A 112,809-nucleotide genomic window follows, 5' to 3' on the forward strand; every position below is an offset into this window, starting at 1 on the left:
GCTGAGCGGCCGACAGGCGCGACACCCGTCCCGGGTAGGCCAAGCTCTCGACGCCGGCCCGGCCGCGCTCAGAGTAGAGGGTGCGGTGTTCCGCCACCGAGCTCTCGTCGAGATACAGCGCCGCGGCGATCCGGGCCGGCGTCCAGCCGTCGTCGAGGAGCAGAAGCACGTTCAGGCGCCGATGCACGGCACTGTTGAGCTGGCGCCGCATCAGCGCCAGGAAATGCCCGCGATCGTCAGGAGACAGAATCAGCCCTGCCATTCCTGAAGGGATCACGCAAAACCCGCGCGCGAAAACCTAAAAACGGATTCCTTCCGAAGTCGCGGTATACCAAGTGGCACGGAACCGGACTGATGGTCCTGCTCTATGCGTTCGGCGGACGCCCGCCGCCCCGCCGTCGCGGGGGCAATCGACGATGCGTCAGGATCATCGCCGATCGGGATCGCACCGCGTGGCGGGCCAAGTCCTCCTGTCGCGCGGAGGCAACAACCGCGCACATTGTGCTCATTTCTTAAATTATTCCAGATTTCGACTGTCGGCCCTCTCCGTTTTCACTCGATCCGACAGTTACTTGTCTTTCCGGGCGATCCGGATTGGGTCTTTTTCAAACGATCCGAACAACTGCACCAGTCTTGCAACTTCACCGGTGCACCTGCAGGAGAACGGTCACGACGCGAGGGGCCGTCGGCGATCGGGATGCGGGCGGCGGCACTTGGACGACAGGACGTGCGGAAGGGCCGGAGTGCAGGCCGAGGGACCGAGACCAATCGGCGATGATCCTGACGCATCGTCGATTGCCCCCGCGACGGCGGGGCGGCGGGCGCCCGCCGGACGCACGCAACAGGACCATCGATCCGGCTCCGTGCGGCTTGGTATGAACCTGCGCGAGGGGGCGACGTCACGACACGTCCGCCTGGGCCGGCTCGGCGACCGGACCGGGGCCGTCGATGCGGGCCGGCCGAATGATCGGCGTCGGCTCGCGGGCCCATCGCGCCGGCACGGCGACCATCCCACGGCGCTCCCGTTCCGGGATGCCCACACCGCCGCTTCGCGCCCCCGCAACCGCCACCGGCCCGAACACGGGCGGTTCGCGCGGGCGGGCGAGACGGACCGCTAGCCCGATGGCGGCGCGAGGCGGATCGATCACTCTGCGCGGGCGGCTCTCCGTCGCCGGCCGCGTCGTGCTGACGGCGGGCGGCGGCTACGGGCTCGCGGCACTCGCCGCCGCGCTCCTGTCGCTCACGCTGCCGTTGGCGCGGTCCGAGGCGGTGGCTGCCGCGACGCTCGTCAGCTTCCTCCTGATGCCCGCGGTCGCCATCCTCGTGTTCGCGATGCGCTCGCTCCGGCGGGCGAGCGCGACGGTCGCGGGCGCGGCCCTGGTGCTCGGCGCCCTGCTCTGGCTGGCGATGCGAGGTGCGCCATGAAGAACAGCTTCCGCCAGTCGATGGCGTGGCTGCACACGTGGTCCGGCCTCGTGGTCGGCTGGGTGCTGTTCTCGATCTTCGTCACCGGCACGGCGAGCTACTCCCGCTCGCCCGGCCGCACCGCCAGGCCTGGAGCGAGGGGCTGGCCCTCGTCGCCGTGCTCTGCCTCGCCGTCGCCGCCGCGGACGTGGCGACGATCGGGGGGCATCCCCTGCGTCGGTGGGGCTCGGGCGCGGCCGTGTTCCTCTGGTTCGACGGGGCGATGCTGGCGCTCGCCGCGCTGTTCGCGGTCGCGGCCCGCAAGGTCTCGGCTCACGCGCCCGCAGCGCCGCGGCAGAGCCGCACCGTCGGGCCCGAGGACCGCTCCCGGCTGCCGGGGGAGCGGGCATGACGCTGTCCATCCTCCTGCTCAATCTGGGCTTGAGCTTCGCCGCGCTCTCGGCGCTCTGCCTCAGCCTGGACCGGCATCACAAGGACATCCTCCGATCGAAGCCGGGCCGGTCGCGGATCGTCCTGCTGCGGGCCCTCGGCTGGACCGGCCTCGGCCTGTGCCTGCTGATCGCCGGCGAGGCGGAGGGGTGGGACTTCGGACCGGTTCAATGGATCGGCACCCTGACCGGCGCCGGCCTCGCCCTCGTCCTGCTCGTCTCCTACCGCCCCCGCTCCATCGGCTGGGCCGCCGCCGCCGCCTTCGGTCTGGCGATGACGGCGGGCCTGCTTCAGCGGCTCGCCTGACGACGGCTCCCGTGCGGGCGGGGAACGGAGCCGATAGATTCGGGGGGCCGTCAACGTAGCAGCCATAGGCCCCCGGCCATGGGGAACGCCTGTAGCGCGGCGGGCAAGCCGCCGCACGTGACGCTCGACCCGCTCGAACACGAAGCGGGGCGGGTTGCTGCTCCACGCATCGACTCATCGAGCGGACGGCGACCTCGCGGTCCTTCGGCATCGGCCTGCCAGCGGATCTCGACGAAGAACAGGGCTATGCCCTCGTCGAGCCAAATCTCGCGCACGGCTGCAGGCCCTCGTCGCCGAGCGCGGAACCCGATCCATGGCGCCTCGGCGTGACATGGCGTTCTGAAAGCTACTATTGACTAGGCGAACTGCTGAAGCGGCGGGCTGCGGCAATTCTCGATCAGGTCGGCGCTCTGGTCGATACCGCAACGCAGATCGATCTCCGCCCCTTCGACCCGTATCGCACGCCTCCGGGCGGCGCCGGGGAACGGAGACATTCCGTCGGTGCAGTCGTTGACGTCGGAGTCTGAGTCCGCCTCGATCTCGAATCTTCCTGCAGGTGACGGCGCCGCTCAGGCGAGTTCGCGCAAATCCTCGATCACGCCGCAACCGGCGGCGCGCGCCTCAGCCTCGAGTGCAGGGCGGACCGTCGAGAAACGAGCCATGAACAGGAAGTCGGCTTCGGACTCGCGCGCCGCCTGAAGATCGGCAAATGCGTCACCGACAAAGAGGATTCTTTCGCCGTCGGAACCACCCGATGCGCGGCGATGCGCCCGGATGCGTGCCAGGTTGTCGGCCTTGGTGGCGGGTGAGCCGTAGATCGCCGAGAAGTGGCCGGCAAGGCCGCGCGCACCCAAGACGTCACACAACTCGGCCTCGTCGCTTCCCGAGACGACATAGAGGGTACGCCCGCCCTGCCGAGCGCGGACGAGCGCCGCCTCCAGTCCAGGGGTCTCAGGTTGCGTGAGATACCCATTCTTGCAGCGTCGGCCGAAATCCGCGAGCAGCGTCTCGATCGGGACCGGCCGGATTGCCCCGAAGCGGCCGTCGAGCGCAGCCTGGAACAGGCGATAGCGCGACAGGCCGAAATTCGTGCTCTGGAATGCCGAGAAGGCCTCAATTTCCGCAGGCGGAAAGCCGTGGCTCGCCAGCACCTCCCGGAACAAGGCCGTCTTCAGGTCATTCGAGTCGAGAAGCACGCCGTCACAATCGAAGACCACGACGGCGTAGCAATCCAGGCGCGACATGCTCGATCAAACTTCGAGCGCTTGAGCTTCCGCGTAGATCGAGCGCGTCGCGACATCGTAAAGCGTCGGGGTCAGACTCGCCACGCTCACATCAGGCTCCGCGCGCATGCGGTTGATGGTCGCCTGAATTTCAGTGGCGAGTTCCTGCTGGGCGACGCTCGCATGGGCATACCCGTCGAACCCAACCAGGAAGATTTTTCGAGCGGAGACAGCCCGCGCCGCTCCGAAGGCCAGGGCGAGGGGACCGATATCGGAGACAGGCCCGAGACCACCCCCCTCACTCGGGGGATAAGGTGCGGCCTGGAATACGGGGCTCTTCAGGGAAGTCGGCACGGTGCCATGGAAACGCGGCGGCTTCGGCACGACGAAACCTGCGACCGCACCGCCATCGGCGCTGTCCGGCAGGTGCACGGCGGCGTGGCCCGGAAGGCAGACGAGTTCGCGGCCCCCGAAGGTGCCGACGAGGTCGAGATGCTGCGTGTTGGCGTGCACGACGCAGACGCCGCCGGCCCGGGCGAAACGGCGGATGGCGTCGATGTGGCGCGTGACGCTGCCGCCACCACCGATGATGAGGACCGTGTCGCCCCCCTCGCCGGGCAGGCCGCCGGTGCTCAAGGCAGGAAACGCCTGATCGTCGAGGAGAGCGTTGCTCTGGTTTTTCAGAGCCCGCACGACCGAGACCGGCGAGTATCGGCTCTTGCCGAGCCAGTCCATCACGTCCTTCTGCGGAAGATTGGCTGCACCCGAAAGCATATAGGCGAGGTTCGAGCCCCACTTGAAAGTGTCTCGCAGGGTTTCAAACTGTTGGACGATGCTCGCGACCGCGTCGAAGTCGACCTCTACGCCTGAACGCGCCTTCTCGACGAGGAGCATTTCGGTGCGCGTGTTGCCTGCGCCGCGGCCCATGCCGACGAAGGTCGCATCAAGGCCGAAGGCTCCGGCTTCGAGCGCCGCGAGGGAGTTGGCGAACGCAAGGCAGGTGTTGTCGTGGCCATGGAAGCCGATCGGCTTACCGGGGAACATTTCTCGGACGGCGGTGATCTGACGTGCCACTTGCGTTGGCACGCAGCCGCCGTAGCTATCGACCACGGCAAGCACGTCGATGACATCGTAGCCCTCGAGGAGTGGGCGGAACTCGCGCAGATCCTCGGAATAGGTAGAGAGGTACATCGTGTTGAAGCCGACCTTGAAACCGAGTTGCTTCAAGGCACGCGCGAGCGAGACGCCGTGGGCGAATTCTTTGGGCGCGACCGCCATGCGAACGATATCGACAGTGCCCACGAGATGGCCGAGCAACTCGGGCAGCCGCTCCGGCGTGCAGTCTTTAGCATCGAGCATGATGCCAAGTTCTTGATCGGGCCGCAGGATTTCGCGCGCCCAGGCCAGGCGCTCCTTGCCCAAGTAGCACCACTCGCCACGGTAGCCGGCGGCAGGATGGTTGCAATAGCCGACTTCGAGCGTGTTGATCGGAAGCTTTGCGACTTCGTAGAGATAGGTCTGCACCAAAGCGTCGTCGAAATCCCAGCTGGTGTAGTAGCCACCGTCGCGCAGCGTGCAGTCTAGAATCTCGAAAGCCATGGCGGTTCCTGTGCCTTTACAACTGCATGAACTTCCGTTCACCGAGGCCATCGAAATCCGGCTATTTTATGCCCACTCGGCCCATGATCGGCCCTCTAGCGCAAAGACATTTCTCCCGAGATCGCGTCGGCACCCCGAAACGACGCGCGCACCATCGGCATCCGTGCCGTCCAGGGAGGCGACTCTCGACGGGGAACGACTTCGGCATACCGCCGGCTTATAAGCCTAAATTCCTAAAGATTTTCGAGATCAAATCGCTTAGAAGCCCAATCGCGCTCCTTGAGCGGGAACGTTCGTTCGAAGCGGGTGTCGGAAAGCATGGCCATAGAAGTACAGCATGGCGTCGTCCTCGGTGCGGACGGCGAGCTCTTCCTGGCCGACGGCCATCACGTGCTCGAATATATCACCGGCAAACGCTCCGTCTCAGAAGCGTCCTTTGAGGCCTTCGACAGTAATTTGCGAACCCGTAAACAGCTCGCGACCGAATCAGGCGCGTGCTACGCCCATCTTGTTGCTCCTGACAAGCACAGTGTCTATCGGAACAAGTTCCCGCTCGCAGACATTCGCATCATCGGCGACCTCTACCGCCAACGAACCGAGACGCCGTTCCTGTTCCCGGTCGAGCGCTTGCAGGCGCTGGCTCCCATTCCCGCTTACGGTCGTACCGACACGCACTGGACACTTCACGGACGGATCGCCATCGTCGAGGAGTTGATGCAGGCGCTCGGCCTACCGGAGGGCCGCATCGAGAAGCGCTGCGGGTTGCTGCGCTCTCGCATCCGTCCGGCCGAAGCCGAGATCGTCGGGGACCTGGGTGGGCGTTTCACGCCCCCTCGCACCGAACCGACCGATCTGTTCAAGCCGAACTGGAAAATTCATCGGTTCAGCAACCGCGTCTCGAAGGGCACTCAGGGCCAAGTCATTCTTTGCGTCAGCGGCCATCCGCTTGCGGAAGGCCGGCTGGTGATTTTTGGCGACTCGTTTCTTGCCCAAACGCTGCCTCTGCTGACGGTGTTTTTCAAGGACGTACTGTTCTGTAGAACGCCGTACTATCACCGCGAGATCGTCCTAGGCGCGCAGCCAGACTATATTGTGTCAGAGAACGTCGAGCGCTATCTCGGTCACGTCGAGAGTGACGCGAACGCACCGCCGATGCTGCTCATGGCTCCCATGCACGGGCGGCCGACCGACTATCAGAGCGCGGATGCAAAGGCGCTCGGAGCCGTTCTGGCCGGTCGTGGCACCTTGTACAAGGGTCTGATCCGTGATCTCGAAGCGGCGTGAACGCCCTTTCTGGCACTTTCGTCCGCAGAGCCATCGCCGATCGAATCTCCATTTGATCGGATTACACTGCGTCAGGCGATATCTCGGCCAGACCGAATTCGAAGCTTGCCACTCCGGAAGCTTCGAGGCCCAATCACCGGCGATCGATCCCTGGGCACGCCAGCATAGGTGTTAGGACGATATGAGCGTACTGAGCGACTGGATCATCGAGAAGGGAAGCTCGGATTCGATAGCGATCGTTGGCAACGCTCCGAAGATTCTGGAGCGGGAAGACGGAGCCTTGATCGATGCGCACAGCACGGTCATTCGGATCAACGATGGGCGCAGCGTTGGCTTTGAGAAGCATTGCGGCGCAAAGACGGATATCCGTTTTGTCGGCATCCCCATCAAAGAGCGGTATAGAAAATTTTTCACAGACCTCCGCGAACCCTCCCTACTGGTGACGCGCCGCGCCAACAAGATCGTACTCGACGAACTTGGGCATGATGGAGATTCTGTCTATATCGACGACTATTCTAAAATTATCAATTCAGCATTACCGACACTTTCAAAATTCGTTTCGATTGCCGAGATCCCAGCCAAGCCCCCAAGAACAGGGATTGTGATTACCTCCCTGCTTGCCCCGCTGTTTGGGAAAAGTAAAATTACTTTGTTTGGCTTTGAAACCGACCTACGCGTCACCGGACTGGAGCACTATTACAACGATGGCAGAGTTTTCCAGAAAGTCGTCGATAACTGGCAGTCACACTGTCCGATGGAGTTTGAATTCGGGTTGCTTCACGATCTGCAGGCCCGCAATTACATAGACATTCGATGATGACTGACCGATGTCGAAGATGACCCTTGGGATGCCCATCTGATGCGGCACGATGAGGGCTGCTGCGAGTCATGGGAATGCCTCCTCGACATCAGCACCTCATACGCCAGACCGCACACGCCGAACGGAAGCGAAAACATTGCGGGCGTCACAGGGCCAGCCCCAACCCTCGACTTTGCCGCTTCGAGGGTGGTCCGATCGGAGAGCGAAGGAGGTTCGACAGGTAGCCTTGAGCCGTACCCCGAGAGCCATTCCGAGCCGCTCTTGGCGGCCCCCTGCTGCTGGGATCGTCTCGGCGTTCGCGCCGCTGTGCGCCACCGCTCGCCGTGATGCGCGGTTCGCCGCGATTCTCTCATCCGATCCACTCAGAGCGGCAGCGCTCAAGGCATCAGGAGAGCGACGGTTCGTGCCGAGCCGGCCATTCGAAGCCGTTGCCCGGGAAGCGTGTCCATGTCGGCGTCGAGACCTGGCGGGAATGGGCGGACGAGGCGACCGACATAGGACGAAGCCGAGCTCATGAGCCTGCCTCGGAGCGATGGCGGCCACGCCCGGCATTCGTCAATCGAACGGCGTGCCGAGTTCCGGATGTCCCTGGGCGATCGCCCGTCCCAATTCGTCCGCCGGAAGGGGGGCGTTCGGCCACAGATAGGTGAGGTCGAATTCGGCATAGGCCGCGAGCGCCGCAGGCTCGGGGATGCGGATCGAACGGGTCTCCAGGGCGATGAGTCCGGTCCCCGCCATCGCCGTGAGGCAGCGGCTGACATGGACGGCGGTCAAGGCCGTCATGTCGGCCCAGCTCTCCAGACGGAATCGGGGAACGAGGACGCCCGTCAGGCTTTGGGCGCAGGCGGTCCGGCTCATCACCTCGCAGAGGCGATGGGCCAAGCGGTTCTCCCCCGGCAGCGACTGGGTGCGGAGCCATTCCGTGTAGATGCCGGACGAGCGCGCCCCGACCCGCCAGATCGCCCACCCGACGGTCGGACATTCCTGCACGAGCCGGTAGGCGTCCGCGACGGGCAGGCCGGCGACGACGCAATCCGTCAACGCCACGAAGCCGTCCGCCTCCGGCTCGCAGAACGCCCGGTCGCAGCAAACGTCCCCGGCCGCCAGCAGGCCGACGATGCGCCGCTTGCCGTTGCGCGACAGGGCGTAGCGCGCGATCAAGCCGTGCAGCACGGTCAGGAGGCCGGCGCCCGCTGTCGGCGGCAGCTCGGCATTCGCCTTGAGGTGGAGGGCGGGCGAGAGGTGGCGGGCCAGTCCCTCCCGGCCCACGGCGTCCCGCTCCCGTCCGAACGGAAACGTCGGCAAGCGCGTACGGCGCGCGGTCAGGACGGTCAGGTTCGACGGGGGATGAGCGCGCGGAGCGGCGGCCGGAGCGGGGCCGGACATCGTCATGACGCGTCTCTCCCTCCTCTCGAGGTGGGAGCGTCGGGGCGGAGCGGGCCCCGAGGCTCGATCGGCGGCGGATGATGAGGGCGGCGGAGCGGGCGGATTCCGCCTCTCCGGGCCTGCATGACGGTGCGGCGGCGTGGCCGGCGCGCACGCGCCGGAGCGCCGTTATCGCAGGGCGGCACCTCGGCCGTAATTCGGATGCGCCCGTACGGGCCGGCCCGTACGTCGCCGGAGCCGGACGGGCGGCGAGGCGGGCGTTTCAGCCCAGTCCCGCTTCGAGGCCGGTCCGGACCAGATCCTGCAGGGTCTCGCATTGGGTCTTCGCCATGATCCGCGCGCGGAACACCTCGACCGTGCGGGGGCTGATGCCGAGCGCCTCTCCGGTCTCGCGATGGGTCCGACCCGCCAGGATGCGTTCGAGCACCTGTCGCTCCCGATCCGTCAGGCGCGCCAGCCGTTCCGCTGCCAGCGCCCGCCGCGAGGCGTTCGACGGGGTCCCGGCCTCGCGCACGGCCGAGCGCATCGCCTGAATCAGGGTTTCGGGGGGAAACGGCTTCTCGATGAAGTCGCAGGCGCCGAGCTTCATCGCCCGCACGGCCATCGAGACCTCGCCGTGGCCGGTCATCACCACCACCGGCACGGTCGATCCGGCGGATCGGAGGCGGACCAGCAATTCGAGGCCGTCGATGCGGGGCATGCGCAGATCGGTCAGGATGCAGTCCGCCTGCGGAAGGGCGGGCTCGGCCAGGAGCCCCGCCGCGGTGGCGTGCTCACGAACCACGAAGCCGGCCGCTTCCAGGACGGCGGCGGCGGTCGCCCGCATGGCCGCGCTGTCATCGACAAGGTGTACGATCCACCTGGGATCCACATTGCCCTCCCCCATCGACGCCCGGCTCTCCGTGCCGCATCGGCTTCTTCCGAAAGCCGGTTCCCGCCTTCCGGGCCGATGTTCCGGCCTCCTGTACCGCATCGGCTGCTTCCGAAAGCCGGTTCCCACCTTTCGGGCCGATGCTCCGGCTTCTTGTGCCGCATCGCTCCGACGCCCGGTATCCACCTTACGGCCGATATCCGATGTCGGCCGCCGGGGGGCGTCGATCCGCGCGGCCGGGCGGGGGGACCGAGCGAGGCCGCCGGCCCGTGGCCGGAAACCGCGTACGGGCAACCCCTTATGGCGCCGGGACGTCGGAGGGTTCATGCTCGCCGAAGCGGCAGGCCGGAGCCATGGTTCGAGCGCATGACATCAGCGCAGGGGACGAGAGTCCTGAGTCGATGGAGCCTGGGGCCGTGCTTCGATTTTGACCTGAAGCGTCTTCGCCCGACATCCGGTGCGTCGGCGAGGACCGGGGGCCCGTCCTGGGCCGATGCGGCGATGAAAGCCACCCGGGCGCCGCGACAGCGTCGGCGGACGCGCCCCATCCCGCGCCGGGACGACACGCGAGCGATTCCGCCGTCTTGGGAGGCCGAGCCGATGACCATGGAGGCGGCCGGCCCGGGACGGCCGGGACGCGGCCGCTGGCTGCCCCGGTGGCCCGGCCCCTCGCGCGGCGGCCCGCCGACGGCGCTGGGGTCGGCCGCTCTCCTTGTCGTCGGTGCCGGCATCCTCGTCGCCGACCCGCTGCCGGTGATCCTCGCGCTCCTGCCGGCCTTCGCCGCCGCCGTCGCCTCGCGCTACGGGACGGCCGCCGGAATCTGCGGGCTCACGGGCGCCTTGAGCGCGATGGCGCTCGCCGCATCCGCCTTGAACCAGCCGGACGCGGAGCGGGAGATGGATCTGCTCGTCTTCGCCGCGACCGCCCTGGCGGCGTCCGTCGTCGTCGGCCTCGTCGGTCACCACCGCACGGGCCGGCTGCTTTCGGGCGAAAGCGCCGACGCCCTGGCGCGGGCCTGCGACGACCGCACCACCCTGCTGGTGGAACTCGAGCATCGCATCCGCAACGACTTGGCGGCGTTGCAGGCCACGGCCACGCTCCTGGCCGCCTCGGTCCGGGAGCCCGAGGCGCGGACGGTCCTCTCCGACATGTCGGGCCGGCTTCGCCTGTTCGGCTGCATCTACCGGCGGCTGGGCGCCGAGCCCGCGAACGACGCGCCGGTGGCGATGGCGCCGTTCCTCGAAGAGTTCCACCGGGAACTGTGCGAGGCGCATCTCGGCCTGCGCCGCATCGCCCTCGACCTTCGGGCGGAGGAGGCCGGCCTGCCGCGCGGACGGGCCGTCCTCGTCGGCCTCATCCTCAACGAGGGGGTGACCAACGCCCTCAAGCACGCCTTCCCGGGCGGGCGCGGAGGGCACATCGAGATCCGGTTCGCCCGGGACGCGGACGATCCGGCCACCCTGGTCCTGTCCATCGCCGACGACGGCATCGGGCTGGCCGGTCAGGCATCGCCCCGCGGCACCGGGATGGGAACGCGCTTGCTCCGCGCCCTGGTCTCCCAGCTGGACGGAAGCCTCACGCTGGACGCGCAGGACGGCCGGACGATCCTCCGGGTGAGGTTTCCGGCCTGACCGGCCGGGGCGCCGGAACCCGGGGCGGTCGACCTTGGGCCGATTCCAAAGGAACCGTGATTGCCCTTAAGTTCGTGACGATGCGGGCCGCGCGACCGGCTCCGAGTGGATGAGTGCGAGTTGCGATGTCGGAGCCTCGGGAGCGCATCGCGGTCGGCTCGAGGGGGAGGCTTGCAAGGCCGGGGCCGACGGTCGCCGCGCTCGCCCTGCTCGGCCTGGTCCTCGCCCTGGCCGCCGCCGGCTGGGTGCGTCAACGCAACGAGGGCGTCGCCGCCGAGCGGTTCGAGACCGCGGCGAGCCGCCTGGCCACGCGGGTGCAGGACCGGTTCGCCCTCTACGAATACGGCCTGCGCGGTGCGCGCGGCGTGGTCGCCGCCATCGGCGAGGCCGGGCTCACCGGTGCGGCGTTCGAGCGCTACGCCCGCAGCCGCGACTTCGATCGGGAGTTTCCCGGCGCCCGCGGCTTCGGCTTCATCCGCCGCGTCCCCGTGCGGGCCGAGGACGCCTTCCTGCAGGCGGCACGCGCGGAAACCCGCGGCTTCGCCATCCGCCAGCTCGCCGCCCATGACGGCGAACGCTTCGTGATCCGCTACGTCGAGCCGCTCGCACGAAACCGGGAGGCGATCGGCCTCGACGTGGCCTCGGAGCCGGCGCGGCGCGACGCGGCGCTCCGGGCGATGGAGACGGGGGCGGCGGCGATGACCGGCCCGGTCACCCTGGTGCAGGCTCCCGGCGAGGTCGAGCGCGGCTTCCTGGCCTTCCTGCCGGTCTTCGCCCCGGATCGGCCGCATGCGACCCCGGACGAGCGCCGGGCGGCGACCGTCGGCTGGTCCTACGCGCCGCTCGTGATCGACGAGGTGCTGGCCGGTCTCGATCTCGACGCGAACGACCTCGACTTCGCCATCGAGGACCGTTCGCCCGGCCAGACCCAGCGCTTCTACGCGACCCCGGGGATGAGCCGGCCGGCGGACGCCCTCCCGGCCACCTCGCGCCGTCTCGCGGTCTTCGACCGGGATTGGGCGATCGCCCTGCGCGCCCGGCCGGCCTTCGTGCGGGATTTCTCGCGTCCGGCGCCGCTGGTGGCGGGCGGGGTCGTGCTGCTGCTGGGTCTGCTCGGGGCCGGGCTCACCCATCTCCATCTGAGGGGACGCCGCCGCGACATCCTGGCGGCGGTGCAGAGCGCCCGCCTCGCGGCCATCGTCGAGAACGCCGAGGACGCCATCCTCGGCAAGGCGCAGGACGGGACGATCACCGACTGGAACCCGGCCGCCGAGCGCCTGTTCGGCTATCCCGCCGCCGAGGCGGTGGGGCGCAAGGTCGTCGACCTGATCGTCCCGCCGCATCTGCGGGCGGAGGAGGAGCAGATGCTCGCCGCCGTCGCCCGCGGCGAGCCGGTGCCCTCGCGCGCGACGCTGCGGCGGCGGCGGGACGGCACGACGGTCCACGTCCTCCTCGGCGTCTCGCCGATCCGTGGGCCGGGGGGCGTCATCGTCGGGGCCGCCACGGTGATGCGCGATGTCGGCGAGCGCATCGCCCACGAGGCGCGCATCCAGGCCCTCAACGCCAGCCTGGAGCGGCAGGTGGCCGAGCGAACCCAGGCCCTGCGGGCGGCGTCCGCCATCCGGTCGGCCATCCTCGAGCACGCGGGCTACGCCATCATCGCGACCGATCCCGACGGGCGCATCACCGTGTTCAACCCGGCCGCCGAGCGCATGCTGGGCTACGCCGCCTCCGAGGTGGTCGGGCGGGCGACGCCGATGCTGTTCCACGACGAGGCCCAGATCGGCGAGCGGGCGCGCCGCCTCTCGGCCGAACTCGGCGAGCGGATCGAGCCGGGGCCCGACACCTTCCTGGCGCCCGCCCGCCAGGGCCGGCCCACCGTCGACGAGTGGATCTACCGGACCAAGGACGGACGGCGCCTGCCGGTGCTGCTGAGCGTGAGCGAGATGCGCTCCGAAGTCGGCGGCCGGCTCGGCTATCTCGGCATCGCCCTGGACCTGAGCGAGCGCGACCGCCACGCCGCCGAGATGCGGGCGGCCAATGCCGGCACGTGGAGCTACGACATCGCCACCGGCCGCGTGCGGCTGTCGGCGGAATGCGCCCGCCAGCACGGCCTGCCCGATGCCGAGACCGACCTCGATGTCGCGGCGGGATGGCGCCCGCTGGCGCATCCCGACGACGCCGCGCAGGTGCTCGCCGACCTGAACGCGGCGATCGAGACGGGCGGGAGCTACACCACCGAGTTCCGCGTCCCCCTGGCCGACGGGCGGACCCGCTGGCTGACCGCCATCGGCCGCGTCGAGCCGGGGCACGCCGCCGGGACCGGGCGCGTGATCGGCCTGACGCTCGACGTGACCGCCCGCAAGGAAGCCGAACACGCCCTCGTGGAGGCGCGCCGGGAGGCGGAGCGCGCCAACCGGGCCAAGGGCGAGTTCCTCGCCGCGATGAGCCACGAGATCCGCACGCCCCTCAACGCGATCCTGGGCTATACCGGCCTCATGCTCGACGGGGGGCGGCTGGGGCCGGCGGAGCGGCGCCAGGCCGAGCTGGTCCGCTCGGCCGGCGCGGCGCTGCTGACGGTCGTCAACGACATCCTCGACATCTCCCGGATCGAGGCCGGCGCGGTCACCCTGAGCCCGCACCCGTTCTCGCCCGCGGCGCTCGCCGCCCAATGCCTCGCCCTCGTCGCGGTCTTGGCCGAGCCCAAGGGCCTGGCCCTGCGCCTGGAGACCGCCCCCGACCTGCCCGAGCCCCTGCTCGGCGACGAGGCCCGGCTGCGGCAGGTGCTGCTCAACCTGCTCAACAACGCGGTGAAGTTCACCCAGGCCGGCGCGGTGACGCTGTCGATCCGGCGCGACGACGACCCGATCGAGGGCGGCGAGGGCCTGTCTTTCGGCGTACGGGATACCGGCATCGGCATCCCCCGGGACAAGCGCGACCGGCTGTTCAAGCGCTTCAGCCAGGTCGACGGCTCGGTGGAGCGCGAGTACGGCGGCACCGGCCTCGGGCTCGCGATCAGCAAGGCGCTCGTCGAAATGATGGGCGGCGAGATCGGGGTCGAGAGCACGCCAGGGGTCGGCTCGACCTTCTGGTTCACCCTGCGGCTGCCGCGCGCCGCGCCGGTCGCGGCGCCGCCGCCCGCAGGCCGGGCGAACGATCGGGCCGGGCGGCTTCTCGTGGTCGACGACAACTTCGTGAACCGGGAACTCGCCCGGACGGTCCTCGAACGCGCGGGCCATGCCGTGACGGTGGCGGGCGACGGCGAGACCGCCGTCCGGGCGGTCGCCGACGGCGATGTCGATCTCGTGCTGATGGACGTCCAGATGCCGGGCATGGACGGTCTCTCGGCCACCCGGGCGATCCGGGCGCTGCCGGGGGAAGCCGGCGAGATTCCTGTCATCGGCATGTCGGCGGGCGTGTTGCCGGAACAGGTCCGCCGCTGCCGCGAGGCCGGCATGGACGAGCATGTCGGCAAGCCGTTCGATCCGGAGGCGCTGGTCGCGCTCGTCGGCCGATGGCTGCCCGGGGACGAGTCGGGGGACGCGCCGACGGACGCGCCCGGACCCGGCTTCGACGCCGCGCGATACGACGACATGGCCCGTCGCCTCGGGCCCGAGCGGCTCGACCGCGTGCTGCGCGTCCTCGACGATGATCTTGAGCGCGCCTTCACGGCGGCGGCGGGGACGCCCGAGGGGCGGCGGCAGATCCGGTTCGACGCCCACGCCGTCGGCTCGGCGGCGGGCGTCATGGGCTTCTCGGCGATGACGGCCGCCTGCCGGATCCTCGAGGAGTTCGAGGAGGTGCGCCTCGCCACGGAGGGGATGGCCGCCTTCGAGACGGCGCTCGAGCGTGTCCGGCACCTCGCGGCCGAGATCCGCACGGAGCTGCGGAGGCGGCTCCACACCGAGCCGGCCTGAGGTCGCCGGGCCGCTTACTCAGCGGAGCGACGCCGTCCGGCACGAGACCGCCGATGCCGGCCTCCTCGACGGCAGGCGCGGCGAGGGCGCGGCGGTAGTTCTCCGCTCAGAAGTCCGCGTCGTAATCGTCGGCGATCGGCGGCGCTTTCGGCTTCGGCTGCCAGCTGTCGGCGATCGCCCGGGGCGCCGCCACCGTCCGGGGCGGGCTCGACAGCATCGTGAACCAGAACGCGCCCGTGGCGAGGGCGAAGGCTGCCAGGAAGACGTTGAGAGCACGCATGGAGAGGCTCCTCGATCGCGTGGCCCCCGATGCGACGGACGGCGAGGATAGGCCGTTTCTGCAGCGGGCGCCAGCAGAGACCTGCGACACGGAAGCAAGGCGTTGCAAAAGACGGGCCGGGTCGTCGCCTGGGCATTGCATCGTCGGCGGAGGGCACTCAGGCTGTCGCGATGCCCGATGACGGTGTCCCCCCGCGTCCGCTGCCGGAATCTCTGACCCGGTTCCTGTCCGATCCGGCGCCTCGGGCGCTGCCGGCGCGCGCGGCGTCCCGGCCCCGGAGCAGCGAGGCCGGGCCCTTACGGCCCAACCGCGCCCTGCGGATCTTCCTGGCCTGGGCGCTCGCCTACAACGTCCTCGGCTTCGCCATCATCGTCCTGCTGTGGAAAAGCCTGAACGGATAGGGCTTCGGCCCGAGACCAAGGACACCGTCCTCCGTCCGTCGCCCCTCCGGTCGCGCGGCGGCAGCACGAGGATCTGTCCGGGATAGATGAGATCCGGGTCGCGGACCCGATCCCGGTTGGCGTCGTGGATCAGAGTGTAGCGCCCGCCCCGGCCGTAGCGGCGCCGGCTGATCGACCAGAGGCTATCGCCCCGCACAATGAAGACCGACGCGGCTCCGGAGACCGCGCTCCCGGAGTCGGCCGGGATCCGGGCCGGAGCCCGGGCGGCCAGGCTTCCGGTGCTGGCGGGTTGCCGCGGATCGTCCGGCGGTTCGCGCGGCGCCGTGCGGTCGGCTGCGTCGTCGCGGCCTTCCGCCGGCACGGACGGGCGCCCGGCCTCGGGGCCGGACCCGTCCGCCAAGCGCTGTCCACCGGGCGGGTTCGACGATTCCGCGGGGGCCTCGCTCGGCATTTCGCCGCCGGCTCGGCTCCCTGCCGCCGCTCCCGTCTCGGAGGTGCCGGGCGGCGTCGGCCGATCCGCCGCCCTGTCCGCGTCCTCCGCGCCGGATGGCGCCCGGCGCTCCGGCGGGTCGGAAAGCGCGGCTCCGGCCTTGGCGGGGGCCTCCTGGGGCGGACGATCCTCGGGCGGACGTTCCTGGGGCGGGCGATCCGGCGGCGACGGGACCGCGGTCGTCGCGTCGGCGCGCGGCGACGGCACCGGATCGGGGGACGGATCGGGGGACGGATCGGGGGACGAGAGCGCGGCCAGCGGCGTGCCGCCGGTTGCGGGGGATTCCGGCCCGAGGAGCGGGCCGCGGCTCGCCGGGAGGCCGGGGTCACCGAGCAAGATGCCGGCGGCCATGCCTGCAAGAAGCAACAGGCCGACCAGCCCGGCCGCGATCGCGCCCCGTCCCGGATACGCCATCCGGGAGGCGGGCGGCGGGGTCGATGGGAGGGCGGGCGCGACCGCGGTCGATGGCAACGGGGACGGCAGCGGGCTCGGCACCTCGGCATCCGCGACCGCCCCCGTTGCCGCGCGCGCCTCCGGGCGCCGGCCGAACAGGACCGCGACGACCCCGAGGCCGACGAGCGCACCGCGCAAAGCCGTGACGCGGATGCGACGCAGACCGGTCCTCATGCCGTGTCGGTCCCTCGCTGTCGTGGAAGGGGGCGGGGCCGCCGCCTCGGTGCGGCGGCCCCGGGATGGCGCGATGTCAGGCGAAGCGGCGACCGTCGGTCGCGTAGCGGTCGATGGCCGAGGGCAGCTCGCGCGACAGCCGCGCGACGATCTCGGAGCGGCTGAGGCCGGTCTGCTGCGCGAGGTGGTCGAGCGTCTGCGGCCCGATGGCGCGCTCGAGGTCCCCCTCGGCGATGGTCCGGTTGGCGCCCTGGTTCACCCAGGAATTGGCCGTCTCGCCGTGGCCGCCCTTGGTGAAATGCTCGACGAGTTCGGACAGCCCGCTGGCGATCAGGCCGCCGACCCCGGCCGTGCCGACGCCGCCGAGCACCCGCTCCAGGTTGGACGGTATCGACGACCCGGTCACCGGAGCGGCGGTGTGCGCCGTCGGCGGCAGGCTCGTGCCCCGGGTGTCGCGCGCGGGCGTGCCGAGCCACTCGGCGATCTTGTCCCGGTTCTGGTAGCCCGCCACCGCGAGCAGGCCCAGCAGGGCCGTCATTGAGGGATATCCCTTGCTCATGTCTCGTCCCTTCCTCGGTGGATCGGCGCAACGCCGTGATGGGGACGGCGCGCGGCACGACAACAGGCCGCGCGCCGGGTTCGGGTCAGTAGCCCCGGCGCGGGGGCGTGGTGGTCCGCCCGGTGAGGCGGCGGGTGACGAGGGCGATCACCTTCGGCAGCACGAACACGGTGAGAAGCTTGCGGATCATCGAGAATCTCCGATTTTGGGGGCGATCAAGGAACGCTCAGTCCCGCTCGGCGCTGACGAGCAGGCCGATGCAGAGGCCGACGGCGCCGGCGACCAGAAGGGACGCGAGGGGATAGGTGGCGACGCGGCCGCTCAACCCGCCCTCGCTCCGGCGCAGGGCACGGGCCCCGCGCCCGTAGGCGTCCTCGGCGAGGGCGGAGGCGTCGTCGGCCGTACGCCGTACGGAGCGGCGGGCGCGGTCGAACGGCTCCTCGGTGGCACCCTGGGCGCGGCGGACGCGGGCCTCGACGTCGTCGGAATCGGCGATCCCGTCCACGGCGTCGCGAATCCGGCCGCCGATGTCGCGGGCGGTGTCGGCCACCTGCCCGGCCGCGTCACGAACCGTGTCCCGGACATCGTCCTTGGCTTGGCCGTAGAGGCTCTCGGCCCTGCCGCCGACTTCGCGGGCGCGGCCCTCGACCGAATCCCGCTTCGATCCGGTGAGGTCGCCCACCGCGCCCTGAAGCTTGCCGCCCAGTTCCCTGGCGGCGCCGGTGATCCGGTTCGTATCGACCATGTCGTTCTCCTCGTGTCGCGGATGATGGGTTGGGGTGGAGCTTCGCGTCCCTCGACGTCGCGTCAGTCGCGCGTCGGGCCGCCGCCCTCGGGACCGCCCGGCTCGGGGTCGCCGTCCCCTTCGGCCTCGGCGTTGCGGGCCTCGCGCTTCTGCCGCCGTCCCTCGGCTTCGATCGCGGCGTCGCCGGTGAGCTTGCCGAGGGCTTCCTTGATCGAGCCCTTGAGCTGTTCGGCGGATGCCGCACTCCTGTCTTCGGCCATGAGCACTCCGTTTCGTTCGAGAAGATCCTGGAGCACCGGTGAGATGAGGGGCCGGACTCGGAGTTCAATGATCGAAATGCACTAGTATATCGATCGGATCACCCTGCTCAACGCGACGGGAAATCGATCTCGCAGGGAGCGAAACGCTTCGGACATTGGGCCCGACCCGATGCGCGCGGTCACGGTTCGAGCCCTTTCGTGTCGCCCGCCGCCCTTTCGGCAGCGGGGCACAAACGGGTTGTGCGCAAACCGGTTCCGCAGAAGTCTTGGTTCTTCGGGATCACATTCCTGATATGGTCGAACGGCACGGCGTCCGATTGGCCCGGCTCGCCGGTCCCGACACGCATGCCGAAGCCCCCGTCCAAACCTCTGCCGAACCCTCGACGCACCTTGTTCGACGAGGCCGGCGCGGGCCTGCCGCTGTTCGACGACCTGCCCGACGGGGCGGTCGAGCGCCTCGCGGCCGGCGGCTTCGGTCGTGGGCTGCTGACGGCCTCGCTCCGGGCGCGTCTGCGCAAGGCCGGCTTTGCCGACATGGCGATGCTGGCGCTCGCCTCGCCCGCCGACCTCACGGCGGTGCGCAAGATCGGCCCGCTACGGGTCGAGGCGATCCGGGCGCATCTGCTCGGCGAACTCGGCCGTCTGCTTCCGGGGGCGCGGGCGTTCCACGACGGGGACGCGACCGACCGCCGCCGCCGCGACCGCCTCCGGGCCGTGCCGGTCGCCGACCTTCCCCTCGACGCCGCCTTGCGCGAAAGCCTCGGCCGCGCCGGCGCGACAGCCGCCGACCTCGCCGCATGGCGGCGTATCGAATGCGGGCCGGATCTCGGGCTCACCGGAGCCGATCTCGACCGGATCGTCGCGGCACTGACCCTGGCGCTGCGGCCGGACGGCCCACCGCGCGCCGTCCCGGCAGCGGCGGACGAGACCGTCCCGGCGGACAGGGCCGAGCGCGACCGCGCCGCTTTGCTGCGGGAGCGGGATCGCGAATGGGACGAGGCGGCACCCGCCGAGCGCGACCGAGGGGCGTGATCCCAATCGGCGACGATCCTGACACATCGCCGATTGCCCCCGCGACGGCGGGGCGGCGGGCGTCCGTGCAGCTTGGTGATAAGACGTCACGCACGAAAACGGCGGGACTCGCGCCCCGCCGTTCGAAACGTCGATCATCCCGTCGCACCGGCTTGCGCGCCGATGCTTCAGGGTGCGCCCGGCCGTTACGAGCCGAGCAGCACGTTGGCCGAGCCCACCACGGTCATCGCCACGCCGCAGGCGAAGACGCCGATCATGGCGTAGGAAAACGCCTTCAACATGTGACTGTCCACTGTTCGCGCCACGGTCCGAGCGTCGGTTAGCAGCGGTAGCCGCCCGAGACCTGACCGTACTGCTTGGTCGGGAAGTGCTGCTGGTTGGCGTTGCCCTCGGCCGCCGAGCTCATCGGGCAGCGGTCGTAGAGGCGACCGTCGGAGGCGGTGATCGAGCCCGTCGTCGTCACGTCATGCGGCAGGGTCGACGCGTAGCGTCCCGCCGGGACACCGTAGTCGAACGCCAGAGCGGACGAGGCCGGAGCAGCAACGCCGAGAACAATCGCGGCGGCGACGGCGGCAACACGGGTCTTCATGATGATCCTCAAACTCCTTACGCAGTGGCGCCGGCCGATCCGGCACCTCATCGTCTTGCGTGAATCCAATATGGGGATGGCTTGACCGGCGTGACGTGTCTGGCCGCACATGATGAAGCGGATGAAACTCTGAAGGCCACCTTGCAACATTCGGCGAGGGCCGCGGCTGCAGAACGGGACCGACGGTCTTTGAAGAAAAGCCGAGGCGGGCCAACGCGCTGGCGCATCGGCCCGCATGACGGCCCTCGACGGGAGGCGGCGCGCCGCGCCGCGGGTCGGGCGAAAACCGCCGGGCTTTTAGGGGCCATTAACCAAAATCCCGTTCAATGACGAAGGCTTAAGGTTGATCCTTTCCTAACGGCGAAGCCCTCCCGGGCCTCCCCCGCTCGACCGCGGGAGAGGGCGGGCGGCCGTGTGGGACCCCCGCGTTGCCGAGTACCCCGCATGGACATCGCCGCGCTCGTCCAGGGCCAGTCCGCCCGGCCCGTCCGCCGCCCCCGGCGCCGGCCCGGCGTCGCGGTCCTCGCCGTCACCGCGCTGAGCGGTCTCGCTCTGGCCGGCCTTCTGCGGCAGGGCGAGGCGCCCGCTCCGGTCGAGGCCGCCGCGCCGGTCCTGGCCGCCGCCGAGATCCCCGAGGCGAGCGGGGCGCCGCCTGCCGCCGACCTCGCCTGGATGCTCGATCCCAACCCCACCTTCGAGGCGCCCGGCTTCGCGCCGCGCATGGCCACTTTGTCCGCCTCCCTCGACACCGCCTTCCGGCGGCCGGCATCGGCAGAGCCCGCGCAGCAGACCGCCGCGCTCGCGCCCGCGACCGTCGCCGAGATCGCGCCCGAGATCGCCCCCCCTGCCGAGGCCGCGGCGCCCGCGCCGGCGGCGCGCCCGGCCCGCCTCGCGCTCACCGTGCCGCTGCCGGTGCGCCGCCCGGCCGAGTTCCGCTACGAGCCGCGGGAGCAGATCGCCCGCCTCGCCACGCCGATCCCGCGCGGCACGAGCCGGCAGGCGCGGGAATCGACCCGGCAGGTGTTCAGCGCCGCCGTCACCGACAATCGCTCGTTCTTCGAGAAGCTGTTCGGCGGCGATTCCGCGCCGTCCTCATCCCCGTCGGGCACCGCGATGGCCTATGCCGGGCTGGAGAGCGGAGCGGCGGAATCGGCCGCCCGCCGCCGCCTCGTCCCGGGACCGGTGGCCGAGCCCGGCGTCGCGGTCTACGACATCAGCGCGGCGACCGTGACCCTGCCGGGCGGCGAGGTGCTGGAGGCCCATTCGGGCCTGGGCGTCGCGCAGGACAATCCCGACTACGTCCACCTGCGCATGCGCGGCGCGACGCCGCCCGGCGTCTACGACCTGCGCGAGCGCGAGGCGCTGTTCCACGGCGTGCGGGCGATCCGCCTCAGCCCGGTTGGCGGCTCGGCGGCGATCCACGGCCGCGACGGCATCCTGGCCCACACCTACATGCTGGGCCCGAGCGGCGCCTCGAACGGCTGCGTCGTGTTCAAGCAGTACGACCGCTTCCTGCGGGCCTATCTGCGCGGCGAGGTCCGGCGCATCGTCGTCGTGCCGGGCACCGCACCGGGCATCTTCGCCAGCCGCCGCGGCACCCGCCGCTCGGCCTCGGCCGCAGACGGGAATTGAGCGTCCGTCATCGGTCCGAGCGGTGAGAACCGGAGTTCGGACCATGCCGTTGCAGCGCACGAAGCTAGAACCCTATCCAACCTGATTGCCGCCGGCCGGCAGCTCTATCTCTCTGTTTTACCGTGCATTCCTACGAACCGGCATCCACTTCGCTGCAATGCGCTTCAGGGCACTGTCCCGCTTGCAGTATGGGCTTGTTGGCGCAAGCCTCCTATCTCTCGGGATCACGAGGCCGTTGTGCGCAAGCGCGACCGTGTGACATTCATGGCTGAGGAGCGGGCCGATCTGGATCGTCTGATCTCTTGAGGCAGGGCCGCGGCGCGCCGCGCGCTGGGCTATGCGTGGATGCTGCTCCTGAGTGATGCCACTGAGGGCGGCTTTGGCTGGACCGACGCGCAGGCGGCGCACGCCGTGCCGGTGCATGTGCGCGTGCGCCGCCGCTTCGTCGAGGAGGGCCTTGAAGCGGCGCTGCACCGCAAGACGTCGGGCCGCATCTGTCCACGCAAGCGGACGAGGCAGGCGAGGCGCGGCTGGTCGCACTGGCCTGCTCGACCCCGCCGCAGGGCCGCGGACGCTGGAGCCTGCGATTGCTGGCCGACGAACGCGTCGCGCTGGAAGGACCGCCTCGCCTGAGTCCGGAGACCATCCGGCGGACGTCGGAAAAAAACCGGCTCAAGCCGCACCTTCGCAAGATGTGGTGCATCCCGCCCGAGCAATCGGCGGCGTTCGTGAGCCACATGGAGGATGGGCTGGACGTCTACCAGCGACCCGCCGACCCGTGCCGTCCGCTGGTCTGCCTGGACGAGACCAGCCTGCAGTTGATCGGTGAGGTGCGTCCGCCCCGGCCCGTCCGGCGCGGACGATCGGCGCGCTACGACAGCGAATATGTCCGCCACGGCACCGCCAACCTGCTCCTCGCCTTCGCGCCGCTCTCCGGGCAGCGCGTGGTCGCCGCCGCCTGGCAGCAGCGCCGCAACGCCCGGGGTGTCGACGCCGACTGGCGCTTCACCACGGAGGACGCCCGCATCAAGCTCCGCAAACCTACCCGACAATGGAGGCGTGACAGAATACTAGGCTGACTCGGCGCCGATCCAGCTGACACCAAGGCCGAATCGGCGCGGATCCCCCGTTTCGGCGGGCACGGGGCGGCGGTAGCCGGGAACCTCTAGAACGAGCCTGATCACCGGCTCGGCCGCCAGATACGCCGCCCTCACCCGTATGCGCCTCGAGACGGGGCCGGTCTCGTCGGCGCGGTAGCGCCATTCGGCCTGCGTGCCGTCGCCGAGCCGTGCCGTCACGGTCGCCTCCGCCTGATCCAAGGCGAAGTAGGGGCGAGCTGCCACGACGAGATCGACATCGCCGCCGTCGTCACGGGCCGCAAGGCACAGGTCGAGATCGGCCCGCGGCCCAAGCGTCCAGCGCCCCCAGCCCTCCCGCCGCCCCCAGCCCTCGATCAACGCGAGAGCGGCATGCGGCGCGTTCAGTGCGATCACCTCGCCCGGCAGCAACTGCAGGCGACTGCCGCACCCGGCCTCGGATCCGGTCACGAGCCCGGAGGCGCTCTCAAGGGCATCGTAGCGCGCGCCCATGTCGCGGCAGAACCCAGCGAAACGCTCCATGCCGGTCTCCGCCTGACGTTCCTCCCAGAGCTTGATAGCATCGACGATATCGTAGACTGCCCGCAGCACCGCGACGGCTTCGAGATAGGGATCGCCCCCTTCCGGCACCCGGCCTGCGTAGGCGGCGATGTGGGACTTGGCGAAGTGCAGGGGGCTGCTCATCGCCACCGCGTGGCGCGAACTGTTGCGATCAGGGACGCTGGTGTAGCGGTTCATCTTCTCCACCCACTGGCCGGTATCGGCGTGGGAGATGTTGTGGAAGCAGATGCGCGCATCGAAGGATGGATCGCACACACGGTCGCTCAAGATGCGCAGGCCGGCATGGACCGTGGGGACGAATTCGAGGCCGCCGCGGCGGAAGGCGCGGACGTGCCGCTGTGGCCAGTAATATGCCCGCTCGTCGTGGCGCCCGAGGATGTGGTGGCGGCAGGGCAGGCGGTAGACATCCGCGCTCGGGTCGCGCCCCTCCCGCGCCAGGAAGGTGATCGCCTCCGGGCTCAGGCACTCATCGTCGTCGAGGAAAACGACGAAGTCACCCCGGCACTCGGCTGCAGCCAAGGCGCGGACCCCTTCCGGATGGGTCGCGAGCGGCACCGTGATGACCCGGTCGGCGAAGCGGCGGGCGATCTCGGTCGTTCCGTCGGTCGAGGACATGTCGAGGACGATCAGTTCGTCGACGAAGCGAACCGACCGCAGGCAGGTCTCGATCAGCCGTGCGCGGTTGTAGGAGATAACGAAGCCGCTGATCATGCTCGACGCCCGGAGAGCCTTTACCGTCGCTGCATGGGTCCGCGCCGGTGCTCTGCCAAGCGAATTTTAACATAAATTGGAGCTTTCCGCAGTCTTGCACGAGGCGAAGCCGCTCCTCAGACGATGCCGCTGGCCTCGTAGGGCCAGGGCTTGCCGAGATGGGCGGCCACCTGCGCCGGATCGGGGCCGACCGCCTCGACCGCCGCCTGGACCTGCTCCACCGGCACCTCGAAGCGTCGCGCCCAATAGGCGCGGTCGCGCGGCTCCCTCATGACCACCGCGGTCGGGTCCCCGCCCGGGTCGCCGTCCACGCCGCTCCGCTCGTCCGCCATGCGTCCCACCGTTTCCTGGCCGCCCGGCCGATCCGGGCTTCGCTCAGGAAACCGTCAGGGGGCGGGCGCGGGTTCCGGATGAAGGCCGGCGGGCGCGGCGCGCCGGGCCTGAGCCGGCTCCGGCACGAGGTGGAAGGCGGTCGGGCGCCGGAACAGGACCTCCAGCCGCGTGCCGCGCACCAGCCGCTCGAAGGCCAGCGGCACGGTGACGGCGACGACCGTCACGATCAGGCTGGCGAGCCCGACATCGATGGCGATTCCGGATTTGGCGATCAGCGTGCGGGTCAGCGCCATCGGCAGGAAGAAGCCGAGATAGATCACGATGGAGCGCTGGCCGCAGGCGCGAAGCGCCGCCGTGACCGGCCCACCCGCCCGCGTCATCAGGTTGGCGAACGCCACGATGGCGAGCGCCCCGACGGCGCCGAGGACGAGGCTCACCCCCGGAAGGCCGGCGATCGAGGGATGCGCGGGCCATCCCGTCGGCGTGAAGACCAGCACGGCCTCGACCACGGCCCAGAGAGCGAGGCCGACGAGGGCGAGGCCGGCCCGCGCCCGCACCCGGTCGGCGAACCGAAAGATCCACTCGGCGAAGAGGTAGCCACCGAAGAAGTAGACGTAGCGGCCGCAGAATTCCTCGACGAGGAGCGGCAGGCCGGCGGTCGGCAGCATCTGCAACAGGGCGGCGACCGCGAGGGTGACGAGCGGCGGCACCCGGCGGTGCAAGAGCTTGGTCACCACCGAGAACACGGCGAGCAGGTAGACGAACCAGAGCGTCGAGTACGGCACCACCACGGCTTCGGCGAGATGCCAGCCGAAGGCCACGAGCTTGCCCCCCGTGCCGACCGCGTCGGCGGTGATGAGCCCGGCCTTGAACACCGATTGGATCAGCACCCACAGGACGTAGAAATAGGCGAAGTGGACCACGCGCCGGTCGGCGAAGAGGCGCCAGTCGCGGTCGATGACGCGGCCGAGAAAAAGCCCGGAGAGCAGGAAGAAGTCGGGGATGCGGAACGGCTTGGCGAAGGCCACGACCGTGTGCAGGGCCCCCTCGCCGCCGAGCGCCTCGCCGGTGCCGAGGGTGGAGTGCATCATCACGACGAGCAGGATGCACAGGCCCTTGGCGACATCGACCCAGGCGAGGCGGGCCGCCTCCTCGGGATGCGGGCGAAGGGGTTGCGTGGCGCCAGCCATGGGAATCCGGGCCTCCTGAGCCGGGCGATGAAGCCCGACCTTGGGACCGGGCGGTTAACCCGGCCTCGACGGCCCAGGAGAAGCTTTTGGACCGGTTAACGGGTGCTACCGCCGCGCCCGGCCCTCGCCGCGCCGTTCCCGGGTCCGGCGCGTCGGCGCGTGAAAATCGTCGGGCTTGGTCGCGACCCATTCGAGGAAGCGGGCGATCTCGGGATCGGCCCGCAATGCCTCGACCTCGGCGAGCCGCCGGGCGATCTCGGCCTCGCTGTAACGGGCATGGATCGCCGAATGGCAGATCTGGTGCAGCCGGACCGTCGCCCCGCGGGCGCCGCCCTTCAGCTTCGGCGTGAGATGGTGGAGGCTCTGGCGGGCGTGGCGCGGGATCGGCCGCTCGCAGAGGGGGCAGACCGGCAGGGCCTCGGGCCGAGGCCCCTGCGTCTCGGGATCGTCGTCGCGCCAGCGCCGGATTCGCCGCCCTACCAAGCCTGTCTCTCCTCGTGCCGTGAGAGAACGGCGCGGGCGCAAGAACTTTCCGCCCGCGGCCAAATGCCGGACGGTCAGACCGTGCGGGAGACGCGCTGACCGGTGACCTGCTCCGCCTTCGTGCTCGCTTGGGCCGCCGGAGCCTCGCCCAGCGACCGGTCCATGAATTCCCGGCTCGCCGAGCGGAGCTTGCCGTCGTCGAGGGTCATCGTTCCCGACAAGTCCTGCGAGGTCATTATCCGCGCCGTGTAGCGACCATAGGCGGCGTCGCGCGCGTCGTCGTCCTTGGCCGCCCGCTTCTCCGCCTCGAACGCCTCCAGGGCCTTCTGCGCCGCCTTCATGGCGTTGAGCCCGGCCACGTCCTTGAACTCCTTGGCGAGTTCGGGATCGTCGGCGAAGAGCTTCTCGATCTTCTTCTTGTAGGGGCTGTCGGTCTTCACCTGGCCGAGTTCGTCGAGCTGCAGCTTGGTCGGCTCGTCGAGCGGAATGCCCAGCTTCGTGAAGGCGGACTTCAGCCGGTCGGCGAGCGCCTGCGAGCGGTCCTGCACCATCTCGTCGAACGAGCGGATGCCGGCGCTGGCCGCCGTCTGCTCGGTCTTGGTGCCCCCCTTGGCGCCGCCGACGAGACCGGCGAGTTGCTGCCGCGCGGCGGCGCTCAGATCGACCACGGCTGCGGCTCCGGGGCGCGCGGGCGAGGATGCGGAGGAGGACAGGCCAGTGACCGTCTTCGCTCCGACAGCCGCCGGGTTCGTCGTCCTCTGGCTGGCCGCCCGCGCGGAGGCGGCCCCCGTCCCACCCGCACCTGTCGTCGTCATGCCCCACCCCCATGGTTGCCGACGCAGTTTACGGAAGGCGGCCCTAAAACGGGCTTAACCCTCGGTTGACGATGCGGAGGGGCCGCCTCAATGCCCCGCGGTGGGCGGCGTCTCGTCGGAGATGCCAACCCTGGCCCAGACGTAGAGCGCGAGCAGCGCCACCGGCACGCCGATCAGCGAGGTCAGGACGAAGAACCAGGAAAACCCCGTCCGCTCGACGATGAAGCCCGAAAATCCCGCCAGGATGCTGCCGGGGAAGGCGCAGAGCGAGGTGAGCAGTCCGAACTGGCTCGCGGCGTGCTCGGTGGAGGCGAGCGTCGACATGTAGGTGATCAGCACCACCGAGGCGAAGGCGTAGGCGAACCCGTCGATGCCCACCGTGATCGCGAAGGTCCAGAACGCGGTGCCGCCGTCGCCGCCATGGGCCGCCAGATAGGCGAGGCTGAGATGCGAGGCCGAGGCCGCGACCGTGCCGACGAGCAGGCTCGTCAGCATGCCGATGCGCGGGATGAGCGCCCCGGCTAGAAAGGTCCCGCCGAGCCCGATCCAGAAGCCGAACAGCTTGGTGACCGTGGCGATGTCGGTGTTGGAGAAACCCTGGTGCTTGAACAGCGGCACCGCCATGGCGTTGGCGACGTAGCCCGGCATGCGGAAGCCCGCGACCAGGAGCAGGATCGCGGGCGCCATCGGCCCGAGCCGCCGCCACAGGTCGCGGATCGGGCTCCAGACCGTGTCGAGGAAGCCGGCCCGCGGCGCATGGGGCGCGCGGTCCGAATCCGGCTCGGGCGCGAACACGGCGGCGACCATGCCGACCAGCATCAGGGCGCCCATGCCGAGATAGGCGCCGCGCCAGCCGATCCGGTCGGCCAGGACCAGGGCGCCCGCGCCCGCCGCGAGGTTGCCGATGCGCCAGCCGATCTCGGTCCACGAGGACAGCACCGCCTGCTTCTCCGGCGGGCGCACGCTGGTGATGCGCCAGCCGTCGATGACGAGGTCGAGCGTGGCCCCGGCAAATCCCAGCGCCACCGAGAAGGCGATGGTCCAGCCGAGCCAGTGGGCAGGGTCGCCGAAGGCGATGCCGGCCAGCATCGCCATCACGCCGAGTTGCGCCACGACGATCCAGCCGCGGCGCCTCCCGAGCAGGCGCCCCAGTAGCGGCGGGTCGTAGCGGTCGAGGAATGGCGCCCAGAGGAACTTGAACTTGTAGGCGAGCGTCATCTCGCTCAGCAGGCCGATGGTGGCGATCGAGATGCCGATGTCCGACAGCCACGCCGATTGTGTCCCGTAGACGAGCAGGAACGGGATGCCGGAGGTGAAGCCGAGCCCCAAAGCGGGGGCGATCCGCCGGTCGGTGAACAGGGCCGACCAGAACGGCGTGGAGTCGGGGGCCACCTTCGTCGGCGCGTTCATGCTGGGTCCGGCTCCGCTGCGCCCCGACTGATAGGCCAAGGGCTCGCCGCGCGCCACGCGGCGGCGCCCGTGGCGCGATCGAGCGGCGTCAGCGGGCGGCGGCGTTGCTCCGGACCGTGACCCGATGGGGCACCTGATCGGGCTCCGGCCGCCAGAGCGGCACGATCAGGCGCAGCCACGCGCGGGTCTCCTCGCCGCCGTAATGGCGCTGGGCGATGTCGCGGGTGAGAATCGTCTGGACGGTGAATTTCTCGAACGCGTAGCCGACGAGGGCGCCGGCCGCGACCTGTCCGAGGGGGCGGTCGCCGGGCCGGCGGGTCGGCAGATCGGTCGAGCCGAAGGCGACGGCGCCGAGCTGCCATTTGCCGAACCGCTTGGTCGCCGTGAGGTCGAGGTTCATGTAGTCGGAATAGAACACCCCGCTCGGCGAGGTGTCGTCCAGCATCGTGCCGTAATGGAGGTTGGCCGTCAGGTTCCAGCCGTCGCGGACGTAGCTGATCGCGAAGCGCTGGGCGATCGAGGCCGATTGCAGGGCAAAGCGCGTGTCGCTCGGCCAGTAGCCGCCGAGGAAGTAGCTGACGCCGAGGCCGTCGCCGATCTTCCAGGCGATCTGGGCCGCCGTGAGCGGCTGGGCGACGCCCCATTGCCAGGGACCGGCCTGCGGGCTCGTGCCGTTGAACGGCAGCGTCTGGATGAAGCGCAGCTGGCCGCCGACGACCGTCCAGGGCGTGGCCCAGAGCAGGACGCCGAGGTTGTTGTTGGCTTGATTGTCCCGCGGCAGCGTCCCGCGTTCGGCGAAGCTCGACGTGAGGGTCATCTGGAGGCCGGTCGGCACCTGCCAGCCCGTCGGCAGGCCGATGGTGATGCCGGGCAAAGCGGCGGAGCGGGCGAGAACGGGTGTCGGCGCGGCGGTAAGGCAGGCGATACCGAGGGTCCAGGCGCAGGCACGCGCCTCAAGTCGCAACGTCAAATCCCGCTCTCCCCGGCCCCCGATCCGCGGCGCCGTCTTCCGTCGATCCGATGCGTCCGCGAGGGACGCAGGATCAGCATGGAAGAAGCGACCGCGAGGCGGAAGAACAGGAGCGAATGATCGATTGATGAATTTGCGGAACTGTTACGTTACTCAATATCAACGTGAAGCATACGCGGTTTTATCAATATTTTTGCAAATCAGGATTAAATCGGATTCGGCGAAAAAACGAGTGCCGTCAGGGTGTTCCACAAAACGAAAAGGCGACCGCCGCGAGACGGTCGCCCTTTCCATGCCGCACCGTGGCCGGCTCAGTGCCGCGGCAGGGTCCGCAGGCCCTTCAGGAACACGTCCACGTCCTCGCGGGTGTTGTAGAAGGCGAGCGAGGCACGCACCGACTGATCGACGCCGAAGCGGCGAAGCGCCGGCTGGGCGCAGTGATGGCCGGAGCGCACCGCGACGCCGTGGGCGTCGAGGTGGTGGGCCACCGCCTGGTTCGTGAGGCCATCGACCGTGAAGGACATCACGCTCGCCTTGTGGCGGGCGGTGCCGATCAAGCGCAGGCCCTTGATATCGGCCAAACCTTCCTGTGCGTATTCCAGCAGGTCGTGCTCGTAGGCCGAGATCGCCGGCAGGCCGACGCTCTCGAGGTAGTCGAGCGCCGCCCCGAGACCGACCGCACCGGCGATGTCGGGCGTGCCCGCCTCGAACTTTTCCGGCGCGCCCTTGTAGACGGTCTTCGCGAAGGTGACGTCCTCGATCATGTGGCCGCCGCCCTGCCACGGGGGCATCGCCTCGAGCAGGTGCTTCTTGCCGTAGAGCGCGCCGATGCCCGTCGGCCCGAACACCTTGTGGCCGGAGAACACGAGGAAGTCGGCGTCGAGCGCCTGCACGTCGATCGGAATGTGCGGGGTCGATTGCGCGGCATCCACCAGCACCGGCACGCCGTAGGCGTGGGCCAGGGCGATGATCTCCTGGATCGGGTTCACCGTGCCGAGGGCGTTGGCGACATGCGTCACCGATACGAGCTTGGTGCGGCCCGAGAGAAGCGCGGCGTATTGCTCGAAGATGATGTCGCCGCGGTCGTCCACCGGGATCACCCGGATGGTCGCGCCGGTCTGCTGCGCCAGCAATTGCCAGGGCACGATGTTGGCGTGGTGCTCGATCGTCGAGACGATGATCTCGTCGCCCGGCCCGACATTGGCGCGGCCGTAGGAATTGGCCACGAGGTTGATCGCCTCGGTCGTCCCGCGCAGGAAGACGATGTCGTCCTTGGAGGGCGCGTTGAGGAAGCGCCGGGTCTTCTCGCGCCCGCCCTCGAACAGATCCGTCGAGCGTGCCGCCAGCGTGTGGGCGGCCCGGTGAATGTTCGAGTTGTGGCGGCCGTAGAATTCGCTGGTCGCGTCGATCACGCTCTGCGGCTTGTGGGTGGTGGCCGCGTTGTCGAGCCACACGAGGCGGTGCCCGTTCACGCTCTGGTGCAGCGCCGGGAAGTCTTTTCGCACGTGCTCGACATCGAACGGCGCGCCGGCCGGGACCGAACCGTGCGAGGTCACCCGCGGGGCGGGCCCCTCGTGGCGGGAGGGCTCGACCCGCGGCTGGGCGTGGCCCTTCGCCTTCCGAGCCGGCGGCGGGGCCGGGCTGAGGAAGTAGTAGTCGCCCGCGTTGTCCGGCACGCCGGTGCGCGAAAGATGCTCCTGCGCCTCGTCCTTGCCCCCCGCTTGGCCGCCCCGGCCCGGAGCGGCGGGCACGAGATGCGGCGCCAGCGCGTGGGCGAAGCCGTTGGCGCGGGGATGGTCGGCAGCGACCTGACGGTGCAGGTCGTGGCCGCCGGGGATCGCGGCGGCCACATCCGGCACGCTCGGCACGAAGAACTCGGGCAGCCGGTTCTGGTTGGGGAACGGATGCACCGAGGGAATCGCCGCGACGTCGAAGACGTTCGCGCTCGCCGGAGCCGGCGTCGCGCCGACGGGGTTGGCGTGCGACGGCCCGGTCAGGCCCGGCAGACCGACCGGCGGCGCGCCGAAGGAGCGGGCGGCGAGCGCCGCCCCATCGGGCTGAACGCCCGACGGCAGCGCCCCCGACGGCGCGGACGGCGTTCCGAGGGTGGCGCCGGGCAGCGCAGGCTGCCCGGAACCGGAGGGAAGGGTCTCCAGGCCCTGGGGGGCCTGGAGCGTCTGCGGCAGGTGGGGCTGGAACGGCGCGCTCGACGCCTGTCCCTGGCCGTAGATCTCGCGGGCGAGACGCCCGACGAGATCGGCGTGCGCCAGATCGCCCGCGCTGCCGGTCGGAAGACCGAGCGCCGGCGAATTAGGCGTAGTCATGGTAGTTGCCCAGCAGCACGTTATCGAGACGGGCGATGGCATCCTCGACCAGCACGGCGGCCGAGAAGTAGCGGGTCACGAGGTGCGAGGCGATGGAGTGGTCGTTGGTGCCCATGTAGCGCACCGACAGGCCGGGCTCGATCTCGCCGGTCACGCCCGACTTCTGCAGGCCGACCACGCCCTGCTCGCCTTCGCCGACGCGCAGGAGCAGGATCGAGGTGGTCTGGGCGCCCGTCACCGGATCGATGTCGATCGGCAGCTTGTCGCTGGGCACCAGCGGCACGCCGCGCCAGGTGATGAAGGGGGCGCCGAACAGGTGGACGACGACCGGCGGCACGCCGCGGCGGGTGGCCTCACGGCCGAAGGCCGCGATGGCGCGCGGATGCGCGACGAAGAAGGCGGGCTTCTTCCACACCAGCGTCAGCAGCTCGTCGAGATCGTCCGGGGTCGGCGGGCCCGAGCGGGTCGGGATGCGCTGGCGGCCGGCGACCTCGTTGAGCAGGCCGAACTGCGAATTGTTCAGCAGTTCCCACTCCTCCCGCTCCTTCACGGCATCGACCGTGAGGCGGATCTGCTCGCGCAGCTGGTCGATCTCGTTGGAGTAGAGATCGGTGACGCGGGTATGGGTGTTGAGGATCGTCTGGATCGTCGAGAGGTGATACTCGCGCGGATCGATCTCGTAATCGACGAAGGTGGTGGGCAGGCGCGGCTCGCCGGTATGGACCGCCAGGAGCTCTATGCCCTGCTCGCCGTAGGAGTTGGTGTGGCCCTTCAGGCGGTCGCGCTCTTCCTGGTACTGGTCGATGCGGGCGCGGATGCCCTCGTCCTTGACGGCGGCCGGGTCGAGCGTCAGCAGCGTCACCGCCGAGAGCGCCTTCACGGCCGGGGCCGGACCGGCCTCGCCGACGAGCGCGCCCTCACCGAAATAGTCGCCGCGGGTGGCGAGACCCTGGCGCAGGCGGCCCTTGTAGGGGCCGGACAGGGTCAGCTCGACGGTGCCGTCGGCGACCACGACGAGGCTACGGCCGTTCGAGCCCTCTTCGGCGATGGTCTCGCCGGCCTTGTGCTTGGTCTCCTTGAACTTGCCGGCGAGCGCGGCGAGCTCGGCATCGCCCAGGCGGCTGAACAGCGGCACCGAGCGCAGCGAGGCGGCGCGGACCGAGCGGGCGCCGTCCTCGTTGGCGAGGTCGATGCGGCCGGACTTGGCCAGCACCACGGCGCGGCGGTTGACGCGGTAGACGCCGCCCGCGACATCGACGAAGGGCAGGAGCCGCAGCAGGAAGCGGGGGGTGTTGGCGACGTTCTGGACCGAGGTGACGGTCGCGGTCGCTAGATTGCGCGCAGCAGAGGCGCTCACGCTCAGGCCCGGTCCACTCATGGGTCGTCGTCTCCGTCGTCGTTCAGGTTGCCGAAGGCCGCACAAAGCCTCCGATGCGGACAAAGGTCCGCGTCGGAGCGGCGCTCGTCTGGAGCACGTCCGGCCTGGATTGGGAATGTCGGTTGTTCCGCGACCTGTGCTTGTCTAGGCCGGCGGAATGTCGGGAAGCTATGGCTTGACGGCAATCGGGGTCAATAGAAAGTTATTCTCAATTTTCCAGAGATTTGAAACAGGCCTTCTAGAATTTGTGACATTGATAACAGTGCGTTCTAAATATCGGGCCTAAAGTAGAGATATTTTCTACAAAATTCAGAATGCCAAATGATCTGGGCAAGGATCTTCGCAGGCCTAGGCCGGATGGGGACGCCGTGCCGCCCGAGGCTCGCCCGCGTCGGACGAACCCGTCAGATCCCGTCCCCGTACCCGACGAAGGACTGATCCATGCTCTGGGCCGGGTTCTCGTCCGCGGGCAGGCGCGAGACGACGCGGGCCGGCACGCCCGCCACCGTGGTATGGGCCGGCACCTCGTGCAGGACGACCGCCGCGGCGGCGACCTTGGCCCCCTCGCCGACCCGGATGTTGCCGAGCACCTTGGCGCCGACGCTGAGCAGCACGCCGCGGGCGATCTTCGGATGGCGGTCGCCGCTCTCCTTGCCGTTGCCGCCCAGCGTCACGGACTGGAGGATCGATACGTCGTCGGCCACCACCGTGGTCTCGCCGATGACGACGCCGGTGGCGTGGTCAATGAACACCCCCGAGCCGATCCGCGCCGCCGGGTGGATGTCGCAGCCGAACACTTCCGAGATGCGGCTCTGGACGTGGAGCGCCAGCGTCGCCCGGCCCTGCTCCCACAGCCAATGGGCCACCCGGTAGGCTTCGAGGGCGGCGAAGCCCTTGTAGAACAGGAACGGGTCGAGATAGCGCCGGCAGGTCGGGTCGCGCTCGCGGATCGCGACGAGGTCGCGCACCGCCTGTTCCGAGAGATGCGGGTCGGCCTCGAAGGCCGAGAGGCAGAGGTCGCGCACGGTGAGCCGGGACAGGTCGCCGTCGCCGAGGCGGTGGGCGAGGCGGTAGGCCAGGGCTCCGGCCAAGCCCCGCTGGTCGAGCACGGTCGCCTGGATCAGGCCCGCATAGAGCGGCTCCTCGATCAGCGCCGCCTCGGCCTCGGCCCTCAGTTCCTGCCAGACCTCCGCCTCCGCCGTCGCCCTGTGGGTCGCGCGCAAGGGAAGCTGACCGAGCGCCGCGCGGGCCTCGATGGTGCCGATCGTCATGTGGGGGGAACGTCCTAGTTCACCCGCCGGAACATCGCCGGCAGGTAGGCCTGAAGGATCTCGTGTCCTTCGAACTCCACGTCAACCGTGTCCGCCGCGCCGTCGGCGGGATGGATGCCAACGACCCGGCCGGTGGCGTTGCGCCAGATGCCGAGCGTCTCGGCGAGGTCGAGCCGGGCGAAACGCACCGCGTCGCCGGGGCTCATGCCGTCGGTCGGCCCGTCGCGTTCGGCCCCCCGGCGCCCCGCCGAAGCGCCGTCGGAAAATCTCTTCCAAGTCCGTCCGTCGTGAGGGAAGACTTCCATCGCGCGGTCTCCTCGCCTTAGCAAATTATTCGCTAAGTCATTGTTATATCTTGATAATTATCGATAGACCGCCGCTTGGCAAGCCTTGCCCCGAAAGATTCTGCGGGTTACCCCGCGCGTGACGGCCCCTCGCGAGCGCGGAAACGGACGCCATGAAGCGCACGATCATCGACCCGAAATTCTCCGTGGCCGGCCAGCCCTCGCCGGACGACATCGCGGCTTGGGGCCGGGAGGGCGTCGCGCTCCTCGTCAACAACCGGCCGGACGGCGAGGAGCCGGGCCAGCCCGGTTCAGGCACCGAGCGCAGGGCGGCGGAGGCAGCGGGGATCGGTTATCTCGATCTGCCGGTGACCGGGCCGACGATCTCCCGCGCGGCGGTCGAGGAGTTTCGCGCGGCCGTGGCGGCGGCGCCGGGTCCCGTGGTCGCCCATTGCCGCAGCGGCACCCGCTCGCTCACGCTCTGGGCCCTGGGCGAGGTGCTGGCCGGGCGCCTGCGCCGCGACGAGGTTCTGGAAGTGGGCACCCGCCACGGCTTCGATCTGTCGGGTGCGCTGCGCTGGCTCGACGCGAACGGGGCGTGAGGCGCGAGCGGGACCGTCAGGGCACGGGGATGCGACCGGCACATCCGTCGTGTCGGTGGCGCATACCGTTTGCGGCCGATCCACCCGGCCCTCCGCTCCCCGCCGTCGTCGCGAGGTGGACCCGAGGCGATCCAGGGTGCGCCCCGTCAGAAGGCGCCATGGCCGGGTGAGCGATCGGTTCGGTCTCTATACCGCTTCATACCGCTTCGGCTTCGCCCGCTCTGCGCGGCGAAGCCGTCGAACGGATGACCCGTATCAGACGTGGATCGCGCGCTTGTCCACGGCCAGCGCCGCCTCCTTAACCGCCTCGGTCAGGGTCGGGTGGGCGTGGCAGGTGCGGGCGATGTCCTCGGCGGAGGCCGCGAACTCCATCGCCACGGCGACCTCGGCGATGAGGTTGCCGGCATCCGCCCCGACGATGTGGACGCCGAGCACCCGGTCGGTCGTCGCGTCGGCCAGGATCTTCACGAAGCCGTCGGTGGTGCCGTTGGCCTTGGCGCGGCCATTGGCCGTGAAGGGAAATTTGCCGGCTTTGTAAGCGATGCCGTCCTTCTTCAGCTCTTCCTCGGATTTGCCGACGGAGGCGACCTCGGGGAAGGTGTAGACGACGTTCGGGATCACGCCGTAATTCACGTGGCCCGCTTGGCCGGCGAGGATCTCGGCGACCGCCACGCCCTCGTCCTCGGCCTTGTGGGCGAGCATCGGCCCGGCGATCACGTCGCCGATGGCGTAGATGCCGGTCACGTTGGTGGCGTAGTGGCTGTCGGTCTGGATGCGGCCCTTCTCGTCGGTGGCGATCCCGACCGTCTCCAGCCCGAGCCCCTCGGTGTAGGGCACGCGGCCGATGGCGACGAGCACCACGTCGGCCTCGATCTTCTCAGAATCACCGCCCTGTGCCGGCTCGACCGTGACGGTCGCGCCCTTCTTCGCCACCTCGACACCGGTCACCTTGGTCGAGAGCTTGAACACCATGCCCTGCTTGGCGAGGATGCGCTGGAACTGCTTCCCGACCTCGCCGTCCATGCCGGGCAGGACGCGGTCGAGATACTCGATCACCGTCACCTCGGCGCCGAGCCGGCGCCAGACCGAACCGAGTTCGAGGCCGATCACGCCCGCGCCGATCACCACGAGTTTTTTCGGCACCTGGGCGAGTTCCAGGGCGCCGGTGGAGGAGACCACGACCTTCTCGTCGATGGCGACGCCGGGCAGCCGGGTTACGTCGGAGCCGGTGGCAATGACGATGTTTTTCGTTTCCAGCAGGTGGTTGCCGCCGTCCTCGGCGATCACCTCGACGCGGCCCGCCCCGGCGATGCGCCCGCGGCCGTGATAGGCATCGACCTTGTTCTTCTTGAGCAGGAACTCGACGCCCTTGGTGTTGCCGTCGACCCCGCCCTGCTTGAACGCCTGCATCTTCTTGAGGTCGAGCTTGGGCGTCCCGACGTCGATGCCCAATTCCGAAAAGTGCTTGTTGGCCTCCTCGAACGCTTCCGAGGCGTGCAGCAACGCTTTTGAGGGGATGCAGCCGACATTGAGGCAGGTGCCCCCGTGCGTCGCCCGCTTCTCCACCACGGCGGTCTTCAGCCCGAGCTGGGCCGCCCGGATGGCGCAGACATAGCCCCCGGGGCCGGTGCCGATGACGACGAGATCGTAGGACATGCGGGCGACTACCTAATACGGCGACGGAAGAAGCGGATCAGTCCGCGCGATGCAAAGTAAGCCACCGCGAGGACGAAACCCGGAATCGCAAAACTCAAGGCGGACCATGCCAGCATCGGGAGCTGATCCGACGGATCAGCTCCTCCCGCGGCGAAGGCAGGCGCCAGCACGGCAGGTCGATGAGCCTCAGAGGTCGAGCACGAGCCGTGCCGGATCCTCCAGCGCCTCCTTGACCCGCACGAGGAAGGTCACGGCCTCCTTCCCGTCGACGATGCGGTGATCGTAGGACAGCGCCAGATACATCATCGGCCGCGCCTCGATCTTGCCGTTGCGCACGACCGGCCGCTCCTCGATGCGGTGCATGCCCAGAATGCCCGATTGGGGGGCGTTGAGGATCGGGGTCGACATCAGCGAGCCGTAGATGCCGCCGTTGGTGATCGTGAAGGTGCCGCCCTGCATCTCCTCAATGGAGAGCTTGCCCTCGCGCGCCTTCTTGCCGAAACCGCTGATCTTCTTCTCGATGCCGGCGATGGACAGGTCGTCGGCGTCGCGCACCACCGGCACGACGAGGCCCTTATCGGTGCCGACGGCGATGCCGATGTGGTAGTAGTTCTTGTAGACGAGGTCCTGCCCGTCGATCTCGGCGTTGACCGCCGGCACGTCCTTGAGCGCGCCGATCACCGCCTTGGTGAAGAAGCCCATGAAGCCGAGCTTCGTCCCGTGCTTCTTCTCGAACACGTCCTTGTACTGCGAGCGGAGCGCCATCACCGCGCCCATGTCCACGTCGTTGAACGTGGTCAGCATCGCGGCATTGTCCTGGGCGGACTTGAGGCGCTTGGCGATGGTCTGGCGGAGCTTGGTCATCCGCACCCGCTCCTCGCGGGCGGCGTCGTCCGGGGCGGACGGGGCGCGCGGCGGCGGCGGGGCCTTCGTCTCCTGAGCCGGGGCCTTGTCGCCACCGGTCTGTCCGCCCTTGGCGATGGCGGCCAGCATGTCGCCCTTGGTGGCGCGGCCGTCCTTGCCGCTGCCGTTGAGCGAGGCCGGATCGACGCCGGATTCGCGGGCGAGCTTGGCCACCGCTGGGCCGCTCTCGTCGGCGCCGCGGCCGGCGGCGGCGGGCGGGGCGTCACCGTGGCTGCCGTAGGAGGCCGACGATTCCTGGGCCGGCTTCTCGGCCTTGGTCTCGGCGGGTTCGGCGCTCTTCGGAGCCGCCTTCTCGGCCTTCGCCTCGGACTTCGTCTCCGACTTGGCCTCCGACTTGGCGGCACCCTGGCCGCCCTCGACGATCGAACCGAGCACCGCGCCGGGCTCCACCGTCTCGCCGTCCTTCACCAGGATCTCGCCGAGCTGGCCGGCGGCCGGGGCGTTGACCTCCAGCGTGACCTTGTCGGTCTCCAGTTCCACCAGGGGCTCGTCGGCGGCCACCGTGTCGCCGGGCTTCTTGAACCAGCGGCCGATCGTGGCCTCGCTCACGGATTCGCCGAGCGTCGGGACGAGGATGTCGGTTGCCATGGTGTCTTCCGCCCCCTTGCGGGGGGCCTCCTGTTCAGGACCGGGTGACGGCGGCGGGCCTCACGGCTGCCGCAGGATCAAGGATGAAACGGGTGCGCTCGCGCAGGCGAAGCCGGCCGGCGCGGCGATGACGGGGTCGGCCTCGCCGAGGGCAACCGCGGACGCCTCGTCCTCGGCCTCGGCCTCGCCGAGAGCCAGCCCCCAAGTCTTTCCAGGCGTCGAACCGTCGCCGGGCTCGAACACCGGGCCCACGGTGATCGCCCTCCCCTCCCCCGCGCGCGCGATCCAGGAGGCCGCATGCTCGGAAAAGAACGCCTTCTCGGCCTCCGTCGCGTCGAACGGGAAGCTCGGATGCGGCGGGGTCAGGCGCAGGAGGAAGGTGGGCATCGCCGGAAGACTCAGGTCGCGAGCGCCTCGTTGAGGAAGGCCTGGAGCTGGGCGACGTGCTTCGACATCAGGCCGACCGCCGTCGAGGCCGAGGCCGGGCGGCCCACGTAGCGGGCCCGCTTCGAGGCCGAGCCCGCCTGCCCCAGCACCCAATCAAGATAGGGATCGACGAAGGTCCAGGCGCCCATGTTCTTGGGCTCCTCCTGGCACCACACCACCTCGGCGTTGCGGAACCGGGTCATCTCGTTGGCGAGCGCCTTGAGCGGGAACGGATAGAGCTGCTCGACGCGCATCAGGTAGACGTCGTTGACGCCGCGCTTCTCGCGCTCGTCGTAGAGGTCGTAATAGACCTTGCCCGAGCACAGCACGACGCGGCGGATCTTGTCGTCGCGCACCAGCTTCACGCCCGACTCGTCCTGCTCGGCGTCGTCCCACAGGATGCGGTGGAAGGTTGAGCCCTCGGCGATGTCCTCGATCTTCGACACCGCCCGCTTGTGGCGCAGCAGCGATTTCGGGGTCATCAGCACGAGCGGCTTGCGGAAGTCGCGCTTCAGCTGGCGGCGCAGGATGTGGAAGTAGTTCGAGGGCGTCGAGCAGTTGGCGACCTGCATGTTGTCCTCGGCGCACATCTGCAGATAGCGCTCCAGACGGGCCGACGAGTGCTCCGGCCCCTGGCCCTCGTAGCCGTGCGGCAAGAGCAGCACGAGGCCGGACATGCGCAGCCACTTACGCTCGCCGCTGCTGATGAACTGGTCGATCACGACCTGCGCGCCGTTGGCGAAGTCGCCGAACTGCGCCTCCCACAGCACCAGCGCGTTGGGTTCGGCCAGCGAGTAGCCGTACTCGAAGCCGAGCACCGCCTCCTCGGAGAGCATCGAGTTGATGACCTCCAGGATCGCCTGGCCTTCCTTGACGGAGTTCAGCGGCGTGTAGCGCTGCTCGTTCTCCTGATCGATCACCACCGCGTGGCGCTGGGAGAAGGTGCCGCGCTCGACGTCCTGGCCGGACAGGCGGACGCGATGGCCCTCGGTCAGCAGCGTGCCGAAGGCGAGCGCTTCGGCGGTCGCCCAATCGATGCCGATACCGGTCTCGACCGCCTTGGCGCGGTTGTCGAAGAAGCGCTGGATCGTGCGGTGCAGGTGGAAGCCGGGCGGCGGCGTGGTGATCCGCTTGGCGATGTCGCGCAGCGTGTCGGCGGGCACGCCGGTGCGGCCGCGGCGGGGATCGTCCACGTCCTCGCGCACCGCCTGGAAGCCGGACCAGCGCCCGTCGAGCCAGTCGGCCTTGTTGGCCTTGTAGCCGCCGGCGACATCGAGCTCGCTCTCCAGCATGGACCGGAACTCGGCCTTGCGGGCGTCGAGCTGCTCCTGGGTCAGGTCGCCCTGGGCGACGAGCTTCTTGCCGTAGGTCTCCAGCGCGGTCGGGTGCTTGCGGATGTACTGGTACATCTTCGGCTGGGTGAAGGCCGGCTCGTCGCCCTCGTTGTGGCCGAAGCGGCGGTAGCACAGCATGTCGATCACGACCGGCTTGCCGAATTTCTGGCGGTACTCGGTCGCGACCTTCGCGGCGAACGTCACCGCTTCCGGGTCGTCGCCGTTGCAGTGGAAGATCGGCGCCTCGACCATCTTGGCGACGTCCGAGGGGTAGGGCGAGGACCGCGAGAAGCGCGGATCGGTGGTGAAGCCGATCTGGTTGTTGATGATGAAATGGATCGAGCCGCCGGTGCGGTGGCCCTTCAGGCCGGACAGCCCAAAACACTCGGCCACCACGCCCTGGCCCGCGAAAGCTGCGTCGCCGTGGATCAGCAGCGGCAGCACCCGGCGGCGCTCGACGTTGGGCTTGGCCTTCTGATCCTGCTTAGCCCGCACCTTCCCCAGCACCACCGGATCGACGATCTCGAGGTGGGACGGGTTGGCGGTGAGCGAGAGGTGGACGTTGTTGTCGTCGAAGGTGCGGTCGGACGAGGCGCCGAGATGGTACTTCACGTCGCCCGAGCCCTCGACCTCGGCCGGCGAGGACGAGCCGCCCTTGAACTCGTGGAACACCGCCCGGAAGGGCTTGGCCATCACGTTGGTGAGCACGTTCAGCCGGCCGCGATGGGCCATGCCGAGCACGATCTCCTCGACGCCGAGCGCGCCGCCGCGCTTGATGATCTGTTCCATGGCCGGGACCATCGACTCGCCGCCGTCGAGGCCGAAGCGCTTGGTGCCGGTGTATTTGAGGTCGAGGAACTTCTCGAAGCCTTCCGCCTCGATCAGCTTGTTCAGGATCGCCCGGCGCCCTTCCGGCGTGAACGAGATCTCCTTGTCCTTGCCCTCGATGCGCTCCTGGATCCACGCCTTCTCCTCGGGATCGGAGATGTGCATGAACTCGACGCCGAGCGTCTGGCAGTAGGTGCGCTCCAGGATCGCGACGATCTCGCGGATCGTCGAGAATTCCATGCCGAGCACGTTGTCGAGGAAGATCTTGCGGTCCCAGTCGCTCTCCTGGAAGCCGTAATGCTGCGGATGCAGCTCCTCGTGGTCGCCGCGGGGCGCCAGCCCCAGCGGGTCGAGCTTGGCGTGGAGATGGCCGCGCATGCGGTAGGCGCGGATCAGCATGATCGCGCGCACGGAATCCTTGGTCGCCTGCTCGACCGAGACCCCGGTGGCAGCCACGATCGCGGCGCCCTTGGCGGAATCGCCGGGCTTGCCCGGCTGGGCCTTGGCCTGGATCTTCTCGCCGAGCGCCTTCTCGAGCGCGCCCCAATTGCCGTCGAGCGCGGAGACGATCTCGCCGTTGAGCGGCACCGGCCAGTGGGGCTTCTCCCAGGAGGCGCCCTCGGCGTTCTTCTTCACCAGGGCGTCGTCCTCGCCGAGTTCGGCGAAGAACTTCTGCCACTGCGGATCGACCGAGTTCGGATCGCGGGCATAGGCCGCCTGAAGCTCCTCGATCCACGCGGCGTTGGCGCCGTAGAGGAAGGAGGTTTCGAGAAGCGCTTCGTTCGCGTCCTGGCGTGCCATGGCTGCCTGTCCTGTCCGCTCGGGCGACCCGCGCTCGGATGCGGGCGGCCACGGTGCAAATCCGATCCGGCGCGCCTCAAGGTTCGCGGAAGCCTAGAGCTCCGCGTCGCGCCTCCGGATGGGGTCGGGGCACGGATGCGCCCCGACGATGTCTCTCATATGGGTCGCCCGACTTTGCGTGCGGCGCAACACAGCCGCGCGGAACCCCGTTACAGACCGCCTCAACCCTTCAGCACCTCGACCAGGGTGCGGCCGAGACGGGCCGGCGAGGGCGAGACGCGGATGCCCGCGGCCTCCATCGCCGCGATCTTGTCCTCGGCGCCGCCCTTGCCGCCGGAGATGATCGCGCCCGCGTGACCCATGCGGCGGCCCGGAGGCGCCGTGCGGCCGGCGATGAAGCCGACCATCGGCTTCTTGCGCCCGCGCTTGGCCTCGTCCGCCAGGAACTGCGCCGCCTCTTCCTCGGCCGAGCCGCCGATCTCGCCGATCATCACGATCGACTGGGTCTTCTCGTCGGCGAGGAACAGTTCGAGCATGTCGATGAACTCGGTGCCCTTCACCGGGTCGCCGCCGATGCCGACCGCGGTGGTCTGGCCGAGGCCTTCCATCGTGGTCTGGAACACCGCCTCGTAGGTCAGCGTGCCGGAGCGCGAGACGATGCCGACATTGCCCGGCTTGAAGATGTTGGCCGGCATGATGCCGATCTTCGACTCGCCCGCGGTGACGACGCCGGGGCAGTTCGGGCCGATCAGCCGCGACTTCGAGCCTTCGAGCGCCCGCTTCACCCGCACCATGTCGAGCACCGGAATGCCCTCCGTGATGCAGACGATCAGCGGGATTTCCGCCGCGATCGCCTCGCAGATCGCGTCCGCGGCGCCCGGCGGCGGCACGTAGACCACGGAAGCGTCGGCGCCGGTGGCCTCGCGGGCCTCGGCGACGGTGTCGAACACCGGCAGGCCGAGATGGGTCGAGCCGCCCTTACCCGGCGAGGTGCCGCCGACCATCTTGGTGCCGTAGGCGATGGCCTGCTCGGAGTGGAAGGTGCCGTTCTTGCCGGTGAAGCCCTGGCAGATGACCTTCGTGTTCTTGTCGATCAGGATGGACATCGGTCAGCTCAGCCCTTCTTCACCGCGGCGACGATCTTCTGTGCGGCGTCGTCGAGATCGTCCGCGGGGATCACGTTGAGGCCCGAGCCCCGGATGATCGCCTTGCCTTCCTCGACGTTGGTGCCTTCCAGGCGCACGACGAGCGGGACTTCGAGGCCGACCGCCTTCACCGCCGCGATCACGCCGCGGGCGATGACGTCGCACTTCATGATCCCGCCGAAGATGTTGACGAGGATGCCCTTCACCTGCGGGTCGGCGGTGATGATCTTGAACGCCGCCGTGACCTTTTCCTCGGACGCACCGCCACCGACATCCAAGAAGTTCGCCGGCTCCTCGCCGTAGAGCTTGATGATGTCGAGGGTGGCCATGGCCAGCCCCGCGCCGTTGACCATGCAGCCGATGGTGCCGTCGAGCGCGATGTAGGCGAGGTCGTACTTGGAGGCCTCGATCTCCTTGGCGTCCTCCTCGGTCTCGTCGCGCAGGGCCACGATGTCCGGGTGCCGGTAGAGGGCGTTCGAATCGAAGGAGATCTTGGCGTCGAGGCACTTGAGATGGCCGTCGCCGGTGAGCACCAGCGGGTTGATCTCGAGCATGCTCATGTCCTTGGCCGTGAAGGCCGCGTAGAGCTTCTCGGTCAGCGCGCCGGCTTCCTTGGCCTGAGGGCCGGAGAGGCCGAGCGCCTTGGCCACCGCGCGGCCGTGATGGGGCATGATCCCGGTGGCCGGATCGACCGAGAAGGTCACGATCTTCTCAGGGGTGTCGTGGGCGACCTGCTCGATATCCATGCCGCCCTCGGTCGAGACCACGAAGGCGACCTGTCCGGTCTCGCGGTCCACCAGCATCGACAGGTAGAACTCGGCGGCGATGGCCGCGCCTTCCTCGATATAGAGGCGGTTGACCTGCTTGCCGGCGGGGCCGGTCTGGATCGTCACCAGGGTCTCGCCCAGCATCTCGCGGGCGAACTGGACCACCTCGTCCTTGGACTTGGTGACGCGCACGCCGCCCTTGGCGCCCTCGGGCGCGCCCTTGAAGGTCCCCTTGCCGCGTCCACCCGCATGGATCTGGCTCTTCACCACCCAGACCGGGCCGCCGAGTTCGTTGGCGGCGGCTTCCGCCTCCTCCGGCTTGAAGATCGCCACGCCCCGGGAGACGGGCAGGCCGAACTCCTTCAGAACGGCCTTGGCCTGGTATTCGTGGATATTCATCGGGACCCCTCGAAGCGAACGGTGCGCTGCCCATAGCGAACGGAGTTCGAGTGCGCAAAGCTCTTTGCTGAAAGCTTCGCGCTACTCATAATTCACTATTCACTTCGGTGTCAGGCCAGCTTTTCGTTGATGCCCTGGCAGGCCGCGATCAGGCCCTTCACGGCGCCCACCGACTTCTCGAACATCGCCTTCTCGTCGTCGTTGAAGGTCACTTCGAGGACGCGCTCGACGCCGTTCTCGCCGATCACCACCGGCACGCCGACATAGAGGCCGTCCACGCCGTACTGGCCTTCGAGATAGGCGGCGCAGGGCAGGACGCGCTTCTTGTCCTTGAGGTAGCTCTCGGCCATGGCGATGGCGGACGCCGCCGGGGCGTAGAAGGCCGAGCCGGTCTTGAGCAGGTTGACGATCTCGCCGCCGCCCTTGCGGGTGCGCTCGACCATGGCGTCGAGCTTCTCTTGCGTGGTCCAGCCGAGCTTGACCAGATCGGTCAGCGGCACGCCGGCCACCGTCGAGTAGCGGGTGAGCGGCACCATGTCGTCGCCGTGGCCGCCGAGCACGAAGGCGGTCACGTCCTCGACCGAGACCCCGAACTCCTCGGCCAGGAAGTGGCGGAAGCGGGCGGAATCGAGCACGCCGGCCATGCCGACGACCTTGTTGGTGGGCAGGCCCGAGAACTTCTGCAGCGCCCACACCATCGCGTCGAGCGGGTTGGTGATGCAGATGACGAAGGCGTTCGGGGCGTGCTCCTTGATGCCCGCGCCGACCGATTCCATGACCTTGAGGTTGATGCCGATGAGGTCGTCGCGGCTCATGCCGGGCTTGCGCGGCACGCCCGCCGTCACGATCACCACGTCGGCGCCGGCAATCGCCGCATAGTCGCTGGCACCGGAATACTTGGCGTCGAAGCCGTCGACGGGGGCGGATTCGGCGATGTCGAGCGCCTTGCCCTGGGGCACGCCGTCGACGATGTCGAACAGCACGACATCGCCCAGTTCCTTCAGGCCCGCGAGGTGGGCGAGCGTGCCGCCGATCTGTCCGGCGCCGATGAGGGCGATCTTGCTGCGTGCCATGGTGGGTTCGCCTCCGGTCGAAATTCGTGACGGTTCGGTCCTGCCCGGCCCGTTGCCGGTCTCTCGCTGTGCCGCGGTGCAGCCGAACCTTTGCCGATCAACGCTGATGCGGCCGGTGTTTGGCCGAAAAGCCACAGGCCTTCAACCCGACCAACGGGCAGGTCGGCGGGGGCCGGGCCAGCCTGAAAAATGCCGAGGGCGATCCTGCCAAACGGCAAAACCGAGATAAATCAACCGCTTGCCGGAAAGCCTCCGGCCGAAGCGCAGCCGGCAAGGCGTCGGTGACACAAAACCGTTTCTGTCATTCCCGACGGGCGGCCTGCTTCGCGGCGCAGCGTCCTGCCTCAAAAAGTGCCGGTGCGCAGGGCCCGCTGGATCGACTGGATCACCGCGCCGAGGCGGGCGTCGAGCAGGTCGCGCGGCACGTCCGAATCGTGCTGGATCGCCACCGGATGGGTGAAGCGGTAGCTCGCGTCGAAGATCACCGCGATGGCCCGCTCGCGGTCGCGGGCGGCGAACACGCCGGTGCCGATCCCCTCCTCGACGATGCGCTCCACCAGGGCCCGCAGCCGCACCCGGTGGCGCCGGGCGATGGGACGGGCCGCGACCGCGGCGTCGAGATGGACGGCGAAGAGATGCGGCTCGCGCACCAGCATCTCGCTCTGGGCCGTGGCGAGGGCGCCGAGGAAGCGCTCGATCTTGTCGTCGGCGGGATCCGGCGCGTCGGCGATGTCGGCCAGCTCTGTCTCCAGCTCGCGCAGCCAGCGCCCGGCGACCGCATCGAGCAGCGCGTCCTTCGAGGGGAAGTAGCGGTACACGTTGGCGTGGGTCATGCCGGCTTCCGCCGCCACCGCCACCACGGTGACCCGCTTGGGGCCGAGCCGGGCGAGGTGCTCGCTGGCGATGGCCAGGAGCCGCGCATCGGTGGAGATCGGCGTTGGGCGGGCCCGGGCGGCGGGACCGCTGAGACGGGGAGGTCGCGGATGACTCCCCCGTGGATCGTTTCCGGAAGGGACCGCCTCGCGGTCGCTGTCGTTCAGGGAGAAGGGGAGGGAAACGTTTCCGAACGGCAGCATGGTGTCCCGGGCACGGAGCGACAAGCGTGGGGGCACTCGACCGGACCCGGTCGAGAGCGGTGCCGTCCCACGCACGTACGACCCTTCCCCCCCGCGCCGCGCTTGGCAAGCCCGTTCGGCGCACGAATCGGTGCGAAGACTGCGCCCTTTTCGCTCAAAAGCTGCGGCGAGCCCCCGCGCAGGGCTTCCGGGAGCGCGGCCGGCACTGTACCGGGACGGCTTCGCCGCCTCGGCAAAACCGTCTATGACCGCCCGATGACCGTCCCCGAGACGTCGGCCTTCCCGCCCGGCGAACCGATCGAAGCGCGCCTGCGCCGTGGCCTCGGGGCCCGGTCGATCGTGCTCGTCGGCCTGATGGGGGCGGGCAAGAGCACGGTCGGGCGCCGCCTCGCCTCCCGGCTCGGGCTGATGTTCAAGGACGCCGATCACGAAATCGAAGCCGCGGCCAAGCTCACCATCGCGGACATCTTCGCTATCTACGGCGAGGCGAGCTTCCGCGAGGGGGAGGAGCGCGTCATCGCCCGCCTCCTGCGCGAGGGGCCGATGGTTCTGGCCACCGGCGGCGGCGCCTTCATGCGCGAGGCGACCCGCGCCCGAATCGCGGAAGGCGGCATCTCGGTCTGGCTCAAGGCCGACCTCGACGTGCTGATGCGCCGCGTGCGCAAGCGCACCACGCGCCCCCTCCTCCAGACCGAGGACCCCGAGGCGACGATGCGCGCCCTGATGGAACTGCGCCATCCGATCTATGCCGGGGCCGACCTCACGGTGCTCTCCCGCGACGTGTCGCACGACCGGGTGGTGCAGGACGTGATGGAGGCCCTCGACCTCCACATGAACCCGTCCGCCCCCCGCTCGAGCCCCGCCATGTCACAACCCTTGCGTGTCAACGTTCCGCTCAACCAGGGCCGCGACTACGACATCCGCATCGGCCGCGGCCTGCTCGACGAGATCGGTCTCGAAGCCCGCGACCTCGGCGCGCGGGCGGCCGGCATCGTCACCGACGAGACCGTGGCCGGTCTCTACGGCGAGCGGGTGAAGGCGAGCCTGGAGGCGGCCGGTCTGCGCTGCGGGATCATCGCGGTGCCGCCGGGCGAGGCGTCCAAGAGTTACTCGGAGTTTGCCCGCGTCTGCGACGGGTTGCTGTCCCAAAAAATCGAGCGCGGCGACCTCGTGGTGGCGCTGGGCGGCGGCGTGGTCGGCGACCTCGCGGGCTTCGCGGCGGCGAGCCTGCGGCGGGGCGTGCGCTTCCTCCAGGCGCCGACGACGCTGCTCGCACAGGTTGATTCCTCCGTCGGCGGCAAGACCGGCATCAATTCGCCGCTGGGCAAGAACCTGATCGGCGCCTTTCACCAGCCGCGCCTCGTTCTGGCCGACACCGCGACTCTCGACACCCTGTCCGAGCGCGAGATGCGGGCGGGCTATGCCGAGGTGGCGAAGTACGGCCTGATCGGCGATCCCGACTTCTTCGAATGGTGCGAGGCCAACTGGTCCGGCATCTTCGCCGGCGGCCCGGAGCGCGACGAGGCGGTCGCCGCCTGCTGCCGCGCCAAGGCCGGGGTGGTGGTGCGCGACGAGCGCGAGGACGGCGAGCGCGCCCTGCTCAATCTCGGCCACACCTTCGGCCACGCCCTGGAGCGGCTGACGGCCTACGATTCCGCCCGCCTCGTCCATGGCGAGGGCGTCGCCATCGGGCTGGCGCTGGCCTTCCGCTTCTCGGCCCGGCTCGGCCTTTGCCCCGGCCAGGATGCCGGCCGCGTCGCCAACCACCTGGCGCTCGCCGGCCTGCCGACCCGGCTGCAACAGGTGCCGGGCGGCGCGGGCGATCCCGACGCGCTCCTCGACGCCATGGCCCAGGACAAGAAGGTCCGCGACGGGCGCCTCACCTTCATCCTCGCCCGCGGCATCGGCCAGAGCTTTATCGCGCCGGATATCGATGGGGGCGAGGTGCGGGCGTTCCTGGAGGACGAGCTGCGGGGTTAAGCCCCCTCAGTCCCGCTTCAACCGCCGCCCGAAGATCGCCGTCCCGACGCGCACATGCGTCGCCCCCATCTGGATCGCCGCCGGGTAATCCGCGCTCATCCCCATCGACAGGATCGGCAGCCCGTGCTCCCGCGCGATCCGGGCCAGCAGGGCGAAATGCGGCGAGGGCGGATCCTCGGCGGGCGGGATGCACATCAGCCCGTGGATCGCGAGCCCGTGGGTGTCGCGGCACTCTAAGAGCAGCGTCTCGACCTGATCGGGCGCGACGCCGGCCTTCTGCGCCTCGTCGCCGGTATTGACCTGGATCAGGAGCTTCGGTGCCCGCCCGACCCGATCGATCTCCTTGGCCAGCGCCGCAGCGAGCGAGAGTCGGTCCAGCGAGTGGATCACGTCGAACAGGGCTACCGCGTCGCGGGCCTTGTTCGATTGCAGCGGGCCGACGAAGTGCAGTTCCGTGTCGGGGAACCGCTCCTTCAGCGCCGGCCACTTGGCGACCGATTCCTGCACGTAGTTCTCGCCGAACAGCCGTTGCCCGGCCTCCAGGGCCGGCAGGATGCCGTCCGCCGACACGGTCTTCGAGATCGCGATGAGGTGGACGCTCTCCGGATCGCGCTCGCTGTCCTCCGCGGCGCGACGGATGCCGGCCCGCACTTCGGCCAATCCGGCGGCGACGTCGGCCTCGCCGACGGGAGGGAGGGTGTCGAGGGATGTCGAGTGTTCGCTCATGCGCCTGTCCTGGGGCGGAGGCCGCCGGAGTTCAAGGCGCCCCCACCCTTTCATTGACCCGCGCCTCTCCGGATATGCTACGTGCCGGGCTCGTGGCGGCGGCCTCACGGCCCCGCCCTCCCCCGCTGATCCTGGCGCTCCGCATGACCGACACCGCACACCCCGCCCCGAACCTCGAGCGTTACAACGCCAAGGATGCCGAGCCGCGTTGGCAGCGGGCGTGGGACGAGGCGAAGCTGTTCGAGACGAAGAACGACGACGGCCGCCCCAAATACTACGTGCTGGAGATGTTCCCCTACCCGTCGGGGCGCATCCATATCGGCCATGTGCGCAACTACGCCATGGGCGACGTGGTGGCCCGCTACAAGCGCGCCAAGGGCCATAACGTGCTCCACCCGATGGGTTGGGACGCCTTCGGCTTGCCGGCCGAGAACGCCGCCATGGAGCGGAAGGTCAACCCGCGCGACTGGACCTACGCCAACATCGCGACGATGCGCGGCCAGCTCCAGAGCATGGGCCTGTCGCTCGACTGGAGCCGCGAGATCGCGACCTGCGATCCGGACTACTACAAGCACCAGCAGCGCATGTTCCTCGACTTCCTCGACAAGGGGCTGGTCACGCGCCGCACCGCGAAGGTGAACTGGGATCCGGTCGATCACACGGTGCTCGCCAACGAGCAGGTGATCGACGGGCGCGGCTGGCGCTCGGGCGCGCTGGTCGAGCAGCGCGAGCTGACCCAGTGGTTCTTCAAGATCACCGACTTCGCTCAGGACCTCAGCGACGCCCTCGACGGGCTGGAGCGCTGGCCGGAAAAGGTCCGGCTGATGCAGAAGAACTGGATCGGCCGCTCCGAGGGGCTGGAGGTGCGCTTCGCGCTGGCCTCGCCGTTTGCCGGCACTGAGGAACTGACGGTCTACACCACCCGGCCCGACACCCTGTTCGGTGCCAAGTTCCTGGCGATCTCGGTCGATCACCCGCTCGCCAAGGCGCTGGCCGAGAGCGGCCCCGACTCCGCCGGCCTGCAAGAATTTGCGGAAGCCTGCCGCCGCATCGGCACCGCGCAGGAGGCGATCGACACCGCGGAAAAACTCGGGTTCGACACCGGCTTGACGGTGCGCCACCCCCTCGACCCGTCCTGGGAACTGCCGGTCTTCGTCGCGAACTTCGTGCTGATGGAATACGGCACCGGCGCCGTGTTCGGCTGCCCGGCCCACGACCAGCGCGACCTGGACTTTTCCAACAAGTACGGTCTCGGCAACACCCCCGTCGTCTGTCCCGAGGGACAGAATCCGGACGAATTCGTCATCACCGACACCGCCTATGACGGCGACGGGCGGATGATCCATTCTGGCTTCCTCGACGGGATGAGCACCGACGACGCCTTCCGCACGGTGGCCGACCGGCTGGAGGCCGAGACGCTGGCCGGCGCACCCGTCGCCCGCCGCAAGGTGCAGTTCCGCCTGCGCGACTGGGGCGTTTCGCGCCAGCGCTACTGGGGCTGCCCGATCCCGATCATCCACTGCGAGTCCTGCGGCCCCGTCGCGGTGCCGGTGGCCGACCTGCCGGTGAAGCTGCCCGACGAGGTGTCGTTCGACCAGCCGGGCAATCCGCTGGAGCGCGACCACGCCTGGCGCAACGTGCCCTGCCCCCGCTGCGGCGCGGCGGCCCGGCGCGAGACCGACACGATGGACACCTTCGTCGACTCGTCGTGGTACTACGCCCGCTTCACCGCCCCCTGGCTCGCGGACGCCCCGACCGACCGCAAGATCGTCGATCACTGGCTCGCGGTCGATCAGTATATCGGCGGCGTCGAGCACGCGATCCTGCACCTGCTCTACTCGCGCTTCTTCATGCGGGCGATGCAGGCGACCGGCTGGGCCGGAATCTCGGAGCCGTTCGCCGGCCTGTTCACGCAGGGCATGGTGGTCCACGAGACCTACAAGGACCCGGCCGGCGCCTGGGTGCCGCCCTCCGACATCCGGTTCGAGACCGAGGGCGGACAGCGCAAAGCGTTTCACGTGAAAACCGGCGCGCCGATCGAGGTCGGCCCGACGGAGAAGATGTCGAAGTCGAAGAAGAACGTCGTCGATCCCGACGACATCATCGCCAGCTACGGCGCCGACACCGCCCGCTGGTTCATGCTCTCCGACTCGCCGCCTGAGCGCGACGTGATCTGGACGGAAGAGGGCGTGCAGGGCGCCGCCCGTTTCGTCCAGCGCGTCTGGCGCCTCGTCCACGGCGCGGCGGCCGCGAGCGGGCAGGGCGGAGCGTCGGACGCTGCTGTGCGCAAGGCCGCCCACAAGGCGCTGGCCGCGGTGGGCGAGGATGTCGAGCGCCTGCGCTTCAACCGCTGCGTCGCCCACATCTACACGCTCGCCAATACCCTCGATGAGGCGCTGCGCGCCGGCGCCTCGTCCGCCGCGACGGGAGAGGCCGCGCGCATCCTTGTCCAGCTCATCGCTCCGATGATGCCCCACCTCGCCGAGGAATCCTGGCGGGTGCTGGGCGGCGAGGGCCTCGTCGCCGAGGCCCCCTGGCCCGAGGCCGATCAGGCGCTTCTCGTCGAGGACGAGATCACCCTGCCGGTCCAGATCAACGGCAAGAAGCGCGCCGACGTGACGGTGCCGCGGGACGCCGACAAGGGCACGGTCGAGGCCGCGACCCTGGCGCTGGACGCCGTGCAGAAGGCGCTGGAAGGCCGCGCCCCGAAAAAGGTGATCGTGGTGCCGGGGCGGATCGTGAACCTCGTGGTCTAGCTCATGCCCCCTGCCCCGGAGCCCGCCGACACGATCTTCGCCCCCGCCACCGGCTTCGGCCGCGCGGCGGTGAGCGTGGTGCGGATCAGCGGCCCGGCCGCCGGCCCGGCCCTCGACGCCTTGGCGGGCCCACGCCCGGCACCGCGTCGGCTGTCTCTGCGGCGCTTGACCGATGCCGCCACCGGCACCCTGCTCGATCAGGCACTGGTGGCGTGGCTGCCCGGCCCCGCCACCGCCACCGGCGAGGACATGGCCGAACTCCACCTGCATGGCGGCACGGCGGTGCGGGCCGCGGTGCTACGGGCGCTGGGGGCTCAGCCCGGTTGCCGCCCGGCGGAGGCCGGCGCATTCACCCGCCGCGCCTTCCTCAACGGCCGCCTCGACCTCACCGAGGCCGAGGGCATCGCCGACCTGATCGACGCCGAAACCGAGGCGCAGCGGGTTCAGGCCTTGCGCCAACTCGAAGGGGCGCTGGGCCGCCAGGTCGCGGCGTGGCGCGACACGGCCATCGACCTCCTGGCCTCGACGGAAGCCGCCCTCGATTTCGCCGACGAGGGCGATGTGGATGACAGCGGCCTCGACGCGGCGCTGACTGGCCGCGCCGCCGATCTCGCGCAGGACATCCGGAAAACCCTCGCCGACGGGCGGCGCGGCGAGCGCCTGCGCGAGGGTTTCTGCGTGGTGCTGGCCGGGCCGCCGAATGCCGGCAAATCGACCCTGCTCAACGCCCTCGCGGGCCGCGACGCCGCCATCGTCTCCGACATCCCCGGCACCACCCGCGACGCCATCGAGGTGCGCTGTGACCTCGGCGGTCTTCCCGTCATGCTGGTCGATACCGCCGGCCTGCGCGAGACCGCCGACCCGGTCGAAGCCGAGGGCGTCGCCCGCACCCGCCGCCGCATCGAAACCGCCGACCTCGTGTTGCGGCTCATTCCCATCGACGCGCCCGAGCCGGACCGGGAGGGTGGGCCGGCGACACTATGGGTTCGCACCAAGGCGGATTTGGCGACGGCTTCCGCGGGGCAATTCCGTCCGCGTGAGCCGCGCAATCCGCTCCCGCTTGCGGGCAGGGGTGGGGGTGGTGCGGAAGGCACCGCCGAGCCACCTCCATCTCCTCCCTCCTCCCCGCAAGGGGGAGAAGAGCGCTGTGTCCTGCCTCATGATGCCACAGCCGAAACCCTGCTGATCTCCGCCCGGACCGGCGCCGGTCTGGATACCCTGCTCGCGGCGATCCAGCGCGTCGCGGAGGCATCCCTCGGCGGCGATGCCCTGGTCACCCGCGAGCGCCACCGCGACGCCCTCACCCGCACCGTCATCCATCTCGACCGCGTGGTGGCCGCGTCCCCGGACTATCCCCCGGAACTGACCGCCGAGGATCTCCGGCTCGCCGTTCGGTCGCTCGGCGAAGTCGGCGGCCATGTCGGCGTCGAGGAGATGCTGGACCGGCTGTTTGCCGGCTTTTGTATCGGCAAATGAACTCTGTCGCCTTTGTTTTGCCGGCTTATTAAGTGTGACCGGACTGTCAAATCAGCCTCGTCACGTCGCCCGATCCGGGCGACCATAGGACCCCGGATCACCACGGCCTCCCCGCGCGGTCACGACCCGGGGATGGAGCTGGCGTCGCCTGTCAAAGGCGGGCGTACGCTTCCGGCTCTTCCCAGGCCACCGACGAGAGCAGACGCCCCCCCGGCCGGATCGCGCGATCGCACGGCCGAGGAAACCCAAAAAGCCGAATCGCGTTGACCGCTCCGCGCGCCCGCGCGTAAGCAACCTCCATGCACCCTTCAGAGACGAGCTACGACGTCATCGTCGTCGGCGGTGGCCATGCCGGCGTCGAGGCGGCGGCCGCCGCCGCGCGGGTCGGCGCACGCACGGCCCTGGTCACGCATCGCGCGGCGACCATCGGGGCGATGTCGTGCAATCCGGCCATCGGCGGGCTCGGCAAGGGCCATCTGGTGCGCGAGGTCGATGCGCTGGACGGGCTGATGGGCCGCGTCGCCGACGCGTCAGGCATCCAGTTCCGCCTGCTCAACCGCCGCAAGGGCCCGGCGGTGCGCGGCCCCCGCACCCAGGCGGACCGGGCGCTCTATGCCCGCGCCATGCAGGCCGCCATCGCCGAGACCGCCGGGCTGTCGGTGGTGGAAGGCGAAGTCGATGACCTGATCGTGGCGGATGGGCGTGTCGCGGGCGCGGTGCTGGGCGACGGACGCCGCCTGTCGGCCGGGGCCGTCGTCATCACCACCGGCACCTTCCTGCGCGGGCTGATCCATATCGGCGAGCGGCAGGTGCCGGCGGGCCGCGTGGGGGAGGGACCGGCCATCGGTCTGGCCCAGACCCTCGACCGCCACGGCTTTCGCCTCGGGCGCCTCAAGACCGGCACGCCGCCCCGCCTCGACGGGCGCACCATCGATTGGGCGGCCCTGGAGATGCAGCAGGCCGACGCGGATCCCGTCCCGTTCTCGACGCTGACCGAGCGCATCACCACGCCCCAGATCGCCTGCGGCATCACCCGCACGACGCAGGACGTGCACGACCTGATCCGGGCGAACCTGCATCGCTCGCCGATGTATTCCGGCGGCATCAGCAGCCGGGGGCCGCGCTATTGCCCGTCGATCGAGGACAAGGTGGTGCGCTTCGGCGACCGCGAGGGCCACCAGATCTTTCTCGAGCCCGAGGGGCTGGACGATCCGACGGTCTACCCGAACGGCATCTCGACCGCGCTCCCCGAGGACGTGCAGGCCGCGATCATCGCGGCCATTCCCGGCCTGGCACATACCCGCATCGTCCGGCCGGGCTACGCCATCGAGTACGATTACGTCGATCCGCGCGAACTCGATGCGACGCTCCAGACCCGGCGCCTGCCCGGCCTATTCCTGGCCGGCCAGATCAACGGCACCACCGGCTACGAGGAGGCGGCGGGGCAGGGGCTGGTCGCGGGCCTCAACGCCGCACGGCTGGCCGGTGGATCGGACCTCGCGGTGTTCGACCGGGCCGAATCCTATCTCGGTGTGATGATCGACGACCTCGTCACCCACGGGGTGAGCGAGCCGTACCGCATGTTCACTTCGCGCTCAGAATATCGCCTGAGCCTGCGCGTCGACAACGCCGACGAGCGGCTGACGCCCCGCGGCGCGGCTCTGGGCTGCGTCGGCTCGGCCCGCGCCGCCCACTTCGCCGCCGGTCAGGAGGTGCTGGCCCGCGCCCGCGCCCGGCTCGACGCGCTGAGCCTCACTCCCAACGAGGCCGCTCTCCACGGCCTCGCGCTCAACCGCGACGGCCTGCGCCGCTCGGCCTTTCAGCTTCTGTCCTATCCCGAAATCGGCTGGGATCGGCTCGCCGCAATCTGGCCGGACCTCGCCGAGGTGCCGCCGCGGATCGCCGAGCGGCTGCGGACGGATGCCACCTACGCGGTCTATCTCGACCGCCAGCAGGCCGACATCGCCGCGTTCCGCCGCGACGAGGCCGTGCGCCTGCCGGCCTCCCTCGACTACGCTGCCATCGCCGGCCTCTCGAACGAGATGCGGATCAAGCTCGACGGCGTGCGCCCGACCACGCTGGGGCAGGCGGCTCGCATCGAGGGCGTGACGCCCGCGGCGCTGACGCTGCTGGCCGCCCACGCCCGGCGTGGGCGCGAATCGGCGCGCGCCTGACGCCGCGCAGGGACGAAAGCGATGAGTAGCGATCAGCGTGCCCGCGTGCTCGCCGAGCATGATGTTTCACGTGAAACAGCCGCCGCGCTCGACATCTATGTCGAGCAGCTGGCGCGTTGGCAGAACGTGAAAAATCTCGTCGGCCCGGCCACCCTCACCGAGGTCTGGCACCGCCACGTCGCCGATGCACTCCAGCTTCTGGCCCTCGCCCCCGAGGCCAAGACTTGGGTCGATCTCGGCTCCGGCGCGGGCATTCCGGGGCTGATTCTCGCGATATCCGGTCGAGTACGATCGGGGCTGAAAATCCATCTTATCGAGAGCAATGCGCGCAAATGCGCCTTCCTCACCGAGACCGCACGCCTCACCGGCGCGCCGGTGACCGTCCACAACGCCCGCATCGAATCCGTGGTCAGTAGCCTTACCGGCGCCGACATCGTCTGCGCCCGCGCCCTCGCCCCCCTCAGCCAACTCCTCGCCTGGACCGAGCCACTGTTGAAAACCGGCACCACCGGGCTGTTTCCGAAGGGCCGTGATGCAGCCGCGGAATTGACCGAGGCGGACAGAGAGTGGACATTCGCCCGCGACCTGATTCCGAGCCGCACCGACTCGCAGGCACGGATTGTGCGCGTCACGTCGCTTTCCCGCGTGGACCCATGACCGATTCTCCTCAGATCAAGCCGCTCCGGGTGCTGGCGCTCGCCAATCAGAAGGGCGGCGTGGGCAAGACCACCACGGCGATCAACCTCGGCACGGCTTTGGCCGCCATCGGCGAGCAGGTGCTGGTGATCGACCTCGATCCCCAGGGCAATGCCTCGACCGGGCTCGGCATCGACCGTCGCCGCCGTCAGGTCTCGACCTATCACGTCATGGCCGGCGAGGCGCCGCTCGCCGAGGCGGTGACGCCGACCGCCGTGCCGCGCCTCTCGGTGGCGCCCTCGACCATGGACCTGCTCGGTCTGGAATTGGAATTGGCCAGTGCCCCGGACCGGGCCCACCGCCTGCGCAACGTCCTACGCGACCTCACCGAGGCACCGGGCGCCGAGCCGATCACCTACGTGCTGATCGACTGCCCGCCCTCGCTCAACCTGCTGACGGTCAACGCCCTGGCCGCCTCCGACGCCGTTCTGGTGCCGCTGCAATGCGAGTTCTTCGCGCTGGAGGGTCTGAGCCAGCTCCTGCGGACGGTCGAGCAGGTGCGCGGCGCCCTGAACCCGAAGCTGCAGATCCAGGGCGTGGTGCTGACCATGTACGATCCGCGCAACAACCTCTCGGCCCAGGTGGTGGCCGACGTGCGCGGCTTCCTCGGCGACAAGGTCTACGAGACCATGATCCCGCGCAACGTGCGCGTCTCCGAGGCGCCGTCGCACGGCAAGCCGGTGCTGCTCTACGACCTGAAATGCGCGGGCTCCCAGGCCTATCTGCGGCTCGCCTCCGAAGTCATCCAGCGCGAGGGCCGGGCTCCGCCGCCCGCCGCCGCCGCGTGATCCTCGGTGCGCCGCGTCCGGCCGACGGACGCCGTCGCACGGTTAAAAATCTCTTCAGTAACGGAGTTTCCCAGTGGCGATGGCGGATGATGCGGCGCGGCCGCGGCTCGGGCGCGGGCTCGCGGCCCTGATCGGCGACTTCTCCGACGACGCACCGCGGGAGGATGCCCGGCCGCCCCAGTCGCAGCGGAAGGTGGTGGTCGAGTTCCTGCGGCCGAACCCGCGCAACCCCCGCCGCCGCTTTTCCGAGCCGGAACTCGATGAGCTGGCGGCCTCGATCCGCCAGCGCGGCGTGATCCAGCCCATCGTCGTGCGCCCGTTGCCGGCCGTGCCCGGCACGTTCGAGATCGTGGCCGGCGAGCGCCGCTGGCGTGCGGCACAGCGCGCCGGCATCACCGAAGTGCCGGTGGTCGTCGTCGAGATCGATGACCGCACCTCGCTCGAATACGCGATCCTCGAGAACGTCCAGCGCACCGATCTCAATGCCATCGAAGAGGCGGCGGGCTACGAGCGGCTGATGGGGGAGTTCCAATATACCCAGGCCGAACTCGCCGAGCTGCTCGGTAAGAGCCGCAGCCACCTCGCCAACACGCTGCGGCTGCTACAGCTCCCCCCCGCGATCCAGGACCGGGTGACCGCGGGCGAAATCACCGCCGGCCACGCCCGCGCGCTGCTCTCGGTGCGCGACCCCGAGACAATCGCCCGCCGGATCGTCGCCGAGGGCTTGTCGGTGCGCGAAGTCGAGGCGCTGGCTGCGGCCGACAACGCCACCGAATCCGAAGCCCCGCGTCCCGGCCGGCCTCGCCGGGCTTCGGGCAGCGACGCGACCCTGCGCTCCCTGGAGGACGTGCTGGCCCGGGCGCTCGGCCATTCGGTGGCCGTGAAGGACAAGGCGAGCGGGGAGGGGGAAATCCGCATCCGTTACGCCAGCGCCGAGGAGCGCGACGCGCTGTGCCGCAAGCTGGGGGGCTCGGCTTCGGAGACGTGAGGCGCTCGCGCCTTATTGATCACGCGAAGAATAGATTTGCCGGTTAAGCACGCCGGCAAATCAGGATTACAATACCCTAGAGATCGTACTAGCTAGAACGATCGACAGAACCGAGCAACACGTCTATCAGCCTCGGGTTCATTCGCTTCGAAGCGGATCGAAGCCGGAGGCACGACGATGTTCAACATGTTCAAGTCGCAATCGCCGCTCGACCTGACGCCGCGCAACTGCCTCGTCGTCTCGCTGCTCTACTGCATGGGCTCCGATGGCGAGCTCGATCCGGAGGAGCTGGGCCACCTCATGTCGGTGCTCGGCCGCAACACCACTCGGCAGCAGCTCGACGCGCTCCTGCGCTACGCCCGCTCCACTGCGCCGCAACAATTCCTGACCGAGGCGACGCCACGGCTGCGGCCGGACCAGCGGCTCTGCATCGTCCTCAACATGATCGACAGCGCCATGGCCGATGGCGAGGCCGAGCCCGGCGAGCAGCGTCTCATCATGGAATTCTCGCAAAGCTTCGGCTTGAGCGAGGCCGACCTGACCCCGCATTTCCGCACCCTGGTCGCCAAGAACGACCGGGCGGTTCTCGACCGATAAATCGCGTCAGCGCCGCCGCGAAGCCTCGACGGCGATCCTCAAGAAGATCGCCTGCGCCTGGGCGTGGGCGAGGTCCGGCTCGGCGCGGCGGCAGGCCAGCACGGCGTCCTGCAGCCACGCCACCGCCGGGCGTAGGCCCTCCGCCGACCAACGGGCGAGCTGCGTCTCGGCGGTGGCCTTGCGGCGGAAATGCAGACCGCGCCAGTTGGCGACGATCTGGCTCGCGCTGCCGCGGGGATTGTCGAGCCGCAGCGACAGCAATTGCAGGGCGTGCCGAAGCCCCGCGCCGAGCATCGCGGAGGGATCCATGCCCTCGTGCCGAAAGCGGCGATAGGTGCGCTCGGCCTCAGCGGCGCGCCCGGCAAAGGCGGCGTCGATCAGCTCGTTGAGGATGCTGGCGCCGACATCGCTGACGATCGCCTCCACATCCTCCACCGACACCGTGCCTTGGTCGCGGGCATAGAGGGCGAGCTTGCCGATCTCCGAGAGGCTGGCGCGGCGGTCGCTGCCGAGGCTGCCGGCCAGAAGGTCGCGGGCATCCCGGTCGATGCGCAGGCCGTCCTCTTGAAGCGTCCGGTCGATGAGGTCGGCCAGCGTGCGCTCGTCGTCGGGGTAGCAGGGCAGGGCGAGCGCCTTGGGGGAGCCCTCGCAGAGCGTGCGCAGCGGGGCCGACTTGGCGAGGTCGCCGGCTTCCACGACGATGCGGGCGCCCTCGATCGGCGCCTTCAACGCGGCATCGACCGCGGGCGCGTAGTTGCGGCTGCCCGAGCGCACCCAGATCGTGCGCGATCCGCCGAACATCCCGAGGGTGCCGGCCTCGTCCACGAGGCGGCCGGGATCGCCGGCCAGCACGTCGCCGTCGAGGCGGATCAGGGCGAAGGGATCGTCGGGATCGGAGACGATTTTGGCGATCAGCCGCGCCGCCCGGTCGGCGACGAGGCCGGTATCGGGGCCGTAGATCAGGATCACCGGCACGCGCGGATCGGGCCCGCGCCGGATCAGGCCCTCGACATCCCCGGCCTTGACCGCCGTCATGGTCTCAGCTGTTCGGCTTCACGGCGAGGACGGAGGCGATGCGTGTCTTGATCTGCTCGGCCAGCACCTTGGCGAGCCGGATCTCGGCATCGCGCGCCGCGCGCAGGGAGGCGAAGCGCTGGATCGAGCGGTCGTAGGTCGCGGTCGAGGTGGCGACCCCCTCGGTGATGACCCGCTGCCCGTCGGTGCTCTCCAGCGAGTATCGCACGGTGCCGACGATGGTGCCGGCCTCGGCGCGGGCGGTGGTGGAGGAGACGATCGGCGTCTGCACCTGCTCGCTGCCCTGCATCTTCAGCCGGTAGCGCTTCGGCGGGCCGGCCTGGCCCGAGCCGTCGAGGGCGAAGATCAGCTCGCTGCGCAGGTAGTGCCCGAGGCGCTCCTGATCCTGCGCCATCGCCACGTCGTCGACCTGGATCGCGGCCAGGGCGGTCTGCATCGATTCGCCCGAGGCGGTCGGCCCATAGAGCGGGCGGAAGCAGGCGCCGAGATTGAGTGCGAGCCCGAGGACGAGCGTAACCCGCGCGATCCGGGCAACCGGCCTGTTCGACGCCACACCCATCCGATGCCTCACGGCTGCTCCCCGACCCGACGCGTAACAGTTCCGCTTGTACGACAAGCCTCACGCCCGGTCATCCTACGCGACCCATGCTTTACGAACCCTCTGCGGCGAGACCGTGATGGCGTGTCGTGCTTGCACGGGAGGCGGCGGATTCCCATTTCCCCTCTATCGCATTCACGCCTTCGACGACGCCTTGACGCTGAGCGAACGCGCGGGGTAAATTAGAACAAATGGCGAACAAACGAGCCCTGTCCTGGTCGGTCGCGCTGCGCGACCTGAGGGACGATCGAACCCGGAGAGCGGATGTGCGTGAGGAGCGTCTGCGAACGATGGCGGGTCTGCGTGGCACCCCGGCCCTGTCCTTGAGCGCGTGGCGTGGGCGCTCGGGTCGACGCTACGTCGTCGGCGTCCACGAGATTGCCGCCTCCGATCTCGCGGAGGTCGGCCCGGCGGTGCTGATCGCGGTGCGCCGCGACGGCGCCGGCATCGCCCAGCCGGTCTCCGTGACGGCGACCGGCGAGAGCCCGCGCGAGCGGCTGACCCGCGGCTGGCTCGCCCGCGTCCGTCAAAAGGGCGCGACCGAGATGCACGTGCATCGCCTCGCTGAAGGGGACGACGCGCGTCGCGCCATCGTCGCCGATCTCGTGCTGGACGAAGCAGCCTCCGCGTAACGCCCTCTCCTGCCGCCGCGGATCGAACGGCGGCGGCACACCGCGCACTTGCCTTGCGCGCGGCCCGTCTTCAAACACGGGCCGCCCGGCCGCTTCGCCGGGCCGCGCAGGACGACCTTGATGGCGCAGACTGACACTTCGATTTCCGGCGGACCGGCGCATCGGCCCCGCAGGCGGATCGGCCTGTTCCTCCCCTATATCCTCCTCGGCGCCCTGGTGCTGGCCTGGACGGTCGGCTGGTTCCTGATCCGGGCGCGGGCCGAGAGCGAGATGGACGGCTGGCTCGCCCAGGAGGCGCAGGCCGGGCGGCAATGGACCTGCGCCGACCGCTCGATCACCGGCTACCCGTTCCGGCTCGAACTGCGCTGCGCCTCGCTGCGCTTCGCCCGCTCGGACGGCAACTTCTCCCTCGGGCCGATCACCGCAGTCGTCCAGATCTACGATCCGCGCCTCGTCCTGCTGGAGGCCGCCGGCCCGTTCCGGGTTGAGCAAGGCGACCTGAACGCCGACGTGACCTGGAGTTCGCTGGAGGCGAGCTTCCACGCCGCCTCCGACGGCTTCAGCCGGGCCTCCCTCGTGGTCGATGGGCCCAAGGGCGTGGTGAACACGCCCGATCCCGGCCCGATCGATTTCGCGGCGCGCCATCTCGAACTGCACGCCCGGCCGACGCCGGGGCGTTTCGCCTCCGACGGTGCCATCGATGTGAGCCTGCGCCTCGCTCAGGCGGCGGTGCCGCGCCTCGACGCGCTGGCCGGCAGCCCGGACCCGGCTGATATCGACCTCGACACCACCATCGAGCAGGCCGCCGTGCTGCGCACCGGCACCGTCGCCCGCGAATTGGAGACGTGGCGCCAAGCCGGCGGGCGGCTCGACGTGACGCGGCTGTCGATCGCCAAGGGCGAGCGCCGGCTCCAGGCCAAGGGGGCCGTGGGGATCGACGCCGCGCATCGCCCCGAGGGGCGGTTCGACCTGCGCGCGGTCGGCCTCGAGGCGCTGGTCGGGCAGGTGATGGGCCAGCGCTACGGCGCCGACAAGGGGGCGATGATCGGCAACCTCGTCGGGCAGTTCCTCGGCGGCCTGCGCCGCAAGGAGGAGGGCGCCGCCGCCGATGCGGACAACGGCGCCGATGCGCTCAAGCCCTTGCCGACGCTCAAGCTCGGCGACGGCCGGCTGATGCTCGGGCCGTTCGCCGTGCCGAACGTGGCCCTGCCGCCGCTCTATTGAGGCGACGCCGCCTCACCAGGGCGCGGGGCCGCGGCGGATCACCATCCGGCGTAAGCTGCGCCCCGCCGCTTCCAGGCGACGGCGATGGAGATGGCGCCGGCGCCACCGCGCCAGTTCCCCGGTCTCGACCGGCGCGTCGAGTTCCGGTACGTCCACGGACAGCGCCCGGAAGCGCGCGGCCTCCCGGGGCGCGCGCTCGCGCAGGTCGGCAAGGAACAGACGCATCTCGGCGAGCGTCGGGCCGATCCAGTCCTGCGCCGTCGGGTCGGGGCGGCCGGCGGCGGGCGCGACCGCTTCGTCGCAACGGGCGAGACGGATCTTGCCGCCCCGCGACGGGGCCGGGATCGCGTCCTCGAACGCCGAAAAGTCCGCGGCGAGGCGCTCGCCCTGGATCACCTCCGGCAACAGCGCGTCCCGGATCAGCGTGACGGCGCCGTGCCGGTAGAGGCCGCGGGCCGGGCGGCGCTCCGCCCCGGCCCCGTCGAGGGCGGGGGCGAAGCGGCGCAGCACGAGGTCGGTCGCCGCCGCCCCGGCCACGGGGGCGAAGGCGCGGGGCGCGAACTGCACCACCCCGGCATGGGGCGGCACCTCGCGCAGCCACCGCTCGATGTCGTCGCCCGGCAGCGGCATCAGGAACTCGTCGGGGTCGAGGAAGACCGCGAAGGGAAATAGCCGGGCGCGGGAGGCCAGGAAATGGTCCTGCGGCGTCAGCAGGTGGGCCGCGCCGCGGGCCTCGGGCCAGGGCACGCGGACGACGCCCAGGGGGGCGTGCGCCGCCAGGATCGCGGCGGTGTCGTCGCGGCTCTCGTCGTCATAGACCACGACGTCGCGCACCCCCGCCGCGCGGTGGAAGGCGAGCCACTCGACGAGGCGAGGGCCCTGGTCGCGGACGACGGTGACGAGGGTGAGACGGCGCATCGGGCTCCTCAGCCTTGGACCGGAGCGGAGGGGGCCGCGTTGCGGGCGCGGCCGAAATCGGCTTCCGCCGTCTCCTGGCCCATGGCGACGATGCCGCGGCGGATCGCGCGGGTGCGGGTGAACAGCTCGTGCAGGGCCTCGCCGTCCCCCCAGCGGATCGCCCGCGACAGGGCCGAGAGATCCTCGTTGAAGCGCCCGAGCATCTCCAGCACCGCCTCGCGGTTGGTGAGGAAGATGTCGCGCCACATGGTCGGGTCGGAGGCCGCGATCCGGGTGAAGTCACGGAATCCGCCGGCCGAGAATTTGATGACCTCGGACTGCGTGACCTCCTCCAAGTCGGCCGCCGTGCCGACGATGTTGTAGGCGATCAGGTGCGGCACGTGGCTGGTGATGGCGAGCACGAGGTCGTGGTGCTCCGGGCTCATCGTCTCGACGATGGCGCCCAGGCCCTGCCACAGCGCCCGCACCCGCTCGACCGCCGCCTCGTCGGCGGCCTCCGGCGGGGTGAGGATGCACCAGCGGTTCGAGAACAGGGTACTGAACCCCGAATCCGGCCCGGAATACTCGGTGCCGGCCACCGGGTGGGCCGGGACGAACACGTTCGTCTCTGCGAGATGCGGGCTCACGGCGGCGACCACCGCGGCCTTGACCGAGCCGACATCGGAGACGACCGCGCCGGGCTTCAGATGCGGCGCAATGGCTTCGGCCACGGTGCCGATGGCGCCGACCGGCACGCACAGGATCACGAGGTCGGCCCCCCGCACGCCCTCCGCCGCGTCGGTCGTGGCGAGATTCGCGAGCCCGAGCGCCCGCACCCGCTCGATCACCCCGGGATCGCGGTCGATGGCGACGATGGTGTTCGCGAGCCCGTAGGTGCGCGCGCCGCGGGCGATGGAGGAGCCGATCAGCCCCAGGCCGACGATGGCGAGCCGTTCGACGCTCACGCGCCCGCTCCGCGCAGGAAGTCGGTCAGCGCGGCCACGAACGCGCGGTTGGATTCGGCGCTGCCGACCGTCACGCGGAGCGCATCGGGCAAGCCGTAGGCGGTGACGCGGCGCACGATCACGCCGGCCCTGGTCAGGTGGGCGTCGGCCTCCGCCGCCGTGCGGCCGGGCGTGTCCGAAAAGTGGACGAGGAGGAAGTTGCCGACGCTCGGCGTGACGGTCAGCCCCAAAGCCTCGACCTCGCGGGTGAGCCAGGCGAGCCATTCGTCGTTGTGGGCGACCGCCGCCGCGACATGGGCGTCGTCGGCGATGGCCGCCGCACCCGCCGCGATGGCGCCGGCCGAGAGGTTGAAGGGCCCCCGGATGCGGTTGAGGGCATCGACCACGGGCTCGGGGCCGACCATCCAGCCGATGCGTTGCGCCGCCAGCCCGTGGATCTTCGAGAAGGTGCGGGTCATCACGACGTTGCCGGCCTCCAGCGCCAGCTCCAGGCCCGCCGAGTAGTCGTTGGCGCGCACGTATTCGGCATAGGCCCCGTCGAGCACGAGCAGCACGTTGCCCGGCAGGCCGGCGTGCAGGCGGCGCACCTCGTCGAAGGGCAGGTAGGTGCCGGTCGGGTTGTTGGGGTTGGCGAGATAGACGATGCGGGTGCGCGGCGTGACCGCGGCCAGGATCGCATCGACATCGGCGGTCAGGTCGGTCTCCGGCGCCACGACCGGGGTGCCCCCCGCCGTCAGGATGGCGATGCGGTAGACGAGGAAGCCGTGCTCGCTGAAGATGCCCTCGTCGCCGGGGCCGACGAAGGCGAGCGCCAGCAGGGTCAGCAGTTCGTCCGAGCCCGCGCCGCAGACGATCCGGGCCGGATCGAGCCCGTAGCGCGCGCCGATGGCCTCGCGCAGGCGCGCAGAGGTGCCATCGGGATAGAGCGCCAGCGTGCCGGCCTCCGCCTGAAGGGCCTCGACGGCGAGGGCGCTCGGGCCGAGCGGCGTCTCGTTCGAGGACAGCTTATGGATCTTGGCGACACCCGGCGCGGCGCTCTTGCCGGGCACATAGGCCTCGATGGCGAGCACGCCCGGACGGGGGAGGGGGCGAAGAGCAGACGGGGAAGCGGACATGGCAGCACGGGGCGGCGATACGGAAGAGCCGTCCCTCTACAGCATTTCGCGCTCACGCGAGAGCCGATCCGCGAACCGGCTCCCGCGGGGCTGGGTTTCCGTTTACTTCGGCTTCGCCTCGGGCGGCGTCGTGCCCGGCGGCAGCAGGACGTTCTTGGCGACCGTGCCCTCGGGGCCGTACTCGCCGGCCACCGCGATGCAGGCCTGCTCGCGGTTGAGGTTCATCTGGTTCGACATCAGCGTGAAGATGCCCATCACCCGGTTGCCGAACGGCCCGCGCGGGCTGACATCCTCGGGACGGGTGTTCTGCTTGGCGAGCAGCGCCTCGAACTCGCTCGTGCCCAGCACGTAGCCGCAGACGTTGACGGCGGAGAAGATGTAGGCGGCGAATTCCAGCGCCCGCGGGCTCGGCGCGTTGCGGATCGGCCGCGGGCCCGCGGCGTCCTTGTTCTCTTGTGCCTTGTTCTCTTGCACCGGCGGGGTGGCGGCGGGCGGCGTGGCAGGCTCCTGCGCCAGGGCAGGAGCGAGAGAGCTGCCGACGAGGGCGGCGGCGATCAGGAGACGGGCAGACATCGGACGTTCCTCAGGGACACGGATTCTCACGATCCGCTTAAAGTCGGAGAGCCCCGAAATAGTCCGGCCGACGACCGCGTCAAAGCTCGGCCAGGGCCCACGGACGGGCCCTGCGGCGGTTCACCACCGGTAGTTCACGCTCGCGATGACGCGGCGGGCCTCACCGTAGAAGCACGAGTTGGCCGACTGGCACGAGCTGACGAAGCGCCGGTCGCCGATATTGGCGGCCGTGATGGCAGCCCGCCAGTTGTTGCCCCAGTTGTAATGCACCGTCGCGTCGAACAGGACGTATTCCGGCACCTGCAGGGAATTGAGCTGATTGGCGAACGAGCGTCCGACGTAGCGCACGCCGCCGCCGAAGCCGAAGCCGCGCAGATCCCCGGTCGGAATGGTGTAGTCGGCGAAGATCGATGCGAGCGTCTCGGGCACGTTGGTCGGTGTCTTGCCCAACAGCTGGATGAGGCGCGGATCGTTCACCTTGATGTATTCGAGATCGTAGTGCGTGAAGGCCGCGACGACGTTGAGGCCGTCGAAGAGGTTGGCGGCGAACTGAGCCTCCACGCCGCGCGAGCGGACCGTCCCGAGCTGAGTCGAGCCGAAGAAGGGCGGTATGTCCGCCACGACTGGGAACGGCGCGTTGTCGCGCACGAGGTCGAACGCGGCGAAGGTGAACGAGTAGTTCTCCCCAAGCGGCTCCACCTTCACGCCGACCTCGACTTGCTCGCCCCGGTCGGGCTTGAGCGACTGAAGCGTTAGGGCGTCAAGCCCGATCTGAGGCTGGAACGAGGTGGAGTAGGACACGTAAGGCGCGATGCCGGGATCGAAATTGTAGAGCAGCGCGATCCGGCCCGTGAGCGCCTGATCCTTGCGCGAGGTGCTTCCCAGGGGATTGAGCTTCGTATCCACGTCGCTCTGGGCGAAGTCCTGCCGCAGGCCGCCGACCAGGGTCAGGCGATCGGTCAGCTTGATCTGGTCCTGAACGTAGAGGCCGAGCTGATCGAAGCGGTTGACGTTGACCTGATACGGCAGGGGACGCCCGGTGACGATGCCGTAGACCGGGTTCAGCAGGTTGAGGCTCGGTCCGGGGAAGATCGAGCCCTGGTTGTCGTGCAGCGTATAGTTCTTGTAATCGACTCCGAACAGCACGTCGTGCAGGAACAGGCCGTCGGAGAAGCGCGCCTCCGCTTGGTTGTCGACTTGGAACAGGTTGACCTTGTCGCTGAAGTTGAACTGATAGCGGCCGAGCTGGGTCTGTGTCCCGAGCAGGGGCCTCTGATCGGCATCGGTATAACCGATCTGGCCGATATACGAGTTCTGGATGGCGTCGCTGAACGAGTAGCGAAGGTTCTGACGGACGGTCCACGTCGCGTCGATGGCGTGCTCGAACTCGTAGCCGGCATAGGCCTGCTCGCGCTGGAACGTGTTGATGCGCGGGTCGCCGACGTTGAGGGAGCGATCGATGCGCAAGCCGCTCACGTTGGGACGAACGGTTCCGAGATAAGGCAGGAAGTTCGCCGTCACCGCGCTCGAATCGCGCTGGTAGCTCGTCAGCACGGTCAGCGAGGTGCCGGCATCCGGGCGCCACGTGAAGGCCGGCGCGATATAGGCCCGATCCGCATCCGCGCCATCGACCTGCGTGCCGCCCATCCGGCCGATGCCGGTGAGGCGATAGAACAAGTGCCCGGACTCGTCGGCCGGGCCGCCGACATCGAACGCCCCGTAGACCTGCCCGAACGAGCCGCCACCGACTTCGACCTCGCCGAACGCCGTCGTAGTCGGGCGCTTGGTGATCTGGTTGACCATGCCGCCGGGATTGCCGGCACCGAACAGGGTCGCGGCCGGCCCACGGATGACTTCGATGCGCTCGAGACCGTAGGTCTCGATCTTCATCGTGCCGAAGCCGTAGTTCAGCATCTGCAGGCCGTCTTTGTAGATGCCGTAGTCGCTGGCGACGAACCCGCGCAGAGTGAAGTAATCCTGGCGTTGATCGGGGCCGAAGGTGCCGGAGTAGATGCCGGCGGTGTACTGCGTCGCCTGGGTCAGCGTCTGCGCGCCCTGCGCCTCGATCTGCTTGCGTCCGATCACGGTGACCGATTGCGGAGTCTCGAGCAGCGGGGTGTTGGTCTTAGTCGCAGAGACCGAGCGGGTCGCGACGTAACCATCGACCGGTCCAAGCGGGTTCTCGCGCAGCGGAGCCGCCGCGGGTCCGCGCGGGCCCGGCAGAGCACGACCGGCCGTGGCGTTGCCGCCCGAGCCCTCGACGGCGATCTCGTCGAGGCGCGTGCTCTGCTGGGCGAGCGCGCCGGCCGTGAGGGCCAGCAGCGAGGCGCCCGCCAGGGCCGCACGCCGCAATCCGTGTCTGCCGACGCGTGTGTGAACCGACCGCATCACCGTGAACCCTATCCACCCCGAACGGCCGTTCCGGGCGGCCGCGAGCCTCTCGCGCCACCGGATCGACAGTTTGGAATTATGCTAAACTGCTGTTATTACAGGCTTTTCGTAAGCACAGCCGTAACAGCCCAGGTCTGCGGGGCAAGGCGCGCGCGGGCCAACCTCAGAGAAAGCCGGGGGCCTGTAGCGGGGGGGTCACAGAAATGCGCGCGCCCCGTGTCGCGGTGTGCGGCACGGGGCGTCAGGTTGTGGCCAGGGCTCCGCCCCGGCGCACCGCCAGAGGGCTTGGCCTTGGGAACCCGTTACACGGTGACTTGGGTGCCGACTTCGACGACGCGGCCCGTCGGGATCTGGAAGAAGTCCGTGGCGTCGTTGGCGTTCTTGGCCAGCGTGATGAAGATCCGGTCCTGCCACAGCGGCATGCCCGAATGGGCCGCCGGGCGGATCGAGCGGCGCGAGAGGAAGAACGAGGTCGACATGATGTCGAACTTGAAGCCCTCGCGCTTCAACAGCGCCAGGGTCCGGGGGATGTTGGGCGTCTCCATGAAGCCGAAGCGCATCACCACCCGGTAGAAGCCCGGCCCGACCGGATCGATCCGCACGCGCTCGGATTCCGGGGCGCGGGGGCGGTCCATGGTCTCGACCGTGAGCACCACGTTCTTCTCGTGGATCACCTTGTTGTGCTTCATGTTGTGCAGGAGTGCGGCCGGAGCGATGTCGGGATCGCTCGTCAGGAACACCGCCGTGCCCTTCACCCGGTGATACGAGGTGCTCTTCTCCAGCATGCCGACGAGTTCGATCAGCGGCACGTCGGTCTTGCGGGTCTTGTTGACGAGGATCGCCACGCCGCGCACCCAGGTCCACATCATCAGCATCAGCCCACCCGCGAGCATCAGCGGGACGTAGCCGCCCTCATGCACCTTGAGCAGGTTCGAGAGCATGAACAGGAACTCGATGACGATGAAGGGCGCGATCGCGAGGCCGGCGACGACGGGCGTCAGGCGCACCACCTTCCACAGCACCACGTAGGCCATGCAGGCGGTGAGCAGCATCGTGCCGGTGACCGCGATGCCGTAGGCCGAGGCCAGCGCCGAGGACGAGCGGAAGGTGATGGCCAGGATCACGACGCCGAGCGCCAGCAGCATGTTGATCCGTGGCAGGTAGATCTGGCCCGAATGCGCCTCCGAGGTGTGGCGAATCTCCATGCGCGGCAGCATGCCGAGCTGGATCGCCTGCCGCGACAGCGAGAACGCGCCGGTGATCACCGCCTGGCTCGCCGTCACCGTGGCGATGGTGGCGAGCAGCACCATGGGGATCAGGCCCCATTCGGGCACGAGCTGGTAGAACGGATCGGTGGTCTCGGGCTTGGCCAGCACCAGCGCGGTCTGACCGAGATAGTTGAGGACGAGGCAGGGCGCGACGAGGAACAGCCACGCCACCTGGATCGGCCGGCGCCCGAAATGTCCGAGATCGGCGAACAGGGCCTCCGCGCCCGTCACCGCCAGGAACACCGCGCCGAGCGCCACCAGCGCCCCCGTGCCGTGGCCGAGGAGGTAATGCACCGCGTACCAGGGATTGAAGGCGGCCAGCACCCCGGGATTGCCGACGATGTAGGGCAGCGCCGCCGCCCCCAGCGCCAGGAACCACACCACCATGATCGGCCCGAAAAAGGTCGCGACCCGGGCGGTGCCGTGGCTCTGGACCGCGAACAGGCCGACGATGATCGCCACCGTGATCGGCAGCACGTAATCATCGAAGGCGGGCGTGACGAGCTTCAGGCCCTCGACGGCCGAGAGCACCGAGATCGCCGGAGTGATGACGGAATCGCCGTAGAACAGAGAGGCCCCGAGCAGGCCCAGCATGAACACGATCTTGGAGCCGCCGAGCGCCTGACGGGCCTTGGCCATCAGAGAGAGGATGCCGCCCTCGCCGTTGTTGTCCATGCGCAGCAGGATCGCGACGTACTTGATCGTGACGATCAGGAGCAGCGCCCAGATGATGAGCGAGGTGGTGCCGATCACCTCCTCGGGCAGCAGGATGCCGTCGACGCGGGAGGGGGCGAGCGCCTCGCGGAAGGCGTAGAGCGGGCTCGTGCCGATATCGCCGTAGACGACGCCGACCGAGCCGACGGTGAGCGCCCAGAAGCCGGTGCGGGCGTGGCCGTGGGCCGATTCCGCGGAGGCGTCCACGGCCCCGGCGGCGGTCGCGACGGGGCCGCCCTCGCCGGGCGCGGGCCCGCCGAGGGCCGGGGAGGCTTTGGGATCGGCCGACAGGCTCGGGCTGGCAGGCTGGGTCATCGGGGAATGGGGTTTTCGCTCGCGCGTCGTCCGGTTGCATGTGCCGGAGTCGCATGAAGGGAATGCGTCGGTGTGCGACCGGCCGCCGGCTCAGTCGAGCGCGGCGCGCCCCGCCTCACCGCAGCGGGCAGCGCCGGGGGGCCGGGCATCGGATGCCTTGGGGGAGCAAAGGTCGGGCCGGACATCACGGCCTCGCGGGGCGTTCGGGTCGAGCCAGCGTTATCACGCGGGCAGGGCCCCGGATACGGCTCCGGGGCCCTGCCGTCTGACGGATGGGTGTGCGCGGGGTGCGCGGCGCCTCACTCGGCGGCGGTGCGCTTGCCCTGGCCGAAGCGGCGCTCGATGTAATCGACGACGATGCCCTCGAAGTCCTTGGCGAGCGTCGCGCCGCGCAGGGTCATCGCCTTCTTGCCGTCGATGAAGACCGGCGCGCTCGGGGTCTCGCCGGTGCCGGGCAGCGAGATGCCGATATCGGCATGTTTCGACTCGCCCGGTCCGTTGACGATGCAGCCCATCACCGCGACGTTCAGGCTCTCGACCCCCGGATAGGTCTTCTTCCACTCCGGCATGGAGGTGGTGATCCAGTTCTGGATGTCGCGGGCCAGTTCCTGGAAGGTCGTAGACGTCGTGCGGCCGCAGCCGGGGCAGGCGGCCACCAGCGGCACGAAGGTGCGGAACCCCATGGTCTGGAGGAGTTCCTGCGCGGCCTTCACCTCCACGGTGCGGTCGCCGCCGGGCTCGGGGGTCAGCGAGTAGCGGATCGTGTCGCCGATGCCCTCTTGCAGCAGCACGCCGATGGCGGCCGACGCCGCCACGATGCCCTTCGAGCCCATGCCGGCCTCGGTCAGGCCGAGATGGATCGCGTAGTCCGAGCGGCGCGCCACCTCGCGGTAGACCGCGATCAGATCCTGCACCGCCGAGACCTTGGCCGAGAGGATGATGCGCTCCTTCGGCAGGCCGAGTTCCACCGCGCGGTCGGCGGAGGTCAGCGCCGACTGCACCATCGCCTCGCGCATCACCGCGCGGGCGTCGATCGGCTTCGGAGAGCGGGCGTTCTCGTCCATCAGGTGCGTCAGCAGGGCCTCGTCGAGCGAGCCCCAGTTCGCGCCGATGCGCACCGTCTTGCCGTACTTGATCGCCTGCTCGACGATGGTCGAGAACTGGGTGTCCTTCTTCTCCTTGAAGCCGACATTGCCCGGATTGATCCGGTACTTGGCCAGCGCCTCGGCGCAGGCCGGATGGTCGGACAGGAGCTTGTGGCCGATATAGTGGAAGTCGCCGACCAGCGGCACGTGGCAGCCGATCCGGTCGAGGCGCTCGCGGATCTTCGGCACGGCGGCGGCCGCCTCGTCGCGATCCACGGTGATGCGCACCAGCTCCGAGCCGGCCCGCGCCAGCTGCGCGACCTGGGCCACGGTGGCGTCGATGTCGGCCGTGTCGGTGTTGGTCATCGACTGCACGACGATCGGCGCGCCGCCGCCGACGGTGACCGCCCCCTCGCCCTCGCCGATCTGCACGCCGACGGTGCGGTGGCGCGGGGCGGGCCCTGCGATCTCCGGCCCGCGCATGTTCGGGCTCTGAGCCTCGATCGGGTTTGCCAGGGCGTCGGGAGCTTCCATGACTTCCATCGTGCCTTCGCGGGTCGTTCTCTAGTTCCGCGCGTGCCGGCCGGGGCGTTCCGCAGGCGCGGAGACGATCCTATCCGAATCCGGCGCGATCCGCGACCGGCCGCTCACGCCCGCGCGAACGGATGCGGAGCCTGCCTGTATTCAAGGCCGCTTCCATGTCGCATCCGAAGCGGGATGTCGAGCGCGAGGCCGGCGATTGCAAGGATGCTGCCGCGTGGCCCGCGCGTTCACCTGCCATGCACCGGGTGCCTGCAGGCCGCGCTGGCCGAGCGGGTCAAAGCACCGCACGGAACCGGATGCTGCTCTGCACCATCTAAACACGCACTGCAACAATTCCCGCGAGGCACGATGGACAGGATCAGCCCCGAGATCAGCCCCGAGATCAGCCCCGAGACGAGCGCGGCCGCGACGGGATCGGATGCGCCCGGCGACGACGCTCACAATCCGGTGACGGCGATTCCGAGCCCGATCGCCCCCACGACCCGACCGGGCGAGGGCTTTCGCGGGCTGGCCGGGCCGCGGGCCGAGAAGGCGGTGGCCTTGGCGCTTCAGGGCGGCGGCTCGCACGGCGCCTTCACCTGGGGCGTGCTCGACGCGTTGATCGAGGACGGGCGCGTCGCCTTCGAGGCCGTGACCGGCGCGAGCGCGGGGGCGATGAACGCCGTCGTCCTCGTGGACGGCTGGCTGGCGGGCGGGCCGGACGGGGCGCGGGCCGCCCTCGAAGCGTTCTGGCGCGAGGCGAGCCTGGACGCCGACCTCAACCCGGTCAAGCAGAGCTGGATCGACGGGATGTTCCACGTCTGGAAGGGCAATCCCTTCGTCGAGGCGTGGCTGAAGGTGCTCAATCCCGGCCCCTATGCGGCCAACCCCCTCAACATCAACCCCCTGCGCGGGGCGCTGGAGCGCGTGGTCGATTTCGAGCGCCTGCGGAACGCTGAAACCGCCGACGTCTTCGTCTCGGCCACCAATGTCTGGACCGGCAAGCTCGCGGTGTTCGAGCGCGAGCGCCTGACCGCGGACCATCTCCTGGCCTCGGCCTGCTTGCCCACCGTGTTCCAGGCGGTGGAAATCGACGGCGTGCCCTATTGGGACGGCGGCTATCTCGGCAATCCGGCGCTCTACCCGCTACACGAGGCGCGCACCCGCGACATCCTCCTGGTGCAGATCAACCCGGTCGAGCGCCGCGAGACCCCGCGCACCGCGCAGGACATTCAGAACCGCCTCAACGAGATCACCTTCAACGCCAACCTGATGCGGGAACTACGCTCCATCGACTTCGTGCACGGCCTGATCGAGGAGAACGGCCAATCGGTCGAGGGGCTGGAACGCGTCTTCCTCCACCGCATCGACGGCACCGACCTGCTCGACGACTACGCCGCCTCCTCCCGCCTCGACGCCCGCTGGCGGATGATCGAGCGCCTGCGCGACAAGGGCCGCGCCGCGGCCAAGGCGTGGCTCGACGACGGGTACGGAGAGGTGGGCGTGCGCTGCACGCTCGATCTGAAGCAGGCGTATCAGTAGGCCGCCCCTTCCCCGACCGCGTCGCCCGGCAGGCGACGCGATTTCGCTTGCGCCCTCGTTGCTACGAACATAAAGATATCTTTATGTCTAGCGAGAGCAGCCACAGGACGGCCTCCCCCGCGGCGTCGGTGCCCTTCGCCGAGGCCCTCGCCGTGCTGCGCGCGGCGGCCGAGGAGACGCGGCTGCGCATCCTGGCGCTTCTGGCGGAAGGGGAATTGTCGGTCTCCGACCTCACCGACATCCTGGGCCAGTCGCAGCCGCGCATCTCGCGCCATCTCAAGCTTCTGGTCGAGTCCGGCCTGATCGAGCGCCACCGCGAGGGCGCCTGGGCGTTCTTCCGCCTGCGCGAGGCGGCGGTCAGCTTCGTCGAGCCGCTGATCGCCGCACTCCACCGTGAAGAACCGCCGCTCTCGGAGGATCGCGCCCGGCTTGATTCGGTGCGGGCCCAGCGGGCGGAAGCCGCCCAGACTTTCTTCGCCCGGCTGGCCCCCAAATGGGACCGGCTGCGCTCGCTCCACGTGCCCGAGGCCACCGTCGAGGCCGCCGTGCTCGACGCGCTGGGGGATCGCCCGATCCGCCACGTGGTCGATCTCGGCACCGGCACCGGCAAGATGCTGGCCCTCTTGGCGCCGCGCGCCGGGCGGGCCACCGGGCTCGATTCGAGCCATGCCATGCTGTCGGTCGCCCGCGCCAACCTCGAGCGGGCGGGCCTGTCGCGGGTCGATCTGCGCCAGGGCGACCTGCACGCGCCGCCCTTCGGCCGGGCCGGCTTCGACCTCGTCGTGCTGCACCAAGTGCTGCACTACCTCGACGATCCGGTCCGCGCGTTGCGCGAGGCGGTGCGCCTCGTGGCGCCGGGCGGGCGCCTGCTCGTGGTCGATTTCGCGCCCCACACCCTCGAACACCTGCGCGAGACCCAGGCGCATCGCCGCCTCGGGTTCAGTGCCGAGCAGGTGGCGGGCTGGCTGACGCAGGCGGGCCTCGGCCGGGTCGAGAGCCGGGATCTGGCCCCCGACGACGGCACCGAGCACCCGCTCACCGTCACCCTCTGGCTCGCCCACGATGCGGCCGCGGCGGAAGAACCGGACGAGCGGGCGGTGGCGTGAAAGCCTGAGACGACACGCCCAAGCCGACACGGCCCGAACATGATCGAACGACAAGACCAAACGCGTACCAAGGGGACGATCCCGATGCCCACCGCTTCCCAGCACCGCGCCAGCCGCGACGGCTTCCGCCCGATCCGGGTCTCGATCGAGTTCTTTCCGCCCAAGTCCGAGGAGATGGAGAAGATCCTCTGGTCCTCGATCGAGCGTCTGGCGCCGTTGCAGCCGAAATTCGTCTCGGTGACCTACGGGGCGGGCGGCTCGACGCGGGAGCGCACCCACAACACGGTGGCCCGCATGGTGCGCGAGACCAACCTCAAGCCCGCCGCCCACCTCACCTGCGTGGACGCCACGCGCGAGGAAATCGACGCCGTGGTGCAATCTTATTGGGATGCGGGCGTGCGCCACATCGTGGCGCTTCGCGGCGACCCGGCCGAGGGCGTCGGCTACGCCTACCGGCCCCATCCCGGCGGCTACGCCCAGACCTCCGACCTCGTGGCCGGCATCAAGCGCATCGGCGACTTCAAGGTCTCGGTCTCGGCCTATCCCGAGAAGCACCCGGAAGCCGCTTCCCTCGATGCCGACATCGACGCCCTGAAGGCCAAGGTCGATGCCGGCGCCGATCAGGCGATCACCCAGTTCTTCTTCGATAACGAGATCTACCTGCGCTACCTCGACAAGGTGCGCGCGGCCGGGATCGACATCCCGATCATCCCCGGCATCCTGCCGGTGCAGAACTTCAAGCAGGCGGCCAACTTCGCCCGCCGCACCGGCGCCTCGGTGCCCTACTGGCTCGCCGCCCGGTTCGAGGGCCTCGACGACGACGTGGAAACCCGTCGTCTGGTCGCCGCCGCCGTCGCCGCCGAGCAGGTGCTCGACCTCGTCGATCAGGGCGTGGAGGACTTCCACTTCTACTCGATGAACCGCTCCGACCTCGTCTACGCCATCTGCCACCTGCTCGGCCTGCGCTCGCAGACCCCGAAGGTGGCGGCGGCGAAGGCGGCGTAACCGCTTCCACCCCTCGCCCTCATCCGGAGATGCCCGCGCCAGGCGGGCCTCGAAGGAGGGCTCAGGGGATCAATGCGCCTTCTGGTGGGCTCCTTCACAAGCCCTCCGCCTCGCTCCGGCACCTCAGGATGAGGTGGGTTGATGGCACCGACGCTTTCGGCCATCGCCTTCGGAAACTCCCAGGATCGTCCGACATGACCACCTTCCCCCCCGTCGACGGCACCGAGATCGAGCGCGCGCTCCGCGAACGGGCGGGGCAAAAAATCCTCGTCCTCGACGGGGCAATGGGCACGGTGATCCAGCGCCTGAAATTCACCGAGGAGGATTTCCGGGGCGAGCGGTTCAAGGACCACGGCCACGACCAGAAGGGCAACAACGACCTCCTGATCCTGACCCAGCCCGACGCGATCCGGCAGATCCACCTCGACTACTTCCTCGCGGGCGCCGACGTCTGCGAGACCAACACCTTCTCAGGCACCACGATCGCCCAGGCCGATTACGGCATGGAATCGATCATCCATGAGCTGAATGCGGAGGGCGCGCGGCTGGCCCGCGAGGCCGCCGCATTGGCCGAGAAGCAGGATGGCCGCCGCCGGTTCGTGGCCGGCGCCATCGGCCCGACCAACCGCACCCTGTCGATCTCGCCGGACGTGAACAATCCCGGCTACCGCGCCGTCACCTTCGATCAGGTGAAGCAGGCCTATGTCGAGCAGGTGCGCGGCCTCATCGACGGCGGCGCCGAGCTGATCCTGATCGAGACGATCTTCGACACGCTGAACGCCAAGGCGGCGATCGCGGCCGCGTGGCAGGTCTTCGATGAGACCGGCATCCGGCTGCCGATCCAGATCTCGGGCACGATCACCGATCTCTCCGGCCGCACCCTGTCGGGCCAGACCCCGGCCGCGTTCTGGAACTCCCTGCGGCATTCCTCGCCGCTCACCTTCGGCCTCAACTGCGCGCTCGGGGCGCGTGAGATGCGCGGCCACATCGCCGAGCTGTCGCGCATCTGCGACACCCTCGTCTGCGCCTATCCGAATGCGGGCCTGCCCAACGAATTCGGCCTCTACGACGAGAGCCCGGAGGCCATGGGCAAGCTGGTGGGCGAGTTCGCCGAGAGCGGCCTCGTCAACATGGTCGGCGGCTGCTGCGGCACCACGCCGGACCATATCCGCGCGATCAGTGAAGCGGTCGCCGACAAGGCCCCGCGAAAAATCCCGGAAATCCCGCGCCTGATGCGGCTGTCCGGCCTGGAGCCGTTCGTGCTGACGAAGGAAATCCCCTTCGTGAACGTCGGCGAGCGCACCAACGTCACCGGCTCGGCCAAATTCCGCAAGCTCATCACCAACGGCGACTACGCCGCCGCCCTCGACGTCGCCCGCGATCAGGTCGCGGCCGGCGCCCAGGTGATCGACGTCAACATGGACGAGGGCCTGCTCGATTCGCAGAAGGCCATGGTCGAGTTCCTCAACCTCGTCGCCGCCGAGCCCGACATCGCCCGCGTGCCGGTGATGGTCGATTCCTCGAAGTTCGAGGTGATCGAGGCCGGCCTGAAATGCATCCAGGGCAAGCCGATCGTGAACTCGATCTCCATGAAGGAGGGCGAGGACAAGTTCATCGAGGCCGCGCGTGTGTGCCGCTCCTACGGCGCGGCGGTGGTCGTCATGGCCTTCGACGAGCAGGGTCAGGCGGATTCGTACGAGCGCAAGGTCGAGATCTGCACCAAGGCCTACAAAATCCTCACCGAGCAGGTCGGCTTCCCGCCGGAAGACATCATCTTCGATCCCAACATCTTTGCCGTCGCCACCGGCATCGAGGAGCACAACCCCTACGGCGTCGCGTTCATCGAAGCCACGCGGACGATCCGGGAAACCCTGCCCCACGCCCACATCTCCGGCGGCGTGTCGAACCTGTCCTTCGCCTTCCGCGGCAACGAGCCGGTGCGCGAGGCGATGCACGCGGTGTTCCTGTACCACTGCATCCACGCCGGCATGGACATGGGCATCGTCAATGCGGGCCAGCTCGCGGTCTACGACGAGATCCCGGCCGAACTCCGCGAGTTGTGCGAGGACGTGGTCCTCAACCGCCGCGACGACTCGACCGAGCGCCTGCTGGAGGCCGCCGAGCGCTTCAAGACCGGCGCCTCGGCGCAGGCCAAGACCGCCGACCTGTCCTGGCGCGAGGCGCCCGTGGCCAAGCGCATCGAGCACGCGCTGGTCAACGGCATCACCGAGTACATCGTCGCCGACACCGAGGAGGCCCGCAAAGAGGCCGAGCGCCCGCTCCACGTCATCGAAGGCCCGCTGATGGCCGGCATGAACGTGGTCGGCGACCTGTTCGGATCGGGCAAGATGTTCCTGCCGCAGGTCGTGAAGTCGGCCCGCGTGATGAAGCAGGCGGTGGCCTATCTCGAACCCTTCATGGAGGAGGAGAAGCGCGCCAACGGCGGCACCGGCCAGCGCCAGGCCGCCGGCAAGGTGCTGATGGCGACCGTGAAGGGCGACGTCCACGACATCGGCAAGAACATCGTCGGCGTCGTGCTCGCCTGCAACAACTACGAGATCATCGATCTCGGCGTGATGGTGCCGGCGGCCAAAATCCTCGAGACGGCCAAGCGCGAGAAGGTCGACATCGTCGGGCTGTCGGGCCTCATCACCCCCTCCCTCGACGAGATGGTGCATGTCGCCGCCGAGATGGAGCGCGAGGGCATGGACGTGCCGTTGCTGATCGGCGGCGCCACCACCAGCCGCGTCCACACCGCGGTGAAGATCCACCCGGCCTACGCCAAGGGTCAGGCGGTCTACGTCACCGACGCGAGCCGCGCAGTGGGCGTGGTGTCGAGCCTGATCTCCAAGGAGACCCGCGGGGCCACCGTCGAGAAGGTGCGGGCCGAATACGCCAAGGTCGCCGACGCGCATGCCCGCTCGGAGGCCGACAAGCAGCGCCTGCCGCTGGCCAAGGCCCGCGCCAACGCCTTCAAGATCGACTGGTCGGGCTATGCGCCGAAGAAGCCGAGCTTCACCGGCACCCGGGTCTACGGCTCCTACGAGGTCGCCGACCTCGTCCCCTACATCGACTGGACGCCGTTCCTGCAGACCTACGAGTTCAAGGGCCGCTACCCGGCGATCCTCGACGATCCCGAGCAGGGCCCGGCGGCGCGTGCCCTGTTCGAGGATGCGCAAGCCATGCTCAAGCAGATCGTAGAGGAGCGCTGGTTCAACCCGAAGGCGGTGATCGGCTTCTGGCCGGCCAACAGCGTCGGCGACGACATCGTGCTCTACACCGGCGAGAGCCGCGGCGAGAAGCTCGCGACCTTCCACGGGCTACGCCAGCAGCTGTCGAAGCGCGACGGGCGGCCCAACACCTCGATCTCCGACTTCGTGGCGCCGGCCGAGACCAGCATCGCCGATTACGTCGGCGCCTTCGTGGTGACGGCGGGTCTGGAGGAAGTGCGCATCGCCGAGCGGTTCGAGCGGGCCAACGACGATTACCGCTCGATCCTCGTCAAGGCGCTCGCCGACCGCATCGCCGAGGCCTTCGCCGAGCGGATGCACGAGCGCGTCCGCAAGGAGTTTTGGGGCTACGCACCGGACGAGAGCTTCACCGCCGACGAGCTGGTGCACGAGAAGTACGACGGCATCCGCCCGGCGCCGGGCTACCCGGCCCAGCCCGACCATACGGAAAAAGTCACGCTGTTCGATCTGCTTCAGGCGGAGCGCCGCATCGGCGTGAAGCTCACCGAATCCTACGCCATGTGGCCGGGCTCGTCGGTGTCGGGGCTCTATCTGGCGCACCCGCAGGCGCATTACTTCGGCGTCGCCAAGGTCGAGCGCGATCAGGTCGAGGATTACGCCCTGCGCAAGGGCATGGACACGGCGGAGGTCGAGCGCTGGCTCGGGCCGATCCTCAACTACGATCCGAGCCGCTACCTCAAGGCCGCCGCGGAATAGGTCCGTTCGGCCACACCCGGCGCGGGATCGTCCCCGCGCCGGCTTTCAGCCCTTGCCGAGTGGGTCCGACGGGGGCAAGCCGGCGAACCGACCGGGGCGGCGACGCCGCGGTCCCTTCAGGAAACACCCCGATGCGCCCCACGCTCCTCGTCCTCGCCGCGGCTCTGGCCTGCGGCCTCGCCGCCTGCAACAGCACGGAGTCCGGCAATTCGGGCCTGTCGCAATCCTTCGACACCGGCAATTACCGCCGCTCGAACGACACCAACGGCACGATGGATCGCAAGGACGTGAACCGCGCCTACACGCAGCCCTCGTTGCCCTCGATCGCCAACCGCGGTTTCTGATTTTTTTGGATTCGGAGACTGGAGCGGCCGGGGCTCCCGACCGCTCCATCAAGGCTCCGCGTCATTGCGAGGCGGAGCCCGCCACCTCGTCTCCTGCAAGCCGGAGGCTCAGGCCGGGGTGAGCCTCAATCCTCCCCGCCCGCGTAAAACCCTTCCGCCCCCAGCCCCTCTTCCATCAGCATCCGGGCGCGCGCCCGCATCTTCTCGGTCTCGCTCTTGAGCTGGCCGCAGGCCGCCAGGATGTCGCGGCCGCGGGGCGTGCGCACCGGCGAGGCGTAGCCGGCGTTGAACACGATCTCGGAGAAGCGGTCGATCCGCTCCCAGTCCGAGCACTCGTACTTGGAGCCGGGCCAGGGATTGAACGGGATCAGGTTGATCTTGGCCGGGATGCCCTTGAGCAGCCGCACCAGGGCCCGCGCATCGGCGTCCGAATCGTTCACGCCTTTCAGCATCACGTATTCGAAGGTGATGCGCCGCGCGTTGCTGACGCCCGGATAGTTGCGGCAGGCGTCGAGCAGCTGCGCGATCGGATACTTCCGGTTCAGCGGCACCAGCTCGTCGCGCAGATCGTCGCGCACGGCGTGCAGCGAGATCGCCAGCATGGCGTTGGCCTCCAACCCCAGCCGCTCGATCTGCGGCACGACGCCGGAGGTCGAGACCGTGATGCGCCGCCGCGACAGGGCGAGGCCCTCCTGATCCGACATCACCGAGACCGCATCGATCACCGCATCGAGATTGTAGAGCGGCTCGCCCATGCCCATGAAGACGATGTTGGTGACGAGGCGCCCGACCTCGCCGCCGCCGTCCTTGCTCGGCATCTGCCCGGCGAAGTCGCCCAGCGCGTCGCGGGCGACCACGAGCTGCGAGACGATCTCCGCCGTCGAGAGGTTGCGCACGAGGCGCTGCGTGCCGGTGTGACAGAACGAGCAGGTCAGCGTGCAGCCGACCTGCGACGAGACGCAGAGCGTGCCGCGGTCGTCGCCGGGGATGTAGACGCACTCGATCTCGGCGCCGCGATTGTGATCGTGCGCGCCGGTCGGCGCCATGCGCAGGAGCCACTTGCGGGTGCCGTCGCGGGAGACCTGCTCGCTCACGACCTCGGGCCGCTCCAGGGTGTAGGCGTCCGCGAGCTGCGCCTTCAGCACCTTGCCGACATTGGTCATCTCGGCGAATTCGCGGGCGCCGCGCACGTAGATCCAATGCCAGAGCTGGGAGACGCGCATCCGCGTCTCGCGCTCCGCGACGCCGATGTCGATGAGCGCCTGTTTCAGGTCGGCCCGCGTCAGCCCGACGAGCGAGCGCTTGCGGCCGGGCACGGTGGCGAGCGCCGTGACCTCGGGGGCCTTCTCGATCGGGGAAACGGGGCGCGCCTCGCGCCGGGCGGTGTCGAACGACGCCGTCGCCATGGGAGTGACCTTGGGAAGCTGGAATTGTTTTCATATACCGGATTCGCGCGCGAACGCGAATGCGCCGGCTGCCTACGAGCCTTTCGTCCGCTTCGGACGTGCCGGCACCGGGCCGATGACGATCCGGGTCTTCGGCCCGAGCCGCCGCAGCAGGCGGCGCAGATCCGCCGGCCGCAGGGCCACGCAGCCCTCCGTCGGCTTAAAACCCTCGCGGGCGATGTGCATGAAGATGGCCGAGCCCGCCCCCGGGCGGATCGGGCCGCGATTGTGGTCGAGATCGAGCACGAGGTCGTAGAGCCCGTCCTCGCGCCACATCGATTCGGCGCTGGTCGGGCTCGGCAGGCGGATCGGGCAATTGTAGCGCCGGTCGGTCTTGGCGTCGCACCAGCCGTCGTCCGGCCGGATCGCCCGGAGCGGCAGGGGGCTCGCGGGTCGCACGCCGAACCGGTCCGGCCGGAAATACCCGCCGCGCAGGCGAAACGCGCCGCGGGGCGAGGCCCCGTCGCCCTCGCGCTTGACCGCGCGGATGCCGGAGCGTCCGAGCGCGCAGGGGATCACCGCGGCGCCCGCCACGAGCCGGCCGCGCGTCGGCGCGCCCGGCAGCGGATGCACCCGCAGCCACGTCAGTGCCGCCGGGCGCGACGTTCCGCCCGCCCTCGATCCAGGACGCTTCATGTCCGGTTCATTCCCCCGCGGTACGTTCGGTTGCCTTCGCCCCTGCCCGGGCTGTGCGCTGGCGCTCGCAACAGGCCGCCGAACATGGCGAAAATGCTGCATAAGCATGTGGCCCGGATTTTCCGGAGCCGGAAACGAACTAAATCGGTGCGAGGGTGCGGCTGCGTGAGCATCGCCCGCGGTAGACTTTTGGGCAGATGCTCTCGGGCCGGTCTTCCGTCATGAATCCTGTTTCGTTGCCTGCCTGAGCCGGGGGCTCGGGTCACCGGATGAGCTTGCCGAAAGTCACCTCGTCGATGTCGAATCCTTACTGCCTCCTCGTCTGCGACGACGACGACGCCCTGCGCGAGGCACTGACGGAGCAGATCGACGCCTACGACGAATTTTCCGTCATCGGCGAGGCCAACGCCACCGCGGCGATGGCCCGCGTGGCGGAGGAGCGCATCGACCTCGTCGTGATGGATGTCGGCCTGCCCGACATGGACGGGCGCGAGGCCGTGCGCCTCATGCGCCGCAACGGCTATCGCGGGCCGATCATCGTGCTGACCGCCCAGGAATCCGACGACGACATGGTCGAGGGCCTGGAGGCGGGCGCCAACGACTACGTGGTCAAGCCGTTCAAGTTCGCCGTGCTGCTGGCCCGCATCCGCGTGCAGCTGCGCCAGCACGAGGCCAGCGAGGACGCGGTGTTCCGCATCGGCCCCTACACCTTCCGCCCCGGCGCCAAGCTGCTCGTGGGCGAGCGCGGCTCGAAGCTGAAGCTCACCGAGAAGGAGACCGCGATCCTGCGCTACCTCTACCGGGCCGGCCGCGAGGTGGTGGGACGCGACACGCTGCTCGCCGAAGTCTGGGGCTACAACGCCCACGTCACCACGCACACGCTCGAAACCCACATCTATCGCCTGCGCCAGAAGATCGAGCCGAACCCGGCCACCGCCGCGATCCTGGTCACCGAGGGCGGTGGGTATAAGCTGCTTCCTTAAGTCTGGCCTCAGACGCCGGCAGCCGCATCCGCGGCCTTAGGCTTCTCGCTTCGCTAAAGCATCGTCCCGGAAGGTGGTTGCCGGCTTTCGGAAAAAGACGATGCAATTCAGGGATCTAGAGCCTTGGCATAGCCGAGGCCGCTGCGCAGGGCGCTCTTCGCGCCCGGCATGCGGCCGTGCCTCCTGTAAACGGGGATGCGAAGGGGCTTGGCGGCGGCGTTTCGCGCGCGCGCCGTATCGGTTAAGCTTCACCGGGCCGTGAGCGGATCGGCCGAAGGATCGGCCGAAGGGCGGGACAGGCGTTGGGGCTCGACGACGACATCGCGATCCTGGCCGCCGCCCCGGTGTTCGAGCTGTTCGAGCGCGACGCCCTGCGCCTCCTGAGCTTCGCGGGCGACCGCCGCCAGCTCGAGGCCGGCGAACGCCTGTTCTCCCGCGGCGAGCCCTCCGACGGCGGCTACGTCGTGATGTCCGGCCTCATCGCGGTCGAGTCCCGCCGGGCGGGCGAGCCGCCGGTGACGGTCGGCCGCTCCGGCCTGATCGGCCGCAACGCCCTGTTCCGCCCGGTCGAGCGCCCGGCAGATGCCCGCGCCGTCGAGCCGGCCGAGGTGATGCGCCTGACGCCCTCCGTGATGAGCCGCGTGCTGCGCGAGTTTCCCGAGGTCGCGGGGATCGTCCACGACGGCATCGCGGAGGAGCTGCGCGACCTGATTCAGGGATTCTCGCGGGTGGGCGAGCGGCTGAAGGCCTCCGCGCCGCGACAGCGGTGACAGACGGAGGCGGCTTTTGTAAGCACGCCCGATCCGTCGCGCCGCGAACAGCCGGAACTGAGAAGATGTCCTACGCCGATCTCGAAAAGACCATCGAAGCCGCCTGGGAGGATCGCGCGAACGTTTCGACCGCGACCGCCGGCGCGGTGCGCGAGGCGGTGGAGGAGGCGCTGAACCTTCTGGATTCCGGCAAGGCCCGCGTCGCCGAGAAGGCCGGCGAGTCCTGGCAGGTCAACCAGTGGCTCAAGAAGGCGGTGCTGCTGTCCTTCCGCCTCAACGACATGGTGCCGATCGAGGGCGGCCCCGGCTCCTCGCCGTGGTGGGACAAGGTGCCCTCGAAGTTCTCCGGCTGGGGGGAGGCCGAGTTCCGTTCTGCCGGCTTCCGCGCCGTGCCGGGCTGCTTCGTGCGCCGCGGCTCCTACATCGCGCCGGGCGCGGTCCTGATGCCGAGCTTCATCAACCTCGGCGCCCATGTCGGCGAGGGCACCATGGTGGACACCTGGGTGACGATCGGCTCCTGCGCGCAGGTCGGGAAGAACTGCCACATCTCCGGCGGCGCCGGCATCGCGGGCGTGCTGGAGCCGCTCCAGGCCAACCCGGTCATCATCGAGGACAATTGCTTCGTCGGCGCCCGCGCCGAGGTGGCCGAGGGCGTCATCGTCGGCGAGGGCTCGGTGCTGTCGATGGGCGTCTATATCGGCGCCTCGACCCGCATCATCGACCGCACCACCGGCGAGACCTTTTACGGCCGCGTGCCGCCCTACTCGGTGGTCGTCTCCGGTACGACGCCGGGCAAGCCGCTGCCCGACGGCACGCCGGGGCCGGGCCTCTACTGCGCCGTCATCGTCAAGCGCGTCGACGCCGGCACCCGCGCCAAGACCGGCATCAACGAGCTGCTGCGGACCTGAGGATCCCATGGGCGGGACGGCGTCCCTCACGACTCGCATCCTCGATCTCACCGTCGCGGGCCACCTCGTCCCGACGCCCTGCCTGGAGGTCGGCACCGGGCCGGCGGCCCTGCTGCTGCCGGCGCTCTCCTCGATCTCGGCGCGGGAGGAGATGCGGCCGCTCGCCCGTGAGCTGGCTGGAGACCATCGCTGCCTGGTGCCCGACTGGCCGGGCTTCGGCGCCCACGCGCGAGTCCGGGTGCCGCTGGAGCCCGCGACCTACCACGCCTTCCTCGACGCGCTCGTCGCCGCCGCTCCCGGCCCCTACGCGCTGGCGATCGCGGCGGGCCATGCCGCGCCCTATCTGGCGGCGGCGGCGCGGCGCCATCCGGGCGCGTTCGGGCGGCTGGTGCTGGTGGCGCCGACCTGGCGCGGGCCGCTGCCGACCGCGATGGGGAAGGCGCGCGCCCCCTGGTTCGGGCGCATCCGAAAGGCGGTCGAGATGCCGCTCGTGGGAGAAGCGCTCTACCGCCTCAACATCAGCCCGCCGATCATCGGTCGGATGATGCGCGCCCATGTCTACGCGCAGGCCGAGCACGTGACGCCGGAGGTGATCCGGGCCAAGCATCGCATCACCCGCCAGACGAACGGACGCTTCGGCACCGCCGCCTTCGTCACCGGCGGGCTCGATCCGGTCGGCACGCGCGAGGACTTTCTGAGCCTGTTCGGACCCGACCTGCCGCCGGTGCGGGTGCTGCGGCCCGAGCGGGCACCGCGCCGTTCGGGGGCCGAGATGGACGCGCTGATCGAAGCCGGCGGCGTCGAGGCCCGACCGGTGCCCGGCGCGCTCAGCCCGCACGAGGAGTTTCCGCGCGAGGTCGCCGCCGCGATCCGGGCCTGATCTCCGCAAACCCGGGACAGGCGGGAAAAGCTGTCAGCCAACGGGCCGTCGCGGGACTGTGACGCGGCTGTCGCACGCTCATCATAGAGAGGCTCGGACGCGTGTCGGCGTCCGATTTCCGAAAGCGCCTCCTTCGATGCCCCGCCCGTCGGTCGTCTTCGCCGCCCTGCTGACCGTCCTGCTGGCCACGCCGCTGGCCGCACAGACGGACGCGGCGTCGCCACCGGAGCGGTCCGCGCCCTCGCTCGACAAGGACCGGCTGAACCCGGCCGCGCCGGGCCCGAAGGCCTATCTCAGCGAGGAGGCGGCCCCGAGCCTGGTCGCGATCCTGCCGCCGCCGCCGGGCGGTCATTCGGTGGCGGAAGCCGCCGACCGGGCGGCCTTCAACGCGACGCGGGCCTATCAGGGCACGGCGCGCTGGGCGCTCGCCACCAACGACGTCGCCGAGGGCGGCGCGGCGCTGCTGGAGGATTACGCCTGCGTGCTGGGCCAGCGGCTCGACCGGACCCGCGTGCCCGACCTGATGCGCCTGCTCGACCGGACCCGCCTCGACGTCGCGCGGGCCACCCGCGAGGCCAAGCGGCGCTACCGCCGCCTGCGGCCCTTCGTCGGCAACGACGCGCCGATCTGCGTGGTCCGCTCGCCGGAACTCGCCGACAGCTACAGCTACCCGTCCGGCCATGCGAGCCAGGGCTGGGCCTACGGCCTGATCATGGCCAACCTCATGCCCGAGAAGGCGACGCAGTTCCTCGTCCGCAGCCGGCTCTACGGCGAGAGCCGGGTGGTGTGCGGCGTCCACTGGCTCAGCGACGTGGTGGCGGCCCGCACCGGCGCCTCGGCCCTGGTCGCGGTGCTGCTGGCGGATGCGGGCTTTCGCGCCGACCTCGAGAAGGCCAGGGCCGACCTGAAGCGGGCGCTCGATGCGGGCGGCCCGAAGCCCGATCCGGTCATCTGCGCCCGCGAGGACGCCGCCGCCCGCCAGCCGCTCCTCTGACGACCGAGACCGATCGGCGATGATCCTGACGCATCGCCGATGGCCCCCGCGACGGCGGGGCGGCGGGCGTCCGCCGGATGCACGGAACAGGACCATCCGTCCGGTTCCGTGCCGCTTGGTATGACGCGGACGCCCGTTTCTGCTAAGGCGCGCCCGCCCGGAATGCGGGCGCGACGGCAGCCGGCGTGGACCCGCCTCCCTCTGACCCTCTCGATCCTTCCGACTCAGAGAAACCTCGACGCCGCCTTCGAGGGGGCCTTCGCCCCCTTCGCCGGACAGCTGCGCCTCGGTCCCGGCCCCGCCGCGCGCACGCTTGCCGAGCAGATCGCCTGCGGTGCGTTCGCGGACGCGCTCGCCACCTTCGCCGACGCGCATGCCGGCGGCGAGCGACGGGCGGTCGCCTCGCTGTGGAGCGCCTACCTCTTCGCCGGCCTGATCGCGCCCGGGCTCGCCGCGGGCGCCCGGCTCGGGCTGGCGCTGGCACCGGACCGGTTCAGCCTCGCGGCGCAGACCGGCCTGCCCGACGCCTTCCACCTCGCGCCGGAATTGCCGTTCCCGGCGGCGCTCCCGGCCCAGGTCGATCGCCTGCTCAGCGAGTGCCTCGCCCCGGCGGTGCGGCTGCTACGCGCCGAGACCGGGCTGTCGGTGCGCCTCCTGTGGGAGAATGCCGGCAGCTACCTGTTCTGGACGCTGGGCACGCTCGCCCGCGAGGCGCCGGACCGGGCCGACGCGGTGCGGGAGGCGCTGCTGGCTCTGCGCTGGCCGCAGGAGGCCTGCGCGGCGCTCACCCTGATGCGTGCCGACGCGCTGGCCGGCCTCGACACGCCCCGCCGCCGGGTCTGCTGCCTGCGCTACGCGCTGCCGGGCTTTCCCAAATGCGCCGGCATCTGCCCCTTGTTGCGCGGCGAGAAGGGCGGCTGAGGACCGCCCTGCCTCTCAGACGGCCCCGGTCCGCTTCTTCCGACGGCGGCGGGCCAGCATGTTGAGGCCCTCCACGCCCGCCGAGAAGGCCATGGCGGTGTAGATGTAGCCCTTCGGCACATGCGCCCCGAAGCCCTCGGCGATCAGCGTCATGCCGATCATGATGAGGAAGCCCAGCGCCAGCATCACCACCGTGGGGTTGGCCGCGATGAAGCGCGAAAGCGGGTCGGCGGCGATCAGCATCACGGTGACGGCGGTGACGACGGCGATCACCATGATCGGCACGTGCTCGGTCATGCCGACCGCGGTGATGATCGAATCGATCGAGAACACGAGGTCGAGCACGAGGATCTGGCCGATCGCCGCCGCGAAGCCGATGCCGGCTCCGCCCTCAGCCTTCTCCTCCGGGTTCGGATCGACGGTGTGATGGATTTCCTTGGTGGCCTTCCACAGCAGGAACAGGCCGCCCGCGATCAGGATGAGGTCGCGCCAGGAGAAGCCCTTGCCGAACACCTCGAAGACCGGCTCGGTCAGGTGGACGATCCAGGCGACCGTGCCGAGGAGCGCGAGCCGCAGGATCAGCGCCAGCCCGATGCCGATGCGCCGGGCCTTGGCCTGGTTCTCCGGCGGCAGCTTGTTGGTCAGGATCGAGATGAAGATCAGGTTGTCGATCCCGAGCACCACCTCCATCACCACGAGGGTCGCGAGCGCCGCCCAGGCGGTCGGGTCGGCGGCGAGTTGGAGCAGCGCGTCCACGTCAGGCACGTCCGGGATCAGAGCTTGAAGGGGAGGGGGAAGCGGTTGGCGCCGGTGTCGATCGGCGGGGCGAGCACGCGGACCGCCTTCGGCACCACCTTGAAATGGGCCGGCGTCCAGGTGGTCAGCTCGCCGTCGGTGTTCACGGCGCGCGGCTTGCGGGTGGTGAGCTTGAGTTCGGTCGTCTCGAAGGCGCGCACGTCCTCGGCCTGGCCGTGGGTGCCGCGGCGGAGCGCCGGCAGCAGCGCGATCAGCCGCCACCAGTGCTCGACCTCCAGACTGTAGAAATCGAGCTTGCCGTCATCGACGGTGGCATCCTCCTGCACCGTCATGCCGCCGCCGTAATGGCGCCCGTTGCCGACCGAGGCCTGGATCGTCGTGACCTTCTCCGTCCTGCCGTCGTGCTCGATCGTCACGGTGAAGGGGCGCGCCCGGCGCAACAGCCGGAAGGCCGCGATGGCGTAGCCGACCGTGCCCCAGGTCTTCTTGGCCTCGGCCGTCAGCTCGCCCGCCAGATCGGCGGAGAAGCCGATGCTCGCCACGTTGAAGTAGTAGTGCCCGTTGACCCAGCCGAGATCGATCGCCTTCTCGGGCGCCGTCGGGATGATTCTGGCCGCGGCCTCGGGTTCCAGAGGCAGGCCGAGGGAGCGGGCGAGATCGTTGGCGGTGCCGAGCGGCAGGAGGCCGAAGGGCAGGCCGGTCTCGACCAGCGCGGGTGCGGCGGCGTTCATGGTGCCGTCGCCGCCGCCCAGAACCACGCAATCGACCGACGGCGCATGGCGCGCGATGGTCTCGTGACAGTCGCGGTTATCCTCCGGCTCGACCAGTTCGAGCCCGCCCTCGCGCAGGATGGTCCGGATCGCGTCCAGCGGCGCCCCGCCGCTGCGGGCCTTGCCGTTGACGAGGAGGAGGGCGCGGCGCGGCTTCCCGTCCGCCCGGCTCACAGCGGACCTCCCGACATGCGGGGAATGGACGGGAGACACAGGAAGGACGCGGCCGGCAAGGAAACCTCGCACGCAATCGCGCCGCGTCAGCGCTCGGGTCGCGGATGGGGTCCGACATCGCGGCCGACGCCTCGGCCGCCAGAGGGGCCCGGACCCGTCTCTGGAGAACCCGCGGTGCCCGAAGGCGCGGCCGCGGGGCTACGCTCGCGCTCAAGGTGGGAGCTTCCCGGACAAGGGCAAGAGGCGGAGGCGACCGCGGTCGCCTGATGCGGATCGGCCACGGTTCCGGTGAATGCTGAGCCGAAGGTTCCCCGAGGGAACCGTCGGCGCGAGCCTGCGCGTTCTACCCGGTCGCGCTCGACCGATCGGTAATGCCATGCGCCCACTCCTCGCCACGACCGCCCTCGCGCTCCTCGCCCTGTCGCTGCCGGCCGTCGCCCAGCAGGGGGCCGGCTGGGTCGATCCGCCGGCCAAGGCAGCCGGGACATCGGCCGGGACGCCCGCCAGCAAGCCCGCCGCCGAGCCGGCCCCGGCGCCCGAGGCCGCAGTTCCGGCGCGGCGCGAGACGCGCTCGGCGACCGTGGACGGGCCGCAGGCCGCGCCGAGGCAAGCCCGCGGCACCCGCCGCGCGGGCGACGAGCGGCAGGCCCGGCGCCAAGCCGCACGGGATGCCGCAAGGGACGCCGCAAGGGACGCCGCCGCGCGCGAGGCCGGGCCCCGGGCGACGCGCTCGGCCCGCGTGGCGCCGCCGGTCTTCTCGGCCCCGCCCCGGGAGGCGCCGGCCCGATCCGAGTCCGATCCGCGCTTCGCCGAATGGGCCGGCACCGCGCAGCGCCTGAGCGAGGCCTATCTCGACAGCGTGTCGAGCCCCGGCGACGGGATGGCGGCGGCGGCCCCGCGCTTCTACGGATCGCAGGTCCGCTTCCACGGGCGGACGATGTCCCTCTCCGCGCTGATGGCGGAGAAGCGGCGCTTCGCCCGGCGCTGGCCCGAGCGGCGCTACGAGCCGCAGGGCGAGCCGCGGGTCTCCTGCAACGCGGCGACCCAGAGCTGCCTCGTGCGCACGATTCACGAATTCAGCGCCGCGAGCCCCGGCCGCGGCGCCCGCTCCCAGGGCGTGGCCGAGCTGATGCTGACCGTGAGCTTCGCCGGCGGCCGTCCGATCATCGTCGAAGAGACGAGCCGGGTGCTGCGCCGCGGCGCCCTCAGCGCCTCCATCGGCGGGCGGGGCGGCGCCTGAACCGGCAGTTCCGCGCTCCGTGCCCTGTTGTGCTAGGAGGGGTCGCGAGACCGGAGCCGACCCGAGCGTCGGCCCACGAGACGGAGTGACCCGCGCGTGAAAGGTTCGGCAAAGGCCGCGGTGAAGAGCGGAGCGGAGGCCGCGCCTGCCCCCGAAGTGCCTGTCTCCGAGGACGATCTGCGCATCCGCGGCCTCATCCTGGCAGAACTCGACCGCCGCCGGGTCCGTCCGGTGGCGCGGCGCACTCTGGCGCTGATCGCCGAGGGCTTCGTCGAGCCCGCCGAGGGCCTGCCCGGCTACCGCATCGTCGACATGACCGGCGCCGTGCGGCGGCGCGACGAGGGCGAGGGGGCGGCCATGCCGCTCACGATCCACGACCTCATCGACGAACTGACCGAGCGGCACCAAACCCTAATGCTGCCGGCGCTTCCCCCGCAGCCCCCGCCGGAACCGGCCCGCGACCCGATCGCCGACGTGCGCGCGGCGGGCGCCCGCTTCGTCGAGACGCAATCCGCCCTGGCGCGCTCGCTCGCCAACACCTCGGCCGAGCGCAGCCGGGCGCTCGCCAGCGCCGCGAGCGAGACCGTGGAAGGCTGGCGCCACCGCTTGGCCGAGCGGTTCCGGGCCAAGCCCCGCCCGGCCCCCGCCGAGGCGGTCGCGCCGGCCACCCTCGACGCCACGTCCGCGGCGGCCATCCCGCAACCGCCGGGTGGGGCCGCGCGGTTCGCGACCCTCGGCACCCGTTTGGGCGGCAACCTGCGCCAAGTGTCGGCCCGCTCCGGCGAGGCGGCGTCACGGCTGCGGGACGTGGTGGAGGACGGGCTCGCGGCCGGCGGCCGCCGCCCGGTGGTGCTCATGGGCCTCGGCGCGCTGGCGGGCGCGGCGCTCGTCGCCGGCCTCCTCCTGGCCGGGCGCGAGGACGGCGCCGGTGAGACGCAGGTCTCGCGAAACACCGCGCCTCAGGCCGAACAGCCGGCCCCGGCGGCGAACCCTGCGGCCCCCAACCCGGCGAACACCGACACGCCGCCGCCCGAGACCGACCAGCGTCCCCCCGAGCCGCCGCGCAACCCCAATGCCGTCGAGGGGCCGGCCGAGGTGATCGACACCGCGACCCTGCGGGTCGGCGGCAAGCTCGTGCGCCTGTTCGGGGTCGAGTGGGTGCGCGGCGGCCAAGCCGACGAACTGTCGAAATATCTGCGCGGCCGGTCGGTGACCTGCCTGCCGGCCGCCGGCAGCAGCGCCCATGTCTGCACCGTCGAGGGGCGCGACCTGTCGGAGGTGGTGCTGTTCAACGGCGGCGGGCGCGCCTCGTCCGAGGCCACGCCCGAACTCGTCGCCGCCGAGGACCATGCTCGCACCGAGCGCCTCGGCGTGTGGAAGAAGTGAGGCGCCACACGCAGGCCGGGCGATAGGCTAGACTGTACGCGGCGCACGATTCGCGCGGCGTATGGACCGTTTCGCCCATGACCCTCTCGCTCGGCCTGAGCGCCTTCGCCGTCGTCCTCGCGCTGCTCGTCGTGGTGACGCTCGCCATCGGCATCCGCACGATCCCGCAGGGCCACGTCCACACCGTCGAGCGGTTCGGGCGCTACGACCGCTCGCTCAGCTCCGGCCTCGGCCTGATCATTCCTTACGTCGAGCGGATCGGTCGGCGGGTGAACATCATGGAGCAGGTCGTCGAGGTGCCGAGTCAGGAGGCCTTCACCCGCGACAACGCGGGCGTGCGGATCGATGCGGTGGTGTTCTACCAAGTGCTCGACGCCGCGCGCGCCTCCTACGAGGTTTCGAACCTGCAGATGGCGCTCTTGACCCTGACCATGACCAACATCCGCACCGTGGTCGGCTCGATGGACCTCGACCAGCTGCTGTCGCACCGCGACGAGATCAACGAGCGGCTGCTGCGGGTGCTCGATGCGGCCGCCGCCCCCTGGGGGGTCAAGATGAACCGCGTCGAGATCAAGGACATCCTGCCCCCCGCGGATCTCGCCGGCGCCATGGCCCGGCAGATGAAGGCCGAGCGCGAGAAGCGCGCCTCGGTGCTGGAGGCCGAGGGCCAGCGGCAAGCCGAGATCCTCCGCGCCGAAGGGCGCAAGCAATCGGCGATTCTGGAGGCGGAAGGGCGCCGCGAGGCCGCCTTCCGCGATGCCGAGGCGCGCGAACGCGGCGCCGAGGCGGAGGCGAAGGCCACCGCCATGGTGAGCGCGGCCATCGCCCAGGGGGACCTCGCGGCGGCGAACTTTCTGGTGGCCGAAAAGTACGTCGAGGCGATCCGCGCCATCGCCACGGCGCCGAACCAGCGGGTCGTCGTCGTGCCGATCGAGGCGTCGGCACTCGCCGGCACGCTCGGCGGCATCGCCGAGATCACCCGCTCGGTCTTCGGCGATCCGGGCGCCGCAGCGGCGGGCCGCTCCGGGCTGCCGCCGCGGGTCCCCGCCACGCCGCCGAAGGCCTGATTGCCTGTGTTCGACGCGCTCTCGCCCGCCTGGGCCTGGATCCTCGCCGGTCTCGTGCTGATGGGCGGCGAACTCGCGCTGCCCGGCGTGTTCCTCGTCTGGCTCGGCCTCGCCGCCGGGCTGACCGGCTTGATCGAGGCGGCCCTCGGCCTGCCCTGGCAGGGGCAGCTGCTCCTGTTCTCGGCGCTCTCCGTCGCCGCCGTCCTGCTGGCGAACCGCCTCAACCGGCAGCGGGCGCCGATCCTGAACCTCGGCGCCCACCGCCTGATCGGCCGCAGCGTCCGGCTGGAGACCGCCATCCTGGCGGGCGAGGGCCGCGCCCGCCTCGACGACACGCTCTGGCGCGTCACCGGGCCCGACCTGCCCGCCGGCACGCGGGTGCGGGTGACGGGCGTGGAGGGGACGGTGCTGCGGGTGGCGCCCATCACGCAGGAGGACGAAGCGCTTTCGGCCTCTACGGGCGCCTGAAACGGCTTTCGCAAGAACGGCGGAACTGTACCTTGCGCGGTACGCATGCTATCGGTGGGGAGGCTTGATTGACCTTGAAGCGGGTCCCCGCGATCTTCTTCCGGACGGAGGCCGGCAACGAACCCGTGCGGGATTGGCTCAAGGCACTCGACCAAGTGGATCGCCGTCGGATCGGAGAAGACATCAAGCTGGCCGAGTACGGCTGGCCGATCGGAATGCCGACTTGTCGGCCGATGGGCGAAGGTTTGCACGAAATCCGGTCCCGGATTTCGAACGGCCGGATCGCCCGGGCGCTGTTTTACATCGATGCGATGCAGCGGATGGTTCTGCTGCATGCCTTCATCAAGAAATCCCAGGCCACGCCGGCCGAGGATCTGCGGCTCGCCAGAACCAACAAGCGCAAGCACGAGCAAGGCCTGACATGACGCACGCGCCGTTCGACCACAGCGGATCGTCGTTCGACGACTTTTTGGAAGAAGAGGGACTGCTCGAAGAGACCGAGGCTGCCGCTCTCAAGCGGGTGATCGCGTGGCAGCTGGCGGAGGCGATGAAGGCAGAGGGGGTCAGCAAGAAGGCCCTAGCCGAGCGCCTAGGCACCAGCCGCTCGCAGCTCGATCGACTGCTCGATCCTGATAACCCGAACGTCCACCTGACAACCATTGCCCGCGCCGCACGCGCAGTCGGCAAGCGGCTGCGGATTGAGATGGTCGACGCGATTTGATCGTGCGTCAGCGGATGAGGTTGGTCTTCGCCAGATCGAGGATCGCATCGCCGCGTCCGCTCATCACCGCCTGGAGGGCGTAGAGGCTGAAGCCCTTCACCTGCTCGGCCTGAAGCTTGGGCGGCATGGCGAGTTCCTGGCGGTTCGTCACCACGTCGAGGAGGGCCGGGCCGGGATGCGAGAGCACGTCGGCGATCGCGCCCTCCAGATCGCCGGGATCCTCGACCCGGTGGGCGTGAATGCCGATGGCGCGGGCCATGGCGGAGAAATCGGGGTTCTGAAGCGCGACGCCGGTCTCGAGATAGCCCGCGGCCTTCATCTCCAGCTCGACGAAGCCCAGCGTGCCGTTGTTGAAGATCACCACCTTCACCGGCAGCTTTTCCTGGGTGAGGGTGAGGATGTCGCCCATCAGCATCGCGAAACCGCCGTCGCCGGACAGCGAGATCACCTGCCGGCCGGGGCTCGCCGCCTGGATACCGATGGCATGCGGCAGGGCGTTGGCCATCGAGCCGTGCGCCCAGGAGCCGATCAGGCGCCGCCCCGCGGTCATGTGCAGGTAGCGCGCCGCCCACACCGTGGGCGTGCCGACATCGGCCGTGAACACCGCGTCGTCGGTGGCGGCCTCGCTGAGGAGTTTCGTGAGGTATTGCGGATGGATCGGCCGGCGGCCGGGCTTGCCGGTGGCGAGGTCGTCCAGGCCCTCGCGGGCCTTGGCGTAGTGCTTGAGGCTGGCCTCGAGATGGCGGCGGCTGTCGTTGCCGGTCAGGCGCGGCAGCAGCGCCTGGATGGTCGCGGCCACATCGCCGACGAGGCCGAGTTCGAGACGGCAGCGCCGCCCGAGATTTTCCGGGCGGATGTCGACCTGGGCGATGCGGGCATGCTCGGGATAGAACTGGCGATAGGGGAAGTCGGTGCCGAGCATCAGCAGGGTCTCGCAGGCCTCCATCGCGGCATAGCCCGACGAGAAGCCGATCAGCCCGGTCATGCCGACATCGTAGGGATTGTCGTGCTCGACATGCTCCTTGCCGCCGAGGGCGTGGACGATCGGGCTCTTCAGCCGCTCGGCCAAGTGCATCAGCGGGGCATGCGCCCCGGCGCAGCCGCGCCCGCACAGCAGCGTGATCTTCTTGGAGTTGTTAAGAAGCTCGGCCAACCGGTCGAGGTCGTCGGATTGCGGGACGACGATGGGCGCGCGGGGCCGGAGCGTCGAGGCAGCCGCGAGCGTCCGCTCGGGCGCGGGCTTCAGGGCGACGGAACCGGGGATGACGATGACGGCGACGCCGCGCTGGCCCACCGCCGCGCGGATCGCGGTCTCCAGAACGTTCGGCAGCTGCGCCGGATCGGAGACCAGTTCGCAGAAATGGCTGCAATCGCGAAACAGCTGCTCGGGCCGGGTCTCCTGAAAGTAGTTCAGGCCGATCTCGGAGGAGGGGATGTGCGCGGCGATCGCCAGCACCGGGGTGCGGGTGCGGTGGGCGTCGTAGAGGCCGTTGATGAGGTGGAGGTTGCCCGGCCCGCAGGAGCCGGCGCAGACCGCGAGTTCGCCGGTGACCTGCGCCTCGCCCGCGGCGGCGAACGCCGCGACCTCCTCGTGGCGGACATGGACCCACTCGATCACGTCGCGCGCCCGGATCGCCTCGGTGATCCCGTTCAGACTGTCGCCGACGAGCCCGTAGACCCGCCGCACGCCCGCGAGTTCGAGCGTCTCGACGATGAGGTCGGATATGGTGTCGGAGGCCATGGCCCGTCTCCCCGGTTGACCGCGGGCGGTCGATGCGGGCCAACGTCGGGATCGGGCGTTTGTTCGAGGGTCGAGGCGAATTTCACAATTGTTGCAGGATGTTGCCGGTCTCAGCAGGACGGCTCGCGGCCATACTTCTCGGCAATGAAGCGCGTCCGCTCCTGCATGTCGATCCGGTCACGCTCGAAGGCGAGAAGGTCGCGCCGCATCTCGGCCGTCAGCCGAATGCCCGCACCGGCGCTGATCCGCTCGAACACGCAAAGGCCGAGAACGGCGCCAATCGCCGGTCTCGGCCCATTCGGTTTGCGGACTTTCTTCATACGGGGCGGCGAGCGCCGCCTCAGGTGTTCATCGAGTCGAAGAAGTCGCTGTTGCTCTTGGTCTGGCGCAGCTTGTCCATGAGGAACTCGATCGCGTCGGTGACGCCCATCGGGTTGAGGATGCGGCGGAGCACATAGGTCTTCTTGAGCGAATCCGGCGGCACCAGCAGCTCCTCCTTGCGGGTGCCGGAGCGGGTGATGTCGATGGCCGGGAAGATGCGCTTGTCCGAGACCTTGCGGTCGAGGATGATCTCGGAATTGCCGGTGCCCTTGAACTCCTCGAAGATCACCTCGTCCATGCGCGAGCCGGTGTCGATGAGCGCGGTGGCGATGATCGAGAGCGAGCCGCCCTCCTCGATGTTGCGGGCCGCGCCGAAGAAGCGCTTGGGCCGCTGGAGCGCGTTGGCGTCGACGCCGCCGGTCAGCACCTTGCCGGAGGACGGCACGACGGTATTGTAGGCCCGGCCCAGGCGGGTGATCGAATCCAGCAGGATCACCACGTCGCGGCCGTGCTCCACCAACCGCTTGGCCTTCTCGATCACCATCTCGGCGACCTGCACGTGGCGGGTGGCCGGCTCGTCGAAGGTCGAGGCGATGACCTCGCCCTTCACCGAGCGGATCATGTCGGTCACCTCCTCCGGGCGCTCGTCGATGAGCAGCACGATGAGGTAGCACTCGGGATGGTTAAGGGTGATCGACTGCGCGATGTTCTGCATCAGCACGGTCTTGCCGGTGCGCGGCGGCGCGACGATCAGCGCGCGCTGGCCCTTACCGATCGGCGAGACGATGTCGATGATGCGGGGCGAAAAGTCCTTCTTGGTCGGGTTGTCCAGCTCGAGCTTGAACCGCTTGGTGGGGAACAGCGGCGTCAGGTTGTCGAAGTGAACCTTGTGCTTGATCTTCTCCGGGTTCTCGAAGTTGATCGTGTTGACCTTGATCAGGGCGAAGTAGCGCTCGCCGTCCTTGGGGCCGCGGATCGGGCCTTCCACCGTGTCGCCGGTGCGCAGGCCGAAGCGGCGGATCTGGGTCGGCGAGATGTAGATGTCGTCGGGGCCCGGCAGGTAGTTCGAGTCGTTCGAGCGCAGGAAGCCGAACCCGTCCTGCAGCACCTCGACGGTGCCGGCGCCGATGATCTCGGTCTCGTTGGCCGCGAGCTGCTTGAGGATCGCGAACATCAGTTCCTGCTTGCGCATGGTCGAGGCGTTCTCGACCTCGACCTCCTCGGCAAACGCGGTGAGTTCGGTCGGCGACTTGGATTTGAGATCCTGAAGGCGCACCTCGCGCCGAACCGCGGGCTCGGCGGCCACGGGGCCGTCCTCGGTCGGCATGTCGACGGGGGCGAGAGCGTCGTTCTGTGACGTCATGTGGGGGGATGCAACCAACGAAGGCGGGGAAGGATCGGCCGGTCGGGACGCAGGGCCGGGCGCCGGGGAGGCGCCCCAGGTCCGGCAAGGCTGCGAGCGCAGCGGTCCGGCCCACGCATCGGCTCCTCTCGGCTTGGAACAAGCCCCAGGGGTGCGACACGGCTGCAATCGGAAAGCAAGCGTGCTTATCGCGTTTTGCGGGTCGGCTCAAGAGTCTTGTTCCTGGCCTCAAGCGCCGGCGTCCGCGGCCTGAGGCTTCTCGCTCCGCTCGATGCCGCGGCAAAGCCGGAGCCCGCTCCGCAGGGCACCCTTCCGCGCCCGGCCATCCTAGAGTCATCGCCCATGCCGAGCGATGGCGATCAGCGCCGCCGCAGCCGCACGTAGAGCGCCCCCGCCCCGCCATGGTGGCGCGCCGCTTCCTCGAAGCCGAGGACGAGGCCGCGCAGTTCCGGGCCGCGCAGCCAGTGCGGCACGCTCCGGCGCAGCACGCCGCGCTCGGAGAAACCGGAATCCGAAAAACCCTCGCCGCCCTTGCCGGTGACGACGAGGACGCGGGCGTGACCGGCCGAGCGCGACCGCATCAGGAATCCGACCAGGGCCGCGTGCGCCTCGGCCTGATAGAGCCCGTGCAGGTCGATGCGCGCCTCAATCGCCAGGGTGCCCCGTTCGAGGCCGCGGCGCTCCTTGCGCTCCAGCCCCGGCGGGGGCGGGGCGGGAGGCCGGGCCGGGGGAGGGCTGGCGACCGACGCGCCCGCGAGGTCGCCGAGCTTCACCGGCCGCTTGTGAGCCGGAGGGGAGGGGAGGGCGGTCTTGGTCGCGATCTTAGCCGGGATCTTGGCAGCGGGCCGGATCGCCGGAGGGGCCGCGGCGGCGGGATTGGGTTTGGCGGGTTTCGACGAGGCCGGCTTCGCGGCGCTCGGTGTGAGCGGCGCGGGCGCCGCCTCGGAGGTGACCTCGGCCCCCGGCTTCTTCGGCCGCGCCCGTCCGCGCAGGGGCGTGATCAGCTTGGCGATCTCGCCCCACAGATACGCCTCCTCGCGGGAGAGCGACCGCCGCCGCGGCGGCCTCACGGCCGGGGCTCCCCGGTCGGCGAGGCCACCGGCTTGGGCAGCAAAACGACGAACCCCATCCGGTCGTGCAGGTCGCCCGCGGCGACGCCCGCCTTGGCGCCGGTGCCGACATAGAGGTCGCCCCGCGCCGGACCGAGGATGGCCGAGCCGGTGTCGGCGGCGATCACCAGATGGCCGCGCCCCGGCTGGCCCGGCAGCTTGCCTTCGAGGAAGAACGGCAGGCCGTAGCGCCACAGGTTGCCGTCCACCGCCATGCTGCGGCCGGGGCTCAAGGGGGCGCCCGCGGCGCCGGGGGGGCCGAGGCGGGCATCCTCCACCGGCTCGACGCGGAAGAAGACGTAAGACGCGTTCTTCCGCATCAGCCGGCGGGCGTGGTCGGGGTTGGCCCGCAGCCACGTGGTCCAGCGCTCCAGGCTCAGCCCGTTGAGCGGCAGATGGCCCTCCGCCACCAGAAGCTTGCCGATCGAGGTGTAGGGCTGGCCGTTCTTGCCGTCGTAGAGCACCCGCACCGAGCGCCCGTCGGGCAGGCGGGCGCGGCCCGATCCCTGTACCTGAAGAACGAAGAGATCGACGGCGTCGCGCAGCCACAGCACCGGCTTGGTATGGGCCGCGACGGCGCCGTCCTCGATCGCCGCGCGGTCGGGATAGGGCTCCAGCCCGGTCGTCGTGCGGCGGCCCGCCTTGTAGACCGGGTCGAGCCCCGGCGCGGTCTCGCCGGGCGCCAGCGTCACGAGGTCGTCGGGCCGGGCGAGGACCGGGGCGGTGTAGCCGGGGCCGGGCTCCAAGGAGCCGACGAGTTCCGGCTCGAAATAGCCGGTGAGGAATCCGAGCCGCCGCTCGGGCTCGGCGCCGCTGGCCGGCCGCACGATCCGATAGGCCGAGAACCATCCCTCGAAGAACTTTTTTGCTTCGTCAGCGGGTACATCGGCCGCCGCCGCGCAGGCTGCCGCGAGGTCGGCGGCGTGGCCGGTGACGCCCACGGCCTGGGGCGGTTTCGGCCCCGGCGCGGCGCAGGTGCGGCGGAAGGCGTCGAACGCCGCGGCCGCGTCGTCCGCGCCCCAGCCGGTGAGGCTGGCGAGCGCCACCGGCTCCAGCACGCCGTCGCCGACCCTTGCGCCGACCCCTGCACTCACCCCTGCACTCACCCCTGCGCCCACGCGCGCGGGCGCCTCCGCATGGCTCAGCGGAACGGAAACGGCCGCAGCGGCGAGGACCGCTGCGGCCGGAAGGAAAACGCGTCGGAACGGCATGACTTACAAGGGAATCAGCCGCCCGCGTCGGTGGCGACGAGCTGCCAGTTCGGATCGCGCGAGCCCAGCGTCCGGGCGAAGGTCCACACGTCGGGCACCTCGACGCCGGTCTCGGCATTGCCGTCGATCACCTTGCCCTCGGCGTCGCGGGTGGCGGTGATGAGGTTCGAGAGGAAGCGCACGGTGACCTGTGCGACCTTGTTCTTGACTTCGACGGCGACGATCTCGGCCTTGTCGATCGAGATGAAGGTGGTCTCGGCGGTCTCGCGGCGCTTCTCGCGCTCGGAGATCACCCGCTCGAAGCCTTCGCACACTTCCTTCGACAGCAGCGCCCGCAGGGTCTTGCGATCCCCCGTGGCGAAGGCGGTGACGATCGCCTCGTAGGCGCTCTTGGCGCCCTCCAGGAAGGCGCGCGGCTCGAAGGCGGGCTCGACCTGCACGATCTGCTCCAGGCCGCGGGCCACCGCCGAGCCCGGCTCGGCGATGCCGCGCCAGTCGCGCGGGGCCGCCTGAGCGGGGATCGGCTGGGCGCGGTCGGCGCCGGGCAGGCGCACGACGTTGTCGCCCTCCGAACGGGCGCCTGGCGCGTCGGTGCGGTTGCGCTCCACCGGGCGGAAGGGCGAGCGCTCCGTCCCGGTCTTCTGGCCCAGCACCGAGCGCAGCCGCCAGATGACGAAGACGGCCAGCGCCAGAAAAATCAGGGTGGTTGCGTCGAAGGAATCCTGCATCACCGATCCGAATCGTGCCCGTCGCACGCGTGAGGCTGACACCCGAGGGCTGCCGGAGGGGGACCCCGCGCGATCCGTGCTCCCGCGGGGCCGGCCGGGGCGCCGCTCCTGCGGTCAGGGGCACGTCTCGCGAAGGGCTTTCGAGGCTCTGAGTGCTTCTCACGAAACTCCCGATCATCGTCGCGTTCCGTTCGGGCGCAACAATGCGGCGGAAGTCTCGTGAGCACTCTTAGCCGAGCCCGGCGCAAGGAGCGAGCCGGAAGCTTGGCATCTTGAAGGCGAATGTCTCCGGCGTCGAGAACCCTATGACTCCACCCTGGACTTCCCCGTGATATGGGTGGGTCCGCGCGCGATTCCAGGCGCCCCGCCGAGGCAATCGCCCGCAGGGCTGGCTCGAAACAGTCTCGAAGCCGCATGAGCGGCGGCAAGAGTGCAACGGGCCTCGGTGGGAGCCGAGCGAAAGCCCAAGGTCGCGGAGGCGACCGCAGACGACCGAGGCGAACAAAAACCCGGCACCGGGGCGATCGCCCTGGTCCCGGGCAAATCCTCCGGCTTGTTCGCGGCGGGGCGGCATGTTAGCGCGCTGCCCGCGCCGGAAAAGGGCGCGCCGGCGTCACAACCGCCGCGCAGCAACGACGCGAGGAGGAGATTCGTCATGGCCGACACCGCGGCACCCAACGGCAACGGCGCCCAGGACGGCGACCTCACCCCCGCGATCAACGCGCTGGCGCAGTACACCAAGGACCTGTCGTTCGAGAACCCGAACGCCCCGCGCTCGCTGCAGCCGCAGGAGGGTGGGCCGCAGATCAACATCCAGGTGAACGTCAACGCCTCGCAGCTCGCCGAAGCCGACTTCGAGGTCGAGCTGTCGCTGGAGGGCGACGCCAAGATCAAGAACGACGTGCTGTTCAAGTTCGAGCTGAAGTACGGCGGCGTGTTCCGGATGCGCAACATCCCGCAGGATCAGATCCACCCGGCGGTGATGATCGAGTGCCCGCGCCTGCTGTTCCCGTTCGCGCGCCAGATCGTCGCCGAAGCCGTGCGCAACGGCGGCTTCCCGCCCCTCTACATCGACCCGATCGATTTCGTCGGCCTCTACCGCCAGAAGATGGAAGAGGCCCAGGCCGCCCAGGGCCAGGGTGCCCCGCTCGCCTCTTGAGGCGGGACGATCCGTCAGTTTTGAGAGGGCTCCGGCGCCAACGCGTCGGAGCCCTTATCATATGTCAATGATCGGATCGGCACTGTGGCCGGCGCGCCGCATTCCGCCCGGAAGGGTTGTGCTAGGCGAATCTTCGCTGCCGCCTCGGCAGGGGTTTCGAGCCGTCCGACCATGTTCCGCCTCTCGCTTGCCGCGCTGCTCCTGGCCGTCGGCCTCTCCGCCTGCGCCACCGTCGCGCCCAACACCCTGTCACCGCAGGAAACGGCCGACCTCAAATTCACGAGCCTCGAGGTCGTGGTCCCGCCCGAGACGCGGATCGACTGGTCCTCGGCGGAGGACGATTACCTGAGCGAGCGAAAGCTCTCCCGGACCGATCCGGCCCTGGTCGTCACCCCGGAGGCGCGCGCCCATCTGCGCAACCTCGCAGCCGCCCGCTTGAAGGCGAAGCTCCAGCGCGTGATCGCCGAGCGCCCCGCCGGCACGCGCCCGGTGCGCCTCGTCGCGACGATCAGGGAGGTCTCGATCCCGTCTGCCGTCAAACGCGTCATCATCGGCGGCACCCCCTCGATCCGCGGCGACGTCGACGTGATCGACGCCCGCACGGGTGCCCTGCTGACGACCTATCGCGGGGCATTGGGCACCAAATATGCCGGCAACGGTGTCTACGGTGTCATCGGCGATGGCCTCGCCCAAGCCATGGGCGCCGACGACCTCTACGACCGCGCCGCCGCCGACTATGCGGACGGCTTCGGAGACTGGCTCAAGCCGCGCTGAGGCGCCACGCCGCAGCCGCCGAAACGGTTTTGGGCGGCAGAGGCTTACGGCCGCGCTTCCCCCGGGAAGGCCGGGCGCGAGCTCTGACAAATGAGAAATTTTCCCGTCTGCGGAGTTATGGCCGAGCAAGGGCGCCTCCGACGGGGGCGCCCCTCACGGCTCGACCGAAGGATCCGATGGCGCCCACGACCCACCTCGCCCTGATCAACGTCTTCATCGGCGACATCCAGGGAGGGCTGGGGCCGTTCCTCGGCACGTGGCTGGCGCAGCAGCGCCAGTGGAGTCCCTCCGAGATCGGGCTCGTCACCACCCTCGTCGGCGGCGGGGCGCTGCTGCTGAGCGGGCCGTTCGGCGCCCTGGTCGACCGGATCGAGCGCCCGCGCCTCCTCGTCGTGCTGTCCTGCGCGGCGATCCTGGCCGGCACCCTGCTGCTGCTGCCGGCCCAGGGCTTCGTACCGGTGCTGGCGGCGCAGTTCCTGGCCGCGGCGGGCGGCACGCTGTTGCTGCTGGCGGTGACCGCCCTGACCCTCGGCGTCGTCGGCAAGGAGGCGTTTCCGCGCCAGCAGGGCCGCAACCAGGCCTTCAACCATGTCGGCATCCTGATCGCCGCCGGCCTCATCACCCTCGGCACCGCCCGGTTCGGGCCGGCGGTGGCGTTCTGGGTGCTCGGCGCCATGGCGGCGGCGGCGATCGCCGCCACCCTCGCCATGCCGGCGGATGCCTGGAATTGCCGCCGCTCCTTCGGCTGGAAGGAGGAGGACGAGAAAGCGCCCGACCGCTCGCCCTACCGCCAGATTTTCTCCGACACCCGCCTCCTCGTGCTCGCCGTGGCGCTCGCCCTGTTCCAGCTCGGCAATGGCGGCATGTTGAGCCTGCTCGGCCAAAAACTCGTCCACACCACCGCCGACCCGGTCGCCTGGACCGCCCGCTACGTCATGGTCGCCCAGCTCGTGATGGTGCCGGTGGCGCTGATGGCCGGGTCGCTCGCCGACCGGAGCGGCCGGCGCCAGCTTCTCATCGCCGCCTGCCTCGCCCTGCCGGTGCGGGCGGCGATCTCGGCCTTCGTCGACGATCCGTATTGGCTGATCCTGGCCGAGGTGCTCGACGGCGTCTCCTCGGGCATCATCGGCGTCGCCGTGCCGGTGGTGGTGGCCGACCTCACCTGGGGCACGGGCCGGACCCAGACCGTGCTCGGCTTCGTCAACGCCGTGCAGGGCGCGGGCGGGGCGCTCTCGGCCTGGTACGGCGGGCTGGCCCAGGGCTGGTTCGGCTGGACCGGCAGCTTCCTCGCCCTCGGCGCGGCCGGCGTCGCGGCGCTCGCTCTGGTCTGGTGGCTCGCCGCCACCACCGAGGAGAGCCGGGCGCAACGCCGCCACGCCCGCAAGGCCGAGCGCCGCAAGGCCCGCACCGCCGAGAGCGCGGCCTGAGGCCTTTTGTGCCCGGAACAGGCCCGTCGGCCGACCGGTTCACCGACCTGATCTCTGCAAGGCGGATTGAGGCCGATGGACCGCACCCTGAATCATTCCGGCGACGGCCGCACGATTCACGCCTACGAACCGCGCGCCGTGCCCTGGCTCAGCGTGATGTTCGGCTACGGGCCGATGCTGCCGTTCCTCGGGGGGGCCGCGCTGGTCTGGCTGCTGCGGGGCGAGGCGGCCGAGGCGATCTTCCGGCTCACGCTGCTGTGGGCTTGTGCGATCCTGCTCTTTCTGTCGGGCGTGCGCCGGGGCGTCAGCTTCCGCACCGAGGGCGGGGCGCGGGCGACGCAGATCGTCACGATGCTGGGGCTGTTTCTCCTCGGCTTCTTCGCGCTCGTGGCCTTCGCGATGGGATCGGTCGTCCCCGCCCTCGTCCTGCTGATGCTGGGCTTCGCCGCCATCGCGGTGCTCGATCCCATCGCCGCGCGGCGCGGGGAGGCACCGCTGTTCTTCGAGCGGCTGCGCCCGTTCCAGATGCCGCTCGCCGTGCTAGGACTGGCCGCCCTCCTCGCCCACCGCTTGCTCGCCTGACATGCATGTCCGCCACGATCCGCAGGCACCGGAATCCGAAAAGATCGATTTCGACGCGTTCCTGGCGGTCGATATCCGCCTCGGCACGGTCGTTTCCGCCGAGCCGTTTCCGGAGGCCCGCAAGCCGGCCCTGAAGCTCGTGATCGATTTCGGGCCGGTGATCGGCGCCAAGCGCTCCTCGGCGCAGATCACCGAGCACTACACGCCGGACGCGCTGCTCGGCCGGCAGGTCGCGGCCGTCGTGAACTTCCCGCCCCGCCAGATCGGAAAATTCCTGTCCGAGGTGCTGACCCTCGGTTTCGCCGACGAGGGCGGCGCGGTGGTGCTGTTCCGGCCCGACCGGCCGGTGCCCGACGGGAGCCGGCTGTTCTGAGCCGCCGGTCGGAGGCATGCTTGCCGCCGCGCCGCCGCCTGCGATAGAGCCGGGCCTCAATTCCCGAAGAAAAATCCTGAGCGGCGACGACATGGCCAAGGCCGAGACCCTGAAACCCCGCCTGCCGCGCGGCTTTCCCGACCGCACCGAGGCCGACCTGCTGGCGCAGGGCCGGATGCTGGAGACGATCCGGCAGACCTTCGACCTCTACGGCTTCGAGGCGCTGGAGACCCCGTTCGTCGAATACACCGAGGCGCTCGGCAAATTCCTGCCCGATCTCGATCGGCCGAACGAGGGCGTCTTCTCGTTCCAGGACGACGACGAGCAGTGGCTCAGCTTACGCTACGACCTCACCGCGCCACTCGCCCGGCACGTGGCGGAAAACTTCGATTCGATCCCGAAGCCCTATCGCAGCTACCGGGCCGGCTACGTCTTCCGCAACGAGAAGCCGGGCCCCGGCCGCTTCCGCCAGTTCATGCAGTTCGATGCCGACATCGTCGGGGCGGCCTCGGTCGCGGCCGACGCCGAGACCTGCATGCTGATGGCCGACACCCTCGACCGGCTCGGGCTCGGCGGCCAGTACGTCGTCAAGGTCAACAACCGCAAGGTCTTGGACGGCGTGATGGAGGCCATCGGGCTGGCGGGCGCCGACAAGGCCGGCCAGCGCCTCACGGTGCTGCGCGCCATCGACAAGCTCGACCGGCTGGGCGCGGACGGCGTGCGCCAGCTGCTCGGCCCCGGCCGCAAGGACGAGAGCGGCGACTTCACCAAGGGCGCGGGGCTGGCCGACGAGGCCATCGAGCGCATCCTCGCCTATGTCGGCTTCGAGGCCGCCCCCCATGACGGCGCCGACCGGCTCGCCTTCTGGGAAAAGTTCTTCGGGTCCTGGCACGCGGTGGTGGGCGAGTCCGAGACCGGCCGCGAGGGCATCGCCGAATTGCACGCCATCATGCGGCTGTGCGAGGCGGCGGGCTACGGCCACGACCGGGTCCGCGCCGACCCTTCCGTGGTGCGCGGCCTCGAATACTACACCGGCCCGGTCTACGAGGCCGAGCTGACCTTCCCGGTCACCAACGAGGACGGCCAGACCGTGCGCTTCGGCTCGGTCGCGGGCGGCGGGCGCTACGACGGGCTGGTCGGCCGTTTTCGGAGTGAGCCGGTGCCGGCGACCGGCTTCTCCATCGGCGTGTCGCGGCTGTTCTCGGCGCTGCGGCTGACGAAGAGCCCGCTGGTCGAAGGCGCGGCCAAGCCCGGCCCGGTGGTGGTGCTGGTGCTCGATCGCGAGAACGTCGCCGAATACCAAGCGCTCGTCGCGCGGCTGCGGGCGGAAAACATCCGGGCCGAGCTCTATCTCGGCGCCGCCGGCATGAAGGCGCAGATGAAGTACGCCGACCGCCGCCGGGCCCCGGCCGTGGTGATCCAGGGCTCGAACGAGCGCGAGGCCGGCGAGGTCCAGATCAAGGACCTGATCCAGGGCGCCCAGGCCGCCGCCGCCATCGCCAGCAACGCCGAATGGAAGGCCGCGCGCCCGGCTCAAGTGTCGGTGCCGGTGGAGCGGATGGTCGAGGCCGTGCGCGAGGTGCTGGCGCGGCATTTCGGGTAATCAGGAATCCGGCCCACTCGCGCGGCAGGGTCGCGCGGGTCTCCTCCCCCTTGTGAGGAGGGGACCCGCGCTTGATGCGGTCAGCGCATCAGGGAGCACACCCCGCCGCCTCAGAACCCCGCCGCGAGCCTCTGCGGCGCCGCCGCTCGGTGGGTCGCCCCCTGGCGGTAGAGGCCGCGATGCTGGCCGTCCGGCACCAGCGCCTCGGTAAGGCCGATCACCGTCTCGGCGGCGCCGAGCAGCACGGCCCCGTCGGGGGTGAGCGCCTTGGCGATCCGCTCCAGCACGTCGGCCTTGGTCGGGGCGTCGAAGTAGATCAGCACGTTGCGGCAATAGACGATGTCGAACTGCCCGAGATGGTCGAACGGGTGCAGCAGGTTGAGCGGGCGGTAGCTCACCATGTTGGTGAGCTGCGGGCTGATGCGCCACTGCTCGCCCACCTGCGTGAAGTGCTTGACGAGGAGTTGCACGGGCAGGCCGCGCTGCACCTCGAAATGGCTGTAGAGGCCGAGGCGGGCCTTCTCCAGCACCTCGGTCGAGAGATCGGTGCCGACGATCTCGACCTGCCAGCCCACGAGCTGGGCCGCCGCCTCGTGGATCAGCATGGCGAGCGAGTAGGGCTCCTGGCCGGTCGAGGCCGCTGCCGACCAGATCCGCAGGCGCCGGGTCGAGGCGCGGGCCGCGATGGCGCGGGGCAGCAGCACGTCGCGGAACAGGTCGAACGGGGCGCGGTCGCGGAAGAAGAACGTCTCGTTCGTCGTCATCGCCTCGACCACGGCCTGCTCCATCGGGCCCTCCCGCGACAGGCGCAGGGCGCCGACGAGGTCGGACAGCGTGGCGAGGTTGAAGCGGCGGCAGACCGGCGAGAGGCGGCTCTCGACGAGGTAGCGCTTCTCCGGTCCGAGCGCGAGGCCGGATCGCTTCTTCAGGTATTCGCGCAGGAAGGTGAAATCCGCCTCGGTCATGCCGCGCTCCCGCCGATGGCGGTGCGCAGGGCCGAGCCGATCTCGGGCAGCGGCAGGACGGCGTGGCACAGACCCGCCTTGGCCACGCTGCCGGGCATGCCCCATACCGTGCTGGTGGCCTCGTCCTGGGCCATGAGCTGCCCGCCCGCCTCGACCAGGGCGCGGGAGCCCGCGGTGCCGTCCGAGCCCATGCCGGTGAGGATCACGCTGAGCGTCGCGGGGCCGTAGAGCGCGGCGGCGTCGAGGAACAGCACGTCCACGGCCGGACGGCAGAAATTGACCGGTGGCCCGTCGTCGAGGCGGATCACCGGGTCGGCGGCGGAACCCGACAGCCGCATGTGGCGGCCCCCCGGCGCGACGTAGATGCGGCCGGGCTGGACCCGCTCGTCGGCCTTGCCCTCCGCCGCCGGAATGCCGACCCGGGCGCCGAGATGCTCGGCGAAGACCGCCGTGAAGACCGGCGGCATGTGCTGGACGATCAGCACCGGGAGGCGCCGCAGGGTCGCCGCGCCGATCTTTTCGAGAACCTCGCCCACCGCCTTGGGGCCGCCGGTGGAGGAGCCGACCAGCAGGACGCGCGGGGCGGTGACGGTGCGCGGGCGCGGGCGCAGCGTCACGGTGCCGGACAGGCGCGAGACCGGAGCGGGGGCCGCCGTCTGCGTCGAGGAGGCGGGCTCGACCGCGGTCGGGACCGGCCGGCGCCGGGCGCGGGCGGCGCCGAAGACGCGGATGCGCTCGAGCAAGTCGGCGCGGAAGCCGTCGGAGGTGGTGACGCCGCGGTTGCTCTCGGGCTTGGGGATGTAATCGACGGCGCCGAGCGACAGGCAGCGCAGCGACACGTCGGCGTTGCGCTGAGTCAGCGTCGACATCATCACGACCTGCACGCCGGGCTGGCGCGCCAGGATCAGCGGCAGGGCCTGGATGCCGTCGAGTTCCGGCATCTCGATGTCGAGGAGTACCACGTCGGGGGCGCAGCGCGCCAGGGCATCGACGGCGGCGCGGCCGTTGGGAGCGGTGGCGACCACCTCGTGGCCGGCTTCCCCCAGCCAGCGCGAGACCAGCCCGCGCACCACCGCGGAATCGTCGGCGACCAGGACCTTCACGGCGCTGCGCGCCGCCGCGGCTGGAGCGAGGGCCTGGATTGCCGACATCTGTTTCGTGCCTCCGCAGGAGGAAGGGGAGCGAGGTCCTGCGGCCTCCCCGGGCCGCTCGGAAGGGGGCCGCGCGCGAGGCGCGCGACCGCTGGCTTTCGAGAGCATCGTGCTGGATACGGCATCCAGACGAGGCTCTAGGTCATCGAGTGGCATCGGCTTTTTCGAAAGCCGTTTCCCACCGTTCGGGCCGAGGTCCTCAGCCGCCCCGGCTGTCGGACCGGTGGGTCTCGATCAGGCGTGAGCGGATCGATGCACCGCGAAGCCGACCTGATCGAGCTTGGCCATCATGATCTCCCGGTCGAACGGCTTCATGATGTACTCGTCGGCGCCGGCCCGCAGGGCCCGGGCGATGGCGCCGACATCGTTCTCGGTGGTGCAGAACAGGACCTTGGGCCGGTCGCCGCCGGGGGACTGGCGCAGGTTCCGCAGAACCTCGTAGCCGTCCATGTTCGGCATGTTCCAGTCGAGCACGATCACGGAGGGCATCGCCTCGGCGCACATCGCGAGTGCCTTTTCCCCGTCCTCGGCGTCGCGGACGCTGAAATCGAGGGTCTCCAGGATCCGGCGGGCGACCTTTCGGATCACCGCGGAATCATCGACGACGAGACCGGTCCTCATCGCGCGCCTCCTCAGGCGACCTTGGCGTCGCGCTTGGCGTCGCCGAAGGCGAGCAGCGCGTCGACGTCGAGGATGACGAGCAGGCGCCCGTCGAGGCGGTGGACGCCGTGCGAGATGTCGCGCCAGCGCGGATCGAGATTGATCGGCACCGGCTCGTGGGTCTCGGCACCGAGCTTCAGCACCTCGCCGACGCCGTCGACGATGAGGGCGAAGGTCTCGCCCGCCTGCTCCAGGCCGATCGCCATCTGGGCCGCGCCGGCCTCCCGCTCGGGGAGGCTGAGGCGCCGACGCAGGCAGAGCGCGGTGACGACGCGCCCGCGCAGGTTCAGGAGGCCGACGATCTCCTTCGGCGCCAGCGGCACCGGGGTGATGCCGGCGGGCACGAACACGTCGTGCACCCGGTCGATGGTGAGACCGAACATGGTCTCTCCGACGAACACCGTGACGTAGTCGGTGGTGTCGGCGGGGGCGGCGTTGGCGTTGGCGGCCTGCATGGGACTGGGTCTCGCTACGTCAGGACAGGATCAGGCGGCGCGGGCGAGACCGGGCTCGCCGATCTCGGCGAGGGCGGCCAGCAGGCCCGAACGGTCGAACTTCGCCACGAGGTCGCTGATGGCGAGCTTGCGGGCCTGCTCGATCGCCTCGGGCCCGACCGTCCCGGTCAGCGCCACCACCGGCATCTCGGCCAGCCGCCCGCCGGCCTTGCGCATGGCGCCGACGAGGTCGAAGCCGCTGCGGCCGGGCATGTCGAGGTCGCTGACCACGAGGTCGATGCCGGCGTTGGACAACAGCGCCTTGAGGGCCTCGTCGGCGCTCGCCGCCACGCTCACGCTGTAGCCCGCCGCCTTGAGCACGGGGGTGAGCATGTCGCGGAAGAAGGCCGAGTCGTCGACCAGCAGGAGCGAGGGCGCCTTGACGGCGGCCTTGCGGGGACCCCGCGCCCAGTCGTCGTAGGCGAGCGGCAGGAAGTGAGCGATGTTGATGATGTCGGTGGCCCGGCCCCGCAGCACCGCCGAGCCGATGAGGTCGGAGCGGTCGGCGGCGATCTCGATGTCGAGGCGCTCCTCGACGATGTCGACGATCTCGTCCACCACGAGGCCCATCGCCCGGTCGCCGTCGGAGAACACCACGAGCGCCTGGTTGCCCTCGGTGCGCAGCGCGATCGTCGGGTCGGCGGGGACCAGCGGCATCAGGCGGCCGCGGTACTGGATGAGCGGACGCCCGCCCAGCCACTCGATCTTGGCCGCGTCGATCTCCTCCAGACGGGTGACCAGCGAGAGCGGCACCGCCTTGAAGCCGCCCGAGCCGCCCTTGAACACCAGCAGCGTCGCCTTGGCGTCGCCCGCCTCGATCTCCTCGCCCTCGGCCTCGGCGACCGCGCCCGACTGCGCGCTCTGGCCGACGAGCTTGGCCACGCCGTTGGGATCGACGATGAGCACCACGGCACCGTCGCCGAGGATTGTGTTGCCGGCAAACAGCGGGATGTGGCGCAGCTTCGACGACATCGGCTTCACGACGATCTCTTCCGTGTGGAAGACCTCGTCCACGAGTACGCCGAAGCGCTGGCGGCCGACCTGGGCGACGACGACGAAGCCGGATTCGACCACCTCGCCCTCTTCCACCGTCGCTTGGCCCCGCATCAGCCCCTGGAGGGTGACGATCGGCAGGAGCCTTTCGCGCAGGCGCAGGACGGGCGCGCCGTTGATGCGCTCGATGGCGTTGGCGCCTTCCTTGGCGCCCTTGGCATCGACCCGCACCAGCTCCAGCACCGCGATCTGCGGCACCGCGTAGCGCTGCGCGCCGGCCTTGACGATGAGCGCCGAGACGATGGCGAGCGTCAGCGGGATCTTGATGGTGAAGGTGGTGCCGCGGCCGAGTTCGGTCGCGATGTCGACCACGCCGCCGATGGTCTCGATGTTGGTCTTGACCACGTCCATGCCGACGCCGCGGCCGGAGACCGAGGTGACGGCCTTGGCGGTCGAGAAGCCGGCGTGGAAGATGAACTTCGCGACCTGCGCGTCGGTCATCTTCTCGACTTCCGCCGCCGGGGCGAGGTTGCGCTCGACCGCCTTCTTGCGGATGGCGGCCAGATCCAGGCCCTTGCCGTCGTCGGCGATCTCGATCGTGATCGTGCCGCCCTCGTGATAGGCGGACAGACGGATCGTGCCGCGGGCGGGCTTGCCCGCCTTGATGCGCTCGTTGGTGGCCTCGATGCCGTGGTCGGCCGAGTTGCGCACCATGTGGGTGAGCGGGTCCTTGATGACGTCGAGGACCTGGCGGTCGAGTTCGGTCTCGGCGCCGGACATCACCAGCTCGATGCCCTTGCCGAGTTCGGCCGAGAGGTCGCGCACGACGCGGGGCAGCTTCTGCCACGCATTGCCGATCGGCTGCATGCGCGTCTTCATGACGCCTTCCTGCAGCTCGGCGGTGACGTGGGAGAGCCGCTGCAGCGGCACCTTGTAGCCGGAATCCTCGTGGCGGCGGGCGATCTCGAGGAGCTGGTTGCGGGTCAGCACCAGCTCGGACACCATCGTCATCAGGTGCTCGATGGTGTCGACGTTCACGCGGATCGTCTGCACCTTGGCGATGGCGCCCTCACCGCCCTCGGCGGCGGGCGCGGACGACGGCGCGGCCGCAGCGCGGGGGGCGGCCGGCTCGGGCGCCTCCTCGGCGGGCATCTCGAAGGCGGGCGCCGGCTCGACGGACGGCGCGTAGGACACCGGCGCCGGAGGCGGCTCGGCGGAAAAGTCGTCGGGGCCGGGCGCTTCCATGAAGGCCCGCTCCAATTCGTCGAGGGAGACCTCGCCGGGCTTCAGCTCACGCTCGACCGGGGGCGGCAGCACGATGGCGGCGGGCGCGGGCGCCGGGGCAGGGGCGGCGGCGGGCGTCTCGTCGGAGGCCATCTTCTCGAGGGCGCCGATCAGGTCGTCGTCGGAGCCGGCGGGCTCGGAGCCGGTGGCTTCGAGGTCGCCGAGAATCGCCTTGAGGCGGTCCAGCGTCGCCAGGATCAGGGTCACGGAGGCGCCGCTGACCGGATAGCCGTCGCGGAAGCGGCCCATCAGGGTCTCGGCGGCATGCGCCAGGGCTTCCAGCCGCGGCAGGCCGAGGAAGCCGCAGGTGCCCTTGATGGTATGCACCAGCCGGAAAATGTTGCGCAGGATCTGCTGGTTGTTCGGATCCTGCTCGAAACGGACCAGCTCCGCATCGACCGTGTCCAGATGCTCGGCGCTCTCGACCAGGAACTCGCGAAGCAGATCGTCCATGGGAGGTACTCGTCAAACGCACACGAAAGGACGTGCGGGGAGCACTCTCGCCTTGGAAAGTTAGTGAAGCGTTTCGGGACGGGCGGAAAACTCAGATAACCGGTCAAAGTCCTCCGCCGTCCGCGGCTTAGGCCAGTTGGGTGTCCGAGGGCGGGGCGCTGTCGGAGGGGCGCTCGTCCTCCACGCTCGGGGCCGGCGCGCCGGGCAGGCCGACCTTGGTCTCGGTCGGCTTGGCGGTGATCGTCACCTCGTCGCCCTCGATCACGAAGCGCACGTCCATGGCGGCGGCCCGCGCCACGAGGCCGGCATAGAACGGCAGGATGCCGTGGGCATCGACCGTGCCGCCCTCCGGCGTGCCGGCGATCAGCGCCTCGACATGGTTCGGGATGCGGGCGTGGCTGCCCTTCGAGCGCAGGGTGAAGGTCGGGGCGTCGCCGTCGCCCGCGACCTTCACGTCGATATGGCCGCCCCGCGGGATCGCGGTCGAGGCGATGACGACGAGGTTGAGCAGCAGCTTGACCTTGTTCTTCGGGAACAGGGCCTGCGGCGCGCTCCACGAGAGCTGGGTCTTCTCGTCGGCGAACATGGCGCGCGAGACCTTCTCGGCATCGGCCAGATCGATCGAGGCGCCCGCCGAGCCCGCCGCCCCGAAGGCGATGCGGGCGAACTGGATCCGGGCCGAGGCGGTCTTGGCGCTCTTGCGGATCAGGTCGAGGGCGAAGTCGCGCATCGAGGGGTCGTTGTCGTCCTCCAGCACCTCCAGCCCGTTCACGATGGCGCCGATCGGGCTGATCACGTCGTGGCAGACGCGCGAGCACAGGAGCGCCGAGAGGTCGAGGCTGTCGAGGGTGAGGCTGGTGCTGGGGCCGCTCATGGCACGCTCCGTT

100 protein-coding genes and 1 pseudogene are annotated in these 112,809 nt (G+C 70.0%); 46 read left to right on the plus strand and 55 right to left on the minus strand.

The genetic code is table 11. The annotated features are described in order from the left end of the window. Positions 1-262: helix-turn-helix domain-containing protein (locus tag BM140_RS16170; RefSeq protein ID WP_131803859.1), on the minus strand; the 262-nt coding region annotated here is incomplete at its 3' end. A gap of 860 nt (positions 263-1,122) precedes the next feature. Between BM140_RS16170 and BM140_RS16175 the strand changes: the two genes are divergently transcribed. The 3 genes and pseudogenes from BM140_RS16175 (at position 1,123) to BM140_RS16185 (ending at position 2,160) form a co-directional block, all read left to right on the plus strand. Then, positions 1,123-1,425 (plus strand): iron transporter, encoded by a 303-nt coding sequence (locus tag BM140_RS16175; protein WP_091948500.1) that lies wholly within the window; start codon positions 1,123-1,125, stop codon positions 1,423-1,425. After that, positions 1,422-1,532, plus strand: a pseudogene (locus BM140_RS26325) (PepSY domain-containing protein); the annotation flags it as partial. The gene BM140_RS16175 and the pseudogene BM140_RS26325, both read left to right, overlap by 4 nt. 280 nt (positions 1,533-1,812) lie before the next feature. Next, a complete protein-coding gene (locus BM140_RS16185; protein ID WP_091948503.1) occupies positions 1,813-2,160 on the plus strand; it encodes a DUF3325 domain-containing protein in 348 nt (115 codons plus the stop codon). Positions 2,161-2,729: 569 nt separating this feature from the next. Here BM140_RS16185 and BM140_RS16190 read toward each other — a convergent pair. Together BM140_RS16190 and BM140_RS16195 are read right to left on the minus strand one after the other, a co-directional pair. Next, entirely contained in the window at positions 2,730-3,404 is a 675-nt protein-coding gene (locus BM140_RS16190) for an HAD family hydrolase (RefSeq protein WP_091948507.1), read from the minus strand. A 6-nt stretch (positions 3,405-3,410) separates the two neighbouring features. Next, positions 3,411-4,982, minus strand: a complete 1,572-nt coding sequence (locus tag BM140_RS16195) for a beta/alpha barrel domain-containing protein (protein WP_165616477.1) — start codon at positions 4,980-4,982, stop codon at positions 3,411-3,413. 318 nt (positions 4,983-5,300) lie between these two features. Between BM140_RS16195 and BM140_RS16200 the strand changes: the two genes are divergently transcribed. Both BM140_RS16200 and BM140_RS16205 read left to right on the plus strand, forming a co-directional pair. Further along, positions 5,301-6,266 carry an alginate O-acetyltransferase AlgX-related protein gene (locus BM140_RS16200; RefSeq protein ID WP_091948513.1) on the plus strand — a complete coding sequence of 322 codons (966 nt, stop codon included), beginning with the start codon at positions 5,301-5,303 and terminating at the stop codon, positions 6,264-6,266. A gap of 181 nt (positions 6,267-6,447) precedes the next feature. Next, entirely contained in the window at positions 6,448-7,083 is a 636-nt protein-coding gene (locus BM140_RS16205; protein WP_091948518.1) for a glycosyltransferase family 29 protein, read from the plus strand. A 558-nt stretch (positions 7,084-7,641) separates the two neighbouring features. Here BM140_RS16205 and BM140_RS16210 read toward each other — a convergent pair. After that, positions 7,642-8,478, minus strand: a complete 837-nt coding sequence (locus tag BM140_RS16210) for a Crp/Fnr family transcriptional regulator (RefSeq protein WP_091948521.1) — start codon at positions 8,476-8,478, stop codon at positions 7,642-7,644. A gap of 256 nt (positions 8,479-8,734) precedes the next feature. Further along, positions 8,735-9,358, minus strand: coding sequence for a response regulator transcription factor (locus BM140_RS16215; protein WP_091948524.1), 624 nt, complete (start codon positions 9,356-9,358; stop codon positions 8,735-8,737). A 585-nt stretch (positions 9,359-9,943) separates the two neighbouring features. On the opposite strand from BM140_RS16215, the gene BM140_RS16220 reads away from it, so the two are divergent. Further along, positions 9,944-10,975, plus strand: coding sequence for a sensor histidine kinase (locus BM140_RS16220; protein ID WP_114436005.1), 1,032 nt, complete (start codon positions 9,944-9,946; stop codon positions 10,973-10,975). Positions 10,976-11,100: 125 nt separating this feature from the next. Continuing rightward, complete coding sequence (locus BM140_RS16225) at positions 11,101-14,892, plus strand: PAS domain S-box protein (protein ID WP_091948530.1); 3,792 nt, start codon at positions 11,101-11,103, stop codon at positions 14,890-14,892. Positions 14,893-14,998: 106 nt separating this feature from the next. On the opposite strand, the gene BM140_RS25915 is transcribed toward BM140_RS16225, so the two are convergent. Then, on the minus strand, positions 14,999-15,172 hold the full coding sequence (locus BM140_RS25915; protein WP_165616478.1) for a hypothetical protein: 174 nt from the start codon (positions 15,170-15,172) through the stop codon (positions 14,999-15,001). A 170-nt stretch (positions 15,173-15,342) separates the two neighbouring features. On the opposite strand from BM140_RS25915, the gene BM140_RS16230 reads away from it, so the two are divergent. Then, the gene (locus BM140_RS16230) at positions 15,343-15,573 is read left to right on the plus strand and encodes a hypothetical protein (RefSeq protein ID WP_091948533.1); all 231 of its coding nucleotides are present in this window, start codon (positions 15,343-15,345) and stop codon (positions 15,571-15,573) included. Here the strand turns inward: BM140_RS16230 and BM140_RS16235 are convergent. The 4 genes from BM140_RS16235 to BM140_RS16250 all read right to left on the minus strand — a co-directional run bounded on the left by BM140_RS16235 (position 15,539) and on the right by BM140_RS16250 (position 18,254). Next, complete coding sequence (locus BM140_RS16235; protein WP_091948536.1) at positions 15,539-16,690, minus strand: LysM peptidoglycan-binding domain-containing protein; 1,152 nt, start codon at positions 16,688-16,690, stop codon at positions 15,539-15,541. The genes BM140_RS16230 and BM140_RS16235 overlap by 35 nt on opposite strands. Before the next feature lie 76 nt (positions 16,691-16,766). Continuing rightward, entirely contained in the window at positions 16,767-17,249 is a 483-nt protein-coding gene (locus BM140_RS16240) for a YidB family protein (protein WP_091948539.1), read from the minus strand. A gap of 226 nt (positions 17,250-17,475) precedes the next feature. Beyond that, on the minus strand, positions 17,476-17,994 hold the full coding sequence (locus BM140_RS16245) for a CsbD family protein (RefSeq protein WP_091948542.1): 519 nt from the start codon (positions 17,992-17,994) through the stop codon (positions 17,476-17,478). A 62-nt stretch (positions 17,995-18,056) separates the two neighbouring features. Continuing rightward, positions 18,057-18,254: a CsbD family protein gene (locus BM140_RS16250; protein WP_091948545.1), complete on the minus strand. Its 198-nt coding sequence runs from the start codon at positions 18,252-18,254 to the stop codon at positions 18,057-18,059. Between the two features lie 390 nt (positions 18,255-18,644). Here BM140_RS16250 and BM140_RS16255 point away from each other — a divergent pair, with 390 nt between their 5' ends. Next, the gene (locus BM140_RS16255; RefSeq protein WP_342030029.1) at positions 18,645-19,286 is read left to right on the plus strand and encodes a hypothetical protein; all 642 of its coding nucleotides are present in this window, start codon (positions 18,645-18,647) and stop codon (positions 19,284-19,286) included. A gap of 319 nt (positions 19,287-19,605) precedes the next feature. Here the strand turns inward: BM140_RS16255 and BM140_RS16260 are convergent, their stop codons facing one another. After that, the gene (locus tag BM140_RS16260) at positions 19,606-19,875 is read right to left on the minus strand and encodes a hypothetical protein (protein ID WP_091948548.1); all 270 of its coding nucleotides are present in this window, start codon (positions 19,873-19,875) and stop codon (positions 19,606-19,608) included. A gap of 444 nt (positions 19,876-20,319) precedes the next feature. Here BM140_RS16260 and BM140_RS16265 point away from each other — a divergent pair, with 444 nt between their 5' ends. The 3 genes from BM140_RS16265 to BM140_RS16270 all read left to right on the plus strand — a co-directional run bounded on the left by BM140_RS16265 (position 20,320) and on the right by BM140_RS16270 (position 22,586). Continuing rightward, on the plus strand, positions 20,320-21,507 hold the full coding sequence (locus BM140_RS16265) for a DUF2778 domain-containing protein (RefSeq protein ID WP_091948551.1): 1,188 nt from the start codon (positions 20,320-20,322) through the stop codon (positions 21,505-21,507). A 345-nt stretch (positions 21,508-21,852) separates the two neighbouring features. Next, on the plus strand, positions 21,853-22,140 hold the full coding sequence (locus BM140_RS25465; RefSeq protein WP_131803861.1) for a hypothetical protein: 288 nt from the start codon (positions 21,853-21,855) through the stop codon (positions 22,138-22,140). Further along, on the plus strand, positions 22,095-22,586 hold the full coding sequence (locus BM140_RS16270; RefSeq protein ID WP_091948554.1) for a hypothetical protein: 492 nt from the start codon (positions 22,095-22,097) through the stop codon (positions 22,584-22,586). Before BM140_RS25465 ends, BM140_RS16270 begins: the two co-directional genes overlap by 46 nt. On the opposite strand, the gene BM140_RS16275 is transcribed toward BM140_RS16270, so the two are convergent. The 11 genes from BM140_RS16275 to BM140_RS16325 form a co-directional block, all read right to left on the minus strand. After that, entirely contained in the window at positions 22,578-23,876 is a 1,299-nt protein-coding gene (locus BM140_RS16275) for a glycosyltransferase (RefSeq protein WP_091948557.1), read from the minus strand. The two genes, BM140_RS16270 and BM140_RS16275, sit on opposite strands and share 9 nt — an antisense overlap. Before the next feature lie 116 nt (positions 23,877-23,992). Then, complete coding sequence (locus BM140_RS16280) at positions 23,993-24,208, minus strand: DUF3606 domain-containing protein (RefSeq protein ID WP_091948559.1); 216 nt, start codon at positions 24,206-24,208, stop codon at positions 23,993-23,995. Positions 24,209-24,262: 54 nt separating this feature from the next. Next, on the minus strand, positions 24,263-25,399 hold the full coding sequence (locus BM140_RS16285; protein WP_091948562.1) for an acyltransferase family protein: 1,137 nt from the start codon (positions 25,397-25,399) through the stop codon (positions 24,263-24,265). A gap of 105 nt (positions 25,400-25,504) precedes the next feature. Next, complete coding sequence (locus BM140_RS16290) at positions 25,505-25,882, minus strand: restriction endonuclease (protein WP_091948566.1); 378 nt, start codon at positions 25,880-25,882, stop codon at positions 25,505-25,507. A gap of 74 nt (positions 25,883-25,956) precedes the next feature. Further along, entirely contained in the window at positions 25,957-26,550 is a 594-nt protein-coding gene (locus BM140_RS16295) for a hypothetical protein (protein ID WP_091948569.1), read from the minus strand. A 234-nt stretch (positions 26,551-26,784) separates the two neighbouring features. Further along, positions 26,785-28,107 carry an AmpG family muropeptide MFS transporter gene (locus BM140_RS16300; protein WP_091948573.1) on the minus strand — a complete coding sequence of 441 codons (1,323 nt, stop codon included), beginning with the start codon at positions 28,105-28,107 and terminating at the stop codon, positions 26,785-26,787. An 88-nt stretch (positions 28,108-28,195) separates the two neighbouring features. Then, on the minus strand, positions 28,196-28,981 hold the full coding sequence (locus BM140_RS16305; RefSeq protein ID WP_091948576.1) for a transporter: 786 nt from the start codon (positions 28,979-28,981) through the stop codon (positions 28,196-28,198). 407 nt (positions 28,982-29,388) lie between these two features. Further along, positions 29,389-31,401, minus strand: a complete 2,013-nt coding sequence (locus BM140_RS16310) for a family 2A encapsulin nanocompartment cargo protein cysteine desulfurase (protein WP_091948579.1) — start codon at positions 31,399-31,401, stop codon at positions 29,389-29,391. Further along, a complete protein-coding gene (locus BM140_RS26610) occupies positions 31,388-32,779 on the minus strand; it encodes a family 2B encapsulin nanocompartment shell protein (protein WP_091948582.1) in 1,392 nt (463 codons plus the stop codon). The genes BM140_RS16310 and BM140_RS26610 overlap by 14 nt, the downstream gene beginning before the upstream one ends. A 404-nt stretch (positions 32,780-33,183) precedes the next feature. Further along, positions 33,184-34,050 carry a serine O-acetyltransferase gene (cysE, locus tag BM140_RS16320; protein ID WP_091948584.1) on the minus strand — a complete coding sequence of 289 codons (867 nt, stop codon included), beginning with the start codon at positions 34,048-34,050 and terminating at the stop codon, positions 33,184-33,186. Between the two features lie 14 nt (positions 34,051-34,064). Then, a complete protein-coding gene (locus BM140_RS16325) occupies positions 34,065-34,256 on the minus strand; it encodes a hypothetical protein (RefSeq protein WP_056241254.1) in 192 nt (63 codons plus the stop codon). Positions 34,257-34,507: 251 nt separating this feature from the next. Here BM140_RS16325 and BM140_RS16330 point away from each other — a divergent pair, with 251 nt between their 5' ends. Beyond that, entirely contained in the window at positions 34,508-34,936 is a 429-nt protein-coding gene (locus BM140_RS16330) for a protein tyrosine phosphatase family protein (protein ID WP_091948587.1), read from the plus strand. A gap of 255 nt (positions 34,937-35,191) precedes the next feature. Here BM140_RS16330 and lpdA read toward each other — a convergent pair whose 3' ends face one another. The 8 genes from lpdA to BM140_RS16370 all read right to left on the minus strand — a co-directional run bounded on the left by lpdA (position 35,192) and on the right by BM140_RS16370 (position 45,953). Beyond that, entirely contained in the window at positions 35,192-36,592 is a 1,401-nt protein-coding gene (gene lpdA / locus BM140_RS16335) for a dihydrolipoyl dehydrogenase (protein WP_091948589.1), read from the minus strand. A gap of 186 nt (positions 36,593-36,778) precedes the next feature. After that, entirely contained in the window at positions 36,779-38,104 is a 1,326-nt protein-coding gene (odhB, locus tag BM140_RS16340) for a 2-oxoglutarate dehydrogenase complex dihydrolipoyllysine-residue succinyltransferase (protein WP_091948592.1), read from the minus strand. A 60-nt stretch (positions 38,105-38,164) separates the two neighbouring features. Continuing rightward, positions 38,165-38,491, minus strand: a complete 327-nt coding sequence (locus BM140_RS16345; protein WP_091948595.1) for a hypothetical protein — start codon at positions 38,489-38,491, stop codon at positions 38,165-38,167. 11 nt (positions 38,492-38,502) lie between these two features. Then, positions 38,503-41,493, minus strand: a complete 2,991-nt coding sequence (locus BM140_RS16350; RefSeq protein WP_091948597.1) for a 2-oxoglutarate dehydrogenase E1 component — start codon at positions 41,491-41,493, stop codon at positions 38,503-38,505. A gap of 221 nt (positions 41,494-41,714) precedes the next feature. Next, on the minus strand, positions 41,715-42,599 hold the full coding sequence (sucD, locus tag BM140_RS16355; protein ID WP_091948599.1) for a succinate--CoA ligase subunit alpha: 885 nt from the start codon (positions 42,597-42,599) through the stop codon (positions 41,715-41,717). An 8-nt stretch (positions 42,600-42,607) separates the two neighbouring features. Further along, positions 42,608-43,804 (minus strand): ADP-forming succinate--CoA ligase subunit beta, encoded by a 1,197-nt coding sequence (gene sucC, locus BM140_RS16360; protein ID WP_091948602.1) that lies wholly within the window; start codon positions 43,802-43,804, stop codon positions 42,608-42,610. A 110-nt stretch (positions 43,805-43,914) separates the two neighbouring features. Next, positions 43,915-44,877, minus strand: coding sequence for a malate dehydrogenase (mdh, locus tag BM140_RS16365; RefSeq protein ID WP_091948606.1), 963 nt, complete (start codon positions 44,875-44,877; stop codon positions 43,915-43,917). Between the two features lie 344 nt (positions 44,878-45,221). Next, positions 45,222-45,953, minus strand: coding sequence for a TetR family transcriptional regulator (locus BM140_RS16370; protein ID WP_091948609.1), 732 nt, complete (start codon positions 45,951-45,953; stop codon positions 45,222-45,224). A 255-nt stretch (positions 45,954-46,208) separates the two neighbouring features. Here BM140_RS16370 and aroB point away from each other — a divergent pair, with 255 nt between their 5' ends. Beyond that, positions 46,209-47,933, plus strand: coding sequence for a 3-dehydroquinate synthase (aroB, locus tag BM140_RS16375; protein WP_091948612.1), 1,725 nt, complete (start codon positions 46,209-46,211; stop codon positions 47,931-47,933). 6 nt (positions 47,934-47,939) lie between these two features. On the opposite strand, the gene BM140_RS16380 is transcribed toward aroB, so the two are convergent. Further along, entirely contained in the window at positions 47,940-48,659 is a 720-nt protein-coding gene (locus BM140_RS16380) for a YggS family pyridoxal phosphate-dependent enzyme (RefSeq protein WP_091948615.1), read from the minus strand. Between the two features lie 143 nt (positions 48,660-48,802). Between BM140_RS16380 and leuS the strand changes: the two genes are divergently transcribed. The 7 genes from leuS (at position 48,803) to BM140_RS16415 (ending at position 58,134) form a co-directional block, all read left to right on the plus strand. After that, entirely contained in the window at positions 48,803-51,415 is a 2,613-nt protein-coding gene (gene leuS / locus BM140_RS16385; RefSeq protein ID WP_091948618.1) for a leucine--tRNA ligase, read from the plus strand. Positions 51,416-51,418: 3 nt separating this feature from the next. Then, entirely contained in the window at positions 51,419-52,891 is a 1,473-nt protein-coding gene (gene mnmE / locus BM140_RS16390) for a tRNA uridine-5-carboxymethylaminomethyl(34) synthesis GTPase MnmE (protein WP_091948621.1), read from the plus strand. Between the two features lie 299 nt (positions 52,892-53,190). Continuing rightward, positions 53,191-55,065: a tRNA uridine-5-carboxymethylaminomethyl(34) synthesis enzyme MnmG gene (mnmG, locus tag BM140_RS16395; protein ID WP_091948624.1), complete on the plus strand. Its 1,875-nt coding sequence runs from the start codon at positions 53,191-53,193 to the stop codon at positions 55,063-55,065. Positions 55,066-55,086: 21 nt separating this feature from the next. Continuing rightward, complete coding sequence (gene rsmG / locus BM140_RS16400; RefSeq protein WP_091948626.1) at positions 55,087-55,722, plus strand: 16S rRNA (guanine(527)-N(7))-methyltransferase RsmG; 636 nt, start codon at positions 55,087-55,089, stop codon at positions 55,720-55,722. Further along, entirely contained in the window at positions 55,719-56,549 is an 831-nt protein-coding gene (locus tag BM140_RS16405; RefSeq protein ID WP_091948629.1) for a ParA family protein, read from the plus strand. The genes rsmG and BM140_RS16405 overlap by 4 nt, the downstream gene beginning before the upstream one ends. A gap of 79 nt (positions 56,550-56,628) precedes the next feature. Beyond that, positions 56,629-57,537 carry a ParB/RepB/Spo0J family partition protein gene (locus BM140_RS16410; protein WP_091948631.1) on the plus strand — a complete coding sequence of 303 codons (909 nt, stop codon included), beginning with the start codon at positions 56,629-56,631 and terminating at the stop codon, positions 57,535-57,537. Positions 57,538-57,714: 177 nt separating this feature from the next. Beyond that, positions 57,715-58,134, plus strand: a complete 420-nt coding sequence (locus BM140_RS16415; RefSeq protein WP_091948634.1) for a tellurite resistance TerB family protein — start codon at positions 57,715-57,717, stop codon at positions 58,132-58,134. Between the two features lie 6 nt (positions 58,135-58,140). On the opposite strand, the gene holA is transcribed toward BM140_RS16415, so the two are convergent. Both holA and lptE read right to left on the minus strand, forming a co-directional pair. Further along, positions 58,141-59,169 carry a DNA polymerase III subunit delta gene (gene holA / locus BM140_RS16420; protein ID WP_091948637.1) on the minus strand — a complete coding sequence of 343 codons (1,029 nt, stop codon included), beginning with the start codon at positions 59,167-59,169 and terminating at the stop codon, positions 58,141-58,143. A 4-nt stretch (positions 59,170-59,173) separates the two neighbouring features. Beyond that, positions 59,174-59,728 (minus strand): LPS assembly lipoprotein LptE, encoded by a 555-nt coding sequence (lptE, locus tag BM140_RS16425; protein ID WP_091948639.1) that lies wholly within the window; start codon positions 59,726-59,728, stop codon positions 59,174-59,176. Between the two features lie 329 nt (positions 59,729-60,057). Between lptE and BM140_RS16430 the strand changes: the two genes are divergently transcribed. Continuing rightward, entirely contained in the window at positions 60,058-60,399 is a 342-nt protein-coding gene (locus BM140_RS16430; protein ID WP_091948642.1) for a hypothetical protein, read from the plus strand. Between the two features lie 120 nt (positions 60,400-60,519). Next, positions 60,520-61,623: a DUF2125 domain-containing protein gene (locus BM140_RS16435; RefSeq protein ID WP_091948645.1), complete on the plus strand. Its 1,104-nt coding sequence runs from the start codon at positions 60,520-60,522 to the stop codon at positions 61,621-61,623. A 12-nt stretch (positions 61,624-61,635) separates the two neighbouring features. On the opposite strand, the gene BM140_RS16440 is transcribed toward BM140_RS16435, so the two are convergent. The 7 genes from BM140_RS16440 to ispG form a co-directional block, all read right to left on the minus strand. Continuing rightward, positions 61,636-62,541: a glycosyltransferase family 2 protein gene (locus BM140_RS16440; protein WP_091948648.1), complete on the minus strand. Its 906-nt coding sequence runs from the start codon at positions 62,539-62,541 to the stop codon at positions 61,636-61,638. 8 nt (positions 62,542-62,549) lie between these two features. After that, entirely contained in the window at positions 62,550-63,485 is a 936-nt protein-coding gene (locus BM140_RS16445) for a prephenate/arogenate dehydrogenase family protein (protein ID WP_091948651.1), read from the minus strand. Continuing rightward, entirely contained in the window at positions 63,482-64,600 is a 1,119-nt protein-coding gene (locus BM140_RS16450; RefSeq protein ID WP_091948654.1) for a pyridoxal phosphate-dependent aminotransferase, read from the minus strand. Before BM140_RS16450 ends, BM140_RS16445 begins: the two co-directional genes overlap by 4 nt. Positions 64,601-64,702: 102 nt before the next feature. After that, positions 64,703-65,173 carry a hypothetical protein gene (locus BM140_RS16455; protein WP_091948658.1) on the minus strand — a complete coding sequence of 157 codons (471 nt, stop codon included), beginning with the start codon at positions 65,171-65,173 and terminating at the stop codon, positions 64,703-64,705. Positions 65,174-65,293: 120 nt separating this feature from the next. Continuing rightward, positions 65,294-67,561, minus strand: a complete 2,268-nt coding sequence (locus tag BM140_RS16460; RefSeq protein ID WP_091948661.1) for a TonB-dependent siderophore receptor — start codon at positions 67,559-67,561, stop codon at positions 65,294-65,296. Positions 67,562-67,866: 305 nt separating this feature from the next. Then, positions 67,867-69,861 (minus strand): potassium transporter Kup, encoded by a 1,995-nt coding sequence (locus BM140_RS16465; RefSeq protein ID WP_091948665.1) that lies wholly within the window; start codon positions 69,859-69,861, stop codon positions 67,867-67,869. Positions 69,862-70,160: 299 nt separating this feature from the next. After that, positions 70,161-71,489 carry a flavodoxin-dependent (E)-4-hydroxy-3-methylbut-2-enyl-diphosphate synthase gene (gene ispG, locus BM140_RS16470; protein ID WP_091948668.1) on the minus strand — a complete coding sequence of 443 codons (1,329 nt, stop codon included), beginning with the start codon at positions 71,487-71,489 and terminating at the stop codon, positions 70,161-70,163. A 348-nt stretch (positions 71,490-71,837) separates the two neighbouring features. Here ispG and BM140_RS16475 point away from each other — a divergent pair, with 348 nt between their 5' ends. From BM140_RS16475 to BM140_RS16495, 5 genes are all read left to right on the plus strand, one after another. Then, positions 71,838-73,010, plus strand: a complete 1,173-nt coding sequence (locus BM140_RS16475; protein WP_091948671.1) for a patatin-like phospholipase family protein — start codon at positions 71,838-71,840, stop codon at positions 73,008-73,010. 83 nt (positions 73,011-73,093) lie between these two features. Continuing rightward, on the plus strand, positions 73,094-74,116 hold the full coding sequence (locus BM140_RS16480) for an ArsR/SmtB family transcription factor (RefSeq protein ID WP_091948673.1): 1,023 nt from the start codon (positions 73,094-73,096) through the stop codon (positions 74,114-74,116). An 84-nt stretch (positions 74,117-74,200) separates the two neighbouring features. After that, positions 74,201-75,121, plus strand: coding sequence for a methylenetetrahydrofolate reductase [NAD(P)H] (gene metF, locus BM140_RS16485; protein ID WP_091948676.1), 921 nt, complete (start codon positions 74,201-74,203; stop codon positions 75,119-75,121). Between the two features lie 194 nt (positions 75,122-75,315). Further along, positions 75,316-79,068 carry a methionine synthase gene (gene metH, locus BM140_RS16490; RefSeq protein ID WP_091948679.1) on the plus strand — a complete coding sequence of 1,251 codons (3,753 nt, stop codon included), beginning with the start codon at positions 75,316-75,318 and terminating at the stop codon, positions 79,066-79,068. 131 nt (positions 79,069-79,199) lie between these two features. Then, positions 79,200-79,412 (plus strand): hypothetical protein, encoded by a 213-nt coding sequence (locus BM140_RS16495; RefSeq protein WP_091948682.1) that lies wholly within the window; start codon positions 79,200-79,202, stop codon positions 79,410-79,412. 125 nt (positions 79,413-79,537) lie between these two features. On the opposite strand, the gene rlmN is transcribed toward BM140_RS16495, so the two are convergent. Both rlmN and BM140_RS16505 read right to left on the minus strand, forming a co-directional pair. Continuing rightward, the gene (gene rlmN / locus BM140_RS16500) at positions 79,538-80,818 is read right to left on the minus strand and encodes a dual-specificity RNA methyltransferase RlmN (RefSeq protein WP_091948685.1); all 1,281 of its coding nucleotides are present in this window, start codon (positions 80,816-80,818) and stop codon (positions 79,538-79,540) included. Positions 80,819-80,890: 72 nt separating this feature from the next. Then, positions 80,891-81,493, minus strand: coding sequence for a L,D-transpeptidase family protein (locus BM140_RS16505; protein ID WP_091948688.1), 603 nt, complete (start codon positions 81,491-81,493; stop codon positions 80,891-80,893). A gap of 296 nt (positions 81,494-81,789) precedes the next feature. Between BM140_RS16505 and BM140_RS16510 the strand changes: the two genes are divergently transcribed. From BM140_RS16510 to fhuF, 6 genes are all read left to right on the plus strand, one after another. After that, positions 81,790-82,476 carry a response regulator transcription factor gene (locus tag BM140_RS16510; protein WP_056241080.1) on the plus strand — a complete coding sequence of 229 codons (687 nt, stop codon included), beginning with the start codon at positions 81,790-81,792 and terminating at the stop codon, positions 82,474-82,476. A 302-nt stretch (positions 82,477-82,778) separates the two neighbouring features. Then, positions 82,779-83,246, plus strand: coding sequence for a Crp/Fnr family transcriptional regulator (locus tag BM140_RS16515; protein WP_091948692.1), 468 nt, complete (start codon positions 82,779-82,781; stop codon positions 83,244-83,246). Between the two features lie 65 nt (positions 83,247-83,311). Then, entirely contained in the window at positions 83,312-84,154 is an 843-nt protein-coding gene (gene dapD, locus BM140_RS16520; RefSeq protein ID WP_091948694.1) for a 2,3,4,5-tetrahydropyridine-2,6-dicarboxylate N-succinyltransferase, read from the plus strand. Positions 84,155-84,161: 7 nt separating this feature from the next. Beyond that, on the plus strand, positions 84,162-85,034 hold the full coding sequence (locus tag BM140_RS16525) for an alpha/beta fold hydrolase (protein ID WP_091948695.1): 873 nt from the start codon (positions 84,162-84,164) through the stop codon (positions 85,032-85,034). A gap of 136 nt (positions 85,035-85,170) precedes the next feature. Beyond that, a complete protein-coding gene (locus tag BM140_RS16530) occupies positions 85,171-86,028 on the plus strand; it encodes an acid phosphatase (RefSeq protein WP_091948698.1) in 858 nt (285 codons plus the stop codon). 162 nt (positions 86,029-86,190) lie between these two features. Continuing rightward, complete coding sequence (gene fhuF / locus BM140_RS16535) at positions 86,191-86,949, plus strand: siderophore-iron reductase FhuF (RefSeq protein WP_165616479.1); 759 nt, start codon at positions 86,191-86,193, stop codon at positions 86,947-86,949. A 15-nt stretch (positions 86,950-86,964) separates the two neighbouring features. Here the strand turns inward: fhuF and BM140_RS16540 are convergent, their stop codons facing one another. Both BM140_RS16540 and BM140_RS16545 read right to left on the minus strand, forming a co-directional pair. Beyond that, positions 86,965-87,705, minus strand: a complete 741-nt coding sequence (locus BM140_RS16540) for a TerC family protein (RefSeq protein ID WP_091948704.1) — start codon at positions 87,703-87,705, stop codon at positions 86,965-86,967. Positions 87,706-87,722: 17 nt separating this feature from the next. Next, complete coding sequence (locus BM140_RS16545; RefSeq protein ID WP_091948707.1) at positions 87,723-88,649, minus strand: lipid kinase; 927 nt, start codon at positions 88,647-88,649, stop codon at positions 87,723-87,725. A gap of 376 nt (positions 88,650-89,025) precedes the next feature. On the opposite strand from BM140_RS16545, the gene BM140_RS16550 reads away from it, so the two are divergent. The 6 genes from BM140_RS16550 (at position 89,026) to BM140_RS16575 (ending at position 93,531) form a co-directional block, all read left to right on the plus strand. After that, positions 89,026-89,889: a hypothetical protein gene (locus BM140_RS16550; protein ID WP_091948710.1), complete on the plus strand. Its 864-nt coding sequence runs from the start codon at positions 89,026-89,028 to the stop codon at positions 89,887-89,889. Between the two features lie 96 nt (positions 89,890-89,985). Continuing rightward, positions 89,986-91,275, plus strand: coding sequence for a thermonuclease family protein (locus BM140_RS16555; RefSeq protein ID WP_091948713.1), 1,290 nt, complete (start codon positions 89,986-89,988; stop codon positions 91,273-91,275). Between the two features lie 77 nt (positions 91,276-91,352). After that, positions 91,353-92,342, plus strand: a complete 990-nt coding sequence (locus BM140_RS16560; RefSeq protein WP_091948716.1) for an SPFH domain-containing protein — start codon at positions 91,353-91,355, stop codon at positions 92,340-92,342. Between the two features lie 6 nt (positions 92,343-92,348). Continuing rightward, on the plus strand, positions 92,349-92,810 hold the full coding sequence (locus tag BM140_RS16565) for an NfeD family protein (protein WP_342030030.1): 462 nt from the start codon (positions 92,349-92,351) through the stop codon (positions 92,808-92,810). 68 nt (positions 92,811-92,878) lie between these two features. Next, the gene (locus tag BM140_RS16570) at positions 92,879-93,235 is read left to right on the plus strand and encodes a type II toxin-antitoxin system RelE/ParE family toxin (protein ID WP_091948719.1); all 357 of its coding nucleotides are present in this window, start codon (positions 92,879-92,881) and stop codon (positions 93,233-93,235) included. Beyond that, a complete protein-coding gene (locus BM140_RS16575) occupies positions 93,232-93,531 on the plus strand; it encodes a helix-turn-helix domain-containing protein (RefSeq protein ID WP_091948723.1) in 300 nt (99 codons plus the stop codon). Before BM140_RS16570 ends, BM140_RS16575 begins: the two co-directional genes overlap by 4 nt. Before the next feature lie 7 nt (positions 93,532-93,538). Here the strand turns inward: BM140_RS16575 and poxB are convergent, their stop codons facing one another. The 5 genes from poxB to BM140_RS16600 all read right to left on the minus strand — a co-directional run bounded on the left by poxB (position 93,539) and on the right by BM140_RS16600 (position 100,004). Then, entirely contained in the window at positions 93,539-95,272 is a 1,734-nt protein-coding gene (poxB, locus tag BM140_RS16580; RefSeq protein ID WP_091948726.1) for a ubiquinone-dependent pyruvate dehydrogenase, read from the minus strand. A 340-nt stretch (positions 95,273-95,612) separates the two neighbouring features. Next, entirely contained in the window at positions 95,613-96,956 is a 1,344-nt protein-coding gene (gene rho / locus BM140_RS16585; RefSeq protein ID WP_091948729.1) for a transcription termination factor Rho, read from the minus strand. Positions 96,957-97,315: 359 nt separating this feature from the next. Continuing rightward, complete coding sequence (locus tag BM140_RS16590; RefSeq protein ID WP_091948732.1) at positions 97,316-98,026, minus strand: Smr/MutS family protein; 711 nt, start codon at positions 98,024-98,026, stop codon at positions 97,316-97,318. Beyond that, the gene (gene mltA / locus BM140_RS16595; RefSeq protein ID WP_425287068.1) at positions 98,023-99,159 is read right to left on the minus strand and encodes a murein transglycosylase A; all 1,137 of its coding nucleotides are present in this window, start codon (positions 99,157-99,159) and stop codon (positions 98,023-98,025) included. The genes BM140_RS16590 and mltA overlap by 4 nt, the downstream gene beginning before the upstream one ends. 131 nt (positions 99,160-99,290) lie before the next feature. Further along, positions 99,291-100,004, minus strand: a complete 714-nt coding sequence (locus BM140_RS16600; RefSeq protein WP_091948738.1) for a Tim44/TimA family putative adaptor protein — start codon at positions 100,002-100,004, stop codon at positions 99,291-99,293. 655 nt (positions 100,005-100,659) lie between these two features. On the opposite strand from BM140_RS16600, the gene secB reads away from it, so the two are divergent. The 6 genes from secB to hisS all read left to right on the plus strand — a co-directional run bounded on the left by secB (position 100,660) and on the right by hisS (position 105,922). Next, positions 100,660-101,163, plus strand: a complete 504-nt coding sequence (secB, locus tag BM140_RS16605; protein WP_091948741.1) for a protein-export chaperone SecB — start codon at positions 100,660-100,662, stop codon at positions 101,161-101,163. A 171-nt stretch (positions 101,164-101,334) separates the two neighbouring features. Then, positions 101,335-101,937, plus strand: a complete 603-nt coding sequence (locus BM140_RS16610; protein WP_091948744.1) for a hypothetical protein — start codon at positions 101,335-101,337, stop codon at positions 101,935-101,937. 176 nt (positions 101,938-102,113) lie between these two features. After that, positions 102,114-103,364, plus strand: a complete 1,251-nt coding sequence (locus BM140_RS16615) for an MFS transporter (RefSeq protein WP_091948749.1) — start codon at positions 102,114-102,116, stop codon at positions 103,362-103,364. A gap of 75 nt (positions 103,365-103,439) precedes the next feature. Next, positions 103,440-103,946 (plus strand): DUF3429 domain-containing protein, encoded by a 507-nt coding sequence (locus BM140_RS16620; RefSeq protein WP_091948752.1) that lies wholly within the window; start codon positions 103,440-103,442, stop codon positions 103,944-103,946. A gap of 1 nt (position 103,947) precedes the next feature. Continuing rightward, positions 103,948-104,319, plus strand: coding sequence for a tRNA-binding protein (locus BM140_RS16625; RefSeq protein WP_091948755.1), 372 nt, complete (start codon positions 103,948-103,950; stop codon positions 104,317-104,319). 91 nt (positions 104,320-104,410) lie between these two features. Next, positions 104,411-105,922 (plus strand): histidine--tRNA ligase, encoded by a 1,512-nt coding sequence (gene hisS / locus BM140_RS16630; RefSeq protein WP_091948757.1) that lies wholly within the window; start codon positions 104,411-104,413, stop codon positions 105,920-105,922. Between the two features lie 110 nt (positions 105,923-106,032). Here hisS and BM140_RS16635 read toward each other — a convergent pair whose 3' ends face one another. The 6 genes from BM140_RS16635 to chpT form a co-directional block, all read right to left on the minus strand. Continuing rightward, positions 106,033-106,887, minus strand: coding sequence for a CheR family methyltransferase (locus BM140_RS16635; RefSeq protein ID WP_091948760.1), 855 nt, complete (start codon positions 106,885-106,887; stop codon positions 106,033-106,035). Further along, positions 106,884-108,038: a protein-glutamate methylesterase/protein-glutamine glutaminase gene (locus BM140_RS16640; RefSeq protein WP_091948763.1), complete on the minus strand. Its 1,155-nt coding sequence runs from the start codon at positions 108,036-108,038 to the stop codon at positions 106,884-106,886. The genes BM140_RS16635 and BM140_RS16640 overlap by 4 nt, the downstream gene beginning before the upstream one ends. Before the next feature lie 234 nt (positions 108,039-108,272). Further along, entirely contained in the window at positions 108,273-108,659 is a 387-nt protein-coding gene (locus tag BM140_RS16645; RefSeq protein ID WP_091948766.1) for a response regulator, read from the minus strand. 11 nt (positions 108,660-108,670) lie between these two features. After that, the gene (locus tag BM140_RS16650) at positions 108,671-109,153 is read right to left on the minus strand and encodes a chemotaxis protein CheW (RefSeq protein WP_091948769.1); all 483 of its coding nucleotides are present in this window, start codon (positions 109,151-109,153) and stop codon (positions 108,671-108,673) included. A 30-nt stretch (positions 109,154-109,183) separates the two neighbouring features. After that, entirely contained in the window at positions 109,184-111,922 is a 2,739-nt protein-coding gene (locus tag BM140_RS16655; RefSeq protein ID WP_091948772.1) for a hybrid sensor histidine kinase/response regulator, read from the minus strand. Between the two features lie 127 nt (positions 111,923-112,049). Further along, positions 112,050-112,796 (minus strand): histidine phosphotransferase ChpT, encoded by a 747-nt coding sequence (chpT, locus tag BM140_RS16660; RefSeq protein ID WP_091948774.1) that lies wholly within the window; start codon positions 112,794-112,796, stop codon positions 112,050-112,052. Between the last annotated feature and the right edge of the window lie 13 nt (positions 112,797-112,809).

Origin of the sequence: Methylorubrum salsuginis (assembly GCF_900114375.1) — a bacterium.
In the GTDB taxonomy this organism is placed as follows: domain Bacteria; phylum Pseudomonadota; class Alphaproteobacteria; order Rhizobiales; family Beijerinckiaceae; genus Methylobacterium; species Methylobacterium salsuginis.

What these genes read in the sequence shown, in the direction of transcription:
- BM140_RS16625 (WP_091948755.1), top strand. Translation starts at nt 103,948, where the DNA reads ATGCATGTCCGCCACGATCCGCAGGCACCGGAATCCGAAAAGATCGAT.
- BM140_RS16240 (WP_091948539.1), bottom strand. Translation starts at nt 17,249, where the DNA reads ATGAGCAAGGGATATCCCTCAATGACGGCCCTGCTGGGCCTGCTCGCG.
- BM140_RS16475 (WP_091948671.1), top strand. Translation starts at nt 71,838, where the DNA reads ATGGACAGGATCAGCCCCGAGATCAGCCCCGAGATCAGCCCCGAGACG.
- BM140_RS16610 (WP_091948744.1), top strand. Translation starts at nt 101,335, where the DNA reads ATGTTCCGCCTCTCGCTTGCCGCGCTGCTCCTGGCCGTCGGCCTCTCC.
- BM140_RS16460 (WP_091948661.1), bottom strand. Translation starts at nt 67,561, where the DNA reads ATGCGGTCGGTTCACACACGCGTCGGCAGACACGGATTGCGGCGTGCG.
- BM140_RS16620 (WP_091948752.1), top strand. Translation starts at nt 103,440, where the DNA reads ATGGACCGCACCCTGAATCATTCCGGCGACGGCCGCACGATTCACGCC.
- BM140_RS16250 (WP_091948545.1), bottom strand. Translation starts at nt 18,254, where the DNA reads ATGGCCGAAGACAGGAGTGCGGCATCCGCCGAACAGCTCAAGGGCTCG.
- BM140_RS16575 (WP_091948723.1), top strand. Translation starts at nt 93,232, where the DNA reads ATGACGCACGCGCCGTTCGACCACAGCGGATCGTCGTTCGACGACTTT.
- cysE (WP_091948584.1), bottom strand. Translation starts at nt 34,050, where the DNA reads ATGACGATCGGCACCATCGAGGCCCGCGCGGCGCTCGGTCAGCTTCCC.
- BM140_RS16615 (WP_091948749.1), top strand. Translation starts at nt 102,114, where the DNA reads ATGGCGCCCACGACCCACCTCGCCCTGATCAACGTCTTCATCGGCGAC.
- BM140_RS16310 (WP_091948579.1), bottom strand. Translation starts at nt 31,401, where the DNA reads ATGACTACGCCTAATTCGCCGGCGCTCGGTCTTCCGACCGGCAGCGCG.
- BM140_RS16275 (WP_091948557.1), bottom strand. Translation starts at nt 23,876, where the DNA reads ATGATCAGCGGCTTCGTTATCTCCTACAACCGCGCACGGCTGATCGAG.
- BM140_RS16200 (WP_091948513.1), top strand. Translation starts at nt 5,301, where the DNA reads ATGGCCATAGAAGTACAGCATGGCGTCGTCCTCGGTGCGGACGGCGAG.
- BM140_RS16405 (WP_091948629.1), top strand. Translation starts at nt 55,719, where the DNA reads ATGACCGATTCTCCTCAGATCAAGCCGCTCCGGGTGCTGGCGCTCGCC.
- BM140_RS16410 (WP_091948631.1), top strand. Translation starts at nt 56,629, where the DNA reads ATGGCGGATGATGCGGCGCGGCCGCGGCTCGGGCGCGGGCTCGCGGCC.
- BM140_RS16210 (WP_091948521.1), bottom strand. Translation starts at nt 8,478, where the DNA reads ATGACGATGTCCGGCCCCGCTCCGGCCGCCGCTCCGCGCGCTCATCCC.
- BM140_RS16635 (WP_091948760.1), bottom strand. Translation starts at nt 106,887, where the DNA reads ATGACCGAGGCGGATTTCACCTTCCTGCGCGAATACCTGAAGAAGCGA.
- BM140_RS16655 (WP_091948772.1), bottom strand. Translation starts at nt 111,922, where the DNA reads ATGGACGATCTGCTTCGCGAGTTCCTGGTCGAGAGCGCCGAGCATCTG.
- BM140_RS16265 (WP_091948551.1), top strand. Translation starts at nt 20,320, where the DNA reads ATGGACATCGCCGCGCTCGTCCAGGGCCAGTCCGCCCGGCCCGTCCGC.
- fhuF (WP_165616479.1), top strand. Translation starts at nt 86,191, where the DNA reads ATGCGGGCGCGACGGCAGCCGGCGTGGACCCGCCTCCCTCTGACCCTC.
- BM140_RS16345 (WP_091948595.1), bottom strand. Translation starts at nt 38,491, where the DNA reads ATGCCCACCTTCCTCCTGCGCCTGACCCCGCCGCATCCGAGCTTCCCG.
- BM140_RS16220 (WP_114436005.1), top strand. Translation starts at nt 9,944, where the DNA reads ATGACCATGGAGGCGGCCGGCCCGGGACGGCCGGGACGCGGCCGCTGG.
- leuS (WP_091948618.1), top strand. Translation starts at nt 48,803, where the DNA reads ATGACCGACACCGCACACCCCGCCCCGAACCTCGAGCGTTACAACGCC.
- secB (WP_091948741.1), top strand. Translation starts at nt 100,660, where the DNA reads ATGGCCGACACCGCGGCACCCAACGGCAACGGCGCCCAGGACGGCGAC.
- BM140_RS16550 (WP_091948710.1), top strand. Translation starts at nt 89,026, where the DNA reads ATGCGCCCACTCCTCGCCACGACCGCCCTCGCGCTCCTCGCCCTGTCG.
- BM140_RS26610 (WP_091948582.1), bottom strand. Translation starts at nt 32,779, where the DNA reads ATGAGTGGACCGGGCCTGAGCGTGAGCGCCTCTGCTGCGCGCAATCTA.
- BM140_RS16510 (WP_056241080.1), top strand. Translation starts at nt 81,790, where the DNA reads ATGTCGAATCCTTACTGCCTCCTCGTCTGCGACGACGACGACGCCCTG.
- metF (WP_091948676.1), top strand. Translation starts at nt 74,201, where the DNA reads ATGCCCACCGCTTCCCAGCACCGCGCCAGCCGCGACGGCTTCCGCCCG.
- BM140_RS16435 (WP_091948645.1), top strand. Translation starts at nt 60,520, where the DNA reads ATGGCGCAGACTGACACTTCGATTTCCGGCGGACCGGCGCATCGGCCC.
- BM140_RS16185 (WP_091948503.1), top strand. Translation starts at nt 1,813, where the DNA reads ATGACGCTGTCCATCCTCCTGCTCAATCTGGGCTTGAGCTTCGCCGCG.
- BM140_RS16225 (WP_091948530.1), top strand. Translation starts at nt 11,101, where the DNA reads ATGTCGGAGCCTCGGGAGCGCATCGCGGTCGGCTCGAGGGGGAGGCTT.
- BM140_RS16480 (WP_091948673.1), top strand. Translation starts at nt 73,094, where the DNA reads ATGTCTAGCGAGAGCAGCCACAGGACGGCCTCCCCCGCGGCGTCGGTG.
- BM140_RS16430 (WP_091948642.1), top strand. Translation starts at nt 60,058, where the DNA reads ATGGCGGGTCTGCGTGGCACCCCGGCCCTGTCCTTGAGCGCGTGGCGT.
- dapD (WP_091948694.1), top strand. Translation starts at nt 83,312, where the DNA reads ATGTCCTACGCCGATCTCGAAAAGACCATCGAAGCCGCCTGGGAGGAT.
- BM140_RS16280 (WP_091948559.1), bottom strand. Translation starts at nt 24,208, where the DNA reads ATGGCGGACGAGCGGAGCGGCGTGGACGGCGACCCGGGCGGGGACCCG.
- sucC (WP_091948602.1), bottom strand. Translation starts at nt 43,804, where the DNA reads ATGAATATCCACGAATACCAGGCCAAGGCCGTTCTGAAGGAGTTCGGC.
- BM140_RS16330 (WP_091948587.1), top strand. Translation starts at nt 34,508, where the DNA reads ATGAAGCGCACGATCATCGACCCGAAATTCTCCGTGGCCGGCCAGCCC.
- lpdA (WP_091948589.1), bottom strand. Translation starts at nt 36,592, where the DNA reads ATGTCCTACGATCTCGTCGTCATCGGCACCGGCCCCGGGGGCTATGTC.
- BM140_RS16650 (WP_091948769.1), bottom strand. Translation starts at nt 109,153, where the DNA reads ATGCAGGCCGCCAACGCCAACGCCGCCCCCGCCGACACCACCGACTAC.
- odhB (WP_091948592.1), bottom strand. Translation starts at nt 38,104, where the DNA reads ATGGCAACCGACATCCTCGTCCCGACGCTCGGCGAATCCGTGAGCGAG.
- holA (WP_091948637.1), bottom strand. Translation starts at nt 59,169, where the DNA reads ATGACGGCGGTCAAGGCCGGGGATGTCGAGGGCCTGATCCGGCGCGGG.
- mnmE (WP_091948621.1), top strand. Translation starts at nt 51,419, where the DNA reads ATGCCCCCTGCCCCGGAGCCCGCCGACACGATCTTCGCCCCCGCCACC.
- BM140_RS16300 (WP_091948573.1), bottom strand. Translation starts at nt 28,107, where the DNA reads ATGAACGCGCCGACGAAGGTGGCCCCCGACTCCACGCCGTTCTGGTCG.
- BM140_RS16235 (WP_091948536.1), bottom strand. Translation starts at nt 16,690, where the DNA reads ATGAGGACCGGTCTGCGTCGCATCCGCGTCACGGCTTTGCGCGGTGCG.
- mdh (WP_091948606.1), bottom strand. Translation starts at nt 44,877, where the DNA reads ATGGCACGCAGCAAGATCGCCCTCATCGGCGCCGGACAGATCGGCGGC.
- ispG (WP_091948668.1), bottom strand. Translation starts at nt 71,489, where the DNA reads ATGGAAGTCATGGAAGCTCCCGACGCCCTGGCAAACCCGATCGAGGCT.
- BM140_RS16175 (WP_091948500.1), top strand. Translation starts at nt 1,123, where the DNA reads ATGGCGGCGCGAGGCGGATCGATCACTCTGCGCGGGCGGCTCTCCGTC.
- rho (WP_091948729.1), bottom strand. Translation starts at nt 96,956, where the DNA reads ATGACGTCACAGAACGACGCTCTCGCCCCCGTCGACATGCCGACCGAG.
- rsmG (WP_091948626.1), top strand. Translation starts at nt 55,087, where the DNA reads ATGAGTAGCGATCAGCGTGCCCGCGTGCTCGCCGAGCATGATGTTTCA.
- BM140_RS16380 (WP_091948615.1), bottom strand. Translation starts at nt 48,659, where the DNA reads ATGAGCGAACACTCGACATCCCTCGACACCCTCCCTCCCGTCGGCGAG.
- BM140_RS16560 (WP_091948716.1), top strand. Translation starts at nt 91,353, where the DNA reads ATGACCCTCTCGCTCGGCCTGAGCGCCTTCGCCGTCGTCCTCGCGCTG.
- sucD (WP_091948599.1), bottom strand. Translation starts at nt 42,599, where the DNA reads ATGTCCATCCTGATCGACAAGAACACGAAGGTCATCTGCCAGGGCTTC.
- BM140_RS16450 (WP_091948654.1), bottom strand. Translation starts at nt 64,600, where the DNA reads ATGTCCGCTTCCCCGTCTGCTCTTCGCCCCCTCCCCCGTCCGGGCGTG.
- hisS (WP_091948757.1), top strand. Translation starts at nt 104,411, where the DNA reads ATGGCCAAGGCCGAGACCCTGAAACCCCGCCTGCCGCGCGGCTTTCCC.
- BM140_RS16530 (WP_091948698.1), top strand. Translation starts at nt 85,171, where the DNA reads ATGCCCCGCCCGTCGGTCGTCTTCGCCGCCCTGCTGACCGTCCTGCTG.
- BM140_RS16205 (WP_091948518.1), top strand. Translation starts at nt 6,448, where the DNA reads ATGAGCGTACTGAGCGACTGGATCATCGAGAAGGGAAGCTCGGATTCG.
- BM140_RS16190 (WP_091948507.1), bottom strand. Translation starts at nt 3,404, where the DNA reads ATGTCGCGCCTGGATTGCTACGCCGTCGTGGTCTTCGATTGTGACGGC.
- BM140_RS16645 (WP_091948766.1), bottom strand. Translation starts at nt 108,659, where the DNA reads ATGAGGACCGGTCTCGTCGTCGATGATTCCGCGGTGATCCGAAAGGTC.
- BM140_RS16525 (WP_091948695.1), top strand. Translation starts at nt 84,162, where the DNA reads ATGGGCGGGACGGCGTCCCTCACGACTCGCATCCTCGATCTCACCGTC.
- metH (WP_091948679.1), top strand. Translation starts at nt 75,316, where the DNA reads ATGACCACCTTCCCCCCCGTCGACGGCACCGAGATCGAGCGCGCGCTC.
- BM140_RS16350 (WP_091948597.1), bottom strand. Translation starts at nt 41,493, where the DNA reads ATGGCACGCCAGGACGCGAACGAAGCGCTTCTCGAAACCTCCTTCCTC.
- lptE (WP_091948639.1), bottom strand. Translation starts at nt 59,728, where the DNA reads ATGGGTGTGGCGTCGAACAGGCCGGTTGCCCGGATCGCGCGGGTTACG.
- BM140_RS16195 (WP_165616477.1), bottom strand. Translation starts at nt 4,982, where the DNA reads ATGGCTTTCGAGATTCTAGACTGCACGCTGCGCGACGGTGGCTACTAC.
- BM140_RS16455 (WP_091948658.1), bottom strand. Translation starts at nt 65,173, where the DNA reads ATGTCTGCCCGTCTCCTGATCGCCGCCGCCCTCGTCGGCAGCTCTCTC.
- BM140_RS16465 (WP_091948665.1), bottom strand. Translation starts at nt 69,861, where the DNA reads ATGACCCAGCCTGCCAGCCCGAGCCTGTCGGCCGATCCCAAAGCCTCC.
- mnmG (WP_091948624.1), top strand. Translation starts at nt 53,191, where the DNA reads ATGCACCCTTCAGAGACGAGCTACGACGTCATCGTCGTCGGCGGTGGC.
- BM140_RS16260 (WP_091948548.1), bottom strand. Translation starts at nt 19,875, where the DNA reads ATGAAGACCCGTGTTGCCGCCGTCGCCGCCGCGATTGTTCTCGGCGTT.
- BM140_RS16440 (WP_091948648.1), bottom strand. Translation starts at nt 62,541, where the DNA reads ATGCGCCGTCTCACCCTCGTCACCGTCGTCCGCGACCAGGGCCCTCGC.
- BM140_RS16245 (WP_091948542.1), bottom strand. Translation starts at nt 17,994, where the DNA reads ATGGTCGATACGAACCGGATCACCGGCGCCGCCAGGGAACTGGGCGGC.
- BM140_RS16415 (WP_091948634.1), top strand. Translation starts at nt 57,715, where the DNA reads ATGTTCAACATGTTCAAGTCGCAATCGCCGCTCGACCTGACGCCGCGC.
- chpT (WP_091948774.1), bottom strand. Translation starts at nt 112,796, where the DNA reads ATGAGCGGCCCCAGCACCAGCCTCACCCTCGACAGCCTCGACCTCTCG.
- BM140_RS25915 (WP_165616478.1), bottom strand. Translation starts at nt 15,172, where the DNA reads ATGCGTGCTCTCAACGTCTTCCTGGCAGCCTTCGCCCTCGCCACGGGC.
- BM140_RS16495 (WP_091948682.1), top strand. Translation starts at nt 79,200, where the DNA reads ATGCGCCCCACGCTCCTCGTCCTCGCCGCGGCTCTGGCCTGCGGCCTC.
- rlmN (WP_091948685.1), bottom strand. Translation starts at nt 80,818, where the DNA reads ATGGCGACGGCGTCGTTCGACACCGCCCGGCGCGAGGCGCGCCCCGTT.
- BM140_RS16600 (WP_091948738.1), bottom strand. Translation starts at nt 100,004, where the DNA reads ATGCAGGATTCCTTCGACGCAACCACCCTGATTTTTCTGGCGCTGGCC.
- BM140_RS16640 (WP_091948763.1), bottom strand. Translation starts at nt 108,038, where the DNA reads ATGTCGGCAATCCAGGCCCTCGCTCCAGCCGCGGCGGCGCGCAGCGCC.
- BM140_RS16285 (WP_091948562.1), bottom strand. Translation starts at nt 25,399, where the DNA reads ATGGCTGGCGCCACGCAACCCCTTCGCCCGCATCCCGAGGAGGCGGCC.
- BM140_RS25465 (WP_131803861.1), top strand. Translation starts at nt 21,853, where the DNA reads ATGCTGCTCCTGAGTGATGCCACTGAGGGCGGCTTTGGCTGGACCGAC.
- BM140_RS16505 (WP_091948688.1), bottom strand. Translation starts at nt 81,493, where the DNA reads ATGAAGCGTCCTGGATCGAGGGCGGGCGGAACGTCGCGCCCGGCGGCA.
- BM140_RS16230 (WP_091948533.1), top strand. Translation starts at nt 15,343, where the DNA reads ATGCCCGATGACGGTGTCCCCCCGCGTCCGCTGCCGGAATCTCTGACC.
- BM140_RS16370 (WP_091948609.1), bottom strand. Translation starts at nt 45,953, where the DNA reads ATGCTGCCGTTCGGAAACGTTTCCCTCCCCTTCTCCCTGAACGACAGC.
- BM140_RS16215 (WP_091948524.1), bottom strand. Translation starts at nt 9,358, where the DNA reads ATGGGGGAGGGCAATGTGGATCCCAGGTGGATCGTACACCTTGTCGAT.
- aroB (WP_091948612.1), top strand. Translation starts at nt 46,209, where the DNA reads ATGACCGTCCCCGAGACGTCGGCCTTCCCGCCCGGCGAACCGATCGAA.
- poxB (WP_091948726.1), bottom strand. Translation starts at nt 95,272, where the DNA reads ATGGCCTCCGACACCATATCCGACCTCATCGTCGAGACGCTCGAACTC.
- BM140_RS16325 (WP_056241254.1), bottom strand. Translation starts at nt 34,256, where the DNA reads ATGAGCCCCGGCGACGCGGTGCGTTTCGCCCGGCTCGACCTCGCCGAG.